Source organism: Hyalangium gracile, assembly GCF_020103725.1.
Lineage (GTDB): Bacteria > Myxococcota > Myxococcia > Myxococcales > Myxococcaceae > Hyalangium > Hyalangium gracile.
The window spans coordinates 1-114,288 of sequence record NZ_JAHXBG010000024.1 but is presented as its reverse complement, the minus strand read 5'-3'; the positions used below and the strand labels follow the sequence as shown (position 1 = coordinate 114,288).

96 protein-coding genes and 1 pseudogene (1 of these 97 only partly in view) are annotated in these 114,288 nt (G+C 68.8%); 47 read left to right on the top strand and 50 right to left on the bottom strand.

Annotation, left to right across the window (positions count from 1 at the left end):
• The 8 genes from asd to KY572_RS36125 form a co-directional block, all read right to left on the bottom strand.
• Positions 1-438, bottom strand: the 5' portion of a protein-coding gene (gene asd / locus KY572_RS36160; RefSeq protein ID WP_224248253.1) for an archaetidylserine decarboxylase. It extends 405 nt beyond the left edge of the window; 438 of the gene's 843 nt are visible here — the first part of the coding sequence; the start codon lies at positions 436-438; its stop codon lies off the left edge, out of view.
• 54 nt (positions 439-492) lie between these two features.
• Positions 493-1,176 (bottom strand): hypothetical protein, encoded by a 684-nt coding sequence (locus tag KY572_RS36155; protein WP_224248252.1) that lies wholly within the window; start codon positions 1,174-1,176, stop codon positions 493-495.
• Positions 1,177-1,279: 103 nt separating this feature from the next.
• A complete protein-coding gene (locus KY572_RS36150) occupies positions 1,280-2,011 on the bottom strand; it encodes a metallophosphoesterase family protein (RefSeq protein ID WP_224248251.1) in 732 nt (243 codons plus the stop codon).
• A gap of 36 nt (positions 2,012-2,047) precedes the next feature.
• Positions 2,048-2,419, bottom strand: a complete 372-nt coding sequence (locus KY572_RS36145; protein ID WP_317987945.1) for a TIGR02266 family protein — start codon at positions 2,417-2,419, stop codon at positions 2,048-2,050.
• 113 nt (positions 2,420-2,532) lie between these two features.
• Positions 2,533-3,456 (bottom strand): PfkB family carbohydrate kinase, encoded by a 924-nt coding sequence (locus KY572_RS36140; RefSeq protein WP_224248250.1) that lies wholly within the window; start codon positions 3,454-3,456, stop codon positions 2,533-2,535.
• A gap of 107 nt (positions 3,457-3,563) precedes the next feature.
• Positions 3,564-5,087 (bottom strand): MlaD family protein, encoded by a 1,524-nt coding sequence (locus KY572_RS36135; RefSeq protein WP_224248249.1) that lies wholly within the window; start codon positions 5,085-5,087, stop codon positions 3,564-3,566.
• An 88-nt stretch (positions 5,088-5,175) separates the two neighbouring features.
• Positions 5,176-5,916: an ABC transporter ATP-binding protein gene (locus KY572_RS36130; RefSeq protein ID WP_224248309.1), complete on the bottom strand. Its 741-nt coding sequence runs from the start codon at positions 5,914-5,916 to the stop codon at positions 5,176-5,178.
• A gap of 38 nt (positions 5,917-5,954) precedes the next feature.
• Entirely contained in the window at positions 5,955-6,770 is an 816-nt protein-coding gene (locus KY572_RS36125; RefSeq protein WP_224248248.1) for an MlaE family ABC transporter permease, read from the bottom strand.
• A 145-nt stretch (positions 6,771-6,915) separates the two neighbouring features.
• On the opposite strand from KY572_RS36125, the gene KY572_RS36120 reads away from it, so the two are divergent.
• From KY572_RS36120 to KY572_RS36105, 4 genes are read left to right on the top strand one after another with little or no spacing between them, the layout of a single operon-like run.
• A complete protein-coding gene (locus tag KY572_RS36120) occupies positions 6,916-7,491 on the top strand; it encodes a hypothetical protein (RefSeq protein WP_224248247.1) in 576 nt (191 codons plus the stop codon).
• A gap of 39 nt (positions 7,492-7,530) precedes the next feature.
• Positions 7,531-8,874, top strand: coding sequence for a hypothetical protein (locus tag KY572_RS36115; protein ID WP_224248246.1), 1,344 nt, complete (start codon positions 7,531-7,533; stop codon positions 8,872-8,874).
• Entirely contained in the window at positions 8,871-9,623 is a 753-nt protein-coding gene (locus KY572_RS36110) for a hypothetical protein (protein ID WP_224248245.1), read from the top strand. Before KY572_RS36115 ends, KY572_RS36110 begins: the two co-directional genes overlap by 4 nt.
• 8 nt (positions 9,624-9,631) lie before the next feature.
• On the top strand, positions 9,632-10,300 hold the full coding sequence (locus KY572_RS36105; protein WP_224248244.1) for a hypothetical protein: 669 nt from the start codon (positions 9,632-9,634) through the stop codon (positions 10,298-10,300).
• Between the two features lie 73 nt (positions 10,301-10,373).
• Here the strand turns inward: KY572_RS36105 and KY572_RS36100 are convergent, their stop codons facing one another.
• From KY572_RS36100 to KY572_RS36070, 7 genes are all read right to left on the bottom strand, one after another.
• Positions 10,374-12,992 (bottom strand): choice-of-anchor A family protein, encoded by a 2,619-nt coding sequence (locus tag KY572_RS36100; protein WP_224248243.1) that lies wholly within the window; start codon positions 12,990-12,992, stop codon positions 10,374-10,376.
• Positions 12,993-13,299: 307 nt separating this feature from the next.
• The gene (locus KY572_RS36095) at positions 13,300-16,338 is read right to left on the bottom strand and encodes a choice-of-anchor A family protein (protein WP_224248242.1); all 3,039 of its coding nucleotides are present in this window, start codon (positions 16,336-16,338) and stop codon (positions 13,300-13,302) included.
• A 675-nt stretch (positions 16,339-17,013) separates the two neighbouring features.
• The gene (locus KY572_RS36090) at positions 17,014-17,715 is read right to left on the bottom strand and encodes an RluA family pseudouridine synthase (protein ID WP_224248241.1); all 702 of its coding nucleotides are present in this window, start codon (positions 17,713-17,715) and stop codon (positions 17,014-17,016) included.
• Positions 17,712-19,091 carry a M16 family metallopeptidase gene (locus KY572_RS36085; RefSeq protein WP_224248240.1) on the bottom strand — a complete coding sequence of 460 codons (1,380 nt, stop codon included), beginning with the start codon at positions 19,089-19,091 and terminating at the stop codon, positions 17,712-17,714. The genes KY572_RS36090 and KY572_RS36085 overlap by 4 nt, the downstream gene beginning before the upstream one ends.
• A gap of 27 nt (positions 19,092-19,118) precedes the next feature.
• Positions 19,119-20,453: a M16 family metallopeptidase gene (locus KY572_RS36080; protein ID WP_224248239.1), complete on the bottom strand. Its 1,335-nt coding sequence runs from the start codon at positions 20,451-20,453 to the stop codon at positions 19,119-19,121.
• A gap of 33 nt (positions 20,454-20,486) precedes the next feature.
• The gene (locus KY572_RS36075; protein WP_224248238.1) at positions 20,487-21,143 is read right to left on the bottom strand and encodes a response regulator; all 657 of its coding nucleotides are present in this window, start codon (positions 21,141-21,143) and stop codon (positions 20,487-20,489) included.
• Positions 21,144-21,146: 3 nt separating this feature from the next.
• Entirely contained in the window at positions 21,147-23,477 is a 2,331-nt protein-coding gene (locus KY572_RS36070) for a serine/threonine protein kinase (RefSeq protein ID WP_224248237.1), read from the bottom strand.
• 375 nt (positions 23,478-23,852) lie between these two features.
• On the opposite strand from KY572_RS36070, the gene KY572_RS36065 reads away from it, so the two are divergent.
• From KY572_RS36065 to KY572_RS36055, 3 genes are all read left to right on the top strand, one after another.
• Complete coding sequence (locus tag KY572_RS36065; RefSeq protein WP_224248236.1) at positions 23,853-25,562, top strand: HAD-IG family 5'-nucleotidase; 1,710 nt, start codon at positions 23,853-23,855, stop codon at positions 25,560-25,562.
• A 215-nt stretch (positions 25,563-25,777) separates the two neighbouring features.
• Positions 25,778-28,018 (top strand): HYR domain-containing protein, encoded by a 2,241-nt coding sequence (locus KY572_RS36060; RefSeq protein WP_224248235.1) that lies wholly within the window; start codon positions 25,778-25,780, stop codon positions 28,016-28,018.
• 75 nt (positions 28,019-28,093) lie between these two features.
• Positions 28,094-29,914 (top strand): CsgG/HfaB family protein, encoded by a 1,821-nt coding sequence (locus tag KY572_RS36055; RefSeq protein WP_224248234.1) that lies wholly within the window; start codon positions 28,094-28,096, stop codon positions 29,912-29,914.
• 92 nt (positions 29,915-30,006) lie between these two features.
• Here KY572_RS36055 and KY572_RS36050 read toward each other — a convergent pair whose 3' ends face one another.
• Complete coding sequence (locus tag KY572_RS36050; protein ID WP_224248233.1) at positions 30,007-30,444, bottom strand: SRPBCC domain-containing protein; 438 nt, start codon at positions 30,442-30,444, stop codon at positions 30,007-30,009.
• A 53-nt stretch (positions 30,445-30,497) separates the two neighbouring features.
• On the opposite strand from KY572_RS36050, the gene KY572_RS36045 reads away from it, so the two are divergent.
• Complete coding sequence (locus tag KY572_RS36045) at positions 30,498-30,827, top strand: ArsR/SmtB family transcription factor (protein ID WP_224248232.1); 330 nt, start codon at positions 30,498-30,500, stop codon at positions 30,825-30,827.
• Positions 30,828-31,027: 200 nt separating this feature from the next.
• Positions 31,028-32,416, top strand: coding sequence for a sialate O-acetylesterase (locus KY572_RS36040; RefSeq protein ID WP_224248231.1), 1,389 nt, complete (start codon positions 31,028-31,030; stop codon positions 32,414-32,416).
• A gap of 54 nt (positions 32,417-32,470) precedes the next feature.
• Here the strand turns inward: KY572_RS36040 and KY572_RS36035 are convergent, their stop codons facing one another.
• Together KY572_RS36035 and KY572_RS36030 are read right to left on the bottom strand one after the other, a co-directional pair.
• Entirely contained in the window at positions 32,471-32,857 is a 387-nt protein-coding gene (locus KY572_RS36035) for a VOC family protein (RefSeq protein ID WP_224248230.1), read from the bottom strand.
• Positions 32,858-32,890: 33 nt separating this feature from the next.
• The gene (locus KY572_RS36030) at positions 32,891-33,196 is read right to left on the bottom strand and encodes a hypothetical protein (protein ID WP_224248229.1); all 306 of its coding nucleotides are present in this window, start codon (positions 33,194-33,196) and stop codon (positions 32,891-32,893) included.
• A gap of 949 nt (positions 33,197-34,145) precedes the next feature.
• Here KY572_RS36030 and KY572_RS36025 point away from each other — a divergent pair.
• Positions 34,146-35,186, top strand: a complete 1,041-nt coding sequence (locus KY572_RS36025; protein ID WP_224248228.1) for a WD40/YVTN/BNR-like repeat-containing protein — start codon at positions 34,146-34,148, stop codon at positions 35,184-35,186.
• Positions 35,187-35,222: 36 nt separating this feature from the next.
• Here KY572_RS36025 and KY572_RS36020 read toward each other — a convergent pair whose 3' ends face one another.
• Positions 35,223-38,369: an immunoglobulin-like domain-containing protein gene (locus KY572_RS36020; RefSeq protein ID WP_224248227.1), complete on the bottom strand. Its 3,147-nt coding sequence runs from the start codon at positions 38,367-38,369 to the stop codon at positions 35,223-35,225.
• Positions 38,370-38,529: 160 nt separating this feature from the next.
• The gene (locus tag KY572_RS36015; protein WP_224248226.1) at positions 38,530-39,357 is read right to left on the bottom strand and encodes a hypothetical protein; all 828 of its coding nucleotides are present in this window, start codon (positions 39,355-39,357) and stop codon (positions 38,530-38,532) included.
• Positions 39,358-39,511: 154 nt separating this feature from the next.
• Here KY572_RS36015 and KY572_RS36010 point away from each other — a divergent pair, with 154 nt between their 5' ends.
• A complete protein-coding gene (locus tag KY572_RS36010; protein ID WP_224248225.1) occupies positions 39,512-41,392 on the top strand; it encodes a two-component system sensor histidine kinase NtrB in 1,881 nt (626 codons plus the stop codon).
• Between the two features lie 43 nt (positions 41,393-41,435).
• On the opposite strand, the gene KY572_RS36005 is transcribed toward KY572_RS36010, so the two are convergent.
• Entirely contained in the window at positions 41,436-42,344 is a 909-nt protein-coding gene (locus KY572_RS36005; RefSeq protein ID WP_224248224.1) for a LysR family transcriptional regulator, read from the bottom strand.
• 57 nt (positions 42,345-42,401) lie between these two features.
• Here KY572_RS36005 and KY572_RS36000 point away from each other — a divergent pair, with 57 nt between their 5' ends.
• Together KY572_RS36000 and KY572_RS35995 are read left to right on the top strand one after the other, a co-directional pair.
• Positions 42,402-42,890, top strand: coding sequence for a VOC family protein (locus KY572_RS36000; protein ID WP_224248223.1), 489 nt, complete (start codon positions 42,402-42,404; stop codon positions 42,888-42,890).
• Positions 42,891-43,059: 169 nt separating this feature from the next.
• Positions 43,060-45,603 carry a serine/threonine-protein kinase gene (locus tag KY572_RS35995; protein WP_224248222.1) on the top strand — a complete coding sequence of 848 codons (2,544 nt, stop codon included), beginning with the start codon at positions 43,060-43,062 and terminating at the stop codon, positions 45,601-45,603.
• 19 nt (positions 45,604-45,622) lie between these two features.
• Here the strand turns inward: KY572_RS35995 and KY572_RS35990 are convergent, their stop codons facing one another.
• Positions 45,623-47,266, bottom strand: a complete 1,644-nt coding sequence (locus tag KY572_RS35990) for a serine/threonine protein kinase (RefSeq protein WP_224248221.1) — start codon at positions 47,264-47,266, stop codon at positions 45,623-45,625.
• Between the two features lie 63 nt (positions 47,267-47,329).
• Here KY572_RS35990 and KY572_RS35985 point away from each other — a divergent pair, with 63 nt between their 5' ends.
• The 3 genes from KY572_RS35985 (at position 47,330) to KY572_RS35975 (ending at position 50,980) form a co-directional block, all read left to right on the top strand.
• On the top strand, positions 47,330-48,094 hold the full coding sequence (locus KY572_RS35985) for a hypothetical protein (RefSeq protein WP_224248220.1): 765 nt from the start codon (positions 47,330-47,332) through the stop codon (positions 48,092-48,094).
• A gap of 132 nt (positions 48,095-48,226) precedes the next feature.
• The gene (locus KY572_RS35980) at positions 48,227-50,023 is read left to right on the top strand and encodes an AAA family ATPase (protein ID WP_224248219.1); all 1,797 of its coding nucleotides are present in this window, start codon (positions 48,227-48,229) and stop codon (positions 50,021-50,023) included.
• Positions 50,024-50,206: 183 nt separating this feature from the next.
• Positions 50,207-50,980, top strand: a complete 774-nt coding sequence (locus tag KY572_RS35975) for a hypothetical protein (protein ID WP_224248218.1) — start codon at positions 50,207-50,209, stop codon at positions 50,978-50,980.
• A gap of 100 nt (positions 50,981-51,080) precedes the next feature.
• Here the strand turns inward: KY572_RS35975 and KY572_RS35970 are convergent, their stop codons facing one another.
• Positions 51,081-51,962, bottom strand: a complete 882-nt coding sequence (locus tag KY572_RS35970; protein WP_224248217.1) for an NmrA family NAD(P)-binding protein — start codon at positions 51,960-51,962, stop codon at positions 51,081-51,083.
• A 99-nt stretch (positions 51,963-52,061) separates the two neighbouring features.
• On the opposite strand from KY572_RS35970, the gene KY572_RS35965 reads away from it, so the two are divergent.
• Together KY572_RS35965 and KY572_RS35960 are read left to right on the top strand one after the other, a co-directional pair.
• Positions 52,062-52,964 (top strand): LysR family transcriptional regulator, encoded by a 903-nt coding sequence (locus KY572_RS35965; protein ID WP_224248216.1) that lies wholly within the window; start codon positions 52,062-52,064, stop codon positions 52,962-52,964.
• 78 nt (positions 52,965-53,042) lie between these two features.
• Positions 53,043-53,531, top strand: coding sequence for a DUF1579 domain-containing protein (locus tag KY572_RS35960; RefSeq protein ID WP_224248215.1), 489 nt, complete (start codon positions 53,043-53,045; stop codon positions 53,529-53,531).
• Between the two features lie 468 nt (positions 53,532-53,999).
• Here the strand turns inward: KY572_RS35960 and KY572_RS35955 are convergent, their stop codons facing one another.
• Positions 54,000-54,770 (bottom strand): dimethylarginine dimethylaminohydrolase family protein, encoded by a 771-nt coding sequence (locus KY572_RS35955; RefSeq protein WP_224248214.1) that lies wholly within the window; start codon positions 54,768-54,770, stop codon positions 54,000-54,002.
• Positions 54,771-55,151: 381 nt separating this feature from the next.
• On the opposite strand from KY572_RS35955, the gene KY572_RS35950 reads away from it, so the two are divergent.
• Positions 55,152-56,117 carry a Kelch repeat-containing protein gene (locus KY572_RS35950; protein WP_224248213.1) on the top strand — a complete coding sequence of 322 codons (966 nt, stop codon included), beginning with the start codon at positions 55,152-55,154 and terminating at the stop codon, positions 56,115-56,117.
• A 24-nt stretch (positions 56,118-56,141) separates the two neighbouring features.
• On the opposite strand, the gene KY572_RS35945 is transcribed toward KY572_RS35950, so the two are convergent.
• Entirely contained in the window at positions 56,142-57,500 is a 1,359-nt protein-coding gene (locus KY572_RS35945; RefSeq protein ID WP_224248212.1) for a serine/threonine-protein kinase, read from the bottom strand.
• Positions 57,501-57,757: 257 nt separating this feature from the next.
• On the opposite strand from KY572_RS35945, the gene KY572_RS35940 reads away from it, so the two are divergent.
• A complete protein-coding gene (locus tag KY572_RS35940) occupies positions 57,758-57,982 on the top strand; it encodes a hypothetical protein (protein ID WP_224248211.1) in 225 nt (74 codons plus the stop codon).
• Positions 57,983-58,115: 133 nt separating this feature from the next.
• Positions 58,116-58,298: a hypothetical protein gene (locus KY572_RS35935; RefSeq protein WP_224248210.1), complete on the top strand. Its 183-nt coding sequence runs from the start codon at positions 58,116-58,118 to the stop codon at positions 58,296-58,298.
• A 104-nt stretch (positions 58,299-58,402) separates the two neighbouring features.
• On the opposite strand, the gene KY572_RS35930 is transcribed toward KY572_RS35935, so the two are convergent.
• From KY572_RS35930 to KY572_RS35905, 6 genes are all read right to left on the bottom strand, one after another.
• Complete coding sequence (locus KY572_RS35930; protein WP_224248209.1) at positions 58,403-58,798, bottom strand: VOC family protein; 396 nt, start codon at positions 58,796-58,798, stop codon at positions 58,403-58,405.
• 22 nt (positions 58,799-58,820) lie between these two features.
• Entirely contained in the window at positions 58,821-59,735 is a 915-nt protein-coding gene (locus tag KY572_RS35925) for a hypothetical protein (protein ID WP_224248208.1), read from the bottom strand.
• Positions 59,736-59,792: 57 nt separating this feature from the next.
• Positions 59,793-60,683, bottom strand: coding sequence for a hypothetical protein (locus tag KY572_RS35920; RefSeq protein ID WP_224248207.1), 891 nt, complete (start codon positions 60,681-60,683; stop codon positions 59,793-59,795).
• Positions 60,684-60,874: 191 nt separating this feature from the next.
• Positions 60,875-61,642 carry a trypsin-like serine peptidase gene (locus tag KY572_RS35915; RefSeq protein WP_224248206.1) on the bottom strand — a complete coding sequence of 256 codons (768 nt, stop codon included), beginning with the start codon at positions 61,640-61,642 and terminating at the stop codon, positions 60,875-60,877.
• A gap of 3 nt (positions 61,643-61,645) precedes the next feature.
• Entirely contained in the window at positions 61,646-62,419 is a 774-nt protein-coding gene (locus KY572_RS35910) for a zinc-dependent metalloprotease (RefSeq protein ID WP_224248205.1), read from the bottom strand.
• 249 nt (positions 62,420-62,668) lie between these two features.
• Positions 62,669-64,996, bottom strand: a complete 2,328-nt coding sequence (locus tag KY572_RS35905) for a hypothetical protein (protein ID WP_224248204.1) — start codon at positions 64,994-64,996, stop codon at positions 62,669-62,671.
• A gap of 42 nt (positions 64,997-65,038) precedes the next feature.
• On the opposite strand from KY572_RS35905, the gene KY572_RS35900 reads away from it, so the two are divergent.
• Complete coding sequence (locus KY572_RS35900; protein ID WP_224248203.1) at positions 65,039-65,782, top strand: CsgG/HfaB family protein; 744 nt, start codon at positions 65,039-65,041, stop codon at positions 65,780-65,782.
• 4 nt (positions 65,783-65,786) lie between these two features.
• Here the strand turns inward: KY572_RS35900 and KY572_RS35895 are convergent, their stop codons facing one another.
• From KY572_RS35895 to KY572_RS35880, 4 genes are all read right to left on the bottom strand, one after another.
• On the bottom strand, positions 65,787-67,055 hold the full coding sequence (locus KY572_RS35895) for a tetratricopeptide repeat protein (protein ID WP_224248202.1): 1,269 nt from the start codon (positions 67,053-67,055) through the stop codon (positions 65,787-65,789).
• Positions 67,052-68,527 carry a PKD domain-containing protein gene (locus KY572_RS35890; protein WP_224248201.1) on the bottom strand — a complete coding sequence of 492 codons (1,476 nt, stop codon included), beginning with the start codon at positions 68,525-68,527 and terminating at the stop codon, positions 67,052-67,054. Before KY572_RS35890 ends, KY572_RS35895 begins: the two co-directional genes overlap by 4 nt.
• A gap of 22 nt (positions 68,528-68,549) precedes the next feature.
• Positions 68,550-69,632 (bottom strand): hypothetical protein, encoded by a 1,083-nt coding sequence (locus KY572_RS35885; RefSeq protein ID WP_224248200.1) that lies wholly within the window; start codon positions 69,630-69,632, stop codon positions 68,550-68,552.
• 190 nt (positions 69,633-69,822) lie between these two features.
• Positions 69,823-70,293 (bottom strand): tetratricopeptide repeat protein, encoded by a 471-nt coding sequence (locus KY572_RS35880; RefSeq protein ID WP_224248199.1) that lies wholly within the window; start codon positions 70,291-70,293, stop codon positions 69,823-69,825.
• Between the two features lie 94 nt (positions 70,294-70,387).
• Between KY572_RS35880 and KY572_RS35875 the strand changes: the two genes are divergently transcribed.
• A complete protein-coding gene (locus KY572_RS35875) occupies positions 70,388-70,975 on the top strand; it encodes a hypothetical protein (RefSeq protein WP_224248198.1) in 588 nt (195 codons plus the stop codon).
• Between the two features lie 162 nt (positions 70,976-71,137).
• On the opposite strand, the gene KY572_RS35870 is transcribed toward KY572_RS35875, so the two are convergent.
• Positions 71,138-72,088 (bottom strand): hypothetical protein, encoded by a 951-nt coding sequence (locus tag KY572_RS35870; protein WP_224248197.1) that lies wholly within the window; start codon positions 72,086-72,088, stop codon positions 71,138-71,140.
• Positions 72,089-72,315: 227 nt separating this feature from the next.
• On the opposite strand from KY572_RS35870, the gene KY572_RS35865 reads away from it, so the two are divergent.
• Entirely contained in the window at positions 72,316-72,588 is a 273-nt protein-coding gene (locus KY572_RS35865) for a hypothetical protein (protein ID WP_224248196.1), read from the top strand.
• Between the two features lie 83 nt (positions 72,589-72,671).
• Here the strand turns inward: KY572_RS35865 and KY572_RS35860 are convergent, their stop codons facing one another.
• Positions 72,672-73,451, bottom strand: coding sequence for a class I SAM-dependent methyltransferase (locus KY572_RS35860; RefSeq protein WP_224248195.1), 780 nt, complete (start codon positions 73,449-73,451; stop codon positions 72,672-72,674).
• A 123-nt stretch (positions 73,452-73,574) separates the two neighbouring features.
• On the opposite strand from KY572_RS35860, the gene KY572_RS47510 reads away from it, so the two are divergent.
• A complete protein-coding gene (locus tag KY572_RS47510; RefSeq protein WP_263452279.1) occupies positions 73,575-75,314 on the top strand; it encodes a sensor histidine kinase in 1,740 nt (579 codons plus the stop codon).
• A gap of 23 nt (positions 75,315-75,337) precedes the next feature.
• On the opposite strand, the gene KY572_RS35845 is transcribed toward KY572_RS47510, so the two are convergent.
• Positions 75,338-77,503, bottom strand: a complete 2,166-nt coding sequence (locus tag KY572_RS35845) for a sensor domain-containing diguanylate cyclase (RefSeq protein ID WP_224248194.1) — start codon at positions 77,501-77,503, stop codon at positions 75,338-75,340.
• On the bottom strand, positions 77,500-77,784 hold the full coding sequence (locus KY572_RS35840) for an FtsB family cell division protein (protein WP_224248193.1): 285 nt from the start codon (positions 77,782-77,784) through the stop codon (positions 77,500-77,502). The genes KY572_RS35845 and KY572_RS35840 overlap by 4 nt, the downstream gene beginning before the upstream one ends.
• Positions 77,785-77,896: 112 nt before the next feature.
• Between KY572_RS35840 and KY572_RS35835 the strand changes: the two genes are divergently transcribed.
• From KY572_RS35835 to KY572_RS47935, 6 genes are all read left to right on the top strand, one after another.
• On the top strand, positions 77,897-78,448 hold the full coding sequence (locus KY572_RS35835; RefSeq protein WP_224248192.1) for a hypothetical protein: 552 nt from the start codon (positions 77,897-77,899) through the stop codon (positions 78,446-78,448).
• Between the two features lie 372 nt (positions 78,449-78,820).
• Positions 78,821-80,926 carry a hypothetical protein gene (locus KY572_RS35830; protein WP_224248191.1) on the top strand — a complete coding sequence of 702 codons (2,106 nt, stop codon included), beginning with the start codon at positions 78,821-78,823 and terminating at the stop codon, positions 80,924-80,926.
• Entirely contained in the window at positions 80,923-81,915 is a 993-nt protein-coding gene (locus KY572_RS35825; RefSeq protein WP_224248190.1) for an ATP-binding protein, read from the top strand. Before KY572_RS35830 ends, KY572_RS35825 begins: the two co-directional genes overlap by 4 nt.
• Positions 81,866-83,788: a hypothetical protein gene (locus tag KY572_RS35820; RefSeq protein WP_224248189.1), complete on the top strand. Its 1,923-nt coding sequence runs from the start codon at positions 81,866-81,868 to the stop codon at positions 83,786-83,788. Before KY572_RS35825 ends, KY572_RS35820 begins: the two co-directional genes overlap by 50 nt.
• Positions 83,785-85,368, top strand: a complete 1,584-nt coding sequence (locus tag KY572_RS35815; RefSeq protein WP_224248188.1) for a hypothetical protein — start codon at positions 83,785-83,787, stop codon at positions 85,366-85,368. Before KY572_RS35820 ends, KY572_RS35815 begins: the two co-directional genes overlap by 4 nt.
• A 70-nt stretch (positions 85,369-85,438) precedes the next feature.
• Positions 85,439-87,778 carry an AAA-like domain-containing protein gene (locus KY572_RS47935; RefSeq protein WP_224248187.1) on the top strand — a complete coding sequence of 780 codons (2,340 nt, stop codon included), beginning with the start codon at positions 85,439-85,441 and terminating at the stop codon, positions 87,776-87,778.
• A gap of 4 nt (positions 87,779-87,782) precedes the next feature.
• On the opposite strand, the gene KY572_RS35805 is transcribed toward KY572_RS47935, so the two are convergent.
• Positions 87,783-88,298, bottom strand: a complete 516-nt coding sequence (locus KY572_RS35805; protein WP_224248186.1) for a TlpA disulfide reductase family protein — start codon at positions 88,296-88,298, stop codon at positions 87,783-87,785.
• 2 nt (positions 88,299-88,300) lie between these two features.
• On the bottom strand, positions 88,301-88,723 hold the full coding sequence (locus KY572_RS35800) for a Fur family transcriptional regulator (protein WP_407660064.1): 423 nt from the start codon (positions 88,721-88,723) through the stop codon (positions 88,301-88,303).
• 335 nt (positions 88,724-89,058) lie between these two features.
• Here KY572_RS35800 and KY572_RS35795 point away from each other — a divergent pair, with 335 nt between their 5' ends.
• Together KY572_RS35795 and KY572_RS48245 are read left to right on the top strand one after the other, a co-directional pair.
• The gene (locus KY572_RS35795; RefSeq protein ID WP_224248185.1) at positions 89,059-90,243 is read left to right on the top strand and encodes a hypothetical protein; all 1,185 of its coding nucleotides are present in this window, start codon (positions 89,059-89,061) and stop codon (positions 90,241-90,243) included.
• Between the two features lie 12 nt (positions 90,244-90,255).
• Positions 90,256-90,354: pseudogene (locus tag KY572_RS48245) on the top strand (FmdB family zinc ribbon protein); the annotation flags it as partial.
• Positions 90,355-90,428: 74 nt separating this feature from the next.
• On the opposite strand, the gene KY572_RS48240 reads toward KY572_RS48245, so the two are convergent.
• Positions 90,429-90,620 carry a hypothetical protein gene (locus KY572_RS48240; protein WP_407660066.1) on the bottom strand — a complete coding sequence of 64 codons (192 nt, stop codon included), beginning with the start codon at positions 90,618-90,620 and terminating at the stop codon, positions 90,429-90,431.
• 262 nt (positions 90,621-90,882) lie between these two features.
• On the opposite strand from KY572_RS48240, the gene KY572_RS35785 reads away from it, so the two are divergent.
• Positions 90,883-91,629, top strand: coding sequence for a hypothetical protein (locus tag KY572_RS35785; RefSeq protein WP_224248183.1), 747 nt, complete (start codon positions 90,883-90,885; stop codon positions 91,627-91,629).
• 24 nt (positions 91,630-91,653) lie between these two features.
• Here the strand turns inward: KY572_RS35785 and KY572_RS35780 are convergent, their stop codons facing one another.
• The gene (locus tag KY572_RS35780) at positions 91,654-92,385 is read right to left on the bottom strand and encodes a PHP-associated domain-containing protein (RefSeq protein WP_224248182.1); all 732 of its coding nucleotides are present in this window, start codon (positions 92,383-92,385) and stop codon (positions 91,654-91,656) included.
• A 63-nt stretch (positions 92,386-92,448) separates the two neighbouring features.
• The gene (locus KY572_RS35775; protein ID WP_224248181.1) at positions 92,449-92,724 is read right to left on the bottom strand and encodes a hypothetical protein; all 276 of its coding nucleotides are present in this window, start codon (positions 92,722-92,724) and stop codon (positions 92,449-92,451) included.
• A 198-nt stretch (positions 92,725-92,922) separates the two neighbouring features.
• Here KY572_RS35775 and KY572_RS35770 point away from each other — a divergent pair, with 198 nt between their 5' ends.
• Both KY572_RS35770 and KY572_RS35765 read left to right on the top strand, forming a co-directional pair.
• Positions 92,923-93,117, top strand: coding sequence for a hypothetical protein (locus KY572_RS35770; RefSeq protein ID WP_224248180.1), 195 nt, complete (start codon positions 92,923-92,925; stop codon positions 93,115-93,117).
• Between the two features lie 19 nt (positions 93,118-93,136).
• Positions 93,137-93,838, top strand: a complete 702-nt coding sequence (locus KY572_RS35765) for a site-2 protease family protein (protein WP_224248179.1) — start codon at positions 93,137-93,139, stop codon at positions 93,836-93,838.
• Between the two features lie 41 nt (positions 93,839-93,879).
• On the opposite strand, the gene KY572_RS35760 is transcribed toward KY572_RS35765, so the two are convergent.
• Positions 93,880-95,220 (bottom strand): hypothetical protein, encoded by a 1,341-nt coding sequence (locus KY572_RS35760; RefSeq protein WP_224248178.1) that lies wholly within the window; start codon positions 95,218-95,220, stop codon positions 93,880-93,882.
• Positions 95,221-95,462: 242 nt separating this feature from the next.
• On the opposite strand from KY572_RS35760, the gene KY572_RS35755 reads away from it, so the two are divergent.
• Genes KY572_RS35755 through KY572_RS35745 form a run of 3 tightly spaced genes read left to right on the top strand, consistent with a single transcriptional unit; the run spans position 95,463 to position 98,627 of the window.
• Positions 95,463-97,484, top strand: coding sequence for a serine/threonine-protein kinase (locus KY572_RS35755; protein ID WP_224248177.1), 2,022 nt, complete (start codon positions 95,463-95,465; stop codon positions 97,482-97,484).
• A 46-nt stretch (positions 97,485-97,530) separates the two neighbouring features.
• Positions 97,531-98,268 (top strand): hypothetical protein, encoded by a 738-nt coding sequence (locus KY572_RS35750; protein WP_224248176.1) that lies wholly within the window; start codon positions 97,531-97,533, stop codon positions 98,266-98,268.
• An 11-nt stretch (positions 98,269-98,279) separates the two neighbouring features.
• The gene (locus tag KY572_RS35745) at positions 98,280-98,627 is read left to right on the top strand and encodes a hypothetical protein (RefSeq protein ID WP_224248175.1); all 348 of its coding nucleotides are present in this window, start codon (positions 98,280-98,282) and stop codon (positions 98,625-98,627) included.
• A 9-nt stretch (positions 98,628-98,636) separates the two neighbouring features.
• Here KY572_RS35745 and KY572_RS35740 read toward each other — a convergent pair whose 3' ends face one another.
• Positions 98,637-99,587 carry a hypothetical protein gene (locus tag KY572_RS35740; protein ID WP_224248174.1) on the bottom strand — a complete coding sequence of 317 codons (951 nt, stop codon included), beginning with the start codon at positions 99,585-99,587 and terminating at the stop codon, positions 98,637-98,639.
• A gap of 45 nt (positions 99,588-99,632) precedes the next feature.
• On the bottom strand, positions 99,633-100,325 hold the full coding sequence (locus KY572_RS35735) for a hypothetical protein (RefSeq protein WP_224248173.1): 693 nt from the start codon (positions 100,323-100,325) through the stop codon (positions 99,633-99,635).
• A 253-nt stretch (positions 100,326-100,578) separates the two neighbouring features.
• Here KY572_RS35735 and KY572_RS35730 point away from each other — a divergent pair, with 253 nt between their 5' ends.
• Positions 100,579-101,484: a phosphate ABC transporter substrate-binding protein gene (locus KY572_RS35730; RefSeq protein WP_407660060.1), complete on the top strand. Its 906-nt coding sequence runs from the start codon at positions 100,579-100,581 to the stop codon at positions 101,482-101,484.
• Positions 101,485-101,597: 113 nt separating this feature from the next.
• Positions 101,598-101,753 carry a hypothetical protein gene (locus KY572_RS35725; RefSeq protein ID WP_224248172.1) on the top strand — a complete coding sequence of 52 codons (156 nt, stop codon included), beginning with the start codon at positions 101,598-101,600 and terminating at the stop codon, positions 101,751-101,753.
• Positions 101,754-101,816: 63 nt separating this feature from the next.
• Here the strand turns inward: KY572_RS35725 and KY572_RS35720 are convergent, their stop codons facing one another.
• Positions 101,817-103,649 carry a vWA domain-containing protein gene (locus KY572_RS35720; RefSeq protein ID WP_224248171.1) on the bottom strand — a complete coding sequence of 611 codons (1,833 nt, stop codon included), beginning with the start codon at positions 103,647-103,649 and terminating at the stop codon, positions 101,817-101,819.
• 178 nt (positions 103,650-103,827) lie between these two features.
• Here KY572_RS35720 and KY572_RS35715 point away from each other — a divergent pair, with 178 nt between their 5' ends.
• Positions 103,828-104,985: a pyridoxal phosphate-dependent aminotransferase gene (locus KY572_RS35715; protein WP_224248170.1), complete on the top strand. Its 1,158-nt coding sequence runs from the start codon at positions 103,828-103,830 to the stop codon at positions 104,983-104,985.
• 65 nt (positions 104,986-105,050) lie between these two features.
• Here the strand turns inward: KY572_RS35715 and KY572_RS35710 are convergent, their stop codons facing one another.
• Positions 105,051-105,650: a sigma-70 family RNA polymerase sigma factor gene (locus KY572_RS35710; RefSeq protein WP_224248169.1), complete on the bottom strand. Its 600-nt coding sequence runs from the start codon at positions 105,648-105,650 to the stop codon at positions 105,051-105,053.
• A 205-nt stretch (positions 105,651-105,855) separates the two neighbouring features.
• Between KY572_RS35710 and KY572_RS35705 the strand changes: the two genes are divergently transcribed.
• Genes KY572_RS35705 through glgB form a run of 4 tightly spaced genes read left to right on the top strand, consistent with a single transcriptional unit; the run spans position 105,856 to position 113,046 of the window.
• A complete protein-coding gene (locus KY572_RS35705; RefSeq protein ID WP_224248168.1) occupies positions 105,856-107,850 on the top strand; it encodes an alpha-1,4-glucan--maltose-1-phosphate maltosyltransferase in 1,995 nt (664 codons plus the stop codon).
• A 14-nt stretch (positions 107,851-107,864) separates the two neighbouring features.
• Positions 107,865-109,520 (top strand): maltose alpha-D-glucosyltransferase, encoded by a 1,656-nt coding sequence (gene treS, locus KY572_RS35700; protein ID WP_224248167.1) that lies wholly within the window; start codon positions 107,865-107,867, stop codon positions 109,518-109,520.
• A complete protein-coding gene (locus KY572_RS35695) occupies positions 109,517-110,848 on the top strand; it encodes a phosphotransferase (RefSeq protein WP_224248166.1) in 1,332 nt (443 codons plus the stop codon). Before treS ends, KY572_RS35695 begins: the two co-directional genes overlap by 4 nt.
• The gene (glgB, locus tag KY572_RS35690) at positions 110,845-113,046 is read left to right on the top strand and encodes a 1,4-alpha-glucan branching protein GlgB (RefSeq protein WP_224248165.1); all 2,202 of its coding nucleotides are present in this window, start codon (positions 110,845-110,847) and stop codon (positions 113,044-113,046) included. Before KY572_RS35695 ends, glgB begins: the two co-directional genes overlap by 4 nt.
• Positions 113,047-113,055: 9 nt before the next feature.
• Here glgB and KY572_RS35685 read toward each other — a convergent pair whose 3' ends face one another.
• Positions 113,056-113,577, bottom strand: coding sequence for a gamma-glutamylcyclotransferase (locus KY572_RS35685; RefSeq protein WP_224248164.1), 522 nt, complete (start codon positions 113,575-113,577; stop codon positions 113,056-113,058).
• Between the two features lie 318 nt (positions 113,578-113,895).
• Here KY572_RS35685 and KY572_RS35680 point away from each other — a divergent pair.
• Positions 113,896-114,288 (top strand): hypothetical protein (locus KY572_RS35680; protein ID WP_224248163.1); only part of this gene is annotated, 393 nt, incomplete at its 3' end.

The following is a 114,288-nucleotide window of genomic DNA, read 5'->3' as shown; positions in this document are numbered from 1 at the left end:
GTGGATGCGGTGGTAGTCCCGCGGCGACAGGTACAGCGTCGTCCACGCTCCGCCGTGGAACGGCGCCGCCGCCGCCTTGTCGCCCAGCAGCTCGTCCACCGTGTACTCGATGCCCTTGGCCTGCAGGCACCGCCCGTTGTCCGAGTAGCCCACCTGCGACACCCGCCCGTCCACCGGCGACACCACCACCTTCTCACCCGCGTCCACCGGCCGCAGCCCCGGCTTCAGCCCGCGCGTGAAGAACTCCGCGAAGGTGGAGTAGCGATCGAACGAGCCCTCGGCCTCCTGCATGTCCACGTGGTACGCCTTGGCGAAGGCCTTCATCGCCATGCGGTGCACCGGCGCCGGCGCGGGCAGCCGAGTGGCCAGCCCCACCACCGACGACAGGGCGGACTTGGGAAGGATCTGCATCAACTTCATGAAGGTCTGTTCGTTCATTGCGAGCGAAGTCTCGAAGGTTTCTGGCCAGGGCTGGGGAACGACCGCGTCAGCTCACCGCCCCGCATCCGCGTTGGGGTTCCCGGTCGTCGTGCCGCCGTCCGCCAGCTGGTAGGTCACACGCACGGAGTCCTTCGGTAACATCGCCAGGACCTTGCCGTCTTCGATGAGGAGCACCTGACCGACGAAGGCCGGGTACACCTGGCTGCACCGCGCCCGGTCAGACATCTCCCAGGCGTCCCGCATCCCCTTGCCCACCACGTTGATCGGCCTGATCGACTGGAAGCACCCCAGGTAGCCGCCCGAGAGCGCGGACGCCGCCGAGCCCACCACCGGCCCCGAATCCACCACCCCCGCGTCCTCTGGCGCGGCGGGCGCCGGAGCCGGCTCGGGCTCCGGCTCGGCCGTCGGCGTCGAGGGAGGCAGATCCGGCACCTCCTGCGCCGCCGCGATGGCGGCCTCCCGCTCCTTGCGGGCCTGCTCCATCTTCGCCCGGCCGTTGGCGATGCGCTGCTGCAGCTCCTTCGCCGAGGGCGCGTCGATGCTGTCCGCAGGCACCTGCTGGAGCAGCGCCTCGATCTCTTCCATCTCCGGCTCGAGGAACGCCTCGTCCAGCTTCTGCCCGTACAGCTTGCTGAAGCGCTGGTGCGCCTGCTCGTACTCGGGCGACGGGGGACCGGGATCCTTGCGGCATCCGGCCGGCGCCAGCGCGATCAGGACGGTGGAGACAAGGCCCACGAGGGGCCGACTCAGGGTCGTCAGGCTGTGGTTCCGCACAGGGTGCGGTTTATGCCACGTTTCCGGCCGTCCCGCCGCATTTCGGCGGGGCCCGGCCCAGCTCTCAGACGCCCAGGAACAGGCGCTTGCCGAAGTTCAGCGCCAGATCCGCGTCGAAGATCTTCTGCGCCGCCGTCTCGATGTCGTACTCCACGCGGGTGTACTCCACCGTGCGCGCGTCCGTGTCGCAGATCACGAAGCAGGCCCGGTTGTCGTAGTCCCGCGGCTGCCCCACGCTGCCCACCGAGATGATGTACTTGTAGCCCCGCCGGATGCCGAACTTCTGGGCCACCACGTCGTTCACCTCGCCGTTGCCGATGGCGAACGCCTTGCACAGGTGGCTGTGGCCGATGAACGTCACTTCCGGCAGCTCCGCCACGAAGGGCGTCAGCTCCCGCGCCTGCTCCAGCGCGAAGATGTACTCGTACGCCTTGGGCTCGATGGGCGAGCCGTGGCAGAAGCCCACCTCGCCGATCCGGTACGTGTACGGCAGGCTCCGCAGCCACCCCAGGTTCTCCTCCGAGAGCACGCTGGCCGACCAGTCCAGCGCGTGCCGGGCCGCGTCGTAGTAGTACGAGTAGTCCATGCGGCCGGCCACCGCCGCGTCGTGGTTGCCCAGCAGCGTCACCTCCGTCACCGAGCGCACCAGATCACAGCACTCGTTGGGAGACGCCCCGTAGCCGACGATGTCTCCCAGCGAGACGACGCGGTCCACCTTGTGGCGATCCGCCGTGCGGAGCACCTCCGTGAGCGCCTCGATGTTGCTGTGGATGTCGGAGATGACCGCAATCCGCATGGTTCGTGTGCCTCGCCCAGGGAGCCTCAGAGCCGCTCAGGCTCCGGGCCACCGTGCTCTCTCGTAGGAGATGATCTGCCTGAGCCGCTCCAGGCTCGCCGCATCGAGCGACTCGAACTGCAGCCCCATCCCCGAGGGCCACTGCTTGTCATTGTGGCGCGACCAGACCACCTTGGCCAATGTCTGCACCTCGGGGCCATATTCCTCCCCTACTCCCAACCGGACCGTCGCCTGCACGCCCTCCCGCAGCGGAGTGCTGGTACGCAGGAAGAGCCCGCCCTCGCTCAGATTGCCAACACGCGAGTACAGGGTGACGTTGTCACCCTCGCACCAGCAGCGCATGCGAGACGGGACTCGCCCGTACTTCCGGTTCTCCATCGACCCGACTTCCTCCACGGCTAGGCTCACGGACTCTTGCTCCTATCCTCTTCCAGGAGCCTGGAAAATGACAGTGATGCGGCACCGTACGGTGCGTGCCCACATCCGTCAAGTCCGGGAGGACGGTTTTTTCAGCCTTCTGGTCAGCCCTGCAGGGGACCGAGGTCGTCGAAGTGCGTCAACCGCTTGAATTCACTGAAGCGGCGGTGGATCTCCTGGCGGGTGAGATCGCGCAGGCGGTCCAGGCTGAAGCGCTCCACGGTGAAGGAGGCCATCACGCTGCCCATCACCATGGCGCGGCGCAGCACGTCCGGCTCGTAGCGGTCCGCGGTGGCCAGGGTGCCCATGAAGCCGCCGGCGAAGGTGTCTCCGGCGCCGGTGGGATCGAACACGTCCTCGAGCGGGAAGGCCGGGCAGGCGAAGATGTGCTCGCGCTCGAAGAGCAGCGCGCCGTACTCGCCGCGCTTGATGACGACGCGGCTGGGGCCCATGCCGAGCACCGCCTGGGCGGCCTTGACGATGTTGTGCTCGCCGGAGAGCTGGCGCAGCTCCGCGTCGTTGACGAAGAGCAGATCCACGCGCTTGAGCGTCTTGAGGAGCGCCTCGCGGGTGCCCTGGATCCAGAAGTTCATGGTGTCGGCGGCCACCAGCCGGGGGGCCTTCACCTGATCCAGCACCTGGGACTGCAGCTCGGGGTGGATGTTGCCCAGGAAGACGTAGGGGGCGTTGCGGTAGGCCTCGGGCAGCCGGGGCGCGAAGCTCTGGAAGACGTTGAGCTGGGTGTCCAGCGTCTGCGCCTCGTTGAGCTGGAAGCCGTACTTGCCCTTCCAGCGGAAGGTGCGGCCCTTCTCACGCGTGAGGCCATCCAGGTGGATGCCGCGGGCGCGCAGGAAGTGCACGTGCTCCTCGGGGAAGTCCTCGCCCACCACGGCCACCAGCTGCACCGGGTTGAAGAACGAAGCCGAGGTGGAGAAGAAGGTGGCCGAGCCACCGAGCACGTCCTCCTTCTTGCCGAAGGGGGTTTCCACCGAATCCAGCGCGACCGAGCCGACGACGAGCAGAGACATGAAGCTTCCTGGGAGATGCCTGGTTGAAGACTCCGGCACGGCGCTCAGGGCAAGACCCGTGCCGCGACGGGGTACGACGTTCCAGGCCCCAGGTCAAGCAGCGAGGCTCACGGCGTGGGCACGGACGGGAGCAGGGCCTTCAGATCATCGTCGGTGAAGAAGATGCCGCCGCCGAAGAAGAAGTCCCGGCCGGCGATCAGGCGCCGGGTCGCCGTGTCGCGCTGCTGGGCGTTGAGGATGTCGTCCATGCCGGCCGTCACGAAGAGGTGATCGAAGGCCTGGGCGCGCAGCGTGGCGCGCAGCCGCGGGTAGCGCAGTTCCTCCGCCGAGAAGTTGAAGGCGTCCAGCTTCAGCGTCAGCGCGTCCTCCAGGAAGTGCAGGTCCGCGCCCACGCCACCGGTGGACTCGATCAGGCCGAAGCGCAGCGTGGTGAAGTAGTAGCGCTTGGCGAACTGGGCGCTGATCTTGAACGTCTCCCGGGTGATCTTCTGCGTCTGCTCCACCGGCTGGCCAGAGGCGGGCGGGTTGTTCTGCACCACCTGCACCTCCACCAGGCCGCGCGGATCGTCGATGATCTCCAGCAGGTAGTACTTGTCCGGCTTGGGGATGAGCCGCAGCGAGAGGCTGTTCTTCGAGCGCCCCTGGGCCACCAGGTAGGTGGCCTGCAGGCCCACCTCCGTCTGCAGACCGGTGAGCCGGCTGGCGTAGTCGGACACGTCCGTCACCGCCTCCGTGAGCCGCTGGCCCAGCTGCTTGTCCGCCAGCAGCGTGCCCACCACGCCCTCGCCCTCGCGCACGTTCTGGGTGATCTGCTCCAGGTTGCCCAGCGTCCGGTCCAGCTTCTGGATCGTCTCCTTCAGGCTGGACACGCCCTCCTTCAGATCGCCCTCGTTGCTGCCCACCACCGTCTTCACGGTGTTGAGCACCTCGCGCACGTCCTTGGTGATGCCCTCGATGTTGTTGACGATGCGGGTGACCTCCGCCTCGTTCTCCGCCGTCAGCCCGCGCACGTCCTCGGAGACGCCCTGGAAGTTGGCGAGGATGGCGTTGAGCCGCTCGCCGCTGGAGCGCACCGTGTTGTCCACGGACTCCGACAGGCGGATGAGGTTCTCGACGATCCGCTGCAGCGAGCCGGCGCCCTTCTCTCCGCCGAGCACGTCTCGCAGCGCCGCCGTCACCTGCTGGATGTCCGCGGTGATCTGGCTGAGCGACTGGAAGACGGCCTCCATGCCCTGGGTGTCGATCACCCGACGGATCTGCCCGTTCTCCGGCATCAGCGGGGCCTGCTCGGTGCCGGGGTTGAGATCCAGCAGGTAGTCCCCCAGCAGGGACTCGGAGCGCTTGGTGAGCACGGCGTCCTCGCGCAGATCCACGTCCCGGCGGATCTTCAGCAGCACCTTGGCGCGCGTGCCCTCCAGGGTGATCTGGCTGATCTCTCCCACGGGGATGCCGGCGATCTGCACGCGGCTCTTGGCGCTCAGGCCCGAGGCGTCCCGGAAGTAGGCCCACACGGAGGTGGCTTCCTTGTCGCTCAAACCACCCTTCCGCGCGAACACGAAGAACGCGAAGAAGAAGGCGCCGGCAGCGAGCACCAGCAGTCCTACACGGAACGGCGTGACGAGCTTCTTCACCTGGAGTGACTCCGAGGGGGTCCGGCCGGGGGGACAATAGCGGTTTGCGGCCCGGGTGCCAGCATTTCCCTGTGAAGGGTCCGCATGGCTAGTTCTTCCCGAACCATGTCTGCAGGAACTTCTGGACCACGGGGTTCTCGGAGTTGCGCAGCTGCTCCGGAGGTCCGAATTCGATGATGAGGCCCTTGGACAGGAAGGCGATGTAGTTGCCCACGTTGAAGGCCGAGGCGATGTCGTGGCTGATGACGACGCTGGTCACCTTCAGCTGGGCCTGCGCCTCCAGGATCATCTCGTCCACGTAGTCCGTGGTGATGGGATCCAGGCCCGTGGTGGGCTCGTCATAGAGGACGATCTTCGGATCCAGGATGACCGCGCGCGCCAGGCCCACGCGCTTGCGCATGCCACCGGACAGATCCGCCGGGAACTTGGACTCCACGGAGACGGGCAGGCCCATCAGGTCCAGCTTGGAGCGGACGATCTGCCGCACCTGCTCCTCGGGCAGCTCCTTGCGGTGCTCGCGCAGCGGGAAGGCCACGTTCTCGAACACGTTCATCGAGTCGAAGAGCGCCGCGGCCTGGAACACCATGCCGAACTTGCGGCGCACCCGCTCCAGCTCCACGTCCCCCAGCGGGACGATGTCCTCTCCGTCGATGAGCACCTGGCCCTGGTCCGGCTTGAGCAGGCCGATCATGTGCTTCATCAGCACCGTCTTGCCGGAGCCCGAGCCGCCGAGGATGACGCACGTGCTGCCCTCGGGGATGGTGAGGTTGATGCCCGTGAGCACCTTGTGCTCGCCGAACGTCTTGTGCAGGTCGACGACCTGGATCATCGGCCGCGCGGCGGCCGGGGCGGCAGAGGCGGCGCTCATCAGTGCATCATCACGCCAACGAAGAAGTCGATGATGAAGATGGTCATCGCGCTGGTGACCATGGCCTCGGTGGTGGCCTGGCCCACGCCCTTGGCGCCGCCCGACGCGTTGAAGCCCTTGTAGCAGCACACCAGCGTCACCGAGAGCCCGAAGAGGGCCGCCTTGATGAGGCCCTCGTAGAGATCGATGGGATCCAGCCACTGCTGGGTGCGACTGAGGAAGGTGCCGGCGGAGATGTCGTTGGCCACCACGGCCACGAAGTACGAGCCCGACATGCCCGTGGTGTTGAAGAGCATGGTGAGCACCGGCACCATGATGAGGCCGGAGAGCACCCGGGGCACCAGCAGGTACTGGATGGGGTTGACGGCCATCGTCTCCAGCGCGTCCACCTGCTCGGTGACACGCATGGTGCCCAGCTCCGTGCACATGGCGGAGCCTGCTCGCATGGTGACCATGAGCGCGGAGAACACCGGGGCCAGCTCGCGCGTGAGCGTCAGCGCCACCGTGGGGCCCACCATGCTCTCGGCGTCGAAGAGCGCGAAGGCGCTCCCGGTCTGCGTGGCGAACACCATGCCGGTGAACAGCCCCGTCAGCCCGACGATGAAGATGGAGCCCACGCCCACGAAGTCCAGCTGCGCGAACAGGTTGGTCAGCCTGTATGGCCGCTTGAGGCTCCAACGAGCGACCTGGAATCCCAGGTACGTCACCCCACCGATGTTGGAGACGACGCCCACCGCCGACTTGACGAACTTCTCGAGCGATTGAAGGAGGAGGGACGGCTCCTGGGTCGCCTTGTCTGCGTTCTCGGTCGCCATGGTGGGTCCTGCCTCACTCTACGTGCCCGGTTCAGCGGCACAAGTCCCCGGTGGAGACGGTTGTGCTTACTCGGGGCTGATCGTTATGTTGCGCCCCCCTTTTTACTCATGACCCGGGTCCGCGAGACCCGAACCGAGCACCCAGATGGCTACTTACAAGGTTGGCGGCGAGGTCGACGCCTTCTGCACCCGCTGCAAACTCCCCACTCCGCTGGCGCACACCATCCTCGCGATGGTGGGCACCAAGATCGCCCGCGTGCGCTGCAACACGTGCGGCGGTGATCATGCCTACCGCAGCGCCCCGGGCGCCACGGACAAGCCGTCGGCCTCCTCGCGCGCCAGCACCGCGCGCGCCAGCACGCCCCGAGCGGAGAAGCCCGAGAAGGTCGTCATCTCCTTCGAGGAGCAGCTGGCCGGCAAGGACATCGCCAACGCGGCGAAGTACAGCCCCAAGGACACCTACAAGATGGATCAGGTGATCCAGCACCCCACCTTCGGCCTGGGCCTGGTGACGGCGGTGCGCGGGGACAAGGTGGACATCGCGTTCAAGTCCGAGACGAAGACGCTCGTCCACGGCCGTGGCGGCCCCGCCGAGCGGCCAACCTTCAGCCCGCCCGGTGCTCGCCACACGGGCCCCGCCGACAAGCCGCTCTCACCTTCGACTACAGAGCAGGCCTCCGCCGAGGCCCCCGCAGCCGTGTCCGCGCCTTCAGAGGATTGACCTGGGACCCCGCGAGGAGTGATGTTCGCGGAGTTCCTTATGCGCCTGCTGTTCGTGCTTTCCCTCGCTTTCGTCTTGCTTCCGGGGACCGCGGCAGCGGCGCCACCGGAAGTGCGGGCCACGCCGGAGCGGGTGGTGCTCGGGCAGGACGCGGCGGTGGAGCTGGAGGTCCGGCTGCCAGAGGGCGCCGGGCCGGTGCACGCGACGGCGTCCTCGGGGAGCTTCGAGCAGCAGGTGGTCGCGGGCGGCGCGAGCCGGAAGTTCCGGTGGACGCCGCCGGACATCAAGTACCCGCTGCTGGCCGTGCTGATGTTCTCGGTGAGCGCGCCCCAGGGCCCGCCCGAGGTGGCCGTCGTCCGCATCCCCATGCTGGGGCGCACGACGCTGCCGGTCACCACGGATCCCGGCGCGGAGGTGGTGATCGAGATCGCCGGGGCGCGCTTCGGTCCCGTGAAGGCGGATCGGCGCGGCCGCGCGCAGGTGCCCGTCGAGGTGCCTCCGGCGATGAAGGAGGCGCACGTGCTGGCCACGCGCGGCTCGCTGAAGACCGATCGCGTGGTGAAGCTGGAGGTGCCGGACCACCGTCCGCTGGTGGCGATGCTCTCGCCCGAGCCCCTGCCCCGCTCGGGTGGCTGGCTGGTGGTGGCGGGCGAGGAGTCCTTGAGCGCCGCGGACCTGGAGCTCTCCACGGAGGGGGCCAGCGTGGAGCCTCAGGCCGGAGCTCCCGTGCGCTACCGCGTGAGCCCCGCGGCCGACGCGAAGACCGTCTCCGTGGAGGCCCGGCGCCGCGAGGCCCGTGACACCGCCCGGGCCCAGGCCAGCGTGATGCAGGAGATCGCCGCGCCGGTGGTCGCCGCCCCGCCCCCTGTCGCTCCCGCCTCTCGCAAGCTGGCCCTGCACCTGCTGGCGGGGGCCTTCTTCGCTGGAGGCGCCAACCGCGGCCCGGCGCTGGCCGTGGGCGTGTCCCATCCCCTGCCCTTCTGGCAGGAGCGGCTCGCGGCGGAGCTGGAGGTGGGGGTGCGCAGCGCCTCGCTGGATGCGACGATCGAGGGCTTCGGCACGCTGCACTCGCGCGTGCTCGCGGGCCCGCTGCTGGCCTCCGCGCGCCTCACCGTGCTCCAGCGCTCGGCCTTCACGCTGTACGGCCGCGCCGGAGCCGGCGTGCTCCCCTTCCAGCACGAAGTCTCCAGTGACTTCCAGCAGGGCTTCGACGAGAGCAAGCTGGCCCCCATGGCCTTCCTCGCCGCGCAGGGGGCGTACCGGCTCGGGCGCGTGAGCCTGCTGCTCGAGCTGCGCGGAGAGTATGGCCCCGCCCAGACAGCCCGCCTGGATGCGCAGCTCGGTGGAGCCGGCGTCTGCCTGGGCGTGAGGTACGAACCATGAAGCGAGCCGTCTGCGCGCTGTTGCCTCTCCTGCTCTGGGCCGCCTGCGAGCCCGCCTCGCTGCCGGCTCCCTCCATCGTCTCGGTGTCTCCGGAGCGGGTGGCCGTGGGCGTGCCGTCCAGCCTCTCGGTGCGGGTGGACGCGCTGCTGCCCATCACCGTGGACTACCAGGAGCAGCTCGTGGACCCCGAGCAGCTGGCGATGACGGTGCGCCTGGCGGGGCGGCAGGTGGACACCCCCTTCGCCGAGCCGGACGGCACGCTCATCGTCCCGGTCCCCGAGGGGCTGGAGCTGGGCGACTACGACATCCAGGTGACGCTGGCGGATGGCCGCGAGGCCCTGCGGGAGCGCGCCTTCTCGATCGTTCCCGCGCCGACGCTCAACGGCACCCCGCGGTCCGATGATGGCGGGACGCAGGGCGATGGAGGCCCGGGGCCGGATGAGCCGTTCGAGGAGATCGGAGGCGGCATCACCGGCTTCCAGATCGATCCCATCCAGGAGCAGGTCCGCAACAAGCCCTTCCGGATCACCATCCGCGCCGAGGGCCCGGACGCCAACAGCTTCTCGGGGGATGTGACGTTGCGCGCCAGCAAGGGGCACCTGAAGTCCATCACCCGGGGAGCCTTCTCGGGCGGAGTGCGTGTGGAGGAGATCTCCCTGTCCCAGCAGGGCCCAGGGGTCTACGTCCTGGTCAAGGACAGTCGGGGTAACAAGGGGCTGTCGAACTCCTTCCGCGTCCGGCCTCACTGAGCGACGCTATGTCCGTCATGCGTCAATGGGTGTCGCTGCCTGTCCTGCTGTTGTGCGCGTGTGGCTCGAGTGAGCTGCCCCTGCCCACGCTCGTGTCCGTCGAGCCCGCGAGCATCCCCGCGGACTCGCGCTTCCTGCTCACGCTGGAGTTCGAAGGCGTGCTGCCGGTGAAGGTGGACTACGGCAGCAACGGCGCGGAGCTGATCGCCACCGAGCGGGTGCGCATCGCGGACAAGGAGTTCGACGTCATCCAGGCCCAGAAGAGCGGCCGCCAGCTCACGGTGGACGTCATCCCGTGGCTGGCCGTGGGAGCACAGGACGTGAAGGTCCAGCTCCAGGACGGGCGGCAGGTGGTGCTCGAGCAGGGCCTTCAGGTGAACCCGCCGCTCAACCTCACCGGGTTCGAGATCGATCCCATCGGCGAGCAGATTCGCCACCGTCCCTTCATGGTCACCATCCGGGCGCTGGGGCCGGATGCGGCGCTGTTCAACGGCCGGGTGATCGTCCGCTCCACCCAGGGGAATGTGGACCCGAAGGTGAGTGATGCCTTCAAGAACGGAGAGCTCAAGCAGCGGTTCACCGGCGATGACTCCACGGAGAGCTCGATGAAGCTCATCGTCGAGGACTACGCGGGGCACACCGGCATGTCCAACGAGTTCATCCTGGGCAAGCCCTGAGCCCGGCACAGGGCCTGGCTCAGCTGGACCGAACGGCGGAGGGGACCCGCGCACGAGCCCCCTCCCCGGCCTGCTAGTTCTGGACGTCCGGGCAGATGACGTGCTCGTCCAGCGGGTTGATGTGGCCCTCCGCGTTGCCCGTCAGCGACTTCGCGTACATGCCGCCATCCCAGCTGCCGTCGGTGAACGTGACGTCCGCGTACGGCGCCAGCACCGTACCCCAGAAGCCGAAGCCCTGGGCGTTGATGCTGGTGGCATCCACGAAGTTGTACAGCACCCCGTGCTGGTCGATGCCCCCGCCGAACTGGTGGCCGAAGGCGGAGAACGCGGCCGACGCCCCGTGGATGTTCACCACCGCCAGCGAGCCGGCCGGAGCCTGGATGTCCAGCAGCGTCGCGCCGGTGAAGTCACTGGCCTGCACGGTGAACACGTTCACGCTCGGGTCCGTCCCGTACAGGGAGATGCCGCCCCAGCCGTGCTTCGTCGTGGTGCCGTTGACCGCCAGCGCGGACAGCTGAGCCGACAGCGCGCGCAGCTGGGCGCCCCGCGTCGCGAAGTCGATGGGCATGCCCTGGGACACGGCGCCTCGCGGGTAGATGACGGTCAGGTCCGAGCTGTAGCCGGCCCCGTACCAGGCATCGCCCCAGACCGCGCCGCGCGTGAGGGTCAGGTTGCCGCCCGCGACCAGCACGTTGGCCGTGTCGCTGGCCGCCAGGCCCGAGCCCACCGCGAAGTCCTCCATGGCGATGTCACCACCGGCCGCCACCCTGCCCACCACATCGTGGCCACCGTTGTAGTCCTCGAGCAGGAACAGGTTGTAGTCGCTCAGCCGCACCTCGATGCAGCTGCCGCCGCCGCAGCCCAGGCTCGCCTGCGCCGAGCCGGCGTTGTTGTCCTCGCGGCACTCGAGCTCGCGGCTCGCGCCCGAGCCGTTGTCATCCGCCACGGCGAACACCTGGGCGGAGCCGCCCGGGGGCGAAGCCAGCTGCAGGGTCACCCACGCCTCGGCGCCCGCGGCCAGCACGGATGGCACCTGGACGACGCCGAGCAGCGTGCCGCCCGAGGCCGGATTGCCCCGGTAGAAGGCCACCGGCAGGCCCGCGGAGGCGGCCGCGTCACCCAGGTTGCGCACCCGGGCCGTGAGGCTCACGCCCTGCGTGGCGCTGTCACACGCCGCCGCCACATCCGAGGCCACCAGATCCGCCGCCGCGAAGGGGCTGGTGGTGCCGGCGCCCTGGCTGTTGGCTCGGAAGGTGTTGAGGCCCGCGGTCCTCCAGTTCGTCGCCGCGTGCTGGGGGATCGTCCCGTCCTCGTTGACGTTGGTGACGGAGTACGCGTGCTGGTTCCAGATGCGCCGGGTGTTCACCCAGCCGTCCTTCTTGTCGCGGAACACGCGGATGCCCGCCACGCCCGGGTTGGCGTAGTTGTTGGAGGCGATGACGATCTCCGCGTTGTTGTCGCCGTCCACGTCGACGATGACGGGGTTCTCGTACGTGGTGCCCGAGCTGTGCGGCACGCTGAAGCGCACCGCGCCCGTGGCGCCGTCGTAGATGCGCAGCCGCGTCTCGTCCCCATAGACGACCTCGGCCTTGCCATCCCCCTCGAAGTCGAAGGTGGAGGAGCCGGTGCGGTTGGAGCTGAGGTCCTGCGTGGGGCTGCTCCAGCGCAGCGTCCCGTTCGTCTCGAAGACCACGTACTGGCTGGCGCCCGCCACGCCGATCTCCGCCTGCCCGTCATTGTCGAAGTCCGCGATGTTGGGCGCGCCGCCGGCTCCGCCGCCGGGGATCTGCTGCGTCCACAGGGTGGCGCACGTGTCGTCCATCAACGTCACGCGGCCCTCCCACACCACGACGACCTCGCCGTACGGATCCGCGTCGAAGTTGCCCACGCCCGCCAGCCCGTGGCCGATGTTGTTGTTCACGCACTTCGGGGTGCCGTTGGCCAGGTAGATGGCCCGATCGTTGACCACCTCGGGCGTGCCGTCCTGGTCGATGTCCGCCGCGAAGGAGAGCGGTCCGGTGCTGCCCGGACCACCGGGCCCGTCCGAGCCCCTCCACTTCATCACCCCCGTGTTGGAGTAGACGGTGTTGCCGTCGATGATCTCCACCGTCCCGTCGCCGTTCAGATCCGCCAGCGAGGGGCCACCCCAGTTGTTGGTCGAGTTGGTCCCCGTCCGGAACTTGAACGTCCCGTCATGCTCGAAGCACATGACGCCCGTGCCGTTCTCGGGGATGGTGCACAGCTCCACCTTCCCGTCGCCGTCGATGTCTCCGGCCGCGATGCTCGCCGCGCCTCGCACCCGGCGCGTCGAATCCGTCACCGTCCACAGCTCGCTGCCGTCCGCCCCGCTGATCGCGCGCAGCACGCCATCGGTGGTGTAGTTGGTGCCCGCGAAGGTGTTGAAGATCACGTCCGGCACGCCATCGCCGCTCACCTCCGCGACGATGGGCGTCATCATCACCTGCTTGTGGTTGGGCAGGACGGTGCTGCCCGTCCACTCCCACTCCAGCTCCGGCTCGAAGTTGGGATTGAAGGGCGGAACCACCTCGCAGGCCTCCGCCGTGGAGACCGCCGAGCGCTGCTGGGACAGGGACTCTTCCTCCACCGCGCTCGCGCATGAAGCCAGCACCGCGAGGGACAGGGCCCTCGCGCCATGCGCTGCCTTCGTGAACTTCCCTTGTTGCTTTCTCATGTTGCCCCCATTGGCCGGCACCCCCGACGGCGCGTCGGCCGGAAAGAATTTCGTGGGGGTGCACCTTTACCGTCAGGTCGGAATCGAGCGCAAGGTATTCACGAAGAGCGGGGCTGTCGGGTAGTGGGGCTTTCTAGGTGGAAGTGTGTGCCGGGGGGACTGCCTGAAACGCAAGAAGGCCCCAGCACCGGAGTGCTGGAGCCCTCTTCCCGCCGGCCCGAGGCGTGCTCAGGCCCGGCGGGTGGAGTCAGGAGGCAGCTCCTGACTCAGGAGCGGAGGGAGCCCGGTGGCCCGAGCCCCCACCGGCTCAGTAGTTGTAGTCCGACGTCGGCGGGCAGATGCTGTGGTCGCCGAGCGGGTTGATGTGACCCTCGGCGTTGCCCGTGAAGGACTTGGCGTAGAAGCCGCCGTCCCAGCTGCCGTTGTGGAACGTGACGTCCGCGCTCGGCGCCAGCACCGTGCCCCAGAAGCCGAAGCCCTGAGCGCTGATGCTGGTGGTCCCGACGAAGTTGTACACGACGCCGGTCTGGTTGACGCCGCCGCTGAACTGGGTGCCGAAGCCACCGAACGTGGCGGAGGCGCCGTAGATGTTGACCACCATCAGCGAGCCGGCCGGAGCGTTGATGTCCAGCAGCTTGGCGCCGTTGAAGTCGCTCGCCTGGACGCTGACCACGTTCACGCTCGCGTCGGTGCCCTTCAGGTAGATGCCACCCCAGTTGTACTTCGTGGTGGTGCCATTCACCGGCAGGCTGGCCAGCTGCGCGGACAGCGCCTGCAGCTCGGCGGCCTTGGCCGCGAAGTCGATCGGCGTGCCCTGAGCCGCGCCGCCACGCGGGAAGATGACGGACGGGTTGGTGCTGAAGCTGCCGCCGTAGCGAGCATCACCGAAGACCGCGCCGCGGTTGAGGGACAGGTTGCCACCGGCCACCAGCACGTTGGCCGTGTCGCTGGCCGCCAGGCCCGAGCCCACCGCGAAGTTATCCATGGTGATGTTGCCGCCGGCCGCCACCTTGCCCACCACGTCGTGGCCACCGTTGTAGTCCCCGAGCAGGAACAGGTTGTAGTCGCTCAGGTTGATCTCGATGCAGGTCTCGCACGGACCCACGGTGACGTTACGGGTCACGCTGACGGCGTTGCCCGCGGAGTCAGCCGCGCTGTAGGTGATGACGTAGGTGCCGGACTGGGTCGAGTCGATGCCACCGGAGATGGTGACGGGCAGCGCACCCTGGCACGCGTCGTTGGCCACGGCGCCCGGATCCTCGAAGTCGCCGTTGCACTCCACGTCGATGTAGGCCCCGCCGTTCAGCGTGATGGTGGGAGCCTGGGTGTCCTCGACGATGACCGCGCGCGAGACGGACGAGGCGTTACCCGACGGATCCGTCGCCGTGTAGGTCAGCGCGTAGGTGCCCGGGGCGCCCGTGTTGACGGAGCCGGCCGTGGTGATGGTCGACGCGCCGCCGACGCACACGTCGTTGGACACGGCGCCCGGATCCGTGAAGGCCGCGCGGCACTCCAGGGCGATGGTGCCCTCGCCGCGCAGGACGATGGCGGGAGCCTGGGTGTCCTGAACGGTGACCAGGCTGGTGCAGCTGGCCGTGTTGTACGAGGAGTCGGTCGCGGTGTGCACCACGGGGGTGACGCCCAGCGGGTAGCTCGCCGGGGGCGGGCTGCTCACGTTGGCCTCACCGCAGTTGTCCCTGGCGGTGGCCAGGCCCGCGTCCACGAACGCGGCGTTGTCCACGCACTCGGCCACCTTGTTGCTCGGGCAGACGATCGACGGGCCGGTGTTGTCCACCACCTGCACGGTGGCGGAGCAGCTCGCGGAGGCACCCTTGGAGTCCGTGCACGTCAGGGTGACGGTCGTGGTGCCCGGGCCGTACGGGCCCGCGGGAGACTGGGTGCAGTTGAACTGGTCACCGTCCGGATCGGACGAGCCGTTGTTGATGGAGCCGGTGGCGCCGCAGGTCAGGTCGGCCTCGAGGACCAGGTTGCCGCAGGAGGCAGTCGGCGGGCGGTTCGCCGCGGTCCAGTCACGGAACGCGGAGTTCGACGTCGCCGTCTGGCCGTTGGACCTCACGAAGGAGGCCTGGATGTCGTCGCGGCCCACCCCGCCGTTGCCGGTGTAGGTGAAGGTGGCCTTGCCCTGGGCGTTCGTCACGGCGGTGCCGGTGACGTTGGCGTTGGGGCCGGTGCGCACGCGGAAGGTCACCGTGCGGTTGAGCAGCGGGTTGCCGTTGTCATCCTGCAGGGTGGCCGTCACGGTGTGGCTGCTGCCCACCGGGCCCGTGGACGTCGTGGGGCCGAGGACGATGCCCTCGCCGATGATGGCCGCGGCGGAGGTCAGCGACAGCGCGCCGAAGAAGATGTTGTCGTCGTTGGAGGGGTTGCGCGTGGCGATGGTGATCTGCGTGGCGCCGTTGGCGACGAACGGACGCAGATCATAGAGCTCGTCATCCCCGCGGAAGCCCGGGCCACCGGCGTTCGGGTTCGGGTTGGCGTTGGAGTCGTCCAGGCCGCCCACGGTGATCAGCGCGCCGTCCTCGGAGGCGCCGTCATCCTGGCCACCGGCCTGCGAGGTCAGCCGCGAGCCGTTGACGTCGATGATGCTGACCTGGCGCTCGGAGGAAGAGCCGTCCTGGTAGCCGAAGGAGATACCCAGGGAGAGATCCAGGCCCAGGTTCGGGTCGGCCTTGTTGATGGGCTCGGCCAGGCCGATGCGGAAGGTGTCGCCGCCGGTGCTCTGGGCGCCGAACAGCAGGATGACCGTGTTGACTGTCGTCGCGGCCGGGTTGTTGAACACCACCGCGAGGATCTCACCGTCCACGCTGTAGCTCTGCGTCTCGGTGACGGTGAAGTTCACGCGGCCGGCGGGGGCCGAGTTGATCTTGCTGGCCACCAGCGAGGTGACGTCCGCCCAGTGGTTGTACGAGGAGATGCCGCTCTGGATGGAGCGACCCCAGTTCACCGACTGGCCGTCGATCTTCACGCCGCCGTTCGGGATGGAGTAGTTGGAGAAACCGGTGCTGGCGGCCGCCAGGTACGCGGCCTTCACCGTCGCGCCCGCGGGCTTGTTGACCTGTACGATGCCGGAGGAGCCGTTGGTGCCAACTCCGTCCAGCGACAGCGAGATGAAGCCGGACTCGGTGACGATCGGAGCCAGCGGGGTGGTGGCCAGAGCGGTGGCAGCGGCCTGCTTCTGCAGCGCCGAGCCCTCGTAGCCCGCGGGCGGAGTGCCCGGAACCGAGGTCGCGCCGGTGAGCGCCGCGCCCTGCCCGTTGCCCTGAGTCGCGTCTTGCGAGGCGCCTCCACAGGCAGCGGTCCAGGCCAGGAGCCCTGCCGCCATCATTCCTTTCCAACTACGACTGAGTTGCTGCATTGCACTCCTCCCTTGAGGGGGAAATTCTCAAATGCTGTTAAATTCTCGTGTAGGTGAAAACAGCAGATGTGCGAATACGACGAGCGGTGAAGACCAGGTGAAGCTTCAGCGTGGGGTTGGGTACAGGCGTGAAGACGAAGAGAGAGGCAGGAGATTCACCCTGAAAGCAGGGATGGTTCCTTTTCCCGCAGAATCCGCGTTCGAGAGAGTGCAGGGTGTCTCGTCAACTGGCAAGGTGATCTCGAAGGTCACGTTGTAGGTCTGCGCTGCCGAGGCAACGGTCGCGAGGATTTCCTCGTTTGCGGTCTTATTGAGCGCCGACCGTTCCGCTGGATCGCCGTTGATCCTCCCCACCATGGTCGCCCCCTCTGCCGCACAGACTGTTTAGCCTATATAGAAAAATCCGCAATCAACTTCTTTCACTTCATACACTCTGCCTCTGACAGTCGACACAAGCAGGCGGAAACAGGCATCCCACAACACCCGGGATTCAACACAGGCCGTGGCGATAGCAAGACACGTGCCCGGCCCTTCCTGTCACGAGGCGACGCGCGTCTCCGAGCGAAGCGGCGGGGAAGCGTCGAGGATCCGGCCATTTCGACGTGTGTCGCCGACGCGTCGCCCCGGCTTTTGACACGTCGGAGCTCAGCGCTGAGACATGCCGCGCAGCAGTTGCAGCGCACAGCCCATGTCCTCGGGCAGCGGCGCATCGAATGCGCGAGGCTCCACTCCGGGGAGCGCGGGCCACTCGAGCCTTGCCGCGTGGAGGGGAGTCCTGGCCAACACCACCGTGTCGGAGGTGCCGCCGAGCTCCTTCTCCGTCAGCGGCTCGGAGCGGCCGTACTGGTGATCCACCAGCAGCGGGTGCCCCAGGGACAGCAGGTGGACGCGGATCTGATGGGTGCGGCCGGTGAGCGGCTCGGCCTCCACGAGCGAGGCCCGCTCGAAGGTCTCCACCGGCCTCACGCGCGTGCGCGACGGCTTGCCCTGCTCTCCTGGCCGGGCCACTCGCATGCGCCCCTTGCGCGCGGGCACCAGCGCCGCGTCCACCATTTGGGGCGCATCCACCCTGCCCTCCACCAGGGCCCGGTAGCGCTTGCGCACCTGGCCCCCTTCGAAGGCCTGGGAGAGCGCGCGGTGCCGCTCGGCATCCAGCGCGAAGACGAGCACCCCGGAGGTGTCGCGATCCAGCCGGTGCACCACGAAGACCTTGCGGCGCAGCTGCTCCTCGAGCAGCTCGCGCAGGGAAGGCTCACCCTCGCCGCGCCCGGGGATGACGAGCACCCCGGCGGGCTTGGCCACCACGAGCAGCCCCGCGCCCTCGTGGAGAACGCGGAGCTCGGTCACTCGTACTCCGACACCGACGCCACGGAGATGGGGCCCAGGCCCTTGAGCTGCTTCCGCACCTCGGAGGCCTTGCCGAGCACCACGATGGCCGGGGGCTTGGGGAAGAGGTACTTCGCGGCGGCCTCCCTGGCCTGCTTGGGCGTCACCGCGCGCAGCCGATCCCGGAACTTCTCCACCCAGTCCTCCCCCAGCCCGTGTACGCGGATGTCCGCCAGGATGGAGGCGACGGAGTCATTGGTCTCCGTGCGCAGCGGGTAGAGGCCGGCCAGGTACGTCTGCGCCGACTTGAGCTCGCGAGGCGTGATGCCGCCCTTGCGGACCTTGGCCACCTCGCCGAGCGCCACGTCGATGATCTCCCGCGTGGAGGCCGTCTTGGTGAAGGTGGTGATCGCGAAGGCGCCGCCGGCGTTCATGGCGTCGAAGTAGCTGCCCACGCCGTAGGACAGGCCGCGCTCCACGCGGATCTCGTTGACGAGCCGGGAGGTGAAGCCTCCGCCCAGGGCGATGTTCATCGCCGTGGCCGGGAAGTAGTCCGGGTGGCCCAGGCGGTAGCCCGGCCCGCCGATGCGGACCTGGGACTGCGTCTGGTCCGGCTTGTCCACGATGAGGATCTTCCCCGCCTGCGCCACGCCCTCCACGGCCGGAGCCGCCTCGGGCTCGAGCTGCTCGGGCTGCGTCCAGCCGGCGAAGGCCTTCTCGGCCTCGGCGGCCACCAGCTCAGGCTTCACCGCGCCCACCACCACCAGCAGGGCGCCCTTGGGGCCGATGCGCTGGCGGTAGAAGCGCTCCACGTCCTCCCGCGTGAAGGTGCGCACGTGCGGGGCCGAGCCCCCCACGTCATGCCCGTAGGGATGGTCTCCCCACAGCGCGCGGGTGAAGGCCCGGTCCGCCACGGTGCCCGGATCGTCCAGATCGTTGGCGAACTGCGCCAGCGCGCGGTCCCGGGCCAGCTCCACCTCCTTCTCGGGGAAGGTGGGCTCGCGCACCAGCTGCCCCAGCACGGAGAGCATGGCCGGGAAGTGCTCGGCGGGCGTGGTGACGTAGAGCGACATCAGATCCTCGCTCACGCCGCCGGAGACGCTGGCGCCCACGAACTCGATGGCCTCGTCGAGCTCGTCGGCGCTCATGCGGGCGGTGCCACGCCGCAGCAGGCGCACGGTGAAGTCGGCCAGGCCGAACTTGTCCTTCGGGTCCGTGGCGCTGCCGGCGCGCAGCACCAGGCGCGCGGAGACGAGCGGCAGCGGGCCGCGCTCGGCGGCGAGCACCGTCAGGCCGCTGGAGGTGGTGCTCTCGGTGACTGCGGGGAGCTTGAGCGGGCGGGAGGCCGCCGTCTTCTCCTGCTTCGGGGTGGCTCGGGATCGGGCTCGGGTGGCCATCGGGTTTCCTTGGAAGCTCAGGGCTGCTCAGGCGGCGGCGGTGTCGGACTCGGACTGGGGCTCGGACTCGGGGAGCAGCGTCACCACGGAGCGCCGCTCGGGCGCGAAGTACCTGGCCGCGGTGGCCTTCACCTGCTCGTTGGTGATGGAGGCGTAGCGGTCAGGCAGGGTGAGCAGCTCGCGCCACGAGCCCAGCAGCGCCTCGTAGTGGCCCACCGCGTGGGCGCGGCCGCTGTTGGTGCCCAGCTCGCGGAGCTGATCGGCGCGCAGGTTGTTCTTGGCCTTCTGCAGCTCGCGCTCGGTGAGGCCGTCTCGCGCCACCTTCTCCAGCTCGGCGTAGAGGGCGGCCTCGGCCTTCTGGGGATCCGAGTCCGGCTTGAGCTCCAGGTAGAACACGAGCGTGCCCGGATCGATGCGCCAGCCCCAGTCGAACATCACGGACACGGCGATCTGCTGCTCGTAGACGAGCCCCTTCACCAGCCGGCTCCCCTCCCCCTTGTTCAGCGCGTACTGGATGACGTCCAGCACCAGGGTGTCCTGCTCGGTGGCGCGCGGGCCGCGGAAGCCGAGCATCAGCGAGGGTGACTGCGCCGGGTGGCGGAGCGCGGCGCGCCGCTCGCCCTTCTGGGACGGCTCGGCGTCGATCACCGGCAGCGGCTTGGGGCCCTTGGGGATGTCCCCGTAGTAGCGGCGGATGAGCGCCAGCGTCTTCTTCGGATCGATGTCACCGGACACGTACAGCACCGCGTTGTTGGGCGCGTAGTACGTGCGGAAGTAGTCCTCGCAGTCGTGGCGGGAGATGTTCTCGATGTCGGCCATCCAGCCGATGACGGGCCAGCGGTACGGGTGGGCCTTGTAGACGAGCGTGCCCAGCTCCTCGTCCAGCATGCCGGTGATCTCGTTGTCCACGCGGACGCGGCGCTCCTCCTTCACCACCTCGCGCTCGCTGGCCAGCGTGGCGTCCGAGATGCGCAGCGAGCGCATCCGGTCCGACTCCAGATCCAGCACCGTCTCCAGCGCGTCCGAGGAGAAGTCGTCGTAGTACACCGTCATGTCATTGGAGGTGTACGCGTTGGAGCGGCCGCCGTTCGACTCGAGCACCCGGTCGAACTCCTTGGGGCCGTACTTCTTGGCCCCGTTGAACATCATGTGCTCGAACAGGTGGCTGATGCCGGTGATGCCGGGGCGCTCGTTGCGCGAGCCGACCTGGAAGAAGGTGTAGAGGCTCACCACGGGGGTCTGCCGGTTGGGCAGCAGCCGCACGCGCAGGCCGTTGGACAGCGTGGCCTCGTAGACCTCGAGCAGGGACTGGAGAGCGGGATCCGCCTTGGGAGCTGGGGGACGCGGAGGAGCCTTGGGCATGATCCCCCCTATATAAGGAGGGGAGCGGCTTCGCTACAGCTCCACGATGCCCGCGCGCAGGGCCAACACTACGGCCTCCACGTGCGAGTTGACGCCCATCTTCCGATAGATATGGGACAGGTGGGTGCGCACCGTGCGCCGCTCCATCGTCATCACCTGCCCCACCTCGGCGTTGGACAGCCCCTTGGCCACGTAGCGCAGCACCTCGTACTCGGTAGGGGTGAGCCCCCAGGGGTTGTCCTTCTTGTCCGGCGGTTTCGCCTGAATGGACTGGAAGTAGTTCCAGAACCTGCGGGCGATGATGGGCTCGAGCACCGTGCCGCCCTCCATCACCTCCTGGATGCCGGAGCGGATCTTCTCCGGCCCCACCCGCTTCACCAGGTAGCCCGAGGCCCCCGCCTGGATGGCCTCGTACACCTTCTGTTCATCCTCGAACGAGGTGAGGATGAGGATCTCCACCTCGGGGGCCCGGCGCTTCACCCGCTGCGTCACCTGGATGCCGTTGATGCCGGGCAGCTCCAGATCCAGCAGGACGAGCTGGGGCCGCACCCGGAGGATGTCCTCCACGGCCTCCTCGCCATCCTGCGAGGTGCCCACCACCTCCAGCTCCGGAAACGTCCCCAGCACCTTCACCAGGTTCTTGAGCAGCTGGGGTTGATCCTCGACGACGTAGACGCGGGTCCGCTCCATGCTTTAGCGCCTCGGGGGGGACTTGAAGACCTCTTCGACGACGTGGTGCTTGCCGCGCTCCAGGCGCAGGTTGAAGGGAACCTGCTCCTTCGTCCCGATGGACTCCAGCACGAAGCTCCGGTTGCCGGGCTTCACCGGGTACTTCACCAGCGGCGTCCGCTTGCGCTGCAGCACCCCATCGATGAAGACGCGCGCCGGCACGTTGGTCTTCAGGGTGATGAAGGCGGAGTTGGCATCCGGCTTGGGCGCCTCCACCCCCTCCTCCCGCTCGCCCGGCGCGCTGGCCTCGGGCTTGGGAGACTCGGGCTTGGGGCGGGGCGTGCCGTACTGCTCCACCGCGCCGGTGATGGCGGACGCGCGGGGATCCTCCGGAGGCTCCGCTGCCTTCGGCTGCTGCGGCGGAGGCCCGTCGAACTGCCACACGGCGAGCAGGAATGCGAAGAGGCCCACCACCGCGATGGCGGCGGCCATTCCCAGGGCCCGCTGCCGCCGGCGCGTCAGGGCCAGGAGGTTGCGCTCCTCCGTGAAGAGGCGCTTGCCTCCCCCCGCCGCGGCGATGTCATCGCTCGTGGGCGGCGGCATGGGGATCTCGGGCCGATCCTTGTGGCCGTGCTGAGGGGGCTCCTCCGCGGCCGGCGGGCGTACGAGCGAAGGCGGCGGGCGAGAAGATGTCTGCGGCGCGGGCGGGAGCGCGGCCCGGGCGCTCGTTCCGCCCTTGGCGGGCGGCGGAGACTCGGCCTGGAGATCGTCCGCCAGGCGCGTCTTCTCGTCGGAGAAGTCCTCCACCCACTTGAACCGGGGGTTGCGACCGACGTGGGTGCCCTCCCTGCCGGAGCTGACGCCTCCCTGCGGGACGAGCTGCTTGCGAGCCCTGGGCGGCGCCGCGCCCGGCGGAGCCTCCCAGCCCTGCTCCATCGGCCCGACGGCGCTCCGCTCGGTGTGCTCGCCCTCGTCCACGGGTGCCTGCTGCCCGGCGCGGGTGGGCTCCAGCGAGGAGTACGGCTCGGACCGGGGCGGGTTGACGGGGGTGGCGTCCAGGGCGGGCTCATCCCGAGGCGCAACTGCCTGGGTGCGCTCCATCGTCGGCTCGTCCCGAGGCGGGCTCAGCCGGGTGCGCTCCTGCACGGGCTCGGCGCCGGGCGCGTCGACCGGGGTGTATTCCACGGAGGGCTCGTCCCGGGGCGGGCTCAGCCGGGTGCGCTCCTGCACGGGCTCGGCCTTGGGCGGGGCCAGCTGGGTGGGCTCTCGCGGTGCCCAGTCCTCCGGCTTGTACTCCTCGAAGACCGGGGCGGCCTCCGTGGTCTCCGCCATCGCCTCGTCCTCGCGCAGCGAGCGGCTGAACGAGGGACGCGCCACCACCGAGGCCTCCAGGGGCTCGGCGCGCACATCGGCGATCTCCGCCCCGGTGACGGGCGTGAGCCGGAAGGACTCGGAGAACGGCACGGGGCCCAGGGAGGTCAGGTTCACCTCGTTGGGCACGAGCTCGCGGACGAAGCGGCGCAGATCCTCCTGGCCGGGCATGCCGCCGCTGGCGGAGAAGAAGTTGCGCAGCGCCGAGGCGAAGTCCCCCGCCGAGCGGTAGCGCCGGCTGGGCAGCGGCTCCACCGCGCGCAGGATGAGGGGATCCAGCCGCGCGTTGATGCGCCGGTCCAGGCGGCTGGGGGGCGGCAGGCCTCCGCTGCGGGTGCTGATGGTGGCGCCGCCGGAGACCACGGCCTCGCGCAGCGTGAGCAGCTCGTAGGCGATGGCGCCCAGGGAGTAGACGTCCGAGACGACGCTCGGCTCATCCCCACGGCCCACCTCGGGGGCGCGGTAGGCGCTGCGGCCCCGGGTGGCGAAGCTGCGCTTGAGCTCCGGCACCGCCATCAGCGCCCGGAGCGCGCCAAAGTCGCAGATGCCCGGCAGCCCCTCGCGGGACAGCAGCAGGTTGCCGGGGGTGATGGCGCCGTGGATGACTCCAGCGTCGTGCGCCTTCTGCACCGTCTCGGCCAGCTGGATGATGAGGTAGAGCGCCAGCGCCGACGGGAGGAGGACCTCCTTGGTGTGGAGCCGCTGGAGCGCGGTGCCGAGCGTGTGGCCATCCACGTGCTCGCGGACCACGGCGAGCCGCTGCTTCACGAAGCCGATGTCCACGTAGTGGACGATGCCCCGGTGGGGCAGCGGGTTGAGCACCCGGGACGTCTCCGCCAGCGCGCGCGCGTAGGCCGGGTCCGACGTCTTGGCGTGGAACAGCTTCACCACCACGTCGTCGCCGGAATCCTGCGAGGCCTTGTAGAGCTCCGCCAGGTCTCCCGCCTCGATCTGCCCGGTGAGCCGGTAGTTGGAGCCCGTCATCCCTTGCCTGCCCGTCGTCGGACGGCGGAGAAGTGGAAGCCACACCAGACGCACGTCTCACCGCGCCGGCCGCGAGGCAGCTCCAGCGTGCAGCCGGGGCAGCGCGGCCGAGGCTTCCGCGAGCGTGCCTGCCTGGCTGGAGTGCTGGCCTTGGAGCGGACCTGGCCGGAGGACACGGCGCGACGGACGTGCGACTCCAGCCGACGCACCCGGTCCTCCAGGGCTTCGATTCGGGCGGACAGCCGCGCGTGGATCTCGGCGTCCGAGGGCTGGCGTCTGGCTGGCGACCGCATCGCACCCCGGAGCGTGCCACGCTCCCTCGGATACCCGCAAGGAGGACGCGCCGTGTGAGTGCTCGGGCGCGGGGCGCGTGTTATGACCCTGGATCGCTTGGCACCCACTGTACCCCCGAACGCCCCCATCCCCGGCGGACCCACGCCGGAGGATCTCCTCCACGGCAGCTTCCGCTCCTCGCTGAACCGAGCCCGCGCCGAAGAAGCGGCCCGCCGCGCCCAGGAGCTCCTGACAAACGGCGAGCTCTCCCGCCTGCTCAGCGCCCCCCGCGAGCGCCCGGATACGCCCAGGGCGCGGGACGTGTTCGTCAACCGCAACCTGCGGATGTCCACGGTGGAGCTGATCGGCTTCGACATGGACTACACGCTGGCCATCTACCACATGCGGCGGCTCGAGCAGCTCTCGTTCGACATGACGCTGGCGAGGCTGGTGGGCCAGTACGGCTACAACCCGGTCATCGGCCACCTGCTCTACGATCACCACTTCGTGATGCGCGGGCTGGCGGTGGACCGCCTGCACGGCAACATCCTGAAGATGGACCGCTTCGGGCACGTGGGGCGCGGGTGGCACGGGCTGCGGCCGCTCAAGACGGAGGTGCGCCGGGAGCTGTACCGCCACAAGCTGGTGCGCCCCAAGGATCCGCGGTTCGCGTGGAACGACACGCTGTTCGCGCTGCCGGAGACGTGCCTGTTCGCCGGCATCATCGAGCTGCTGGAGTCGCTGGGCGAGCGGGTGGACTACGGCAAGCTGTACGACAACATCCGCGAGGCGATCGACACGGTGCACCGGGACAACTCGCTCAAGCGCGAGGTGCGCAAGGATCTGTCCCGCTACATCTTCCAGGATCCGGAGCTGGGGCCCACGCTGCACAAGCTGCGCTCGGGGGGCAAGCGGCTGTTCCTGCTGACGAACTCGGCGTGGGACTACACGAAGGCGGTGATGAGCTACCTGCTGGACGGGCAGCTGCCGGAGTACCCGAGCTGGCGCAACTACTTCGACTTCGTCGTCACGGCGGCGGGCAAGCCGGGCTTCTTCGGCGAGCAGCGGCCGTTCCTGGAGCTGGACAGCTCCACCGAGGAAGGGCGCGTGGTGGGCGAGGCGAAGACGCTGGAGCGCGGCAAGGTGTACTCGGGCGGCAACCTGGCGCAGTTCGAGGAGCTCACCGGCCACCGGGGCGAGAACATCCTCTACGTGGGCGATCACATCTACGGCGACATCCTCAAGTCGAAGAAGTCCTCGCTGTGGCGCACGTGCATGATCGTCCAGGAGATCGAGGACGAGATCACCTACACCGACGCGCGGCGGGAGGAGATCTCCCGGCTGTCGGAGATCGAGATCACCCGGGCGCGGCTGGATGACGAGGTGAACGCCATCAAGACGGCGCTCAATACGCTGGAGCGGCGGCTGGAGCGCGACACGCTGAGCCCGGAGGAGCGAGCGCGCGAGGAGGAGGCGCGGCGGCAGCTGAAGTCGGAGCTGGACGTGGTGCGCCGCGCGCTGAAGGAGTCGATGGGGATCGCCGACACGCTGGAGCGGGACGTGGAGGAAGGCTTCAACCCGTACTGGGGGCTGCTGTTCAAGGAAGGCAACGAGAACAGCCGCTTCGGGTACCAGGTGGAGCAGTACGCGTGCCTGTACACCAGCCGCGTGTCGAACTTCCTGCACTACTCGCCGATGCAGTACTACCGCTCGCCCAGGGACTTGATGCCGCACGAGCAGGCCGGCGCGCTGTCCGGAAAGCTGTCGCCGCTGGGCAGCGAGGGCCCGCCGAAGGGCTCGGGCAAGGAGTGACGACCCGAGCACCTCGGCGAGCGTGACGGCTGGTCACGCCGTGCGTGGAGGCAACCTCCATACACTGGCGGCATCCACGGCGCGCAGCGGGGAAAATTGCCGGGCTCTTGAAGTACGCGGACACCTTCCTCCACGGAGATCCCGAAAAAACGGTCTGACGCAAATCAGTCCGAGTCGGGTCTGCGGGCTCACCCCCAGAGCGGAGGAGATGCGACATGGCGTACGGACGTGGCATCCACAAGAAGCGGCTCGTCGCGGCGCTGGCAGCGCTGGCCTTCGGCGGCGCGTGCGACACCACGAGCGCGGAGGACGCGGCGAAGGCGCGAGCGGCGCGGAACCTCCAGGAGGAGTGCGAGGACCGCCCCCCCTTCGTCCCTCACTTCGAGCCCGCGCTGCAGTGGGCATGGACCGGCAGCTCCACCCTGCCCGAGTTCAACCAGGTGATGATGACGCCAGCGGTGGCCGACGTGAACCAGGACGGCACCCCCGACGTCATCTTCAGCTCCTTCCGGGACGTGCCCGAGGATGACGTGGACTGGAGGGAGGGCGTGCTGCGCGCCATCAGCGGCGATGACGGGCGCGACCTGTGGGCGGTGACGGATCCGGCCCACCGCATCAAGGCCGCCGCGAGCATCGCGCTGGGAGACATCGACGGCGATGGGAAGGTGGAGATCTGCGGCATCCCGTCCAACGGGCGCGGCATCATCTGCTACGAGAACGACGGCACCTTCAAGTTCCGATCGGCCGAGGACGCGTTCGACTACAACGAGTGGGGCGGCCCCTCGCTGGCGGATCTGGACGGCGACGGCACGGTGGAGATCCTCGACGGCAACCGCGTGTACAGCAACACGGGGGCGCTGAAGTGGGTGGGCACGGACGGGATGGGCGGCGCGCAGTACACGGGCCCGGTGTCGTTCGCGGCCGACATCGACGGCGACGGCACGCAGGAAGTCATCAACGGCCGCTCGGTGTACAGGGCCGATGGCAGCCTGAAGTGCGCCAACACGACCATCGAGTCGGGCCTGTCGGCGGTGGGCAACTTCGACGGCGACACCAAGGGCGAGATCGTCGTGGCCGGCCACGGCAAGGTGAGCCTGCTCGATGACAACTGCGCGCTGCTGTGGACCAAGGACATCCCGGGTGGCTGCTCGAACGGCTGTGGCGGCGGCCCCACCCTGGCGGATGTGGACCATGACGGCCTGCCGGAGATCGGCGTGGTGGGCGACAACGCCTTCAGCGTGCTGGAGAGCGACGGCAGCGTGAAGTGGAGCAGCCCCATCCAGGACTGGAGTTCCGGCAAGTCCGGCGCCACCGCGTTCGACTTCGAGGACGACGGGAACATGGAGCTGGTGTTCGCGGACGAGGTGTCGCTGCGCATCTACAACGGCGCCACGGGCGCGGTGCGCTTCCAGACGCGGCACAGCTCGGGCACCACGCACGAGAACCCGGTCATCGCGGACGTGGACGGAGACTTCGCGGCGGATCTGATCGTGGCGACCAACGATCTGGCCTACCCGCCGTACCACGGCATCCGCGTGTACCACGACACGCAGGAGGGCTGGGCTCACACGCGCCGCATCTGGAACCAGCACGCCTACTCCGTCACCAACGTGAACGAGGACGGCAGCATCCCCGCCCACCCGGTGAGCCACTGGCAGAAGCCTCGGCTCAACACCTTCCGCTCCAACGTCGCGGGTGACTTCTCGTGCTCGCCCCCTCCCCCGCCCCCGGAGAACGAGCCGCCCGTGGCCATCTGCCAGAACATCACCGTCAGCGCCGACGCCCAGTGCCAGGCCAGCGCCAGCGTGAACAACGGCAGCCATGATCCGGACGGCCAGCCCGGTCCGCTCTCCGTCTCCGAGTCGCCCGCCGGGCCCTTCGGCCTGGGCAGCCACTACGTCACGTTGACGGCCAACGACGGCGAGGACAGCGCGCAGTGCGTGGGCGCCGTCACCGTGGTGGACACCACGAAGCCCACCGTGAGCTGCTCCGCCTCGCAGACGATCGAGAGCTGCTCTCCGAACGGCACGGCGGTCTACTTCCAGGCGTCGGCGGCGGACAACTGCGGCGAGGCCCCCGTCACCTGCTCGCATGACTCGGGCGCCACCTTCCCCGTGGGCCAGACGGCCGTCACGTGCTCCGCGACGGACGGCTCGGAGAACACCGCCTCCTGCGCCTTCAACGTCACGGTGCGCGGCGACACCACGCCGCCGGTCATCAGCTGCCCCATCTCCGTGGATGCCTCCATCAGCCTCGGACAGATCAGCATCGCCGTCGACTTCCACGTGTCGGCCAGCGACACGTGCGGCCCGGCGCAGGTCACCTGCAGCCACCCGCCCGGCTCCCTCTTCATCCCGGGCCTGACGCCCGTCACGTGCACCGCCAAGGACGGCTCGGGCAACTCGGCCTCGTGCCAGTTCGGCGTCCGGGTGAGCCTCGACCTCTCCCTGCCGTGATGAACCCGGACTCCTCCCGGAGGGACTGCCTCCGGGAGGATGTTCCGACGCTGGGGATTGGGCTCTAATGGACCCATGGTCCCCAAGTCCCGCCTGCTGGCTCTCGCCCTGTGGAGCCTGCTCGTCCCCGCGCTGACCGCCCACGCGGAGAGCACCGCCGCCAAGCGCGTCGTCGCCGTCCTCTACTTCGACAACAACACCGGCGACGCCTCGCTCGACGTGCTGCAGAAGGGCTTCGCGGACATGATGGTGACGGACCTGTCCTCCGTGCAGGAGCTCCAGCTCGTCGAGCGCGAGAAGCTCCAGCAGATCATCGACGAGCAGAAGCTCCAGCGGAGCAAGTACTTCGATCCGAAGACGTCGGTGCGCATCGGCCAGCTGGTGGGCGCGCAGTACACGGTGGCCGGCTCGTTCCTGGCCATGGAGCCCCAGCTACGCATCGACATCCGGCTCGTCGAGAACAAGACCGGCGGCGTCATCGTCGGCGAGCAGGTCACCGGCCTGAAGAACAAGCTCTTCGATCTGCAGCAGCAGCTGGTGAGCAGGTTCGTGGCGGGCCTGCAGCTCAAGCTCAGCGGAACTCCCCGGCTCCGGAGCCGGGCCCCGGACCTGGACACGCTCCTGAGCTACTCCAAGGGCATCGATCTGGCGGACCAGGGCAAGCTCCAGGAGGCCAGCAAGCAGCTGGCCGCGGTGGTCAGCAAGGCGCCCGCGTTCCTGCTCGCGCGCGAGCGCCACGAACAGATCCTCGAGCGGCTCAAGGCCTCGGAGGTGAAGCGGGCCGACACCCTCTCCGAGGTGTACGAGGCGCTCGGACGGCGGGCCGAGGAGTTCCTCGAGGCGCCCCTTCCTCCCGACGCAGACGAGAGGGCGTCCGCCATGCGCCTGGGCTACCGGCAGGTCCGCATGCAGTACCTGCTCCATACCCTCCGGGTGAAGCACCTGGCGAAGCAGTCCCCCCACGTCGTCCTGCCCGGGCACGAGAAGCAGGCGCTGGCCCTGTTGCAGGGCTGGCGCGAGCAGGCGCTGGCCTACATCCGTGAGAGCGCCGAGCACTTCCGCCGCTTCCACAACGTCATCGATGGCGCGGCGTACATCGGCAGTACGGATCTGAAGCTCCAGCCCGAGGATGAGGAGCGGCTGAGGCTGGCGCGGCACCGCACGCTCTCCTACGACGACGAGGCGGCCCTGGGCGTGGCGGAGTTCATCCTGATGGGGAAGTTCCGGGATGGCGATCCCGTGTTCCACATGGGGCCCACTCTCGCCGACCAGGCTCCCTCCGCCATGAAGGACGGGTTCCGCATGCTGGATCAGGCGCTCGAGGAGGCAGAGGCCAGCCTGCCCCGACAGCGGGAGTTCCGCACGCGGCGGGCTCTCGAGCTATACGGGGACGCGTACATGCTCCGAGGCCAGGTGGAGCAGGCCGTCGCCCGGTGGCAGCAGTTCCTGGATCGCCACCCCACCTCGGACCACTTCAAGTACATCAGCAACAAGATCAAGACCGCGCTGGGAGTCGGCTCCAACCACTATGACAACGCGGGGACGCAGTACAACGCGCACCTGGCCACCTGCGACAAGTCCGGCATCCTCGCGGGCTACAGCCAGGAGATGAACCGGCGCCTCATCACCCAGGGCTACAAGGCGGCGCGCGAGATGTTCCTCGAGCTGGATGCGAAGTGCGGCCAGACGCGCGAGCTCAAGCCCTACCTCGGCGGCCTGCTCACCCGCTCCGGCCTCGAGGCCGCGAACGCAGGGGACTGCGCCAGCTTCCACGCGCTCCTGCCCCGCTACTTCGAGCTGGGCGGAAGCAAGAGCGACGTCGAGGGATACCTGAAGAACTACATCCCGCACTGCCGCCCCGCGAGCGAGGGCGCGGGTGACACCGCCCGGCCCTGAGCTCCGGACACGCACCAGTCATCGTGCCGTGGAGGGGCCCATGTCGGGCGAGACCGCCACCGACTGGTATGCTTGTCATACCAGTTGCTCACTCAGAAGGCCCCGCCGGCGCGGAGGTTGATGCCGTGCTCGAGGTAGGCCTTGAGGCACATCATCATGTGCATCCACCCGCCGGCGTTGCCGTATGAGGCCTCGATCCCCTTGTCGTCAGCCTTCCAGCCGGACTCGCTGATCTGCACCATCGTGTTCCTGGGATCGATCGGCTTGAAGACCATCACCACCCGGGTGTTGTAGCTGTCGTCGGCCGGCCACTCGAAGACGATGCGCTCGTCCTTGATGACCTGGCGGACGATGACATCGAACTCGCCCGGCACTTCCATGAAGCTCCACTTGACGGTGGTGCCCTCGACCAGCGGCGCGCTCGCCTGCTGGACGAAGTAGCCGCTGAGCTTCTTGGGATTGACGACGGCTTCGAAGACCTCCGCGACCGGCTTCTGGATCTTCAGCTGTACCTGGAACTTGGGCTCCATGGGGCTCGCCTTCCGTTTGGGTTCTACCCATGGATATGTTATAGATTTATAACATGTCAAGGGCGGCCCGGGACGATCTCCTGTTCAAGGCACTGGCGGACTCGCGGCGGCGGGAGATCCTGGATCTCCTGAAGGAAGGGCCGCGCACCACCGGGGAATTGTGCGAGCACTTCGAGGCGGCCCTGGACCGCTGCACGGTGATGCAGCACCTGGGGGTGCTCGAGAAGGCGGAGCTGATCATCCCCGTGCGCGAGGGGCGCAAGCGGTGGAACTACCTGAACGCGGCCCCCTTCAAGGAGATCCACGACCGGTGGATCTCCTCGTACGCCACCGCGGCGGTGGACCTGCTCTCGAAGCTGAAACGAGACCTGGAAGGGGAATGAAGCGCGGTAACATGAGGTACCGCCCAGGCGACTCGAGGGGCCAGCGCCCGCTCGGCCCCTGTCTGTGAACGCGCTCACTGCTTCCGAGAGAAGCCGCTCACAGCCTCACCCGGCCGGTCCAGCTACACGGACGCCCGCATGCTGACGCGGAGGGATGAGCCCTCCGGTGTCCAGCCTTGCTCCAACGAGGACGTCCGACCATGAAGCCAGCCACTCCGATGCGTGCTGCCGTCGCCTTCCTGTCCACCCTGCTGGGAGCCGCCGTTCCCACCGACGCGGGGGCGGAGATCCCGGTGTTCATCTTCGCTGGCCAGTCGAACATGGTCGGCTACGCGGCCACCTCTTCCCAGCTGACGGGGCCCCTGGCGGCGTACGCTGGCGCGCAGACGAAGGTGAAGTTCTGGGGACCGAACTCCTCCGTCCTCTACCCCAGCTGGAACGACATGCAGGCGCCCACGGAGCTGGTGAACGTGCTCTACACGGGCAGCGCCTTCGGGCCGGAGCTGAGCGCCGGCAAGGACATCGCCGACACCCTGGGCTACCCGCGCGTTGCCGTCGTCAAGCACGCGGTGGGCGCCACCAGCCTCGCCCCCTCCCCCGGCCAGGACTGGGCCCCGGCAAGCAACGAGCTCGCCCATCAGCTCTTCACCCGGTACCACACCGCGGCCTACTGGATGCCCTCGGCGCTGGGGGACACGGGGCGCCTCTCCGCCTTCTTCTGGATGCAGGGAGAGACGGACGGCACCACCCAGGAGAGCTCGGCGGCCTACCAGACGCGGCTCCAGGAGTTCATCTCCCTGGCGCGCACCGGCTACGGCCAGCCGAGCCTGCCCTTCATCATGGGCCAGGTGAACCCCTCGGGGTATGCCGCGTACTGGAGCAACGTCCAGGCCGCCCAGGTCGCCGTGGCCAAGGCGGATCCACGCGCGGCGCTGGTGCTCACCGATGATCTGTCGCGCAACGCGGATGACCTGCACTACGACACCGCCGGCACCGTGGAGCTCGGCAGTCGCTTCGCCCACGCCTACAAGCAGTTCGCCACCGGCTCCACGGGCGTGGGCCTGCTGGTGAACTCGGGCTTCGAGGCCCAGCGCATCAGCACCTCCGTCGGCATCCCGGCCGTGCGCAACGGCGGCGGCACCGTCACCGGCGCGCTGAAGGGGTGGACGGACGTGGGCTACGGCGTGACGCTGGTGCGCTCGCACGCCTTCGGGACCAACACCGCGCTGGCCAGCGAGGGCAGCCAGTGGCTGTCGCTCAAGAACGGCTACTACAACTACGGCAACGGCGCCGCGACGCAGACGTTCCCGACCGTGGTGGGCCGGACCTACACGGTGACGTTCAACTACGCGGCGCTGTCGGCGGGCACCGGGGCTGTCTCCAGCTTCTGGGTGGGGGTCAACGGCGTGGCCGTGTCCAGCCACTCCGTCAGCACGCAGGGCACGCCGGCCTACTTCATGACGCCCTGGCAGACCCACACCTTCTCGTTCGTCGCCAACAGCCCGCTCACCGCGGTGGGCTTCGCCTCGCTGGACGCCAACGACGGGACCTTCTTCGGCGCGGGCATCGACAACGTCCGCGTCTACTGAGCGTCCGGCCCAGGCGCCGCGCCCGCCGACTGACGGGCATGCCCTCGCCCTGGCTCAGCCGACCTGGGTGGAGATCCACCACGTATTGCCGGCGGGATCCTTCACGCCTCCGCGCCGGTCCGGATCGCCCTTCTGGACCGGCTCCTGGACGGAGACTCCGCCCGCGGCCAGGGCCCGCTGGTAGGTGGCGTCCACGTCCGGCACGTAGACGTGGAGCCAGACGGGGAAGGCGGGATACGGCCCTCCCCCGTCCGAGATCATCACCACCGTGTCATCGATGCGGACCTCGGCGTGCATGATCGTGCCGTTGGGCGCGTCGTACCGGCGCAGCTCCTGGGCATCGAAGGTCTTCTTCAAGAAGTCGATGACGCGCTGAGCGCCGTTGGCCATCAGGTACACCGACACGCTCGCATAGCCTTCCGGCTTGTAGGGCTTCGTCATGGTCCCCTCCTTGGGAGCGCGGATACTAAGCACTCAGGAAGAGGCCTTCAGCACTCCGTGAACGACGTGGAGCACCCGGGCGACGATCACCGCGAGCAGGAACGCAAGGATCGCGCCCTCAAGGACGAAGCGTCTGCCGAATAGGAGAAGGAGGCCGAGGTACACCAGGACCACGACCAGCCACGCGACGAGGGTGTGCTCGACGGGCGCCTTGACGAACAGCATGGGCAGCCCCACCGTCACGCAGGTGAGCGCCGCGAGGACCCACCAGAAGCGTTCGGCGGACAGGATCGAAGAGGGGCGAGACCGCTCTTCGTGGTCTGAGTCGGGCTCATTCATGCTCGATCCGAGGTGATACAACGTACGTGCACGTCGGGTGAAGGGCGCCAAACCCACAGTTGGTCTTGATTGCAAAATAGCGTTCCACACTGTCGGTCCAGAGATCTGGGGGGTAGTATCACGAGATAAGAAAACACATTGACCGGGTGGACGGGTTTTGCTTCTATTTCCCTGAGGGCGGGAACACACGGCCCTTTCCCCAGGAGGAACCGCCATGTCACTCACTCAGACCGCCAATGCCGCTTGCAGGATGTACCCTGAGTCCTTCGAGGAGTTCCCTGAAGGCCCGGTGCAGTCGTAGTCGAGCTGTTGTGGTAGCGCCGCCGTCGGCCGCGAGCCCTTCACCAGGTGCCGAGCAGTCGGGTCAGCTCGCGGTCTCAACGTCGCTCGGAAGTAGAAGTACGCAAGTGCTGAAGCCTCCTCTGGTTGCGCCGGCTCTCCGAGAGAGCCTCGAGTGCCCGAGGAGAGACTCGTAGAATCCGCACCTTCTGGTGGTCGAGCAGCGCAGCAGGGGCCCTGAGTGCCTACAGCTCCGGACTCCACCGGACGGCTCCCAGGACTCCCGAGCCGCGGCCCCAATGAATTGCAGACACGGCCCATCTTTCCAAGGCGAGTGCGATTCAGGGCCCAATCAATTGCAGACACTATCTATCTTTGCAAGGCAATCACTATCTCAAAAACTGACGTCAATTCGTATTTCTCTTTGCATCGCCGCCAGTCATAATCCTCTCACCCTCTGACTGGAGGCTTCACCTTGCGACACATCCTTGCCACGCCGCAGTCGAGTCCATTCCCTCTCCGCCGCGCTCTCGTTGGCCTTGCACTCGCATTGAGTGCTTGCGGACCGATTGATGAATCTGGCGCCTTCCACATCGAGGGGAGCATCTACACGGTGAACGTCGTGAACTGCCCCTGAAGCAAGCTACCCTGGCGCCCGCGTGGAGGACACATGACGACCGGAGCGGTGTGGCTCGTGGCATGGCTGACGCTGGGAGGCACGGGCGTGCCCTGGGAACCCCAGACGAGTGGAACCCCTGTGCGCCTGCGGGGAGTCAGCGCCGTCGATGAGCGCGTGGCGTGGGCCAGCGGCGACAAGGGGACCTTCGTCCGGACGACGGATGGAGGAAAGACGTGGAAGGCCGGCACCGTGCCAGGAGCCGGCGAGCTCGACTTCCGCGACGTGGATGCCTTCAGCGCCAGCACGGCGTATCTGCTCGCCATCGGCGAGGGCGAGAAGTCTCGCATCTACAAGACGGTGGACGGCGGCGAGCACTGGACGCTGCAGTTCACCAACCGCCATCCCAAGGCATTCTTCGACGCGATGGCCTTCTGGGATGAGCGCAATGGCATTGCCTTCAGCGATCCGGTGGATGGCCGCTTCCTGCTGGTGGTGACTTCGGACGGGGGCGCGAACTGGACGCCCGTCCCGGCCGAGGCCCTCCCCGCGGCGCTACCGGGCGAGGGAGGCTTTGCCGCCAGCGGCACGAGCATCGCCGTGTACGGCGAGCGCCATGTCTGGTTTGGACTGGGAGGCCCGGCGGCGCGAGTGCTCTACTCGTCGGATCGGGGCCGCACCTGGGCCGTGGCGACCACGCCGCTGGCCACCGGCGAGGGCGCGGGAGTCTTCTCGCTGCTCTTCTGGAACGAGCGCGAGGGCATCGCCGTCGGAGGCAACTACCGCCGCCCGGAAGACCCGAGCGGCAACGTGGCCCTCACCCGCGACGGAGGCCGGACCTGGAGCACGCCCACCGGTGCGCGGCCCACCGGCTATCGCTCCTGCGTGGCGCAGCTCCGAGGGGCACCGGGCCCGACGCTCGTCACCGTGGGGCCCTCCGGCACGGACCTGTCCGTGGATGGGGGCAAGAGCTGGAAGCCCCTGGACTCCACGGGCTTCCACGCGGTCTCCAGCGCCGTTGCTGGCAAGGGACTCTGGGCCGTCGGAGAGCAAGGCCGCATCTCGACTCTCCGCGGCCCGGGCCGCTCGAAGTGAAGCGCTCCGAGCTCGGCTCGTCACCTCGAGGCGTGACTACCAGGGGCAGTCGATGACTTCCACGGTGCGAGTCACCGGCGCGGAGGCGTTGCCGCTACCGTCCGCCACGAAGTACGTCACGGTGTAGGTGCCCTCGGCCCAGCCGTTCACCTCGCCGACGTGCCACCCCCAGGTGGAGACGTTGCCGTAGCACGCATCCTGCGCCTGGACGCCAGGGTCCACCCACGGGCTGCCGCACGTGTGCGTCATGGAGGCCGGGCCTTGGAGCGCCAGCGTCGGCGCGGTCCGATCCTCCACGTTCACCGTGCGCGAGGCGCTCACCGTCTGCCCCTGGGCGTCCCAGGCGGAGTACGAGACCGTGTAGCTGCCCTCGGACCCCAGCAGCGGGCCGGGACCGGACGAGTCATTCCCCGCGTTGTACGCGCGCACCTGGATCGGGTTGCCGCAGCCGTCGAACGCCCGGGCGCCCGCGTCGCTGTAGGTGCCCGGTCCGCACTCCAGGGTGCTCTCCGCCCTGCCATCGAGCACCAGGAGCGGCGTGAGCGACTCGCACGGCACGGGCTCGGGCAGGGCCTTCGCGAGCCGCATGCGGGCGCGGTGCAGGTTCCCGGTCGGCTGGTGCTGCAGGTAGGTCGCCAGGAAACGGCCCACGCTCGTCGCGGCGATGCCGACCCGCTTCGTCCTCGAGGAGGAAGACACCTCGGAGAGGGCGGCCTCCGCGTCGGAGGCCACCTCGCCATCGGCGGACACTCGCGTGGTCAGCACCTTGCGCGCGCCATCCCGCGTGCCCTGCCAGGCCACCCGGTAGTCCTGCCCATCGTACGTCACCGACGCGGGAACGACGGCCGCCGCCCCCACCACGAAGTCCGAGGCCTCGAGCGTGGCGCCGTCCGAGGCCCGCAGCCGCCGGCCCCTCAGGGTGTTGTCCGCTCCCGTCCAGACCACCAGGAACTCGCCGTCACCCGCGGCCCTACCCTCACGGGCGGCCACTGCGGAGCTGTGCTCGTTGGCGGCCGTCGCGGCCAGGGAGATGGGGGTGGCATCCAGCACGCTCCCCGAGGCGCCAGAGACGCGCGCGGCCTCGATGTTGCTTGCCCTCGTCCAGGACACCAGGAAGGAGCCGTTCGCGGAGGCGACGCGGCCGTCGCGGCCGTCGCGGCCGACCAGGAAGCTCTGCGGCTCGACGAGCGCGCCGCTCGAGGCCTGGATGCGGATGCCCAGGATGCCGGAGCCCACGCTCCCGTTCTCATGGAAGAAGCTGCTCCAGGTCACCAGGTAGTTCGAGCTCGCCGCATCGAAGGCCACGGCGGGGTCGGTCTGGGGCAGCGAGAAGGGCCCTGGGGGCGTCTGGCTGACCAGGAAGGGCGGCGTCACCACGGCACCATCCACGGCCCTCACGCGGGCGCCGAAGATGCGCGGGAGGCTCTGGTGATCTTCCCACACCACCAGGAAGTGGGTGCCGTCGAAGGTCACGGCGGGGTTGACCTGGGCGCCCGGCGCCGTGCCGATGAAGATGGGGGTGGTATCCAGCAGCGCGCCGTCCGAGGCCTTCACGCGAGCCGCGAGGATGTCCGGGGCGCCCGAGGTGAAGTCCGACCAGACGACGAGGTAGAGGCCATTGCCCGCGGCGACCGCGGTCGAGTCCGCCTGCGCGGTGGAAGGCTCCGCGGGGCGCACGGGGCTCTCGGGCGAGATCCAGAGGTTGGTGATGGAGAGGGCCGACAGGGCCTGGCGCAGGTTCGGCAAGGGGCCGATGTGATTCGAGCCAGCCTGCGGCGTGCCGGTGCTCAGCAGGAGGCTGCGCATCGCGCTGGGGCTGAGCACGCCCTGCCCCGCGGCGATGGAGGCGCCCTGGACGCTGGCCACCGCGCCCGCGACGATGGGCGTCGCGCTCGAGGTGCCCGAGAAGGTGCCGGTGTACCAGCGGTTGACGCCCTCGGAGCTGTAGAGGCCGCCGTAGCCGGTGGTCGTCACCCGGTCACCCCACCCCTGCAGATCCACCGTGGAGCCGTAGTTGGAGAAGGAGTGGGCAGCGCGCGCGCTGGGGCCATAGACGGGCGACTGGCCGGCTCCCACGATGATGGCGCCCGAGTCGTTCTGCGGCAGGAACGGGTAGTGACCGCCGTTGCCCGTGGAGTAGATGGGCGCATCCAGGTTCTGGCCGCCGTTGCCCGCCGCCGCGACGACGACCTTGTTGGCCGCCACCGCCGCCTTGATGGCGTCGTACCAGGGCTTGTACCACTCGGAGGGCACGTAGTTCGTGCCGCCCAGCGGCCCGCTCAGCTGCTGCTCGATGACGATGACATCGCCCGCGCCGAGGTTGGCCGCGCAGGTCGTCACGGCGGCGCCCACGTTGTAGCCGCCGGAGCGCGTGTTGGCGTACGCGAACAGCTTCTGCGCGTCATGGGCGATGCCCAGGGTGCCCTCGCCGTTGGGAAGGCTGCCGTACACCCCCAGCACCGCGGTGCCGTGGTTGTCGTTGCTGAACGGATCCACTCCCGCCGGGCCGATGACCGTCACCGTGCCCAGGTCCACGTGCGCGGCGTTGAAGCTGTACTCGATGTCGCAGATCTTCACACCGGTGCCACGCGCCCCCGGCACGGTCTGGGCATAGCGCCCATCGATGCCCACGGGCGCCTCGTCCTGGTACTGCTGATAGGAGCCCGAGCTGATCGAGTAGTAGTCCGGCGCCAGCGGCGTCTCCACCGGGCGGGGCACGCGGTAGACGGCCTCCACCTCGGGAAGCTCGCGGAAGGCCGCCGCGATGCGCTGGGCATCGAGGACGGCGGGCAGCCGCACGCGGAAGTACAGGTTGAGGTCCGGCTGGGGCTCGGCGGTCCGCTTCAGGCCCTCGGCCTGGAGCCGCTCCAGCGCCTCCTCGGGCACCTCGTGGGAGCGCATCCACTTGCCGCCCGACACCGCCTTCATCAGCACCGAGGCCGCCGGCGCGCGCAGCCCGCGCCCCGCCAGGTCCGTGGGCATGCCATCGCGCAACCGGATGAGCTGGTCGTCACGGAACTTGATCTCCAGCAGATCCGCCTCGACGTGCTCCTCGCCGCCCAGCGCCCGGACCTGCGCTTCGACCTCCGCCAGCGCCGCCGGCTGAGGATCCGCCGCCAATGCTCCGGTGCTGCCAGTCAATGCGAGAGCAACGAGCCACGAGCCCCACTTCTCTAGATGCATGGTGTGCCTCCCTGGTGAACGAGCCGGGCGGACTATAGGACCGCGCGAGTTCGGCTCACCCCTCGGAATGAACGCTCATCCAGGAAGATCTTCCCCACGGGACTGACACCACTGGGACGCAGGTAGGACGACGCGGCGCAACATCCCCGTGCCAGGGCCCTCACTTCTGCTTGCGCTCGGGAGGCTCCCACGAGAAGCGCACGGTAGGGGCCTTCACGGCCTTGGCGTCCTTCATCAGGAAGCCCTCCGCGCGCCGGGCCGCGCGCTCGAACGCCGGCCGCCGCGCCGCGGGGATGGGCAACAGCACGCCCACCACGAACTTGCTCCCGCGGCACACCTCGGCGGCGTGGCCGAACGCAATGCGCACGGCGACCTTGTTGCCCTCGACGTGGTGGAACGCGACCGAGCGCTTCACGGCCTCGAGCCCGCCGTACTCGAAACCCACGCAGTCCTCGCCGGCATCCAGGGACCCGATCAACTCCTCCACCGTCCTGGCGTTCTCGAACTCCTGCTCGTCGCGGATGTGCTTGCGCACGAAGCCGTCCGCCTTGAGCGCCTTGAGCACCTCCTTCTCGGGGAACACGTCGAGCAGCGAGAAGGCGCCCTTGTCCTTCGTCACGTCCTCGGTGACGTAGGACGCGCTCGCGTACGGGTGCGCGCCGCCGGTGAAGCCCCCTGCCGTCAGCTCGTAGCTCACCCACGGGCCCACCACCGACAGCACCTGCATGGACTGGGAGGCCTCCCAGCCGGTCGTGTCGGCCCCCTCGTCGACCTCGAAGTCGGAGAAGAAGTTCTTCTCGCGCGACTTCAGGCCGAACACCTCCTTGCCGCCGCGCAGGGCGCGCAGATCCGTCGCGGACATCTCGAACGCGACGTCCGAGCCGGTCACCTTCCACGTGAGCGGCTGGGCCGCGGCGGCCGATCGAGCCGGCGCCGGCTGAGCGGGATTCGCGAGCAGCACCACCATCACCACGGAATTCATGAGCATGCGCGCCATGATACCCGCGGTCCCAGGCGTCTGGCGGCGAGTCCTTTTCACCCGGAGACGGAGGACACGACGGGAGCGTTGGAAGCAGCCGGAATCCCTGAGCACAATCCCCGGACACGCGGCGGGTGGCTCGTTACCCGTGTGCGTGCCCACCATGGCCACCCTCTCCTCCGCGTCGGCAGCACCTCCTCCTCCCTCTCGTAACTGGCTCCTGGAGCGACTGGACTCCCTGCTCTCCGAGCCCCTTCGCAAGGGGGTGCCCACGGATCTCGTCCGCTACCGGCTCCTGGTGGGCGCCGCCTGCTTCCTGGTCCTGTTCAACGCGATCTACACGGCGGGCGCCATGTGGTCGGGCCTGTCTCCCTACCCCAGCGCGGCCGCCGCCCTGCTCTATGTGGGCGTCCTGATCGTCGCGCGCCGCTCCGCCACCCCGCAGCCGCCCGCGGCCATGCTGCTGACGAGCATGATGTTCGCCATCCTCGGGGCCTGCGCGGAGGGCCGTGTGCCCCTCATCAGCACGCACACCATCTGCGCGCTGCTCCCCGTCTTCGCCGTGTACCTGGCGGGCGCTCGCGTGGGGCTCTTCATCACCCTGTTCATGGTGGTGGCCCTCGCCCTGGTGTTCCCGCTCTACTTCACCCTGGCCGAACTGACCCTGCCGCCCATCTCTCCGTCCCTGTTCTGGCTCATGCACCTGTTCTCCGGCATCTCCATGTTGGGAACCTGGGGCGTGGGCGCGCTGCACAACGCGGCGACGGATGCCGCCCAGAGCTCGCGCGAGCAGACGCTGCGGGCTCTGCGCCAGAGCGAGAACAAGCTCAGCAGCCTCCTGGAGAGCACGGATGATCTGGTGCTCGCCATCGACAGGGAGGGACGGCTGATTGCCGCCAACGCCGCGGCGCTCCAGTTCCACCTCCTGCGCTTCGGCAGGGCGCCCCAGGTGGGCGAGCAGCTGCCGGAGGAGAGTCCGGAGCGCACCAGGCGCTGGGCGCCTCACGTGGCCAGGGTCTTCGAGGGCATGCGCGTGCGCTTCGAGGACGAGTTCGATCTGCAGGGCACACGCCTCTCCATGGACATCCGCCTCAGCCCCCTGCTGGACGCGAATGGCCAGACGGTGGGGATGACGCTCTTCTCGCGGGACATCACCGCCCGCAGGGAGGCCGAGGCTCGACTGGGAGAGATGCACCGGGCCCTGCTGGATGTGTCCCGGCAGGCGGGCATGGCGGAGGTGGCCACCGGCGTGCTCCACAACGTGGGCAACACGCTCAACAGCGTCAACGTCTCCGCCGGCCTCGTCATGGACCGGCTGCGCCTGTCGCGCGTCTCCAACCTGGCCAGGGCGGTTCAGCTCCTGCGCGAGCACACCGGTGACTTCCCCTCGTTCCTCACCCATGATCCGCGCGGCCAACAGCTCCCGGACTACCTCATGGCCTTGTCCGAGCAGCTTCAGTACGAGCGCGACGCCCTGCTTCAGGAGATGCACAGCCTGAGCGAGGGGGTGGATCACATCAAGTCCATCGTCAGCATGCAGCAGCGGCACGCGAGCTCGGCGGGCGTCCAGGAGGAGGTGGAGCTGCCCCTCCTCATCGACGAGGCGCTGCGCCTGCACGCCGGCGCCTATGAGGCGCGAGGCATCCGCATCGAGCGCGACTATGCCCCGGTGCCGTCCCTCTCCGTGGACCGGCACAAGCTGCTGCAGATCCTCGTCAACCTGCTGAGCAACGCGCGCGACGCGTTGATGGAGAGCCCGCGCCAGGACAAGCGCCTGCTCATCGGCATCCGGCCGGCTCCCGAGGGCAAGCGGGTGCTCATCCAGGTGACGGACAATGGCGTGGGCATCGCACCGGAGAGCCTGCCGCGCCTGTTCACCCAGGGCTTCACCACGAAGAAGACGGGCCATGGCTTCGGCCTGCACATCAGCGCCCTGGCCGCCATGGAGCTGCGGGGGCGGCTCACCTGTGACAGCCCCGGCCTCGGTCAGGGGGCCACCTTCACCCTCGATCTGCCGGTAAACGAAGAGGCCGGAGACCGCTGAGTGCTGTGAGCGCCATGGCGGGCGTCCCGAGGCCTGCCTGGCTTCAGCGCGCCGCCTCACGCACCAGGGCACGCAGAAAGCCGACCGCCGCGTCGGTCTCGCTCCGACGGTGCCACACCTGACGAACCTCGACGGGCTCGAGCGCCAGGGGCGGCTCCAGCACCTTCAAGGGCAGCCGCGCCGCGAACGCTCGGGCCAGACGGCTGGAGAGCGTCGCGATGCCGTCGGTCTCCAGCACCGCCAGGGGCACGCTCGAGAAGTGAGGCAAGGCAACCGTCACGGTCCGCGCCTTGCCGTGCCGCGCGAGCGCCCGATCGATCGTGTCGTCGACGGCGCCGAAGAGCGCGAGATCGACATGGGGTAGCGAGGCAAAGAGTGGCAGGGTGAGCTTCGAGCGCACCCGCGGGTGATCGCGGCGCACGATGCATGCGAGTGGATCCTGGTAGATCCGCTCGGCCTCGTGACCGGGCGGCATCACGGGTGGAATGCCTATCAACAGATCGACCTCGCCCCGGGCCAACCCGTCGTGGGCAATCATCCGATCGAGCGTCACCAATCTCAGCCGCGCCGACGGGGCCCGCTTCGTGAGAAGCCGCAACATCGGCTGCAGCAGCGCGATGGCCACCGCGTCCGTGCACGCCACCGTGAAGGTCCGAGTGGAAGTGCCCGGGTCGAACACGGGCGCCTTCGCGACCAGCCGCCGTGCTTCCTCGAGCCAGGCACGCAGGGCCGGCAACAGCTCCGCGCCGCGGGGTGTCGGCGCCAGCCCGTACGCCTCGCGCGTCACGAGGGGATCCCCGAAGAGGTCCCGGGCCCGCCTCATGGCATTGCTCACCGCCGACTGCGTGACGTGCAGCCTCGCCGCCGCCTTGGTCGCGCTCCGCTCCTCGAGCACCGTGGCCACCACGTTCAGGAGGTTCAGGTCGATCGCCGCCAGATTCATCCCGGACATATCTGGAATCACCAGATATCACTGTGAATCACGACCGCTCAACGGCACCTTTGGCGCATGACCCCTCCCGCGCCAGCCGTCGAAGGTTTCGCCCACATCACCCTGCCCGTTCACGATCTCGAGCTCGCCGAGCGTTTCTACGTCGAATTGCTCGGCGCGAAGCGCGTGCGGAAGTTCGACCGGGAGACCTTCCTGCGCTCCAGGCCCGACCGCGCCCGCGAGGCCGACGCCGACAACAGCCCGCTGCACCTCGCCGTGCAGTTCGGCGAAGCGGTGGAGCTGCACCTCTTCCTCCAGAAGGGGCGCAGCCGCCCGGTGCCGGCCCCGCACCCGCACCTCGCGATGCAGGTCCGCCCAGGAGATCTCGACACCTGCATCGCCCGACTGCGAGCCGCGAACGTGAAGCTCGACGGCCCACGCCGGCTCGGCCCACCGGGTCACGCCTCCGTCTACTTCGCGGACCCCTTCGGCAACCTGCTCGAGTTCGTCACCCTGGGCTACGTCGGACAGGTGAGCGAAGGCCCACCCGATGTCTCGGTACTCTGAACCCGCGACGCCTCAATGCTCGACTGCCATTTAAAAGTGGGGGCTGCAACCATTCGAGCGACAAGGCGTCCACTGCCGTGCCATTCCAGGTACCACTGAGGGGGGCCCTGGATTGCATATCAGGTCCCTGGGGCCATACCGGAAGGGTTGTGCTAGGCTGCAAGGCCGCATGTCGGATGATGAGGAGAAGCCGCCGCAGGCGGAGGCGAAAGACAGGACCCTCATCGTCCCCACCCCGGCCGCCCCCTCCCGGGACGGGGCCGCACGCACACGGACATCCGAGCGCAAGCTCCAGCTCCCCGCTCAACCCCAGGCGGAGGCACCACGAACGCGGACCAGCGAGCGCAAGCTCCAGCTCCCCGCCCAACCCCAGGCGGAGGCACCGCGAACGCGGACCAGTGAGCGCAAGGCCGTGCGTCCCTCGGAGACCCGGGGCATCCCCGCGGTGCGGCCCGTCGAACGGACCGAGGTGCAGGATGTCGGGGCCATCGCCGCCCAGACCCTCCCCGGGGCTCCGATGCATACCCAGCCTGGAGCCGATGCCCTCCAGGCCGCCCTGGCCACCACCCTCCCCCCCGATACCCGGGCGGGGAAGGAGGCCGCGCCGGCGCAGCCCGCGGAGCGCACCATCCTGGTGCCGTATCCCGAGCCTCCCTCCACGCCCCGAACGCGCACCTCCACGCGTACGGCGCTCGCCCGCACCGGCTTCGAGGAGCCGCGCACGGACGAGAACCCCATCAATACCCTCCCGGGAGCACCGCCGGAGAAGACCGGCGCCAGTCCCCTCCCCGTCGAGCCCACCGTCGTGGGGCCGCCCCCCGATGCACCCGCCAGGGCCAGCGCGCAGCTGGTGACTCCGCCGATCGCCACGGGGAAGAAGACACCACCTCCTCGCCAGCCGATGGAGTCGGAGCCGCCGTCGGCCCCGCCGATCATCAACTCCTCCACCCTGCCCGGCGCCCGGAAGACCGTGGGCCAGGCGCAGGTGGAGACCCAGCCGCTGGCCGACGAGACGGAGAAGCTCGCCGAGGGCATGAAGCTGGGGGGCTATCAGCTCATCCACAAGCTGGGCAGCGGCGGCATGGGGACGGTGTGGCTGGCCTCCCAGCTCTCGCTCGACCGGGAAGTGGCCGTGAAGATCCTCCGGCCGGGCTTCGCCGGAGATCCCCTGTTCGTCCTGCGCTTCACGCAGGAGGCCTTCGCCGCCGCCCAGCTCATCCACCACAACATCGTCCAGATCTACGACTGCGGCTCGGACAAGCAGTTCCACTTCTTCAGCATGGAGTATGTGGACGCCCAGAGCCTGCAGGCCCTGGTCAAGCGCAACGGTCCGCTCGATCCGGAGGTGGCGGCCGGCTACGTGCTCCAGGCCGCGCGCGGGCTCAAGTACGCCCACGACCGCGGCATGGTCCACCGGGACATCAAGCCGGACAACCTGCTGCTCAACAACAACGGCATCGTGAAGGTGGCGGACCTGGGCCTGGTGAAGCTCGCCGACAGCGCGCGCAGGGCTCGCAGCAAGGGCCAGCCGCAGGGCCCGCTGACCTACGTCGGGAAGAACCCCTCCGACTACCCCATGGGGACGCCGGCCTACATGGCGCCGGAGCAGGTCCAGGACTCCTCGAAGGTGGATGCGCGCGCGGACATCTACTCGCTCGGGTGCACGCTGTACCACCTGCTCACGGGCCGCCATCCCTTCATCGCGGAGACGGTGCCCCTGGTGATGTTGCAGCACGTGAACGAGCAGCCCGTCCCGCCGGACAAGCGCAACCCCAACGTGCCCGAGACGCTGTCGGCCATCGTGCTGCGGATGATGGCCAAGCGCCCCGACGATCGGTTCCAGAACATGACCGGCGTCATCGAGGCGCTCGAGGGCTTCCTGGGCTTCGAGGGGGACTCGACGTTCTCTCCGCGCGAGCACCACGCCAACCTGCTGGAGCGCTGCGTGCAGGAGTTCAACGCGGCCCGGTGGGCCCGGTGGCGCCGCCTGGCCGTGCTCGCGCTCACGCTGCTGTCCGCGGTGATCACCGGCGCGCTCGAGTGGAAGCTCGGTCCGCCGTGGGGGGCGGGGATGGCGGCCTTCACGGCCGCCGCCTGGCTCGCCTCCTTCTGCGTGCGGGGAGTGTTCGAGAAGGGAGCGCTCTTCCTGCGCTGCCGCCAGTTCGTCTTCCAGGCCCCGCTGCTCACCTGGCTGGCGTGGCTGCTGATGCTGGGCGCCGCGGGGTATGGCCTCTACCGCTTCCAGCTCATCATCCCGGCGATCTTCATGATCGGCGGAGCGATCCTCTTCGGCCTGGCCTTCTACGTCCTGGTGGACCGGCAGGTGGAAGCCGAGCGAAGGCCCCCCGTCAGCCAGGTGGAGCAGATGCTGCGCTCCATGCGCCTGCGGGGACTGGAGGAAGGGGCGCTGCGCCACTTCGTGTGCACCTACAGCGGCGAGAACTGGGAGGCCTTCTACGAGGCGCTCTTCGGCTACGACGCGAAGATGGTCGCGCGCGAGAAGTGGGGGCGCAACAACCGGGATCTTCCCCGGGAGGAGCACTCCGCCTGGCGCGATCCGCTCATCCGGTGGATGGACTTCCTTCAGGACGCTCGCCGGCGCCGCCGCGAGCGGCGACAGCTGCGGATCCTGGAGCGCAAGAAGGCCAAGGCCCAGGAGGAGCGCGAGGCCGAGTCGCGGGAAGAGGACACCTCCGACGCCGAGCAGCCTTGAGGGCGAGCCGTCCGCGGCCTCAGCGGAAGGTGCCTCGAACGAGGTCCAGGGTGAACACCGCTCCCGGCGCCTGGCCCGTGCCCACCTCGAGCCGGACCTCGCGCAGCGTGCGTGGGAGCTCGAGCGTGCGCGTGCTGCTACGAACGGTGCGCGTGCTGGTGTTCTCGAAGGTCGCCTCGCGCCCCACCGGCTGACCGGACGCATCCTTCAGGCGCACCACCGCCCTGTGACACCCCTTGCCGGGCGCGCCCTGGTTCTTCAGCGCGATATGCACGGACAGGTTCGAGCGCGGCGCCTCGAGGGTGCCTCCCCCCTCGGCATCGAGCACGACCTTCTCCACCTCGGCGGTGCTGGGCTGAGGCCCACACGTGGCCGCATCCCCCAGCGTGACTTCGCGGCCGATCGCGATCTGGACATCCTTCGCGAGGAGGGGTGGACGGCTCTGCCCCGTGGGGCGCAGGGTGATGACCTCCGCTATCTCATCGGAGTTCCTGGGGCGCTTGCTGACCTCCTTCTTGACGACCCTCGGTGGGGGCTCGGAAGTCGTGGCGGGCGGAGGCAGGGCCTGCTCCACGGGAGGCTTGGGGGCCGGTGGGAGCTCCGCCGCGGCAGGAGCCTGCGGTATCGCCACCGGCTGGACGGGCGGCGCAACCCGAGCCGGCGATGACAGGAGCAGGAAGCCGCCCACCGCACCCGCGAGCACCATCCCCGCCGCGACCCCCATGAGGGTGAAGAGCCGCGCCTGGGAGGGGCGCTGGTGCCCCGCGCCAGCAACGGGGCGTGGCCTCTCGAGGGCGTCGAGCGCCGCCAGCGCGGCCCGGGCGGAGGGAAAGCGCTGACCTCGGTCGCGCTCGGTGAGCCGCGCCAGGAAGGCCTTCATGCCCGCGGAGGCGTTGACCTGCTCCTCGAAGGCGATCTCCATCCCCGGACGCAGCAGCTCATCGGGGGCCTTGCGGGACAGCAGGTGGATGAGCGTGGCCCCCAGGGCATACAAGTCGCTCGTCTCATCGACGGTGCCCCCGAGCTGCTCGGGCGGCATGTAGCCGAAGGTGCCCACCAGGGTGGAGCGATGCGTGGCGCCTCGGACGAGATCGCGCGCAGAGCCGAAGTCGACCAGGGCGATCTCGCCATCCGGCCGCCGCATGAGGTTGGCCGGCTTCAGGTCGCGGTGGATGACCTGGGGCGACAGCTCGTGCAGATAGATGAGGACCTCGAGCACCTGCCGGGCGACGCGGCGCACCTCGTGCTCCGTGAAGCGGTGCTCCTCCAGCTCCTCGAGGAGCGAGCGGCCCTCGACGAACTCCTGGGCCAGGTAGAGCCGGGTGTGCACGCCGCTGCCCTCGCGGAAGCTGGCCAGCAGGCGGGGGATGCGCGGGTGCTTGAGCTGGCGGAGGAACTCCGCCTCGCGCTCGAAGCCGTCGAGCCGGGCGGCGTCCGGGACCAGGGCGAACAGCAGCTCCTTGAGCGCCACCCTCCTCCCGTCCTTCTCCGCGAGGAACATGCGGGAGTGGGGCCCTTGCGCCAGCTGGCGAAGCACCTGGAAGCCGCCGGGGGCGACCGGCGCGCCACACGACTCACAGCGCGACTCATGGACCGGGTGCTCGCAGACGGCGCAGGTGTGGCCTTCCCGCGAAGAAGGGCCCGCTCGGGTGTGCTCTCTCATGCCGTCTTCAGCCTATCCTGTTCTCGAGAGCGGCCCCAGGAGGTCCGCCCGGGAGGAGAGACCATGCGGAGGCTTGGGTGGATCGTCGTGATGCTGGGCGCGGTACACGGGACGGCCTGGGCGGCCGACTGCGAGTGGAAGCCGCCCAGGGAGCCGCCCACCTTCACGATGGAGAGCTGGAGAGGCGCGGAGCTCGCCTTCGAGGCCGACCCGAAGTGGTTCCAGTGCGCGAAGAAGGCGGGAGGGACGCTGTCGCTCCAGTTCACGGTGAGCAGTGAGCGGGAGCAACGTGTCCTCCTCTCTCGCCTTAGCTCCTCCTATGGAGCCCGGGAGAGGCTGTACCCCAAGCAGATCTGCGAGGAGGGGCCGGGCACCAAGACGGTGCAGGCCACGCTGGTGGGCAAGGGGCCGCTGGAGCGGCTCAGCTTCACCTCCCCGCCAGCGGAGTACTACTGCCCGCGCTGCGAGCTCGTGAACCGGCTCGAGTCCCTGGCGCTCCACACCGACCGGGCCATCACCCCCGCGGGCATGTACACCCTCCAGGCGACGGTGAACGAGGCCTGGCACAAGTGCGCGCGCGAGGGCTCGACGCTGGAGCTGTGGCTGTACGCGGTCCCCACCCGGCTGGAGGCCGAGCAGCTCAAGGAGCCGACGCACAAGATCGTGGGCCTGGAGGGCTCGCCCCGCATCAAGAAGTCCTTCGCGCGGGCCCCCATCTGCAAGGGGGGGGATGTGCAGTGGATTGGCTACGAGCTGCGAGGCACGGGAGAGATGCAGCTGCTGAATGAGGGGCGCGGAGTGGTCGAGGCGCGCTGCTCCCTGAAGTAGGCTGGCGCGGTCACTCGGACCGCTGACGGCCGAGAACTCCCGAATGGGAAGTGCTCCGCTGCTCCATCCCATCTATGCTGCCTCCTCGGCCTCCGTAGAGCAGCTCATGCATGCCCAGAAGGAACTCGAGCAGTGACGACGTCATATCTCCGGCGTATTGAGATCTCCAACTTCCGCACATACGGGGCTGACTTCTCGCTCTCCCTGCCAGGCCCTGGTGTGACCATTCTGACGGGCCCGGATGGGCTCGGGAAACGCACCCTCTTCGAAGCCATCGAATGGGCACTCACTGGACAGGCTTGCTGGCCAGAAGCACTCCACCGGGAGGGGCAGGAGCGAGGGCGGGACAGCGGCCTGCTCGCAAGGCGAGAGGAGGATGTGCCTGTCGAGCAGTACCGGGTCTGCCTGGAGTTCGTGAGCGGCGAGGCGGAGAGCAGCCGCATCGAGCGGCGAGCCGCGCGCGAGCAGGAGAGTCGCGAGCGGTTTGCCGAGCTCTCATCCCCTACCCGACAGCAGCTGCTCGAGCTGCTGCGGGCGGGCTCCTGGTCGAACGAGATTGGCGATCTCGGAGAGCACTTGCGGCTGACTCACCTGAGAGGACACACAGGCGCCGCCGAGCTCGAGCTGATCGCCAGGAGCCTGGGAGCGGAAGCCACTCGGGCATTGACGGAGCGGGTACGCCAGCTGGAGCTGGAAAAGGATCTCGCACGGCGGGCCCTGGACAGCTGGCATGATCTGCTCTCGCGCAGGCCCCGGCTGGCGCAGCTCACCGCTACTGGCGGAGGGCCCTCCTCTGGCGCCCTCACGGAGAGAGCCCTCGCCATTGCCGCCGCGTTGAAGGCAACCCTGGGAGTCGAGCTCGCGCCGGAGGGCGCACCGCCTGCTGACGTGCTGCTCGAACGCCTCTCGCAAGCCGTCGCGGAGGCTGAAGCCAGACGCGACATGCTTCTCCAGTTGATCACCGCGCGTAGGAAGGTCGCGGAAGGAGTGAAGCAGAAATCCCTGCTCGTGGGCCAGAACGACCGCCACACGCACGAGCTGTGGATGATTCAGTCCTACCTTCGCGACATCAACAAGAACATCCAGAAGATAACGACCCTGGACGACAAGATTCGCAGCCTGCTTCTCGAGCAGGAGCAGAGACCGTCTGCCCTCGCGGAGGACAGCCAGCGTCATCAGCAGGAGCTCGAGACGGCTCGAGCCGCGAGAGATCAGCTGCCGGACCTCGGGGAGATCAATGAACAACGGGCCAGCACCCAGGCGCGGATCGCTCAGCTGTCTTCGGCCATCAAGGAGAACCACCAGGTAGTCGCTCGAATCGAGCAAGAGCTCCTTGCCGCGCAGGCCTTGCTGCAACAGCACCCAGAGCTGCTGGCCACCCTGGATACGCCTCCCGGGGATGAGGCCAACCTCGACCCCATGTCCTCGTCCGATCAGCCCAAGGCGCTGGTCGAGCAGGAGGCGAGGCTTCAGGAGCTTCGTGAGCAGCAGAGGCGCCTGGCGGATGCATGGCTCGCCTGGCAGAGAGAGGAGGAGCAGCGCCAGGTCGAGTCCGAGGGCAGTGAGCGAGCCAGCAGGGAGTCCCTGCCCTCCGTCGACGCCATCGCGGAACGGCTGCGCGCCTCCTGGGCCACGCGGGTCGTGGACCTGGCGTTGCTGTCGAGCATGAGCGCGGCCTACCCGTGGAGCCGGTGGCCGGCGCTGCTGCTCGACGAGCCTCTGCGGCAGCAGGATCTGATTCATCCCGCGGCACTCATCGAAGTCCTGCGCAGCCTCGTCCAGGATCGAAAGTATCAGGTCATTCTCTCGACCCACGACGAGGAGCTTGCTGATCGCATGCGCCGCGAGCTGGTGGTGACCGGCATCGAGTGCGTCACGTGCCGATACAAAGGGGCGGGCCCGACCGGCGTGCTCTACAGCACGGACTGACGGAGACCTCGGGCCCACCGCTCTGCCAGGACCGGCCAGCAGCGGCCATCCAGGGGTTTGCGCTGCCTCTGGCAGTGCACTTACAGTCATCACCCCATGGCGCTGATACTCAGCGGGTCAACCTGCGTACTTTGCGGTCAGGCGCTTGATCGCCCGTACACGGCGACCTCGGGTGTGCCCCTCTTGTCCCCCCCCCGGCTCCGGGGCTACTACGACGCGCCGTTGCACTTCGATTGCCTGGCCACCTGGAAGGACCGCGAGGAATTCTCTCGCGGACGCTTCGTCAGCGCTCTCTACTCCCACTGGTCCGGTTACGGCACGCTTCTCAGGGCCACGCCGGGGTGGTTCCTGGCATGTGGCCCTCCGACTCCTGACAAGTTCCCGTACTTCGCCGCAGTCCAGCTCGCCGACTGGTCCTTCAGCCTCTACTCGCGGTGGCGCGAGTGGGACACGTACGTCGGTGGCGACTTCCGAAGCAGACTGGACGGGCCCGCGCTCGACGCCGCCGAGGCCACCATGGCCGAGGTGCGACGGGAGGCGCCGTCGCGCGAGGCACTCGAGGCGCTCTTCGCCGAGCGCTCCGCGCACCCCGTGGCGCGCCAGTCACTCGTGGAGTTCGGTGACTACCTGGCCACGCTCTGGGGAGAGGCCGCGTATCGAATGGATTGGCGGGCTTTGGAGCAGGAGCGGCAAGCCGCCGAGAGAGACAGGGCGGCGCAGGCGCTCGTGAGCGAAGAGCAGCAACGCGTGCGCGCCCAGGCAATCGCACTGTCGAACGAGATCGCACGTCGGCTGGCAGCCAAGCTCGCAAGCGGAGCAAGACTGACGTGCCCGCGTTGCCACCAGCGGACGCACCAGATGCGCTTCTACGAGCAGCCCCCGGACACCCGGTCGTACTTCGTTTGCAAGCTGTGCGGCCGCTCCTTCTCAGGAGCCGAGGCCTCGGAAGACCCCTAGCGACTACGGATTCTTCAGGGCCCCCGAGGTGGGGAGACGCTTCTCCCCGGGTGGGACAAGGGGCGCGGTGCGTGGCCCTCCGCAGCGACAAGAAAACGGCTCAGCCCTGGTAGCGGTGCGCGTAGTCCCGCGCGAAGTCGGCACTGCGACGCGGCGGGTGTCCCAGCAAATGCGTGGCGGCGGGATCGACGCGCATGGCACGCCCCGCTCGGCAGTAGGCGAACCACTCCAGGATGGCTTCGACCGTCACGGAATGCATGCCGGCCCCCGTCATGGCCTGCCGCACGGGTTCTTCCGGAATAGCCGTGTAGCGCACCGGCTTGCCGAGCACCTCTCCGATGCTCCCGGCGATCTCCTCCATGGTCTGAGCCACGCCTCCGGTCAGCACATACTCCTTCCCGGCATGGGCGCCGGGGGGCGCGAGCAACACCCGAGCGGCAATCTCCCCCAGGTCCCGCGTGTCGATGTTGCTCACACGGGCGTCCGCGTAGGGCAGATAGATGGCTCCCTGGGTGCGCACGGTGGCATCGGTCCCAAAGCCGACGAAGTTCTGGAAGTACTGGTTGGGCTTGAGGATGACCCACTCCAGCCCGCTCCGCCGCACCTGCTCATCGGCCGCGTCGTGCCAGCGGGCCTCCAGGATGGGCTCCGGCTCTCCGGCGCCCATGAGGCTGAAGCGCAACACCCGGCTCACCTGGGCCCGCCGCGCCGCGGCGATCAGCGCCGCCGTCTGCGCCGCCATCTCCGGGGACAGGGCGTTGATGATGACCAGGTGGCTCACTCCCGCCAGCGCGGCGTCGAGAGTCCCCGGCTGCTGCCAGTCGACTCGCACGGGCTCGACGTTCGAGAGCCCCTCGAACAGCTTGCGGGTCTGCGACACCTCGCGCGTCGCGGCCCGGATGTGAACCTCCGGTCGGCCGGCCAGTGCACGCACCACCTCGCTGCCGATGTTCCCCGTCGCTCCAAAGACCAGAGTCTCCATGTCGCTTCCTCCCACGTGGGCTGGACGTCGTGTGAACCCACTCTGGCAGCGAGACGCGGGGAGATCTCCCTCGGCTCGTTCATGTAGACTATGCATGCCATGCATCTGGACTCCCTGGACCTCAAGTCGCTGCGCTTGCTGGACGCGATCCTGAGCGAGGGCAGCGTGTCGAAAGCCGCCGCGCGCATCGGGCTGTCCCAGTCCGCGGCGAGCCATGCGCTGGCCCGCCTGCGGGACCGACTGGGCGATCCCCTGCTGGTGCGCAGCGCGGAAGGCATGAGCCTGACCCCGCGCGCGCGTGAGCTCCAGGAGCCGCTCCACCGGGCGCTCGAGGCCTTGGAGCGGGCCGTCGCACCGCCGGCGGCCTTCGCTCCCGCGACGGAGCGGCGGACCTTCCACCTGATCGCCGCGGACTACGCGCAGTGCATCCTGCTGCCGCCGTTGTTGGAGCAGCTGGAGCACGAGGCGCCAGGGATTGGCCTCTCGGTCCTTCCCTTCACCGATCATATCGAGCGGCAGCTCAGTCAGGGCCTCGGCGATCTGGCGCTGGTGGTGCAGTACGACAAGGTGCCAGGGCTGCGCGTCCAGGCCATCCTCCGGGAGCGGCTGGTGTGCGTGGTGCGCCGGGACCACTCGGAGATCCGCGACACGCTCTCCCTGGAGGACTTCCTCCGGCTGCAGCATGTGCTCGTGGCGCCTCGCGGGAGGAGAGGCAGCACGGTGGACTCCCTGCTGAGTGAGCGAGGTCAGTCCCGGAGGATCCGGGTGAGCGTGCCGAGTTTCCTCGCCGCGCCCTATCTGGTCGCTCGCACGGATCTGCTCGTGACGTTGGCCGACCGGCTGGCGAGGCAGCTCGCGGAGTGGCTTCCGCTGCGCCTGTTCGAGCCCCCCCTGCCCTTGCCGGGCTTCACCCTGTCCATGCTGTGGGATGCGCGCCTGGAGAACGACCCGGGCCACCGCTGGCTGAGGGCACTGATCCGGCGAATCGCCAGACAGGCCTGAGGCCACTCCTCTCGCAGCGGTCAGTGCGATGGAGGTATGAACCGACGTGGTAGCCAGGCCGTCCCGAAGGAGGAAGCCATGTCGATGACGTCCGAGCCGGCGTTGGAAGCGTTGAAGCGGTTGGTGGGTACGTGGACCACCGAGGCCATCCATCCGTCAACTCCCGGCATCGTCGTGCCGGGCAACGCCAGCTTCGAATGGCTGGCAGGCGAACGGTTCCTCATCCACCGCTCCCATCACGATCATCCTGCTTTCCCCGATGCGGTCTCTATCATCGGGTTCACCGAACGCGATCGTGTCGACGCCGCACCGCCCTCCCAGTCAGCGGCCGCCGACAAGCCACGGATGACCATGCACTATTTCGACTCGCGCGGCGTGTTCCGTGTCTACGACGTGAGCATCGACGATGTGTCCTGGCGGATCCAACGGAACGCTCCGGGGTTCTCGCAGCGCTTCACCGGCACGTTCGCGGAGGACGGCGACACCCTCATTGGCCTCTGGCAGCTCAGCCAGGACGACACGCACTGGGATGACGACCTGAGGGTCACCTACCGGCGCCGTCGATGATAGCCTTGGCCGAATGGACGAACTCTTCCGGATCGCTCAGCCTGCCGCGATGAACCCGGAGCTGCTCGTGATCGACGGCGACGACATTCCCCGCTCGGCCGTGGCGATCGTGGACGCGGACTCGGCATTCGCGGTCGTTCCCGGGAAGAAGTCCGCCACGCTGCATCGCTGGTCGCGGCGCAATCGAGGCAGGACTCGACGACGGCTCCCTCACGCTCGAGCCCACCGAGGATGCCGACCGCGTGCGCGCGTGGAAGGACGAGAACAGCGGCGTTCTGCACCCGAAGCTGCACGAGGCGCTCGTCACCGCCGTGGTGTCACCCAAGAGCCTGGCTGCCGTTCGGGAGCTCACGCTCGTCGACCCGCCGAGGAATGTCATCGACGCCTTCTGTCCCGCCTGCTCCTGTAGGCGTGGCCCTCCTCAGCGACAAGAAATGCCCCACGTCATCGGCTTCGATGGGGTGGCCGTCATGGCACCTCCCGCAGCACCAGGCTGCAGCACGTGACCGCGCCCTCGGCCTTCTGCAGCTCCGACACATCCACCGAGGTGACAGCGATCCCCGCGTCCTCCAGCCGCCGCTGCGTGCGCGGGAAGCAGGCGGGGTACACCACCCCGCTGCCGAGCCACAGCGCATTGGCGGCGTGCTCCTCACCCGGGTCGACTTCAATCCGGCGAAAGCCCGCGAACGCGGCCGGATCGACCCAGGCGGGCTGCACCAGCAACGTGTCCTCCGCGACCTGGGTGACCGCGGACTTCAGGTGCAGGCAGCCGCGAATGGGAACCGGATGCACCTCGTATCCGAACTCGGCGACCCGATCGCGCAACTGCGCGATGCCCGCGGCGTTGCTGCGCGCTGACTGCCCGACATACAGCGAGCGGCCCACGCGCAGCACATCGCCGCCATCCAGCGTGCCCGGGGCCTCCAGTGCGCGCAGCGGACGATGGCGGGCCAGCACCTCCGCCACCGAGGAGACCTCCGCGCGCCGCGACTCGGCGCCCGGTCGTGTCAGGATCGCCACCTCGTCCAGCACCACCGCGACGTCCTCGACGAACACGGCATCGGGCAGGGCATCCTCAGCCGGCAGCGCCATCACCCGGCACCCGAGCGACTCCAGCGCCTTTTGGTAGCCCCTGTGCTGCGCAGCGGCAGTGGTGACATCGATTGCGCCGCGCGGCACGTATGACAGCTCGCAGCCGCCAAGGCTGGAGCTCACATCACGGGTGATGGCAATGAGCATGGTGGATTTGTTCCCAAGGAGCGGCGAGCCCCATAGGCAAGAAGTTGCCAGCGAGCAAGCCCTTCCCGGCAACTTCTTGCCGGGGACCGCGGCCCTTCGATGAGACAGGTCGAGCAGCACGAGCGGGACGAACGGTCGGCATGGAAAATGCTCGAAAGTACGACCAGTCCCGCGCGCCGCGACGCGCGTCAGCAGCTCGCTCTCACCGCAGGGTCGTCACCAAACACAACCGTGATTCATCTCCAGAGCAATGAGCGGAGGCCCATCATGAAAAAGACAAGGCTTTTGTGGATGCTGGCGTTCGTTGTGGGATGCGCCGCGGGAACGGAATCACCCGCTCCCGCGCAGACACGCCCTTCGGGGTTGAGCGTCGCGGAGAGCATGAACACTCCGCGCAGCGGACACACGGCGGTGCTGCTGGCTTCCGGGAAGGTGCTCGTCTCGGGGGGCTCGGGTATCGATTCCGACTCCACTGGCCTGCGCTCGTCGGAACTCTATGATCCGATCACAGGACACTGGAGCCCGACCGGGGACTTGAACGAGGGCCGCGTCGCCCATGGAGCGGTGCAGCTCTCCTCGGGCAAGGTCATGGTCCTGGGGCATGGGCTGCAGGGCTATAGAGCCGAGCTGTATGACCCAGCCAGCGGAACCTGGGCCTATACAGGCTCCATGAGCGTGGGCCGGATCTACCCTCGGGCCGTGCTGTTGCCTGGAGGGAAGGTGCTCGTGGCTGGAGGCGATCCGGGCAACCCGGCCACATCTGGGAGCATCGAGTTGTACGACGAGGGCACGGGAACGTGGTCCGCGACGAGCGCCGCTCCCGAGCGCAGGATGCAGCCCGCGTTGGTGTTGCTGCCCACCGGAAAGGCGCTCCTCTCGGGAGGGTACTATCAGGCATATTCAGCCAGTGCCGCTCTGTATGATCCGGCCACCAGCACGTGGAGCAGCACGGGCTCGATGTCGGGACCTCGAGACAACCACACGGCCACGGTGCTGCTCTCGGGCAAGGTGCTCGTCGTGAGTGGCGCCACGGCGGAGCTCTATGATCCGGAGACCGGCACCTGGCGGAGCCTCCCACCGCTGCCAGAGGCTCGCCAGTACCACACCGCGACGTTGCTGCCCTCGGGCCAGGTGCTCATCGCGGGTGGCCGCAACGAAGGAGTCACGCTGGCCACGGCGGTGCTATTCGATCCGTCCCCGGGGGCCAACCCCTGGAGCCCCACATTCCAGCTCTCCGAGCCGCGCCATCACCACACGGCGACGCTGCTGCCCTCGGGCCAGGTGCTCATCGCGGGTGGCCGCAACGATAAGCAGAGCATTGCCTCGGCGGAGCTCTATTCCCCCTGAGCCGTCACATTCAGTGAGCCCGGTCTACGGATTCTTCATGGAACCCGAGGTGGGAGGACGCTTCCGCCCGGGTGGAACGAGGGGCATGTAACAGGTGCCCTGGAACATCTGGCCCCCGAGCTCCACGCATTTCTCAGGCTCTCCCTGAGCCTCCGTCAACCAGCACCCTCCGTTCAGCGAAACCAACCCCTTGAACGGGCACCGCCCTTTCTGATCGGGCTTCACCTGCCCGGGCAGGGGCTCGGGCAGCGTGTCCTTGCCCATTCCTTCCGTCGCGCTGCCAGCGGGTGCCTGCACCAAGACCATGCCCGCTGCCGCGTCCCCGAGCCCGGCGGTCCCTACCGCCGCCCCCATGCGCTCGGCCTGCGCGACGGAACGCTCCCGCCAGAACCTGCCAGGAACCGCTGCCCACGCCCCGACGGCCAGGGCAACTGCCGCCGCGGCCAGGGCCCACCCACGCCTGCCGTGACGTGGGCGGAGCCTCGCGGGCCTGAGGGTTGATTCCAGCTCCCTCGCCAGTTGCTCCGCACTCCCCCTCTGCTCGGGCTGCACCGTCAGCAGTCTCAACGTGCAGGCGCGCAGAGCCGGATCCACGTTCGGGCTCTTCCGCAGCGCACGTGGCAACAGCACTCCCTGCATGTGACACACGCCGTGCTCGTCCCTCACGGGCACCGCCGGCTCGGGGTACTCGCCGGTCAGCAGCCGGCACGCCGTCACTCCCAGCGCGTACAAGTCATCGGCTGGGGCCGGCCGGTAGCGCGCCCCCTCGTCTCGGTAGAAGCGCACCTCGAAGAGCCAGGACTCCGGAGAGCGATAAATCGGTGTGCCTGGAAACCGCATGGCCGGAGTGAGCGGGGCCGCTCCAGGATACAGCCCGGTGCCGAAGTCCATGAGCATGGCCCGACCATCCCTGCTGCGTACCAGGATGTTGCCCCCCTTCAGGTCTCGATGGACGGCCCCCTGCGCGTGCAGCACGGCCAGCGCCTCCGCGAGCTGCTGCAACCAGCGCCGCACCTGAGAGGGCTCGGGAGGCTGAGCCTGGGCCTGCTCGTACAAGGGCACCCCATCCACCCACTCCATCACCAGGAACGGGTGACGGCTGCCAGCGGGAGACTGCCAGGAGCCCTGCCCCAGCAGGCGCGGGATGCTGGGGTGGCGACAGCGCGACAGCAGCTCCCCCTCGCGCACGAAGCGAGGGTCCTCGGGATGCAGCGCCAGCTTGAGGGCCACGGGTGGGGCGTGCTCGTCGTGCACGGGCACCGCGCGATACACAGCCCCATAGACACCGCAGCCGGCCCAGCCCACCACGCGCCAGGCCTCCACCACCGTATCGAGCGGAAGCAGGGCCGGATGGGCCGGAGTGAGGAGCGCCTTGCTGCCCATGTCATCCCTGGGGAAAGAGTGGAACCGCTACTTCTCTCCCGCACAGCCTACCTCATGCGTAGGGCGTCAGGGGTGGGTGGGGTAGCTGAGGCGTGGTCTTTCCGAACTGGTCTGCCTGTCGTACCAGTTCGGACCAGAACCGCCCACCTCGCTCACGCTCCACCCTTCGAAAGAGTGTGTCCACCTCACTTGAGCCTCCGCCACGCGGCGCCGCAGGGTGCTGCCAGCCATTCGGGGCCAATCAATGGAGACACTCCATGCGTTTGAGCGGAGATCAATGGACGATCGCGCACCTGCACCAGCACCTGCAGATTCAATCAGAACTGCTGGAAGCACGGCGTGACGCCGAGTTTCCGCGCGATGTGATGAAGCGGACTGCCTGCTTTCTGCCCGCACATTCTCCTGCTCGGGGGATCCATCCCCAGCCACGGAACTTCAAGGCCAAGCAGAAAGAGCCGAACATCTTCCTCTACATGCGCTAAACACAAACATCATAAATCGCGAATTACATGCGTGATGATTTTGTGTTGACTTGGAGCGCACGCCGCGTGAATTCTTCTCTCGCGCTGAGCCGCTGTTCTCCCATGGCCAGCGCACTCCACAGGGGGAAACACCATGAAGCGTATGCTCGAGACCCGAAACGAGAACGACACCTCTTCCACGCTGGAGAGCCTCCCCACGATCGAGGACAGCGCACTGCTCGACGCGGTCATCGGCGGGGCCGAGTCCGTTCACCTGTACCTCCGGTCGAGTGGTCAGCCGATCCTCACCCACGCAGAGACCGTTCACCTCTACTGACAACCCTCGTCTTCAGAGGTGACAGCGCTGGAGCCTCCCGCTACTCACGAGCCGGGAGGCTCCCGCCTCCCTTGTCTCGAGGCGTCGTTCCCCTGCATCAGCGCCTAGGGCTGAGCCGGACGCTCTCGGTAGAGGGCCTCCATGTTGTTGCCGTCCGGATCGATCACGAAGGCCGCGTAATACCCAGCAGGGTAGCCCGTGTCGGTCGGACGCAGCCCTGGAGCGCCGTTATCCGTTCCACCGGCACGCAGGCCCGCCGCGTGGAACGCATCCACCTCGGCGCGGCTCTTCGCGGCGAATGCCGTGTGCTGCTTCACGCCGTGCGGATGGAAGCGGTCAATCCAGAAGACGGGGTAGTCCACGCCATAGCCAACGCCGTCCAGCCGCTCGCCCTCTCGAAGTTCCTCGACTCGGCGCAGCCCCAGCGCTCCCAGCGCCGCGTCATAGAACTCAGCGGATCGGGGGACATCCGCGACACCAATGCCCGTGTGGTCAATCATGAATGAGTCGCTCCGTGAATGGTCAGCGTCGGCGAGGGGGCTGCTTCTTGGTGGGGCGCCCGGGCCGCCGCAGATCGTCCTCGCTCTTGGGCAGCTTGGGGCCCTCTCCGAGATCGAACTCGTACGTCCCCCCGAGCAGCGCGCGGAACTGGTAGATGTCCCACAAGCCCGGCGTCACCGACACGCCGGCCACCGCCTCCAGCACCAGCCCCGGGAAGGCCTCGTAGCGGACCACGGGGATGATCTCCACCTGGTTGGCGTTGTCCCGCCACGCCGGGGTGATGGCATCCTCGAGGAAGAAGCGCCCCACCACCTCCAACCCCACCAGCGTGAAGTTGTCGAGGTTGTACGCCCCCGCCAGCCCGAACTGCACCGCGTCCGGCACGTCGAAGTCGGGCAGCTCGCCGCGTCCCCGTGTCCCGTGGCGCAGATAGCTGGCGTTGAGCATGAAGCGCAGATCCTTGCTCGCGCGCAGCTCGCCGATGAGGCTGCCCTCCAGATCCCAGGTGCCGTCCGACAGGGTCGGCAGCACGGTGTCCAGATCACTCGGCCCCGTGGGCAGCGTGCCGCGCCCGTAGACGGCCAGCGCGAAGGTGCGCTCCTCCAGGAAGGTCCACTGCAACCCGATGGGGATGTCGCCGAAGGCCACCTGGAACTCTTCGTCCCCCGGCAGCCCCAGCGCCAGCACCTCGAGGTAGATGTTGGCCTCCAGGTTGTCGAGGATGCCGAAGCGGGCGCTCGGGGAGAGCTGCTGGTAGGGCTGGGACTCCTCGAAGTCCAGGGAGAAGAAGCCCTGGTAGCGAAGGCCCAGCTCCAGGTTGCCGCTGCGGGTGGTCTCCGCGGTGCGCGTCACCATGGCGCGGTAGGGCTTCGCCTGGACGGCGCTGGCGGCCAGGCACGCGACGACGAAGGCTGGGAGCGTGGCACGAGCGTTCATGCCGGCGCACCCTAGCCCTCGACGAGAGCATTGACCACGACGTTGGAGCTCGAAGGACTACTCCGGCTTGAGCGGGATGGTCTGAATGGTCGGCACGGAGAGTTTCTCGGGCCAGCCCAGCTGCGGGCGGCCGTACCGGTCTCCTCCGTTCTGCCAGTCATTGAGCTGGCCCACCATCTGCCACTCGCCCTGCGTGTGGCCGGGCCGCGTGTAGTAGTGGGCGAAGGCCGTGGCGCCCGTCTCGATGCGGCCGTTGCCCGTGGAGTGCGCGTAGTCGCTCGGCCCGAAGCTGCCCAGCGGCCGGAGGTGTTGGTTCTGGGCGAGGAAGTCGCTGTACTCCTGCCTCCCGTTCCTCGAGAAGTCCGCGTGGTGGACGAAGGACAGGGTGTGGTCGTCCTTGTTCTGCAGCGCGTGGACGGCGCAGCCGTTGAGGGGCCCCGTCACCACCATGTTCGGCTGGCCCGGCTGAGGGTGGAGCGGCACGCCCTCGATGCCCGCGAAACGACCGGTGCCCGTCGACTGGTAGTGCAGGTAGTGGGCCGGGGCACCCTGGGTGTTCGCGTGCGAGAGCGAGAGGTTCGAGTTGCCGTTCTGCTGGTGGACGTTCAGGCTCACCTTGGAGTCGTTGGCGTGAACCCAGGGGTTCTGCGAGGTGGGGAGCTTCACGCCGTCGGGGCTCTTGCCCGGGAACATGTTGTACCCGTTGAGCATGTTGTTGCAGGCGAAGTTCTCCGGGTGCGCGGCGAACTGGGACGTGACGTTCGGAGGTGACTGCCTCCCGAAGGGGTTCCACGAGGTCCCCCGGGTGCTGGAGGAGTCGAACCCATCCCGCACGGGAGGCTGCCGGGGGGTAGGCGGGGGGGACCGGGGCGCCGAGAAGCTGGGGCTCCGCGTCTCGGGCCTGGAGAAGGAAGGAGTCTTGAAGCCGCCGACCTTGAAGCTCTTCATGGGGGAATCTCCGGGATGAGTCGTTCGGGGAGTCCCTATTGCGGCTGGCGTGCCAGCGGGCGCTCAGGTCTGGCGGAGCGCGGGCATTCCGTGATCCCGGGAGTTTACGGGCCTGCCGGAAAAGCCAGCAGCCTCGAGCCGCGGGCGCGCTGGTGACTGCACTCCTGGCCTGATGACGGCTGTCACCAGCGTCAGCGCTCGGCGATGTCGGTGCTCCGCAGGTACGCGGACGCTTCGACGATGGCTTCGGCGGTCCAGCCCCTGTTGGAGCCGCGGCCCTTCTCGTCGCAGTCGCCGTCGGTGTGCAGGCCCAGCAGGTACCCCTGGCGGTTGAGCACGCCCGCGCCGGAGCTGCCGACCAGGGTGTCCAGCCCCACGTAGAAGACGAGCTGGTTGCAGGAGTCCCAATACGTGCCCTCGGTGATGACCTTGGGCCTGCCTCGGGGATGCTGGATGATCGCCAGCCGCTCGCTGGCCTGGGTCGTCAGCGGGACAGGCTTGACGGCGGGAAGCGTGTCGAGCGCAATGAGCGCATAGTCAGGCTCGAGCGACTGCTCGATGACGGTGCCCTCGGTCAACAGCGGGTCGCCGTCGGGCTCGTCCTCGAAGTTGAAGACGAGCAGCGCCTGGTCCCCGAGCCCGACACAGTGGCCCGCGGTGAGCACCACAGGCCCCGCGCTCGCGGCGATCAGCGTTCCCGTACAGCGGCCGTCGATCATGACGACGGCGTCTTCCCGTTCCTGGATGTTCGCGAACTCACCCTGGTAGCTGTTGACGGGGATGAACTCGAGGGCCGGGCCACACTGCCACAGACTGCTCACCTCCGGCCTGCTCGCGGTGGCGCAGACCGGAGGGTGCGCGGGCACCTCATCTCCACAGGCCACGATGCCCAGGAGGAAGGTGCCCGCCAGAATCGAGCCCCACGGAGTCATGAACGAACCAGGAGGCTGCCGCGCCATCTCTCAGTAGAGGTAGTTCAGCGCGGTGCGGTCAGAGCTGGTCCACTCGCCGCTCTCGGTCGAGCGGAAGCAGGAGTTCATGACCGAGCCGCCCACCGTGGCCGTGTCCGGCGTGCCGGGGATGAGGATGGCGCCCACGTTGGAGGCGCCCTCGTTGGTGGCGGAGCCGCCGCAGCTGATGGAGCGGTTGTAGTAGTCCGAGTGACGGAAGCCGATCGCGTGGCCGAGCTCGTGGGTGATGACGTGCTCGTTCACGTCGACGCTGTAGCTCTGCAGGCCGGTGCCGATGTTGATGGTGCCGTAGGGCTTGCCGCCCGACGGGAAGCCCGCGGAGCCGCCGGTGCCGCTCATGGTCTTCGCGGAGATGGTCGCGGTGCAGCCGGTGGTCGAGCCGCGCGCGAAGGTAATGCGCAGACCCAGGCTGTTGTAGTTCTCAATTGCCGCGTCGAGGCCCTGGCTCAGGCGGCTGTAGCTGTTGAACTGGGACGTCGGGACGACGCAGATCTTCGTCACGCTGGTGCCGACCAGGTTGGTCGTCCGGTACTGCTCGGCGCTCTCGTTGCCAGGCTGGAGCATCTCGACGGACGCGTCGTAGGTCACATGAGCGTCGAGGCCCACGTACACCTTGTCGTCGACGACCATGATGTCGCTGGACGGGAAGCCGGCTTCGACCAGGTTGGAGATGATCTGCTCGTTCTCGCTCTGCGGCTCGGTACCACCGCAGCCAGACAGCAACGCGCCACAGCTCACCACGACGAATGCGGCTTTCTTGAACATGCTCTGAGTCCCTCGGGGGTGGGGTTTTGAGTCATCCATGCCGCGGTCCCAGCAGGAACCCCGCGGTGGATACCGATTATTTAGAACGTTCTTCCCATGAACTCCAACAAAATAAGAAAGGTGGGCTAATTTTTCTTAAGCCGTAAGCAGGGAAAGGTCTTCAAGAGCACCACAGTGGCTTCCCGCCTCTCACAGCGGGGCCCCATTGCAGGTAAAATCGGTCCCTGCTCACTCACCGGCTTCGACCCGTCAGCGCCTGCGCCAGCTCAGCAGGCGCGCGAGGGCCACCGTGCCGAAGACGAGCACCGTGAACGCCGCCGTGTAGCCCAGGAACACCAGCCAGCCCGTGGTCGTCCCCGGAATGCCCACCGTCGGACTGAGATCCTGGAACTGGGCTCCCGAGAAGAAGCCACACGCCAGGCTCACCGGCAGGAAGACGAACACCAACAGCCCCACCATCCGGTCGAACTGGTCCCGCTTGTACTGGTCCAGCTCCGAGGCCTGGTCCTTCATCGCTCCCACCGTCTCCTGCAGGCCGTGGATCGAGTGCCACGCCAGGTAGCGCGCGTTGAAGTCCGGGTCCTCCCCCACCCGCGAGTGCCACAGCGAGTTCGTGAACAGCATCACGTCCGAGCGCACGCTGCGCGCGGGCCTCAGGCTCTGCCAGCGCGAGGTCCGATAGCGCTGCTCCACCTCCGCCATCCGCCGGCTGATCTCGAAGGCCGAGTAGCGCTGGCCCGTGGTCATCAGGAAGAGGAGGAAGTCCTGGTCGCACCGCAGCGGCGCGCCCTCCTCCGCTTCGAGCAGCAGCTCCAACCGCGCGCCACCCGTCGGCGTCAGCCAGTGCTCCGTCTCCCCCGCCGCATCCCTCAGCACCCGCCGGTTCTCCGCCGCCGCCTCCGACGGCAGCCGCTCCAGCGTCGGCGCCATTCCCGACGCCAGCGCGTGGAAGAGCCCCTGCATCGACCGAGAGTCGTCCAGCATCGACGAGCGCCCCCGAGAGATCCGGTACGCGCCGTACACGAGCCACCGCTCCGGGCCCAGCGGCCCCAGCCATTCGCCCAGCTCCCCGAGCCGCGACTGCTCCCAGAGCGCGCTCCCCTCCACCAGCGCCGCCTGTTCCTGGGCCAGCGCATACAGGGAGCTCTCCGTCGTCCTGGCCCGCTCGATCCAGAGCACCACCAGTCGGTTCGGATAGACCGAGACGTGGACGGTCTGCCCGTCGAGCACCCGCTCATAGTGCGCCACGTCCGCTTCCGTGGAGTCCCCCATGAAGGAGTGGGCCACCGCCGGGTGGAAGGCGCTGGCCTGATCGGAGAGGGTGTGACGACGGAAGCCTCTGGCCAGCAGCGTCTCCTCCGGCGGGGTGCCCTTCCACAGGAAGGGCCGGGCGTAGACGGTGTGGGACTTCAGGACGGGCACATTCCGGCCCACGTTGAAGCGGCTCCAGAGCGACTCCCACAGCTCGCGGCGCGTCAGGCGGGTGCCCGTGAAGGGAGGCGCCACGATCGTGGAGCGGCCCGCCGTCCCGGTATAGCCATCCGAGTACCAGGGATCCGAGTAGTCGTTGGGCTGCTGCTCGAAGCGCCGTGTCCCGCGCGCTCGGGGCGTGCCCGCCGGCGTCTGCTCGCCCTCCAGCGTGTCCAGCCACCCCGCCAGATCCGCCAGCGTCCCGGCGCGCTCCGGCGCGAGCGAGAACGTGTGCCGGAAGAACGCCTGCTCCGCCTCCGGAGCGTGCACGGCCATGAAGTCGAAGCCCTGGCCGTAGTGGGAGTGCTCCGTGTCGCTCCGAGCCAGCAGCTTCAGCACCGTGACGTCCTGGGAGGAGGACAGGAAGAGCCCGTCCACCCGCCGCACGGGCGCGTTCTTCTCCTCGCCCAGCGGGATGTCGAGCTGCACGCGCTGGGCTCGCGAGAGCTCGGCCCGGTACAGCAGCGCGTCCGCCTTCAGCCGCCGCGAGACGACCAGGGGAATGAGGGACGGGGGCAGGCTCGCCAGCTCCATGACGCTCCTCGCCGACTCCAGCACGGACGCCATCAATTCCACCACCTCGCGGGCCGGGCGCCCCTTGCGCGAGGGCCACAGGCGCAGCCCCGCGTAGAACACCGGCCCCAGCGCCCGCTCGTAGTCTCCCGCCAGCTCCGTGTGACCCTGCTCCCACGCGCCCACGTAGCTGCCGAGCGCCTCGGCCCCAGGAGGGAAGTGGCCATGCAGCACCCGGTACATGAGCAGCACCGCCGCCGAGACCACGTCCAGCGTCGCCTCGTGCACCCGCAGGAGCATCGGCGCGCCGCCGCCCTCCGCCTGCCGCCGCTTCCGCTCCTGGACGAAGGCCTCCAGCTCCGCCTCCGCCATCAGCACCACGCCCGTGGTGGAGCGCGCCGAGCGCCGCACCCACTGCGGCAGCTTCCAGGACAGCATCCTCGGGTGGGCCGGCTGGGCCTCGCCCCTCGAGCCCACACTGAGGTACAGCTCCCGCTCGGTGGGCTCGGCTCCGGGCGCGGGTCTCTCGGCGGTCCACTCGACCTGGCCCTCCTGGCACAGGGCCTCGACCACCTCTCGCAGCTTGGCATCCATGGGTTGCAGCTTACAGGCGCCTCCGTGACAGAATCCCGTTTCGTGCCTGCCCTTCCGTCCCTGCCCCTGCGTCTGCTCTGCCTCCTTCTCGCGCTCCTGGCCCTGCCGTCCGCCGCCGCCGACAAGCCCACCGTCGCGGTGCTCTACTTCGGATACGGCGGCAAGAACCCCGACCTGGAGGTGCTCAAGAAGGGCCTGGCCCAGATGCTCATCTCGGACCTGTCCGACTTCGGGACCGCGCACCTCGTCGAGCGGGATCGGCTCGAGGAGATCATCCAGGAGCTCGAGCTGGGCCAGTCCAGCAAGTTCGACCCGGCCACCGTGGCCCGTATCGGCCAGCTCGTCGGCGCCCACTACCTCGTCATGGGCGACTACTTCGACATGAAGATGGGCAAGACGAACATGCTCATCATGGGCGCCAGGGTCATCGAGGTGCGCACGGCCACCATCCTCCGCGCCCTCAACGCCCGGGGCGACGCGGACGAGTTCCTCCTGCTCGAGCAGAAGCTCGCGCAAGACGTCAACAAGGTGCTGGAGGGGCTCGCCACCAAGAGCCCCGAGCCCTCCAAGCCGCCCTCCTCCGAGCCGCCCAGGGCGCCGGGGACACCCCAGCCCTCGCGCAAGCCTCGCAGGCTCACCACGCAGACCGCGCTGCGCTACTCCCGCGCCCTGGACGCCAAGGACCGCAAGGACGTGGAGACCGCGAAGAAGGAGCTGGGCGTCGTCCTCGAGGAGGAGCCGGACTTCATGCTCGCCTCCATGGACCTGGCCCGGCTGATGAAGTGACGCCTCAGGGCTTGCAGAGAGCGCCCGCCTGCGGGGCCCCTCGATCCCGGGCGCGGCACCACGCGGCCTTGGCGCGCATCCGATCCGTGTTGGCCTCTCCGTCGCGTCCAGCGGCCTGCGCCGAGCCTGCTCGCGCCGCGTAGGCGTGCCCCAGGAACAGGGAGATCTCCGCCACGTCCGGAGCGAGCTCCGCCGCCTTCTCGAGCAGCGGAACGGCCTGTTCCGCGCGCTGCGCCTGCAGGTGGATGAGCCCCAGGTTGAAGCGAGGCTTCCAGAAGTTCGCGTCCAGCGCCGCGGCGCGCTCGTAGTGAGCCACGCTCTCCTTCCAGTCCTGGGCCAGCGCCGCCATCCTGCCCGCCAGGTTCTCCGCCGCCGCGAAGCCCTGGCACTCGAGCGCCGCGCTCATGGCGGCGGTGTCCGGATGGCCCGCGAGAAGGCTCGCCCGGGCCACGTGGAACCACCCCTCCGGACGCCACGCCTTGCCGCGCGCCCGGAGCGTCTCGAGCACCTCGGCGGCCTTCCCCGCCCGCGACATCTCGGGGATGCGATCCGAGAGGCCCGGCGCCACCTCGAGCAGCGCCGTGAGCGCCGCGGCATCCTGCTCCTGGCACGCCGCCGGGGGCACGGGCTCGCTGTTCTCGGCGGAGATCACGTCCATGCGGAGCCGAAGCTCCGGCACGGGGTTGGAGCGGAGCGTCAGCACGCCCAGGCCTCCGAGCAGCACCGCGAGGAGCCCTCCGGCCATGAATGCCGTGCGCCTGCTCTTGGAGGTGCCCGCACTCGGTGCCGGCGAGGTGGCCGCGGTCGTCACGGGGGGCGTCTCGGGAACCGGCGCGACAGGCTCCTGGACGTAGCGCTCCTTGTACCAGGTGAGGATCGCCACGAGGGAGTTGAGGCTCGTCGCCGCCTCCTCGATGCCGACCTTCACCCCCGTCTCATGGAGGCCTCCGGCGTGATCGTGCGAGCTGAGGTTGCCCCACGCCTGCACCGTCCCCATGTGCGCCAGGATGTTGGTGGGGATGACGCCGGCGTGGGCCTGCTGGCGGAACTTGCTGATGAGCTCGTCCAGCATCGCCTTGCCCGGCGTCTGCTTCAGCTCGGTGGTCACCAGCGAGCGCAGCAGCATCTCCACCACCAGCCGCGCGTTCTGCAGCACGCCCTTGTAGTCCTGGTGGCGAGCCCGGGTGGACAGCGCCGTCAGATCGTCCTTCGCCCGGCCGAAGGCGGGGGTCAGCTGCTCCAGCCGCCTGAGCAACGGCTCCAGCTCCGTCATCGTGATCCCGGCTTCGGCGGCGTCTGAGGCCGGCGGCCGTCCTGGTTGTCCGGAGTGGCCGTGGGGCCCTCGGGCGGCGGGCCCGGATCCTTCGTGGGCTCGCGCTTGTCGTCCTGCCGCGCGGTGGCCTGCTGCTCGTTCTGGAACCGCGCGTTGATGTCCGCGAACCTGCCCTGGCGCTCCAGCGCCCACAGGTCCTCGTCCGTCACGTAGGGCCGGTTGAGGATCTTCCGGGCGGCGAGGATCTTCGCCTTCAGCATCGGATCCACCACCGGATCGCTCTTCTCCTTCGTGGGCCTGGGCGGCGGGCGCATCACCGAGAACGTGCCGCGCGCCGGCAGGCCCTCCGAGTCCTTGCCCTCCAGGGCGTGCTCCACCGAGAAGACGTTCGTGTCCTTGTTCGTGTCCAGCTTCACCTCGAACTCGAGGCCACGGCCCGGCGGGATGATGCTCGAGCCCAGCAGCGACGAGGGATCCACCACCTGCTGCTGCGTGGGCCCCGTGGGGTTGATCAGGTGCTTGAACACGTAGGCATTGTGGATGAACACCGGCCGATCCCGCATGTGGAACAGCCGGACCTTCTGCCGCACCACCCCGTCACTGCCCAGCTCCGGGAAGCGCGGCGTGAACTGCACCAGCAGCGTCACCACGCCCTTGGTCGCCAGGTCCTCGAAGGCCGGGTTGAGCAGCTGGACGGAGGTGCGCCCCAGCACCGGCTCGTCCGCGTTGCCATGCACCTTCACCTCGATGAGCAGGTTGGAGAACAGCGCGTCCTGCTTCCGGCTCTCGAAGCTGTGGGTGACGTAGGGCACCGTCGTCGTCGCCTTCTCCCCGTCTCCGAAGGACCACTCGTAGGAGCGCGGCTGGAACGGCACGAACGAGGCGTTGTCCGGCGCCGGGTTCTCGATGAGCTTCACCTCGAGATCGAACTCTCCCCAGGTGTTCGCCCGCAGGTTCGTGGTGATCAGCGCCATGCGCTGGGGCTTGCACGGCTTCACCGTGAAGGGCGGCACGTCCACCGTCGTGACGACGTTGTTCTTGCCGAACACCTGCACCTGGAGCTTGGGCGTCTCGCCGTCATCCGCGATCCACGAGCGCACCGGCACCCGCGGCCCCTGCCGGCCGCCGATCGTGTAGTGCAGGTAGGGATCGGTCCCGTCCGGCGTGTGGGCCCGGACGGAGATCAGGTTCTCCTCGCCCTCGCACACCTCGGTCTTCTCGACGGTGACTTCGTCGATGATCGGGGCGGCCGGATCCGCCGGGGCCTCGGGGGCCGGCGGCGGAGCCTCCGACGAGGGTATGGGGCGCGGAGCAGGAGCCGGGGCGGCCTCCGTCAGCGTCGGTCCGGGCTGGGCCGGAGGAGGTGGTGGCGGCGTGGAGGGAGGAGTGTCCCCACCCCACAGCCATGCCACCAGCGCCACCAGCACGCACGCGCCGAGCGCGGCGATTCCCGCCTTCCGTCTCCTGCTCACGCTCACTGCTCAGTCCTTGAGATCAGAACCAGCACCCGTAGACGTTGCCGCCCGAGTTCCACTGGATCGTGTTCGAGGTGTCATACGCCCAGAGGCTCACGCCGGCGCCGTTGTACGGGTGGCCGCTCCAGCCGCCGAGCCTGTCCGGGCTGATGGACCGCGCCACGGTGCCCGCGTTGTTGGAGATGTTGTTCCACACGCCGCTGTCGTCGGTGTCGCACCGGCCTGCGGCCATGCAGTTACGAACCTGGCGGCCCGCGTCGTCACAGATGTTCTCGAAGCAGGTGATCGACGAGCCGATCCCCTTCCAGAAGCCGAGGCCCGTGTTGCACTCGTTCTGGACGGAGTTGTAGAGCGAGTTGCCCGCCGTCTGCAGCAGGGAGTGGTTGTAGATGTACGCGTCCACCGGCGAGAAGCCCGCGCGGTACTGGGCGTGGGCGATCAGCGTCGAGCACACCATGCCGTTGTTCCAGCCGGCGCCGCCCACGTGCACCCCCTCGAGATCGCGGTACTGGTAGAGCACGTAGTTGAGGACGTTGCCGTTGGGCCCCAGGTACCGCCGGAAGCTCTGGCCGCCGTCCTGCTTCGAGGTCCAGGCCACGGTAGGCATCGAGCTCAGCATCCAGTTGGAGACCGCCTCGCCCCGGGTGTCGAACCCGGCCGAGGTGCGGCTGCGCTGGTAGGAGAGGTACTGGAGGCTGCCACCGCCACCATAGAGGTACTGATAGATGGCGCCCTGGTTGATGCGCGCGGCCCCCGGGAAGCCCGAGGTCAGCTCGCCCTGCTTCAGCGGCGTGCTGCAGTAGGAGGGCCAGCCGTTGGTGCCCGGCGTGTACATCGTCTCGTGCGTCACGTCCTGGCCCGGCCCGTGAGAGAACATCGAGTGCGTCCGGTACTCGCCTACCGCGTCGAGCACCGCGGCGATCGGACCTCCTCCGCCACCCCGGCTGAGGATGAGCGAGCCGTTGGGGGCGTTCCAGCCAGCGGCGGTGCTGCCGCACGCCGCGTCCGAGGTATCCGAGGAGCCGGCCAGGGCGGCCGGCGCGGCGAGAGCCGCCACCACGAGCGCAGCCGAGCGGATGGTCTTCACAGCACGATTCGACATGAGTCCTCCCTTCACGGGGACAAGGGAAAGCCGAGCACTAGAAGAGAATCGAAGAGCGCGGATTGTCTACGCTTCACACACTACCTTGCAAGTCACGGATTCCGCCGCGCTGAGTCATCCGTGTCAAAGCAGGTGGGCCCTGACTTCCCAGGCAAGCAAGCGAGTTCTCAGCGCGAGTCATTCGATACATCTACCTGGACCTGTCTGTGTTCGCATCGAGCACGCGCAAGAGCGCCTCGGCCTGCTGTCGCAGCTCCGGATCTGTGTCCTGCAACACATTGGAGGCGTATCCGCGCGCGCGTTCTGTGTCCTTTTTCGCAAGGGCCATGGCCATGAAGAGGTTGAGGCGCGGATGCCACGGATGGGCCTCCAGCGCGGGCGCGAGGACCCACTCCGCCCGCGTGTCCTGCTCGTGCTCCAGGAAGAGCATCGCCAGATCACACGCCGGGTCCGGCTCGGTGGGCGCTCGCGCGTGGGCCCGCTCCAGCAGCTCCCTGGCTCGCGTGCGCTCACCGGCCATGTCCAGCGCCAGGGCCAGCCCGTGCATCACCTCCACCGAGTCGGGCGACTCCCGCCAGGCCTCCTCCAAGAGGCGCCGGGCCTCCGTCACGTCCCCCTGCTCCAGCCGAGCCATCGCGTCCCGATAAACGTCCGTTTTCAAAGGGCTTCCTCCGTTTTGCGGCGCATGGTGAGTCCAGAAGCAACTTCCGCCTACATTTTACGACAATTTGGGAAAGCCTTTCCCAAGAGCCCCCATGATCGTCCGCAATGAGCGAGTCTCTCCCCGCCTCCCGCTGAGCTCCAGCCCGGAGGTTGCTTCGACGAACAAGCCCGTGGCCGCCGAGCCGGCGCGCCCCTTCGCCCGTGACTCCTTCGAGGGCGCCAGCGCGGTGCAGCGCACGGCCCAGGTCGCGGCGGCGCCCACGGGTGACCACGGCAAGCTGATGCGCGAGTACCTCACGGGCGCGCGTCCGCCTCCGGCCGACTTCGAGCAGGTGATGGGCTACAAGCCCTTCCAGCTCCAGACGAAGCACGGGGCTCGGATGCAGGATCCCCACGGCTCCGCCTCGGCCCCTGGGAAGATCGGTCCGGACAAGGAGTTCGATCCGGCGGCCAAGACGCACGACTACGGCTACGATCTGCTGCGCTACTACGACAGGAAGGGCACGCCGCTGAGCGGCGATGCGCGCAAGGCCGCCGACGCGCTGTTCCGCGAGGACCTGTTCCACTACGCCAACGATCAGAAGGGCTTCGGGGACCGCTTGAAGTTCAAGGCGTGGGCGCAGATCTACGCCACCGCGGTGGAGCTGAACTCGCGCGTGCAGGGCTACGGCCCTCCGTAAGGCCTGGGACACAGCTGGAGCCACTCGAGGAGCTCGACGACGGTGACGTCGTCGGGCTCTTTTCGTTTCCTGCAAGGACGAAGACCTCGGCAGCGCGCGAGGGCCCTCGCCTCACGTCGCCACCGAGGTCTCTCCGACTGCCAGGCGCCAACGCCCGTCGGGCTACGGCTTGCCGGCGCGCGCCTCGTCGAACGGGATGCGGAACGGCAGGTAGGCATCGCTCAGGCGGTGCGCGTCGCCCATGTTGTCGCCGTAGTCGTAGCGGCGCACCACGGCGTCACGGCCCGCGTGCTTCAGGAACTCCTCGGGGCCCTCGCCGTCGCCCAGCCCGAAGAGGCCGGGGACCTTGTCCTTGTTGTTCACGTAGTGCACGTACCTGGGCCCGTCCGGGTAGTTGGCGGCGGCCCCGCCGAACGTCTCCACGTTCACCTTGCTCAGCAGCTTCTCGGTGTCCGCCTTCGACAGGCCGTCCTCGACGCGCAGCCGGTTGGCCACGTGGCTCAGCGCGCGGCTGGTGATGAGCGCGCCCTGGCTGTGCCCCATCAGGTGCACCGAGCGCCCCGCCTTCAGCTCCGCGTAGACGGTGTCCGCCAGCGTGTCCACCGCCGGGTTGGTGCCCTTGTCCAGCTTGTCCTTCACGCACTGGAGCACGTCGGCCGCCATGCCCTCGGTGGCGTTGTGCACGCCGAGGACCTTGGCGCCCGTGGTGTCCGCGATCTGCTGCAGGCTGCCGAACTGCTTGTTCTTCGTGTCGCCGATGCCGTTGACGTAGATGATCGTCTCGGAGGGGTTGGGGTTGTTCTTCGGCGTCACGCCCGGCACCTGGCTCAGCGGCGTGCCCGGGTTGAACGTCTGCCCGCCCGCGCCCACCAGCTTCCCGTCGAAGGCCTTGTCCGACTTGTCCCCGAAGATGCCGCCCAGCAGGCCGGCCTTCTGCTGGACCTGGCCCTCGAAGCCGTCGGCGAACTGCTCCAGCTTCTGTCCGCCCTTCTCGACACCATTGCGCACCGCATTGCCCGCGGTGCTGGCGGCGCTCTGCACCTTGTCGACGGTGCTCTGGACGTTGTTCTGGACGCGGTTCAGGAGGTTCAGACCTCGTTGAATCAAGCTCATGGGGGGGTCTCTGGGAGCAAAAGAGGGTGTCTTCCTCCTACATTCTCGAAATGGGGGAGGCGAAAGTTGTGCCCGGAGCGAATTTCCCAGCCCATGAGAAGAAGTGTGGACTGGACGACTCATGTGAATCAGGGTGAAGTGCGCCCGGTCCTGGCCACCGATTTCGAGGCCTGGACTGCAAGGGGCTTGGAGTTCCCAGGCCCTGTCAAAACCCTCTGGAGGGGGACATGTCGATGAAGAAGTTCGTGTTCGCGGGTCTGCTGGGTGTTGCCACTGTCTTCGGAACCGGTTGCTCGGATGCGTGCGAGAAGGCCGCCAACAAGCTCGAGGACCGTCTGGAGGAGTGCGGCGTCACCATCCCGGACAACGACGGCGATAGCGACGGCGATGAGGCCGAGTGCACGGACGCAGCTGCCGACGCGGCGGAGAAGATTGCCGACTGTGCCGAGAAGGCCACCTGCGAGGACGTGAAGAGCGGCGCCTACATCACCAAGTGCTAGTTCCGCGGGACGCTCGGCACGGCTGAGCGACCATGACCGCCCCCTGGCTCCGGCCGGGGGGCGGTTTGTTTTTGGGGCCCGGCCTACGGCTCGAGGGGACGGGCGCGTCCCCAGGCCACCTCGGTGTAGCGCGAGCCGGGCTCCGGAGTGAGCCCGAGCTTCCTCAAGTCATCGGAGTATCGGGCGCCCTTGACGACCACCCAGCGCCGGGCCACGCGGCGGCCCTCCTCCAGCGCCTCGGGAGCGAGCGGGTCATGGCTGGCGAAGCGCCGCAGCACGTCGAAGCCGGGCTGGGACTTCTGGGGCCGGGCGAACATCGGATCGAAGCAGACGACATCGAAGGAGCGGGCCGGCAGCGTGCGCAGGTACTCGAGCGCGTCCGCGTGCACCACCTCCACCCGGCACGAGTCCGGCCCCAGCTCGTAGGTCTTCAGCCCTTCCGAGACGAGGGCGCACAGGGCCAGGCTCTTCTCCACGCCCACCACCCTGCCCCCGGGCCCCACCGCGAGCGAGGCCACCAGTGCGTCCTGGGCCAGGCCCAAGGTGCAGTCGAGCACGGCGTCTCCCGCTCGCAGCTCCGCCACCCGGACGAACGTGTCCGGCTCTCCCGCGGCCACCCGGAGCCGGCGCAGGTGGGCCATCCCCCCGTGAAAACCATGGTGGCCCTCGCGGTCCCAGAGCGTCACCCCGTCATGGCCGAAGATGAGGAGGGCCTCGGCGTGGGTCTCGAACCAGAGGGCAATGGACTCCTTGGGCTGGCGTGCGATGAAGGGTACCCGCCACTGGCGCGCGGCGGCCCGGGCCTGGGCGACGAGCCACTCCTTCGGTCTGGCGCTGGTGGTGATGGCGAGAGGGATGCGCATGGATGAATACAGGCAGGAGATGTATAAAATACGGTGATACAGGTTTTTCTCATCGACATCCGGGCGTCTCAAGCCTTGAACTCGGTCCGACACTGAATTCCAGGGGACCGACTCGAGAGGAAGATGACGATTCGCCGCAAGGTCTTCCTCGTGGTGGGCCTCACCATGTGTGTCGTGAGCCTCATGGGGCTCATGTTCCACATGGCCGTGAGCAGCGGTCGTGCCTCGCGAGATCGACTCCTGCTCATCCAGGAGCAGATCGACAGCTTCGGGCGGCTGCACGTGGTCGCGGAGCGCTACCTGCGCAACCTGCTGCGCGCCCGGGACACCGGCGGGGACACCCAGGCCCTGCTGAGTGAGTTCCAGACGACCGTCTCCCGGGAGCAGGCGCTCTTGAGAGACCTGACGGCCCGGGAGCTCGCCCACGACGAGTCGGTGCAGGGTCCAGAGGAGTGGACCGCGACGATTGGCGCGCTGCACGACTGGGCGGCCCGGGCCGAGGAGACGGTCCGCACCCAGCCGCCGGAGGCCCAGCAGCAGCTCGCGGAGTGGAAGCTGTTCGAGGCGTTCGAGCATGACGCGGGCCAGCTCATCAACCTGGCCCTGGAGGAGGAATATCGCGAGCAGGCGGAGTTCAAGCAGCAATCGGAGACCGAGCTGCGGTGGGCCGCCCGAGTGTCGATGGCGCTTCCCATCATCTGTGGCCTGCTGCTGGCGCTGATCCTGCTCGTCATCCTGCCGCTGGGGGAGGCCCTGCGCGCGCTGATGGCCGTGTCCGTGCGCATTGGCCAGGGAGATCTCCAGGTGAGCCTGCCCACGGAGCGGCGGGACGAGCTGGGGGCGCTCTCGCGGGCGTTCAACCAGATGGCCGCGGAGCTGAGGCAGACGCTCGACGAGAAGCACCAGCTGATGAAGGCCGAGGTGGAGGCCAAGGAGCAGGAGGCCCGCCGCCAGCAGACGCTGCTGGAGGAGACGGTCCGCGCGCGGACCCAGGAGCTGGAGCAGGCCAACTCGCAGCTCATCGACAGCCTGCGGCAGCTCAAGGACACCCAGGCCCAGCTCTTCTTCGCCGATCGGCTGGCCTCCATCGGACAGCTCGCCGCGGGCGTGGGGCACGAGATAAACAACCCGCTGTCGTACGTCCTCAGCAACCTCCACTACCTGCAGAAGGAGCTGACCCGCCACCAGGCGTCCTTCCCGGAGGACGCGCGGGCGGAGCTGATGGAGGTGGTGGGCGAGGCGCGGGATGGGGCCGAGCGCGTGCGCCTCATCGTGAAGGATCTCAAGGAGCTGGCACGGCCGACGGAGGAGCGCACCGGCCCGGTGGACCTGCGCGAGGTGGTCGGCACGGCGGCCAAGCTGGTGGCGCGCGAGCTCGCCCCGCGGGCCCGGCTGGTGGAGGACTGCGCGGACGTGCCGCCGGTGCGAGGCAACGCGACGCGGCTGGGCCAGGTGTTCCTGAACCTGCTGATCAACGCCGCGCACGCCATTGCCATGGGCAGGCCCGAGGAGAACGAGATCCGCGTGGTGGCACGGGTGAGCGCGCCGGGGCGCGTCACGGTGGAGGTGAGCGACACCGGCTGCGGCATTCCCGCGGAGAACCTGGGCCGCATCTTCGATCCGTTCTTCACCACCAAGGAGGCGGGAGAAGGCACGGGGCTGGGGCTCTCGGTGTGCCACAGCATCGTCACCTCGCTCGGAGGAGAGCTGCACGTGGAGAGCGAGGTAGGCAAGGGCACGACGTTCCGCATCACCCTGGCCATCGCGACGGAGGCTGCGGCGGACGCCGCGCTTCCCGTGAAGTTGCCTCCCCCGCGCACGCCGCCACCGGTGAAGGGGGGCTCGGAGCCCGCCCAGGGGTGAGCGGCCCGGAGTGAAGCGCGCGCCTACCCGGCCTCGGCGACCTGGAGCTTCTTGCCGCCCTGCATCTGCGCCACCGTGACCGACTGGTTCCGGCCGTGGCGCTTGGCGTGGTACAGGCACTGGTCCGCCAGGTCGATGAGCTGCTGCTTCTCGTAGCCGTAGTCCGGGCCCGTGGCGATGCCCAGCGACAGCGTCACCTTCAGCGGCCCCAGCTCCGTCTGGAACACCTCGGCCTTCACCGCCTCGCGGATGCGCTCGGCGATCACCAGCGCGCCCTTGGCGTCCGTCTCCGGCATGATGATGGCGAACTCCTCGCCGCCGTAGCGCGCGACGATGTCCGTGTCGCGCGCCTTGTCGCGGAGGATCTTCGCCACGCCTCGGAGCACCGCGTCGCCCGTGGGGTGACCGTAGGTGTCGTTGACGCTCTTGAAGTGGTCGATGTCCGTGAGGATGAGCGACACCTTGCGCTGGTAGCGCTTGGACTGCGCCAGGTACTCGTCCGCCTTGCTCTGGAAGGTGCGGTGGTTGAGCAGGCTGGTGAGGCCGTCCGTGGTGGCCATGCGCTCCATCTGCTCGAAGAGCTGCGCGCGGAGCACCGCCTGCGCCGCCTGGATCGCCATCACCTCCAGCATGCGCAGCACGTCCTGATCCAGCGCCTTCTTGCGAGAGCCGGCCACCAGCGTGCCGAGGATGCGGTCCCCCGCCGTGAGCGGGAAGATCTTCAGCGCGCCCAGGCCGCGGATCTGCGTCTCCTCGTCGAAGATGACCTGGCGGTCCATGGCCTTGATGTCGCGGCCCGGCAGCGGCGCGCCGTAGCGCACCACGTTGGCCACCAGCCCGTTGTTGTCCGGGAAGGAGCGGCCCTCGAGCGCCTTGCCCGCCGTCGTGACGCCCGTCATCCGGGCCACCTTGTGGACGCGCTTGCCCTCCACCTCGCTCACCAGCGTCACCGCGCAGAAGTCCAGGCTGGCGATCTGCCGCGCGCTCTCCAGCACCGCGACGAACACCTGCTCCGGGCTGCCGGCGCGGTTGAGCTCCTCGATGGCGCGGAAGAACCGATCCTTCTCGTCCCGGCTCTTGCGGATGTACGTCATCACCCGCTCCACCTCCATCGCGCGCAGCACCTCGCCGGCGATGGTGGTGAGCAGCCGCTCGTCCTGATCGGAGAACGGCTCGTGCATCACCCGGTCCGCCACCAGCACGCCGCGCACCAGCCCGCTCGCCTCGAGGATGGGCACCGCCAGCACCGCCGACACCTGCGGCGAGCCGCCGTCGTAGTAGGTGATGCCCTTGAGCCCGTTCGGCGAGTTCATCCGCACCGGCGCCTGGCGCTTGAGCACCCCGCCGATGATGCCCTCGCCCGCGTTGAAGCGCTCGCGCTGGATGCGCTCGGAGGTGGAGCGGCAGTCATACAGCTTCAGGCTCTTGTCGTCCGAGGTGAGCAGGAAGGCCGCGCAGGTATGGGTGCGCAGGGCCGTCTCGGCCACCTCGAGCGCGGCGCCCACCGCGCCCTCGATCTCCTTCACCGAGGCCACCAGCCACTTCTCGTCCTGGTTCATCCCCGAGAAGCTGTCCTGGGTGCCGGAGCTGATGAGGCGGAAGGTGCGGGCGCGCTCCTCCACCTCCTTGATGCGCTTCTGCACCGCGTCGTTCTCCGCGTGGCGGGCGGCGGCGATCCGGGCGGACAGCACCATGTGGTACAGGCCCGCGAAGAGCATCAGGAACAGGGAGTGCGTGAGGAACGACGGCCAGCCGCCCCCCTTCGGCGCGCCCAGGGTGACGAGCCCGTCGAACACCAGCGCCACGCCCAGCAGCGTCAGGCCGGCGTTGCGCGGCAGGAAGGCCACCAGGAACGCCATCAGCAGGTAGACGATGGGGAAGAGCACCCCGCCGGCGATGGCCACCACGATGAAGGCCGCGGCGATGAGGGCTCCGCCCAGCTCCAGGTCGTCCCTCAGCTCCACCGGGGCGCCCAGCGCGCTGCGCCGCAGCCGCCTCCACGCCGACAGCCCCAGCCCCACGAGCAGGAAGAGCACCAGACAGGCCTCGGTCCAGCCCAGCCGGTTCAGGCCCCGGAACCCGTTGCGCGCCAGGTGGATGAAGACCAGCAGGACGGACGCCGCGGGCAGCGAGCGCACCACGTGGCGGACGACCTTGGGCATCAACGGGATGGACGAGAGCGCGTTCATGGCTCCTCCTCCAGGTGGAAGACGATCTCGCCCGGCTTGACGTAGCCGAGCTCCTCGCGGGCGGCGCGCTCGAGGGCTTCGGGGTCCTTGCGCAGCGCGTTGATCTCGCGCCGCAGCGCCTCGTTCTGCTCGGCCAGCGTGCGGTTGCGCTCCTGGAGCGACTCCACGTCCTGCCGCAGCGAGAGGTAGCGACGGAAGCCCCGGGCGTCGGCGACGGAGGCCAGGGACAGGGCCCCCGCCAGAACCCCCGCCACCATCAGGAACTTTTTCCGCGCCGTCATGAGCCTGTGGAAGGTACCAGTGGCCGTCGATCGGGCAAGAAAACTGCTCCAGGCATGTAGCACCCTTTCTTGACGGCTCTCTCGCGGCGGTCGGATAGAACCTCACCGCATCATGAAGAGCTCTCGCCTCCTGCTCATTGGAATGCTGTTCGCCGCCACGGGCTGCATCGTGGTGCCTGCGGAAGGACGCCGGCCTCGCCCCCCGGCGCCGCACCCGGCTCCCCCTCCCCCGCCGAACCGTCCGCCACCCGCGCCGCCCGGGCCTCCGCCGCCGGCCACCTCGAACTTCCACGTCCCGCCGGACCGCGTCCCGCCGCAGGGCCTGTGTCGTATCTGGTACCGAGGCCTCCCGCCCGACCGGCAGCCCGCGCCCATGACGTGCGGGTATGCGCACCGGACGGCGAGGGACACGGGCGGGCTGGTGATCGTGGCCACCTCCTCCCGCTCCTTCCAGACCGGAGAGGTCGGCGCGACCGATTACGGGCCCGTCGACTTCAACGGCGTCCCACCGGACCGCCTGCCGCCGCCGGGCCTCTGCCGCGTGTGGCTCGATGGCCTTCCCCCGGACCGCCAGCCCACGCCCACCTCCTGCGGGGAAGCTCACGCGCAGCAGCGCCGCTCTGGTGGGCGCGTGCTCTTCATGCCCGCCTCGGACGTGCGGTAGGTCCGACGGGAGTGGGACGGGTCGGCTCATGGACCCACATTCTGGGGACACAGGTCGCGGGCCCCTCGCTGCGGGGCGGGTCCCCCCGTCGCTGACGGGTCCGCCCGCCCCGGCGTCCCGCTCTCCCTCGGACCACGGCCTCCAGCGTTCCTGAGCCATTGACGGCTCTCTCCCAAGCGCGCTCCGGGCGAACCGCCAGGCTTGTCCGAGCACACCCCCTTCTCTTCGGGACTCCGCCACGCACCCCTGTGGTATTCAACTGACGGAGGAACGATGCCGCCTGGGAGAACACTCACGGGACTGGGCCTGCTGATGCTGGGCCTGATGTCAGCAATCGCAGCGGCCGCCCCCGCCCAGCCCGCACTGGAAGTCTTGGGCTCTCACGGCTCCGAGGGTGTCGAACTCTCCCTCGCCGAACCGAAGCTGAACTGGTCGCTGCAGATCCAGTCCACCTCCAACACTCCCGTGAACGCCCTGAAGGTCGTCGTCACGCCGCTTCGGGATCCCACCGGGAAGCTCCAGAAGGTCCAGTGGGACCTTGCCGGCAAGGGCTCGGACTCCCCGGTACCCGTCGCCGCGCTCGGGAGCGTGATCGTGACGGTAACGGCCGAGCTCCCCCTGGCCGGGACGTACACGGGAGACATCTTCCTGCTCTACGGAGACGAGCTGCAGCGAGTGCCGCTCTCCGTCTCCCGGGCTCCCCAGCCCATCCCGGTGGTGAAGCAGGTGCTGCCAGTGGCGACGACCGCCAGCGTGTTCTCCCCCAGCGAGGCCACCGTGGCGCTCACCGTCGGCTCCACCGCGGACCAGGATCTCTCCGTGGGTTTCCAGCTGGGACCCATGACCCGCGTCTCCCGAGACGCCCTGCAGTTCCAGGCCCCCGTGACGCTGAAGGCCCCCCCGCGCCTCACGCTGCCAGGCGGAGCTCCCACGGAAGCCCGGATCGAGCTGGCGGGTCTGGAGGGTGCGGGTGAGTACAAGGGCACGCTGTACCTCCAGAGCCCGGGCGCTCCGGCGGTGGAGCAGGAGCTTCGCGTGTTCCTCAAGGAACCCTGGGGTGTCCCGCTCGTCTTCATCTGGCTGGGCATCCTCCTCTCGGGGCTGCTGCGCTGGGTGGCTCAGCACTTTCGGCCTCGCCTGGAGCTCCAGCACGGCATCCTCCTGCTGCGTCGGGAACTGGAGCATGAAACCCAGGCCTGGGAGCCGCTCGATGCCCAGGAGCGCCGGGTGCTCTCGGGAGTGCTGAACGAGGCGGACCGGCTGAACACCGGGCTGGTGACCGGAGGCCTCAAGCCCGCCGAGGCGAGTACGCGCCAGCTCGTGCTCCAGCAGAAGCGGGATCTGTTTCCGGTGTGGGTGGAGATCCGGCGGCAGGTCCGGGAGGTACGCCCGTTCAAGCTGCAGGAGGCCTATGCCCCAAGGCTCACCCAGGCGGAGACGCGGCTCCTGAGCGTCCACGCCAGGGCGGAGGAGCTGGAGCAGACCCGTAAAGAGCTGATGCAGGTGCCCGAGGCCATCGCCGAGGCCGTGCGCAACGAGCTGAAGGCGGTCATCGAGAAGCTCCAGGACGAAGTGAAGAAACACCGGGACTCTCCCTTTGGCTCGAGGCTCGACGCGGAGGTCTCCCCCCTCCTCGAGACGGCGCTCCAGCACGTCGCCGCCAACGAAACCCAGAAGGCCTTCGAGCCGTACGAGCAGGCTCGTGGCGCATACCTCCAGCTGCTCGTGCTGCAGCTGAACTCCCAGCTTCCCAAGGAGGCTCCCCAGGGGTTCCCGAAGGAGCCCTGGGAGTCGCTACGTGACCGGGTGCTGGCGGAGCTGGACACGGCGCGCTCGCAGACCGCAAGCCTGGAGACCGCCTTCCAGGCCTATACGCGCGCGCACCGACTGTTCCTGAGAGAGGGAGCCCGAGCACTGCTGGACGAGCTCCCGAACCTGAGGAAGCGGGTCGACCACCTGCTGCGTGAGTTCAAGCTGGAGGAGAGGACCGCGCGCAAGTCCCAGGTCGACACTCTGAGGTCCAAGCTGCAGGACGTCCTGCGCCAGGTCCAGGAGGACAAGCTCTCCGACGCCAACGCGGCGTACGGGGAGATTCGCCGGGAACTCCAGGAGGTGTTCTCCCCTCCCAGGGACCGGGCTGCACCCTTGCCGCCCCAACCGGTCCAGCCCAGCCTGGCCGCGTTGGCGCCCGCGCTCTCCGCGAGAGCGCCTGGGATCCTTGAAGGGCTGGTCACGGGGCCACTGGAGTTCCGGTCCGTCACCCGGTTGCGGTGGTCAGTCGATCTGGGAGTCTCGCTCGTGGTGGGCATCGGCGCGAGCTTGCTGGGCATCTTGTCCCTGTGGGCCAATGATCTGACGTGGGGCGGCTGGGCCGCACGCGCCACGGCCTTCCTCTGGGGGCTGGGACTTCACCACGCAACCCTCGGGACCCTGGCCGGACTGGCGGAGGGTAAGGTTGATAGGAAGGAAACCCCATGACGGTCATGTTCGATGAAGACGGTGAGGGGACCGCGTCCGCCGGGCCGGCCTCGTCCAGGTCTTCTCCCCAGATGCCCTACAGCGCCATCGTCGGGCAGGCCGAGCTCAAGCGCGCGCTGGAGCTGTGCTTCGTGGAGCGGCGCATCGGCGGAGTGCTGCTCAGCGGCGAGCGGGGCACCGGCAAGACGACCGCGGTCCGCGCCTTCGCCCGCATGGCCATGGGCGGCAAGCAACAACCCATGGTGAACCTGCCCATCAACGCCACCGAGGATCGGGTGGTGGGCGGCTGGCAGATCAAGGAGCTCATCGAAGGAAGGACCGTCTTCCAGCCCGGACTGCTGGAGGAGGCCAACGGTGGGCTGCTCTACGTGGATGAGGTCAACCTGCTGGACGACCACATCGTCAACATCATCCTGGATGTCACCTCCACGGGGATGCTCGTCGTACAGCGGGAAGGGCTGAACCAGACGAAGCACCTCCAGTTCGTCCTCGTGGGGACGATGAACCCCGAGGAAGGCACGCTGCGCCCGCAGCTGCTGGACCGCTTCGGGCTCATGGTGGCTGTGCAGGCGGAAACGGAGCCGGAGGTGCGCGCGCGGATCCTCGAACAGGTGCTGGGGATGGAGGATGAGGCGCTACGAAGCAAGGCGGAGCAGCAGGATTCCGCATGCCGTGAACGGCTCCTGAAGGCGCAGGAGCGCCTGCCTCAGGTCCAGCTGCCCCGCAAGCTCGCGGAGGCGTGCGTCCGCGCGGCCCAGGCGCTCGTGGTGGAGGGACACCGCGCCGAGCTGGTGCTGGCGCGAGCCGCGCGGGCGATGGCGGCGCTCGAGGGCAGGAACGTGGTCTCGGTGGAGGACATCCGGAAGGTGGCTCCGCTGGCGCTGGCTCACCGGCGCAAGAGTGGAGCGCAGCGGGATGCCGCCGTGTGGAGCAAGACGGATGACACGCTCGTCGACAAAGCCCTCGAGCTTGCTCCCGGCTCCGCTTGAACAGCTGCTCGCGTGCGCGAGCCTCCGAGAGGAGCTGGGGAGCCTGATCCTCTATGACGCCTCCACGGAGCTGCTGGAGCAGGTGGCGCGGAGATGGCTCGGCAACCTCGCCGTACTCGGAGTGCAAGCGCGCCGGGTGCAGCTCGGGCCGTGGACGACGGAGGAGGATCTCTGGGGGTACGGTGACTCGCTCCCCGTGGAGCTGCGCCGCTCCGGGCTGCTGGACTCGGACGAGCCCCGGCTGGTGGTGATCCCGGATCTCTCCCGGCTCTCGCTGGCCGCGCTGCGCGCGTGCGCGAGCTGGATGGGCTCGGAGCACGTGTCCATCGAGCGGGTGGGACAGGTCCGCCGCTTCCGGCCCCACTGCTACTGGCTCGCCGGGTGCGCGATGGCGGAAGTGGGCCAGGTCTCGCTCCACCTGCTGGACCGGTTCGCCCTGCGCGTGCGCGCCCCCTCCGTGCGGGGCGATGCCACGGCGGAGCTGCTGCGGGCGCTTCAGCCCGAGCCTCCTTCCTCGAGCGAGGCTCCGCGGGCGGGCCCGGAGGCCGGACGATTGCTGAGTGCGGCCCAAGTGCGCGTTCGCTTGTCGAAACCGGCTCGTGAGGCGCTCCTCGAACGGTTCCCCGCCTCGCCAGGCACGGGCCACCGGGGCCTGATCACGCTCGCGCGCACGGCGTGCGCCGTGGCCCAGCTCGCGGAAGCGACGGTGGATACCCCCCGCCCGCGGACCGTGGAGCTCCAAGCCTCGCACGTCCACCAGGCCGCGCGGTGGCTCCAGCTCCCCTCTCCTGCCCAGCGGGAGTCGCCAGAGTCGAAGTCGCCCGAGCCCGCTGCCTCTCCGGCCGGCCCCCAGGAGGCGCCACCGCAGGCCCCACCGCCGGCAGGGCCCGCGGCTCCGTCACCCGAGAAGCCTCCCGTCATGCGCTTCGAGGAGGCCCCCAGCCCCCCCGTGAGTGTGGTGCCGGTCCATGTCTCCGAAGTGGAGGTACAGCCTGCCGCCGCGCTTCCTCCGCTCGAGGTGGAGCGGGACCCGCGCAAGCAGCGGGAGTACGCGCCGCTGCGGCTGCCCACGGTTCAGGGGGGCATGAGCGCCAAGGACCGTGGCGCCGTCATCGGCGTGCAGCCCGCCACGGACCTGCAGGACCTGGCCATCGTCAGCACGGTGCTGGCCGCCGCCCCCTATCAGAACCTGCGCCGGGAGCAGTCCGACTCGGAGGAACCGGAGCTGCTGCTCACACGCTCGGATCTGCGCACGTACCGACGGGCGCCCGCGCCTCAGCACCTGCTCGCCCTGGTGCTGGACTTCACCAGCATGAGGACGGATGGCTGGCAGCAGGCCCTCGCACCGTACCTGTCACAGGCCTACGTGGAGCGGGCCATGGTCTGCGTCATCCAGGTGGGGGCCCGCGAGGACGACGGCGCACCCGCCGGCAGTGAGCTGCGAGCCCGGGAGGTGATGTCGCGCAGCCTGCTGGTGCCCGCCGTGGGGCAAGCCCTGGAGGCCCAGCCGGGCCGGGCCACGCCTCTGGCGGATGGGCTCGAGCGGGCTCTCGCCACCTTGCGCCGGACGCTGCGTGTGGGACGTGGAGCCGCGCATCATGCCTGGCTCGTCGTGGTCACGGACGGGCGAGGAAACGTCCCGCTGGAGGCGAGCCGCACGGGCATCCTCGCGCCGCTCGTGGGCCGTCAGGGCGTGGAGGATGCGCTGCGGATCGCCGCGCAGCTGCGCGGGATGCGGCAGGTCTCGTCGGTGGTGATCAAGCCTCCGCTGGCGCACTTGAAGAGTCTGCCCGCGCAGCTCGCGGGTGCCCTGGGTGCGCAGTTGGTGGACTTCGGGCCGCCGGCCCACGTGGCGGAGGACACCGCCGCATGAGCCTGGGACTGGATGTCATCCAGAACGCCATCGCCCGGCCACCATCGGGGGCGCCGCTGAAGCGCAATGCTCCATCCGGAGTTCGTGTCCGGGTCGAGCTGGTGGTGCTGGCCGCGGCGGGCGCTCCCGCTCCAGTAGAGCCGGAGAAGGGACGCTTCCACCTCGCGCCTGGGGGCACCTTCCATGTGCGGGTGATGCTCTCGCCAGCAGGGCTCGAAGAGGCTGACGCGGTGGACTTCGCGGAGGCCGAGTCCCTCTCACTGAGCTGGGATGGCCCCAAGGGCCTTCAGCTGCAGACCGAGACCGCGAGCCTCGTGCCCTCCGAGCTCGACAGCGGGCTGGCCACCCGCGAGTTCTGGCTGAAGACGGCGCCCGACGCCCAGGGCGTGCAGGGCCGGCTGAGCTTGCACCGGGCCACCCGGGCTCCCCACCAGGTCCGGTCGCTGGAGCTCCGCATCGAAAAGGCCGGACGGGTTCTGCCCGAGGCGTTGAGGGACAAGATCCTGGTGGATCTGGAGGAGGCGCCGGAGGATCCGGAGGCCACGGCCTTCCTCCACATCGAGGCCACGGACCAGACGCTTCGGCTGCACTGGTTCCCCTCGGAGGATCCTTCGAGCGGGCCCATCTCCGTGCTCGAGCCTCCACGGAACCTGTTGGACCCGCCGGGCCCTCCGGACACGCGGAAGCTCCTCTACACCGTGCAGAACTTCTTCCGGCGCCAGTGTGGCCGGCTCACGGCATGGCTGAAGGAGCGGTTGAAGGCTCGTAGCGACGTTACCCTCATCATCCAGGAGTACGCCGAGACCCGCGTGCCCTGGGAGATGCTGGAGCTGCCCTCCACGCAGGGGCGCAGGGTTGTCCCCACTCCCATCGGTGCCCTGATCAAGGTGGTCCGGTGGCTGAAGACCATGGATCAGGAAGAAGGAGAGCACCTGCCGCTACGCATGGGGCGGCAGACCTGGTCTGGCCGGGCCATGTCCTACGTAGCCGAGAAGGAACTGGAGCAGGCCGCGCAAGAGCTCGAGGCACTCCAGGGCTGCCATGAGCGCTTCGACGACATCGAGCTGCTCGGGCAGGAGCTGCAGGACGACTCCTCGTCCCTGGCGATGCTGTTCGTCGCCAGCCACGGTCAGAGTCCCGAGGACGAGCCGGATCCCGAGGCTCCAGAGCACGTGCTCACCCAGCTCATCCTGAACCTGCCGACCTTCATCCAGAAGGAGCGGCCCCTGATCTTCATCAACGCCTGTCACTCGGGCCTGCTGCTGAGGGATGACTACGGCGTCTCGGGCCTTCCCGAGCGGCTCCTGGGCACGTTCGCGGGCGCATACCTGGGAGTGATGGGAAGGATCGAGGAAGGGATCGCGGCGAGCGTCGGCGCGCGCATCCTGCAGGCGGCCCGAGCGGAGGGCGGCGTCTGCATCCCGGAGGAACTGCGCCGGGTACGCAAGGAGGCCTTCGAGAAGCTGAACGTGAACGACCCGGAATCTCGGCGCGCCTACGTGTCCACGTTCATGTACGTCTTCTACGGGACGCCGGAGGCCTACCTGAAGCTGGAGCCTGCGGGAGCGCCCCTTGGCTGAGTCCATCTCCATCGAGCCCGTGGTCTCGTACCCACGCACGGCCCGGCCCGGAGAGCGTCATTACCTCACCGTGGATATCCAGCACCGCCACCCGCAGGATCAGTGGCCCTATGAGCAGGAGGAACTGGCCCTCACCTGCCTGGTCCACACCTCGCTCTTCACCCACGAGCCCCTGGGCGAGCAGAGCATCGTCCTGCACCGCTTCGGTGGCAGCTACGGGCCGGCGGCCTTCCTGCTCACCGCGAAGGAGTTCTTCCAGAAGGGAGCCATCACCCTGAGCTTCGTGAACCGGCACGGGATGACGGTGCACACGGTGGTGCTCCCGAACATCGAGATCGTGGCCGAGCCTGCCGCGGAGGCCCCGGACTTCATGCTGGATCTCCCTCGCTTTGGCGAAGAAGAGGTCGCAGAGGAGATTCTGGGGGAGGACAGCCCTCCAGAGGAGGTGTCGCAGGGCTCGGAGGATTGGGTCGTCTTCTCAGGGGAAATCTCGCCGCGCGAGCGCGAGCGTATGAGGAATGTGCTGTCGCCCTTCCGTGAGTACCTCATCCTGAACGGAGTCGTGGAGGAGCCGATCCCGCCGATGACGTTTCATTTCCCTCCAGCACCCAAGGATCGGAATGACCGTCGTGAGTGGGGCTATCTGCGCAGCCTGCTTTCCCTAAAAGACACCTTGACCCGCGAGTATGCACATCATGTGTTGAAGCGGAGACAAGGGGAGGCCCCTACGGAACTCGCCTCGGTGGAGTCCGGGCTCGCGGACTACCTAGTGTGCAGCTTCAAGAACGACCCGCACTTCGGCCAGGAGGAGGCTCGGCTCCAGTTCTCCAAGGCACCTTTCCTCCGGAACCTGGACAACCGCCTCAGATTCACCCGGCCGCAGGACCCGACAGCTCCGGGCGTGTGGGAGATCTGGGGTGGAGTATTCTGGGAGCTTCGCCAGCACTTCGGCGCGCAGGTCATCGATGAACTCGTGGTGCAGGCTTGGCGCGCCACGAAGGACGACTTCCCGAGAGCGCTCCTGCGAAGGATGGCCCAACGGAGCTTCGAGAAGTTCGAGAAGACCGGCGAGGTCCTACTGGAACGCGGGGTACTGAGTGCACGGGACTACCGGGACCTGCTGAGCGAGGCGATACAGCCGGTGGAGCTCTCCCTTCCCCCTCTTGCTATCGAGCGGCCAGAGGCCCATCACCTCCTGAAGCTCATCAGCGCCTTGCACGGTGCGCCGATCATCCGCGTGGAGGGCTACTACGGACAAGCCAGTGCCACGCTCCTGAGACTCGTGGGGCTGCTTGGGGAGCGACTGAATGTCCCCATGCAGTTCTTCCTATTCGATGTTCCCTCGCGCCTTCCTCTGGAGCTCAGGCCGGACGAGTTCCTGGAACTCTTCACGACTCGCATCGAAGACTTGGTGCGGGAGGTGCGGTATCAGCATCCCGAGTGGAAGATCGTAGTCGGGATCGGCAACTTCCATCGGCTCCACACCCTCGTAGGGGATGTGGAGACTGTGAACTCCTTGCAGGACAGGCTCACACGTCAGGACGCACGGCTCTTGCTGGCATGCCGGCCTGATACCCCCTTCTCCCACCGGGCCGAGGTGGTACGGCTCCAGGACCTGGACGGGGAGCAGGTCCGAAACCTCTGCTGGATGTACGGAGTGAGTCTCAGTGAAGAGGGCGAGCGGGAGTTCCTCCACTGGACGGGGGGAAGCCTCCACCTCGCGGAGATTGCGCTCCAAGGAGCTCGCCAGCACGAATGGACCCTCGAGGAACTCATGCGCTTCGAGAGCGTGGAGTGGTCCCGCATCTTCGATGGGGAGATGGCTCGGGTCCGCCAATGGCTCGCCCAGCAGTCCCCAGTGCTGACGACGGCCCTGCGCGAGGTCAGCGCGAACGGGGTGTGGTTCCTGGAGCGCGACGTTGCGCTCCCGCTCATGGGCCAAGGACTCATCTGTGAGTCGGAGCGAGACAGCTACACGCTCAGGACCCCGCTCTATCTGCGTGCACTCTGGCCCGATACCGTCGCTCGGCTGCCGCATGCATTCTGGGATCGACTGGGAGGTCACCGGTGGTCGCTTGATGCATGGCAACTGGCATCGCGCCCTGGCCAGGGGCTGCGGCTCCGGCTCGTCCTCCAGTCACATGATGCGAAGAAGGATCCGATTCCCAAGTCGGTACATTTCATGCTGACTCGGAGGCTCCACAAGCACGTCCGATCCGTCCAAGGCCGGGCGATCGCGGACTTCTCCGTGGGAGCCTCCTTTGGTCCTACCCGGGCCTATGCGGAGATGGAACTCAAGGGGGAACGTTACCGGCTCAGCCTTCCCATCGACGACATCTCCCAGCTTCCAAAGAATCCTCGCCCAAAGAAGAAGAAGAAGGCGGCGCCGAAGGACGCCCGAAAGAAGTAGAGCGCTAGTCCTTGCTGCGCAGCGTCTTCTCGATGGCCCGGGCCATCACCTCATGCCCGGCCACGCCCTGCCAGGCCGCCACCGCCCGCCCCTGCCGGTCCAGGATGACCGAGGTGGGCAGCGCGCCGATCATCCCGAAGGGGCTCTGCCCCGAGCGGATGTGCTCGTCCGCGATCAGCACCGGGAAGCGCAGCTCGTAGTGGTCCGCGAAGGGGGCCAGCACCTTCTCCCCCTCCAGATCCATCCCCACCCCCACCACCTGGAACCCCTGCGGACCGTAGTCGCGCTGGAGCGCCTCGAGCGAGGGCAGCTCCGCCACGCACGGGAAGCACCACGTCGCCAGGAAGTTCACCAGCACCACCCGCCCGGAGAGCTCCCTCGCGGCCATCCGCTGAGGCCCCACCGCGGGCAGCACGAGCGCTCCCAGGAACCCGTCCCCCGGCGCCTCCACGGCCTCGGGGGTGCTCTTGCAGCCGGCCAGGCTCAGCATCAGGACGGCCGTGAGCAGGGCGCGGAGCACGCTCAGGCCTCCGTCTTGGGCGTGGACACCGGGCGCTGGCAGTCCCGGCACAGCCCGTACAGCTCCATCTTGTGCGACGTCACCATGAAGCCGTGCTTGCGAGCCACCGCCTCCTGCATCGCCTCGATGCGATCATTCTCGAACTCGATGATCTGCCCGCAGCGGGTGCAGATGAGGTGATCGTGGTGCTCGCGCCCGGCCGCCGCCTCGTACCGCGTCTGCCCGTCGCCGAAGTTGCGCGCGTGCGCCAGCCCGCAGTCGTTCAGCAGCTTCATCGTCCGGTACACCGTGGCCACCGACACCTTGGTGTCCAGCTCCCGAACCTTGCTCCAGAGCTCCTCCACGGACAGGTGACCCCCGACGGAGAAGAAGGTGTCGATGATCAAGCTGCGCTGGCGGGTGCTCTTGAGCCCATGCTGCGCCATGTAGCGGTTGAGGACCGCCTCTTTCGACTCCTCGTTCACGGGTAAAGCTTCTCCCTCCGGCATGTATTCTTCCATGACCTGACGAGTCCTAACCCCCATCGCGCCACCTCCGCCTACCCGCCGAACGACCGGTTGCCAGCGCGCCTCGCGGGCAGCAATACACCAGGACTTGCGTCGCCACCTGGCTGTTTACATTGGAGACCGTCAGGCTCATTGACACCCGTCCGCCGCGAAAGATAAGGGCTTCCGCCCTCGTAAACGAGCATTTTTCCGCAAGTTTCTCCATGAATAGTCAATGGCAGAGAAGACGGCAGCCTGATGATGTGCCCACCCCGGTGGCGGTAGCCGTCTCCGACTTCTGTCGCCGCGCCAAGGCGATGGCGTCCCCGACGGAGGTCCGCGAAGCGCTCGCGCTGCTCTCCGAAGACGAAGATTTCCGCGTGCGCACATTGACCGACACCGAGCCGGAAGTGTCGCCTCTTGGACCTTTCGCGGTGGTGGACATCCTGCGCGGGACGCAGCCGTCGCTGGCTGCCCAGCGCCAGGCGTGCGGCTACTACGACGTGGTTCAGGAGCTGACCCGGGTGCGCGAGGAGAAGACGCCCGTGGCTCCCGCGCCCGTGGTGGTGCCGGAGGTCCCCACGTTCGCCCCTCCGCCCCCTCGCCCGGCGCCTGCGGGAGATGGGGATGGGGCCGGCGGAGCGAAGGCCGACAAGGCCGCTCGCCGGGGGACCGAGTCGGTCCAGGAGCGCATCGCCCCGCGCAAGCGCGCCGCGTCCGCCGAGCCGGAGCACGAGCAGGAGGAGTCGCTCGAGGCCGAGCCGCGCTTCCTGCGCAGGGAGCTGCCCAAGCCGCGCGGCCGCTACACCCAGGTGGCGGCGCCCAAGGGCAGCTTCCAGATCCTGACGCGCGCCGAGGGCCGGGACATCCTGGACTCGGCGGTGGCGCAGAGCGAGCACCGCTTCACGCTCCTGAAGTCCCTGGGCGAGCAGTACAACGGCGCCAAGGGCGAGCTGACGATGGTGGATCTGGAGAGCGTGCTGCGCCGCCACGAGCTGCTGGAGACGCTGGCCGCGAAGGAGCGCCAGGGCATCCTCTCCGCGTACGCCGATCAGCGGGGCGCGGCGGGCCGGGTGGCGTGGGCCCTGGGCCTGAGCCCCTCGGAGCTGCAGAAGCTCATTGGCACGCTCGGGCTCCAGCAGGAGGCGGAGGAGGTGCGCGAGCGCTTCCGCCGCGAGGCCCTGGGCGCGCGCCACCTCACCCAGCGGCTGGATCTGCTCGGCCGCGACAAGTACCTGGCGGATCTCGGCATCAAGAAGCGCTTCACCGACTCGCTGCGCAAGGAGCTCGAGGGGCTCGTGCGCGACGAGCTGCCGGGAGCGCGGGATCTGCCCGGACTCGCCCTGGCCGTGGCTCGCAAGCACGGCGCTCCTCAAGAACTGGTCCTGCGCGCCATCGAGCGCCTGGGCCTGGCTGGCACGCTGCGCGAGCAGCTCAACTCCGATCAATCTTTGCCCTGACGAGGTTCCATCATGCCCATCTACGAGTACTCCTGTCAGAGCTGCGGCAAGGTCATCGACGTGCTGCAGAAGGTGAGCGATCCGACGCCCGAGGCCTGCACCGCCTGTGGCGCCACGGGCTCGCTGACGAAGATCGTCAGCCGCTCCAGCTTCGTCCTCAAGGGCGGCGGCTGGTATTCTGATCTCTACAGCTCCACCAAGAAGGACGGCTCCAGCGGCAGCTCGGAGTCGAGCTCGTCCTCCAGCTCGTCCAGCAGCAGCAGCAGCAGCAGCTCGAGCAGCACCAGCAGCAGCAGCTCGAGCAGCACCTCCACAGCGCCGGCGGCGGCCGCTGGCGGCAAGACGTAGCAGCCCGGCCGGAAACTGGCGGAGGGCATGGGCGCGACGCACACTCCGCGTCGTGCCCTTTCCACCTTCCAAGCGCCCTCCCCGCCGCTGTGCCCTGTGCGGTCATCCGGAGCTGACGGACGCGCGGGGCCTGGGCCGTTTCCTGCTCGTCCCCGATCCCGACGGGCGAGGGCCCGTGTGTCCTCCGCAGCGCGGGTGCCATGCCCTCTCTCGCGACACCGAGCCGCTGACGCAGGCCTCCCGCTGAGCTAAAGCAGGGCCGCTCACGCGCTCACGCCTCGGGAGGCCCTCTTGAAGAGACTGCTCGTCGTTCTGCTCGTCCTGCTGGGAGCCGGCTGCAAGTCGCACACGCAGATCGCGCCAGATGATCGCGCCTTGCTGGAGCAGACGCTCACCGGCCCGGAGTCGAACCGGTTCCTGCGCCTGTCCATGCACATCACCCCCTTCTTCGGGGACGCCTCCAAGCGGCTGCTCACGCCCTACCCGCCCGAGGACGTGCTCCTGCTCAACGACACGCAGGGCAAGACGGTCCACCCGGGCGGCATCGAGGCCACGCTGCCGGCCGGAGCGAAGGCGCGCATCCGCCAGGTGGAGTTCCCCACCGCCTGGGTGGTGACCGAGCGCATCCTCTACACCCCGCGCACCTGGCCCTGGGTCTACGTGGACGTGGAGGGCGCGCCGCCGGGGCCGCCGCTGGTGCTCGTGCTGCCGCCCCACCTGAAGAAGCGCGAGGAGTTCCTCGCGGAGGTGGATCGCTTCCTGTCCACCCAGGATCCCGCCGCGAAGCTGGCCGCCTTCAGCGAGCCGGTGCGCGAGGCCATCCGCCAGAAGAAGGCCGTGACGGACATGCCCGCGGAGGCGCTGGAGATGGCCTGGGGCTACCCGGAGACGGTCCGGCGCACGCTCGAGGGCACCGTCCGCAACGAGGAGTGGATCTACCCGGGCGGCCGGCGCCGCGCCTTCCTGAGCGACGGGCGCCTGGTGCGAGTGGAGGAGGCGGCCGCCCCCGCCCTCAACCTGTCCCCGGGCTCGAAGTAGGAAGAAGTTCGGAGTGCCAGCGGCTCAGCGACGGCGACGGCGGTTTCCCCCGCCCCCACCGCCGCGCTTGCCGCCCCCCTTGCCCGCCTGGGCCTCGCCCGGGCGCGTCAGCCGGGGCAGCTCGCCGGCCATCACCGGCCAGAACTCGCCCTTGAGCAGCTCCGCGACGAGCTGCGCCTGGTTGGCGATGGGGTTCTTGAAGAGGGTGGCGCCGCGCCCCACCTCGTCCAGGGAGCCGCGCGCATCGCTGCCGCCCGTGCAGGGGAGCTTGAGCGCCTCGGCGGCTTCCACGGCCAGATCATTGGCCGTCTGCTTCACCTTGGCGTTGTAGCCCTCCACCGCGCTCAGCACGTTGAGCGAGCGGATGAAGTCCATGGGTGGGTTCGGAGAGTCCCGGTCATACGGCCGCGCGGCGACGATGGCCGCCCCCAGGGCCTTCACCTTGGGCAGGCACTCGGCGGCGCTCCAGGGCTTCTCCCGGTTGCTGCCCCACATCTGGACGGGCTCGGGCGCCAGCTCCGGCTTCGGGAAGAAGCACAGGTACTGGCCCTTGTCGGTGATGAGCTCCAGCCCGACGAAGACCTTGAGCTTGGACTTCGCGCCAATGTCGAACAGCTCGTCGCAGCCGTCCTGGGTGTTCGTCTCCGTGAAGGCGACACCGTCCAGGCCGAACAGCGCCGCCCGCTCGAGCACGGCGCGTGGGTCCAGGTCGCAACCCTTCGAGAGATGTGAGTGCGCGTGCAGGTCGATCAGCATGGGCGCCGCTCCCTAACAGGCTCGCCGGAGCCTGTCGAGTCTCGCCGCCCGTACCGGCGCCCGTCAGGCGTACGCGTAGGACTGGAAGAGGCCCTTCTGGGTATTGCCGTTCTTCTCCTCATAGGTGCGGATGAGGTAGCCCATCAGCATCAGGGAGGAGGTGTTCTCCAGCACCCGGGAGGGGTCCTTGGAGATGAGGTTGGCACTGTAGTTGAGGAAGAACTGGGCCAGGTCCTCGCCAGCCTCCTTGACGATCAGCGCGTTGAGCGCAGCCGGATCCATCGTCCGGATGGCATTGATGAAGTCTACGGCCAGATCCTTCTTGGTCTTCACGTCCACGTACCCATCCCCCGTCGCCCCCACCCTCCCCGGGACCCGTTTCCCAGGCTCGGACCTCGATGCGACCTGGAAAATCTAGGCACGTTCTCCCACCTGCAAACCCCCAGCGCCCGGGAGGCAGGGTTTTTGACACCCTGTAAAAGCGTGTGCGATAACGGGAGCAAGCGACGTCGTATCAGATGATAGGAGGGGACGGCGATGTTCACGGGCGTGAAGGTCTTCTCGGCGACCAAGGCCAAGGAGCGGGAAGAGCTCGGCGAGAACGTCACCCGCTGGATGAAGAGCAACGCGGATCTGGAGATCGTAGACCGCGTCGTCTGCCAGTCGAGTGACAATGAGTTCCACTGCTACACCCTGGTGATCTTCTACAAGCACTCGAAGTCCCAGCCGTAGCACGCGAGCGTCGCGGCCCTTGTCCGCCTGGGTGGCCATCGCGTGGCTGTGGCTCCACGCCACCTCCATCACCCTGCTCACCGGGCTGGGCATGGCGGCGCTGTGCTGGGCCCTGGGCGCCCGGCCTACGGTGGTCCGCTTCCACGTGGGGCCGACGCTGTTCGCCTTCAAGCTGTTCGGCGCGCGCTGGAGCCTGGGGCCGCTCACGATGGGCACCAGCCTGTCGTTCAATGCCGACGACGAGCCCGAGGGCTCCGTGCCGCCCGCCTGGCAGCGGCTCGCCTTCCCTCAGCGACTGGTGCTCATCTCCAGCAGCGTGCTGATCCTGCTGCTGTTCGCCTGCATCTGTCTGGGGCCCGCGCGAGCGCTGGGGTCGATGCTCTCGGGCTTCGAGCAGGTGGTGAACGTGCTCCGGGCTCCCGAGCGGGTGGAGGCGTTCCTCTCGCTGCGGCCCCTGGGCGTCCGGACGACGCTGGGGGTGTTCGCGGCGAAGCTGGCCGCGTTCAACCTGCTGCCGCTGCCTCCGCTGGCCGGGTTCGTGCTCCTGCGGGAGGTGGTGCGCACGCTCCGCAAGCAGCCTCCGGCCGAGACGACCTCCCTTCCCATCTGGGGCTTCGTGCTCCTCCTGGTGCTGTGGGGTGGTTGGGCCTGGGGCGGCATCAAGGGGGTGTGGAACCACGGCGCGAAGTACGAGGCCACCGAGGCGACCCGGCGCCAGTGAGCGCCTGGGCGTGAGGACAGGCAGGGCTCAGGAGCCCTGGCTCATTCCTCTGCGCTCGGATGCTCCGGGTGCTCCTTGCCTCTTCCGTCCTTCAGCGTGTTCGCGTCCGCCGTGTTGAGCAGGCCGTGGAAGTCCATCACGCGTGGGCCGGTGGGGCTCAGCTCCTCGGCGAGGAAGGCGGAGAGCTGGGCGGCGGCGCCTGCCTCGCGCGTGCGCACGTGGAGGAAGAACGTCCCCGTCTCGGACTTGTGGCACCCGCTGCACGTGGCCAGGGAGAAGGCGTGGCGCACCTCCTCGGAGACGCCGGGCACCTGCCAGGCCAGGTCCAAGGGAACCGGCGCGGCGGCCGCGAGGAAGCGCTGCCCCTGAAAGGAGCCCGGCACCACGTGCCGCCCTTCGAGGATGGCCGCGGCGTTCTGGGCGGCCCAGGCTCCCAGCAGGGCAGAGCCGTTGAGCGCGGCATCCACCTCCTGCTTCACCGTGGCGGGCCGCAGCATGCCGGTGCTGCCGAGGACGAACTCGCGCAGCTCCCAGAGCGGGGGCTCCGCGGACGAGAGCGCCGCCTCGTTGGTGCGGATCTGCAGCAGCGCGCTGCCGTTCACCTGGCCTGGGGCCGCGTGGCGCCGGGTGAACTCCCGCGTCACGGAGTGCAGCTTCGCGTTGTAGAGCCTGCCGAAGGGAATGGAGCCCAGGGCGTGCCAGCGGGTGGCCCACGTGATCATGTCCACCTTGCGAGAGATGGGGAGCTGGTACTCGAAGATGACGGTGAAGGGCAGGCGCTCGCCGTCCGGCCCCAGCACCCCGAAGACGAAGCGCCCCTGCCCCGCGTTGCCGGGGCTCGTCGCCGTGGGCACCCGGCGCAGGTCCGGCCGGTTCACGATGGCCAGCAGCCGGAAGGGCGCCTTGGAGAGATCCAGCACGCACCGATCATCCGCGCCCTTGCAGCCGCTGGCCGCGCGCCATGGGTCGATGAGCTGGGAGCGGATCAGGGGACGCGCGGGGATGACGAGCCCGTTCACCGTCTGGTCCCGCTCCCACGACTTCAGCCAGTGCAGGATGAACTGGGAGCGCCCGTAGGGATTGCGCAGCAGCTCGGGCACCATGTTGTCGATGAGCCGCCCGAAGGACCACGCCCCCTCGGGATCGGTGCCCGATCTCCTCGGATCCCACGTGGTGTACAGGGCGTCATCCACCACGCTGACGTCATGGATGAAGAGCTCGCGGGACGGATGGATGGAGGCGATCTCCACCAGCTCCTCCCGGTGGACGGACATCGCGTCCTCCTCCTCCTCGAGCGCGGGAGCACACGCCGCGAGGACGACCAGGGTGCTGCAGACCCGCCACAGCCCCAGCACTCCGGGGCTTCCGTGTGTGACGCGCATGTCTTCCTCCTGACGTCCCGAGGCGGGCACCAAAGCCTTCGAGCCGCTCAGAGAGGTAGACACCCTCTCGTTCGGGGAAAACGCGCCCCGCGGGGCTACGCTCAAAGGGGAGCGCCGCCGACCACTTTCCACCAGTGATCACCCCGGGACCCGCGGTGCGTTGGCTGGAGGAAAGAGACCCTGCGCGCGTGGGCATGTAGCCCTTGCCGTGACTGACACCATGCACAGGGTTCGACCCTCACATGCGCCCTGTGCACCGCCGCATCCTGGGGTTCCTCGTCACCGCCTGTGTCCTGGCGGGGGCGACGGTCGCCTCGCTCAGACTCGATGCTCGCGGGCAGAAGGGAGCCCGTGCGCGCTCGGTCCACGCCGCGGGCGTGGCGCTCACCGGGGCACGCGAGGCGCTGGAAGGCCGGCTCCGAGCCGTCGAGGGCCGGGCCGCGACAGGCGCCTCCTTGAGCCCCGTGCGGGCGCTGGCCGCCGAGCATGTCGACACGTTCACCCTGCAGGATGCCTTCGCCACCGAGACCTGGTGGCAGCCCTTCCGGGACGAGTTCTCCTTCCACTCGCTCATCGAGGGGCACCGGCGCTTCGACTTCACGCCGGATGGAGTGTCCCGCTCCGTGGAGCTCTCGGCCCTGCTGGCCGCCTCGGAGGGCCGTCCGCTGGCTTCGGAGCTGCTCCTCGTGGGAGGGGTGCCCTATCTGGCCGCGGTCGCGCAGGTGCAGGTTCCTCCCTCGGCGGTGCCGGAGCGCTCCCTGCTGGTGCTCGCACGTCCCCTGGGGGCGGCGGAGCTCGAGGCCATCGCTCGTGAGTTCCGCAGCACGCTCCTCCTCGTCGACGCGGACGGAGCGGAGCTGACTCGGGCGGGGGAGCCCGCCTCGAAGAAGCTGGCCGCGCCCACGCTGGACGGCACTCCGCTCACGGATGTCCGGGGCAGGTGGTCCATGGTCCGGGCCGAGGTGGGGCCCGGGCTGTTCCTCTGGGCCCAGGCGGACACCCGGGCGGAGGCGGCCCAGGTCCTGAGCACGACCCGGGCGCTGATGGTGCCCGTGTGGCTCACCGCCCTGCTGGCCTCGGGCATCGCGCTCTGGCTCGCGCTGCGGCCCCAGCGGGAGCGGGCCACGGCGGAGCTGCTCGCCCAGACGACCCAGCGCCTCGCCGCGGCGGAGGCCCAGCTCGAGCGCCTGTCGAAGTCCATGCCCACCGTCCAGAGCGCCGCGGAGGCCCCGGCGCCCGCGCCGCGTGCCCGCCCCGAGCCCTCGCTGGAGGCGCCCGTGCCCTTCGGTCGCTACGAGCTGCTGCGGCCGCTCGGCGAGGGCGGGATGGCCCGCGTGTACCTGGCGCTGGCCCGGAGCGCGGGAGGCTTCGAGCGCCTGTTCGTCATCAAGCGGCTGCACGAGCCGCTCGCGCGTCAGCCCGAGGCGGTGGCCCAGTTCATGGACGAGGCCCGGCTGGGCGCCAGCCTCGTCCACTCCAACGTGGTCCCCGTCTACGACTTCGGCGAGGTGGACGGCGAGTACTACCTGGCCTCCGAGTACATCCTCGGCAGGGATCTCGACACGGTGGTGCGCCGATCCTTCGAGCGGGACGGCGACCCGCTGGAGCCCGCCACGGTCTTCTTCGTGGCCCAGGAAGTGCTCAAGGCGCTTGGGTACGCGCACACGCGGCAGGACACGCAGGGCCGACCGCTGGGGATCGTCCACCGGGACGTGTCACCGATGAACATCCTGGCCTCCGGGCGCGGCGAGGTGAAGCTGCTGGACTTCGGCATCGCCAAGAGCGCCCACCGCTCCACGCATACTCGAGCGGGGCTGGTGAAGGGCAACATCCACTTCATGGCCCCGGAGCAGGCGCGAGGGCTCGAGGTGGATGGCCGCGCGGACCTGTTCTCCCTGGGCATGACGCTCTTCTGGTGCCTCACGGGCGAGCTGCTCTACACCGGCCAGACCGAGTTCGATCAGCTCATCCAGGCCGCCGAGGGCCCCAGCGAGGAGCACTGGGAGCGCATCGCCCAGCTGCCCGCGCCGTGCGCGGCGATCCTCCAGCGCGCCCTCCAGCCGCACCCCGCCGATCGCTTCTGGTCGGCCGAGGAGTTCGCCCGGGCGCTGCCCGCGGTCCGGCCCGAGGACACCTCCGGCCTGGAGCGCACCATGCGGCGCCTCTTCGGCGAGGAACTGCGCGCCGAGTCCGCCTACCGCTCCGCCCTGGCCGCCGTGTCGGCCGCTTCCGATGCGCCGCTCGGCCACGCCCACACGGGCTGACGCCGAGCCTCCCCACCACCTCCGCCGCTCCCCACGCGAGGCCCCCATGATGCCCGCCCTCCTCCTGCCGCTGCGCATGGCACTCGTCGTGGGGCTGCTGCTCCCGGCCGCGGCCCATGGCGCCTCCGGACAACGCAAGGCCTCGGCGAAGACGCCCCGGGTGGAGGTGCGCAAGCCCAGGGCGGACGCCACGGGCACCGTCGAGGGCACCGTGCGCGGCGAAAGCTCCGGGGCGGGAGGCGCGGTGGTGTGGCTGACGCGCGCGGAGGGCCCCACGCCGAAGCCCAGGCCCGCGCCGCGACAGGTCGTCTCGCAGCGGGGCAAGCGGTTCCTGCCGCACGTGCTGGCGGTACCGGTGGGCACCGAGGTGGCCTTCCTCAACGAGGACACGATGTTCCACAACGTCTTCTCGCACAGCCGGCCCAACGCGTTCGACCTGGGGCTCTACGAGCAGGGCGTGGCGCGCAGCCAGGTCTTCACCGAGCCCGGCCCGGTGCGGCTGCTCTGCATCATCCACGCGTCCATGTCCGCCTTCGTCTACGTGGTGGACTCACCGTGGTACGCCCAGGCGGACGCGCAGGGGCGGTTCGAGCTGCGCGGCGTGCCTCCGGGCGAGTACGTGCTGCACGCCTGGCACGAGACGTCCGCCCGGCCGAGCACCCAGCGCGTCACCGTGGGAGGAGGGCTCGTCTCCGTCACCGCCACCCTCACCCAGGATGCGGAGCGCACCGCGCTCGTTCCGGGCAAGGAAGGCCCACCGGGGCAGTCGCAGCTCGGGTATTGATCGCGATCCTCATGAGCGAAGACGCGACCTGGCAGCCCTATGAAGGAGGCAGCACCCTGGGGATGTCGGGCTCCCAGGGCGGGACGATCACCTGGGACGAGCAGTACGCGGACCAGGTGCGCCTGACGCTGGAGCAGGACGAGAGCCGCTCCTTCCACGCCATCACCTGTGGCATCGCCGGGTGGCTCGTGCACTCCCGGTTCTTCGGCGAGGCCCACGAGGCGCTCGCCGCGTTCGAGGAGCTGCGGCCGGCCCTGGTGGAGCTCTGGTCCCAGCTTCCGAAGGGCGGCCCCGCCTCTCCCACCGAGGCGCGTGCGGGGGGCCCGCTGCTGGCGGCCTTCCTCGCGCGCTTCCCCTGAGGCGCCGGCTCAGTACACGACGAGCGGGTGCGGCATGTAGTAGCTGACGATGCTCAGCACGGGGATGCGCGGCCCCTCATCGTCCTCGTCCAGCGAGCCCGAGGTGGTCCGCATCCCGTCGAACCGCGCGAGGATGACGAAGTCCCGGCCCGGCGACAGGAACGGATCCGGCTTCGGCAGCCGCCCGAGCGCCTCGCGCCCCGTGTCCGTGGAGATGTTGTCGTAGTGGGGCACCGTCTCCGTCCGCCGGGTGGACTGGGCCTCCGAGAGCGAGCCGCCCACGTTGCCGCTGCCGAGCGTCGTCTGGCCTCCGAGGTTGCCCGTCGTCGTGGACACCGAGTCCTTGCGGCGCGCCAGGCCCACCTGCTGCTCGGTGGCCACGGAGCCCAGGCCCTGCTCGACGAGCCACACGGTGGGCTTCTCCCCCTCCGTCCTCACGTCGCCCACCTGGGCCCGGACGAGGATGTAGCGCCCCTTGTAGGTGTCCGGCTGGGCGATGGCCGCGGCGAGCGAGAAGATGGGCAGCCGCTGCTCGTTCAGCAGGCGGAGATCTCCCTCCACGCTGCCTCCGCGCAGGGCCACCACCTTGGCCAGCAGCGACGCGGCCTCGGGGCGCGAGCGCAGCTCCTGCTCCCACGTGCGGCTGATCAGCGCCTGGAGCTGGGTGAAGTAGGTGCCCTCCACGCAGGCCTTCAGCGCCGCCCAGGCCTCGTCTCGGGAGGTGGGCAGGAAGCGCCGCGCCTGCCGCTCGCATGCAGAAGGGTTCGAGTACTGGTTGGCGAACGTCTGCGGGTTGAAGGGCTCGGGGGGGAACTCGCTGGCCGCGGCGACGGGCGGCGGCGGCTTGTCGCGCTCATCCACCTCGGCGGAGCGCGAGGGCGTCGTCGCGCAGCCCGCGAGGGACAGGGCACAGAGCAGCGCCCACGCGGGGCGCGAAGCAGGCTTCTTCGGCTGGTTCAAGGTCTCTCGTTCCATGGACGTCATTACCCGTGAGTTACCCGTGGGTTACAGCGAGGCCGAGCCCCGGTTCGGGCGCGGCTCGTTCCTGGGAGCAGGAGCGGCCGCCTTGCCCGGCGAGCCCGCGGAGGGCAGCAGCGAGCAGGAGTCCGCGCAGCGGTCGCGCATGCACGCCAGCGTGGAGGCTCCCGCCTTCTGCTGGGTGACGTCCGCGTAGCAGCGATCGCCAGCGCCCGGGCAGCCGCTCTGCGCGGCGCACTGGCAGCACGGCGCGGCCACGGTGGCCATCATCTGGGTCTCCTGGAGCACGCCGGAGATGGCGCGGTAGCAGGCGCGCGCGGCCGGAGCGAAGCGGCCCTTCGCGTCCACGATGGCCACGGTGCCCTCCAGATCGCAGCGCTCCGCGGCGGCGGCGTACTTCTTCTCGCAGGAGGCGGCGAGGCTGCGATCGGGCTTGCCATCCTCGGCGCGGGGACGCGCGGCCTCGGCGCAGAGGGTGCGGCCCAGCTGCTGGATGGTCCGCACGTTGCCGGCGGCCTGCTCCTTGTCGGGCTCTCCGGGCGTCAGCTCGGCCTCGAAGACGCACTCCTTGCCAGAGCGCAGCGTGTCCGCGGTGCAGGACCACGCGGTCGGAGAGTCATCCACCACGGGCGGAGACGCGAGGGAATGGGACGAGGAGGCCGGCGAGCCATCATTCGGCGCCGCGCCCAGCAGGAGCGAGAGGAACACGACGGAGATCATGGCCCGACAGCGTAGGCCCACCCTGGCCCGCGCTCAATCGGCGCCCGGGGCGACTGTCTCACCATCATCTCGCAGGTTTACTCACACCCCCTCTTTCCAGCCCGAGAGCAGGCGAGCAAGCGAACATGGCGCGGCGAGTCTGAGCCCCGGAACGTCGCGAACGTGACAGCCCTCCACTGATTGCCGACGAGCCAGGACCGCCACGGCCCGAGTTGGCATAGAGGGCCCCAGGCTCTTGGTGGAGGTGCCTCTCATGAAGACGATGCTCCGCGCTCCCCTTCCCTCTCTTCTCGCGCTCTGCCTGATCGCGGCGCTGCCGGCGTGCAAGCGCTCCGAGTCACCCGCTGGCGGCGAGACCGCATCCACGCCCCAGGCGAGCGCCTCCGCAGGCCCGGGTGACGGGAAGGCCGTCACGGTGAAGGGCTCGGACACGATGGTCATCCTCGTGCAGCGCTGGGCGGAGGAGTACATGAAGAAGAACCCGGGCACCACCGTGCAGGTGACGGGCGGAGGCTCGGGCACGGGCATCGCGGCGCTGGTGAACGGCACGACGGACATCGCCACGGCCAGCCGCGCCATCAAGGAAGCGGAGTCACAGCAGGTCCAGTCGCGCTTCAAGGCCCCGCCGAGGGAGCTCGCGGTCGCCAAGGACGGCGTGACGTTCTACGTGAACGAGGCCAACCCGCTCACCTCGCTCACCGAGGAGCAGCTCAAGGGCATCTACCTGGGAGACATCACCAACTGGAAGGACGTGGGCGGCGCGGACACGCCCATCGTCGTCTACTCGCGCGAGAACTCGTCCGGCACCTACGTCTTCGTGAAGGAGCGCGTCCTGGGTGACGCCGACTACACGGAGCGGGCGCTGACGCTGCCGGGCACGGCGGCGGTGGTGAACGCGGTGTCCAAGGAGAAGAACGGCATCGGCTACGGCGGCTCGGCGTACGCCAAGGGCATCCGGGAGCTGAAGGTCCGGGTGGGGACGGAGGAGATCGCCCCATCCCAGGAGAACATCCAGAGCGGGAAGTACCCGCTCGCGCGAAACCTCTTCTTCTACGTCCGAGGCGAGCCGGGCAGCGCCGTGCAGCAGTTCATCGACTACGCGCTCTCACCCGAGGGCCAGCAGATCGTCACGCAGGTGGGCTACTTCCCCGTGAAGTAGTCATCGCGAGCGACTCCCGCAACGGGCGGGTCCGAGCAGACCAGGCGTGCAGGCTCCACCATATCCCGGCCCGGCCTCTTGCCTCCGAGAAGGCAGGGACCAACCGTTGGGGCATGAACCTGCTCATCGTCCTACTGGTCCTGGCGCTCATCTTCGGCGGCGTGGGTCTGGCCGTCGAAGGGTTGAAGTGGATGCTGATCCTCGCCGCGGTGCTCTTCGTAGCCAGCCTCGCGAGCGGCGCGCTGAACCGCGGCCGCCTGCGCGCATAACGCGGTGCCACCCACCCACGAGAGGAGGAGGGATGCGCTCCATCCCTCTCTCCTCTCACGTCGTCACTGCACGAGCCGCTTGATGTCCCCACAGGCGATGTACGAGCCGCCGCCGGACATCTCGATGACCTCGTCCACGACATAGAGGATGCCCTCCTCGCGGATGTCGCGCGGGAAGCGCATGTTGAGGTTGGGATCGTACCCATCCGAGACGACGCGGGCGCGCAGCTTGCTCCCCTCCTTCACGCACTGGACGAGCACGCCATTGCCCACGCTGTTCGTGGTGGGCAGATCCTTCGCCGAGCCCGTCACCTTGGACGCCTTGCCCGTCTTCTTCGGCGCGCCGCCGCCGGAGGAGGCCCGGGCCGAGCGCTCCTGGCCCGGCTGCACCAGCCGCTTGATGCTCCCCTGCGCCCGGTAGAACGTGCCATCCGCGGAGGGCACCAGCTTCTCCACCACGTACGTCACGCCCTCCTCGCGGGCGCTGCGCGGGAACTGGACGTTGAAGCTGGCGTCATAGCCCTGGGAGACGGCCCGGACGCGCAGCTTGCCGCCCTCGCGCTCGCACTTGACGACGACGCCACCCTCCGCGCTGGACACCGCCTCCAGCTCATCCGCCGAGCCGCCCGCCGTGCCACGCAGCGCCAGATCGTTCCGGCTGCGCGTGCCGGCCTGGTACGACTGGTCGCGCATCTCCTTGCGGATGACCGAGTCGTACTTCCTCGACTCCAGGCGCTTCGCGTAGTGCTCGAGCTGATCCACCTCCTCGATCAGCTCGAACGAGCTCTTGTCGATGTTCGCCGACAGCTGCTCGATGGTGTTGCGAAGCTGCTTCGAGGCGCCCGCCAGATCGCCCTTGTCGGCCAGCTCCACGGCCCGATCCTTCACCTGGGCGATGCGCAGGCGGCTCGTCTGCGCCAGCACGTTCTTGTCCGCCGACAGCGCGCTGGCCTCCTCCTCCGAGCCCAGCGTCACCGTCACCGGCAGCTCGCCGCTGAACTCCTTCAGGGCGCCGTCCACCAGCGCCTGGTACTTGTAGGCCAGCGTCATCAGCGGCGCGGTGCCCGGCGTCGCGCCCGCATCCACCGCCAGCTCCACCGCCAGCTGCCGATCCTCGGTGGTGTAGACATCCCCCAGCCCCACCTCCACCTGCTGGCCTCGCGCCTCGAACCGGTAGCGGTTGAGCACGCTGGCCACCTTCACCGTGGGCGCCGGCTGCAGCGTCACCACCAGGTTCTGCGCGGCCACCGAGGACAGGCCCTCGATCTCGATGCCGAACACGCCCTCGGCCTCGTCCGGAGACTGGATGAAGTAGAAGTGCCCCTCGCCCGCTCCGGCCATGCCGATGAGCAGGTCCTCGTTGAAGCTGGTGCCGAACCCCAGCGTCGTCGTGGTGATGCCCGCGCCCGTGGCCTCCTTCACCTTGGCGAGGATGTCCTCCGGCCGGGTGATGCCCACGTTGGCCTGACCGTCCGTCAGCAGCAGCACGCGGTTGATGAGCTCCCTGGACTGCTGCGTCTTCACGTGGCCCACTCCGGCCTGCCAGCCTCCGGTCAGGTTGGTGCAGCCCGCGGCATTCACCCCCGCGATCGCCTTCTCGATGGCCGCCTTGTTCTGCACCTTCTGCGGCGCCAGCACCGTCATGGGCGAGTCGTCGTACGCGACGATCGAGATCCAGTCCTCCGGGCCCATGCGGTCGACCAGGTTGCGCGAGGCCTGCAGCGCGTGCTTGAGCGGCGCGCCCGCCATCGAGCCCGATCGATCGATCACCACGCTGAGGTTGAGCCCCCGCCGGGGGGCCCCCTGAGCCTCGGCTCGGAAGGACACCAGGACATCGACCTTGGACGAGCTGCCAACGGGGAGCACCGGACGACTGAGGGTAAAAGCCGCTTTCATGGGGAATGCCTCCAAAATCTGCACCGGGAGCGTACCGGCACCTACCCACAGCGTCACCCCCAAGGCCCATGAAGGGAGATGTAGACAAGGCACCGCAAGAGAAGAGTGAGGAGAGATCTCATCACGGATCCACTCCTCCTACCTGCCGAGGCTATAGTCCGACCCCACCGGAGGAGAGATGCGTCCGTCCCGAATGATGCGCGTGGTGGGGTTCAACGTCGACCGGGTGGTGTCCGACGCCACCATGGATCCCGAAATACTGCGCCTGGACAATTTCGGTACGGATCTCCCGCCGCCGCCGGATGCGATTGCGGCGACGCGAGAGTCCGTGGGAACGAACGAGGCCAACAGCTACACGCCCTTCACGGGAGCCTCGAGCCTCCGGCAGGCGGTGGCGCAGCGCCTCAAGCGCCAGTGCAACCTCTCGTACGATCCGGATCGTCAGATCGTGATCACGGCGGGCGGCACGCAGGGGCTGATCTCGGCGCTGCTGGCGATCATCGAGCCGGGCGACGAGGTGCTGCTCACGGACCCGACGTACGCGGGGATGATCCACCGCGTCACGTTCGCGGGCGGCGTGCCGATGTTCGTGCCGATGAAGGTGGTGGATCGCAAGTGGCGGCTGGACCTGGACATGCTGCGCGCGATGGTGACCAGCCGCACGCGCGCGATGGTGATCTCCAACCCGAACATGCCGGCGGGGCACGTGCTGACGGAGGCCGAGTGGATGGCCATCCGCGAGCTGTGCGTCACGCGCAACCTGTGGCTCTTGTACGACGCCGCGCTGGAGAACGTGCTCTATGACGGGCTGCCGCTGCGGCACCCGGCGACGCTGACGGGCATGCCGGAGCGCACGCTGATCGTGGGCTCGGTCTCCAAGGAGTTCCGGATGATCGGCTGGCGCATCGGCTGGATCGCCGGGCCGCCGAAGGTGATGACGGACGTCTTCTACACGCACAGCTACCTGGTGATCGCGCCGCCGGGCATCGCGCAGAAGGGCGCGGAGGTGGCGCTGCGCTCGGAGGACTCGGGAGTGCCTGCGGCGCTGGCCGAGTGGAAGAAGCGGCGCGATCTGGTGCTGGAGCAGCTCGAGGGCCTGCCGGTGATCATCCCCGAGGGTGGCTGGAGCATGCTGCTGGACGCGCACGCGCTGGGCTACAGCGCCACGGACGCGGCCTCCATCCTGATGTCGCAGGCGAAGGTGGCGGCCACGCCGATGACGAACTGGGGCTCGTCGGTGGCCGAGCGCTACATCCGCCTCGTGTTCAGCTACGAGCCGCAGGAGCGGCTCAAGCTGCTGCGCGATCGGCTGCGCCGCACCTCGCTGCTCCCGTAGCGGGGCGTTGCCATTCGGGGGGTCGGCGTGCTTCGGCGCGTCGGCCCCTACTGCTGTCCGCGGTCTTACCCCCGTAAAGCTGAGTCTCGCAGCAGCGCCGCCAGCTTCTCCAGCGCCAGCCGGGCCCGTGTCTTCACCGTGCCCAGCGGATCCCCGGTCCGCTCCGCGATCTCCCGCTGGGACAGGCCCTCGAAGTAGGCCAGCTCCACCACCGCTCGCTGCTCGGGCGGCAGCTCCCGCATCGCGGCGGCCACCCGGGCCCGGTCCTGCCCCTGCGACGCCGCCTCCGCCGGGCTCACCGGCGTGGCGCTGGTCGGCGGGGGTTGGTGCGTCACATCCTCGGCAATCCGGGCCACCGTGCCCATCGCCCGGCGCCGATCGATCGCCCGCGTCCGCGCGATCGTCGTCACCCACGTCTCCACCCCACCCCGGCTCGGATCGAACTCCCGGGCGCGGCGCCACACCTCCAGGAATGTCTCCTGGAGCACCTCCTCCGCGTCCGCCCGCGAGCCCAGCACCCTGAGCACCACCGCCCAGGCCCTCCCGGAGCACCGCGCATAGACGGCTCGCATCGCGGCGCTGCTGCCCAGGGCCACCTGCTGCAAGAGGGCCCGGTCAGCCGCTGGATCGCTTGCTCGTTCAGCGGGGGGATCGGAAGGCGCCATCTGGCTACCGGATACCGCAACCACGGTCAGGGCCCCACCTTTTAGCACCGATGCCTGCGCCCGATCCCAATCCCTGGGCGGCCTCCCGGCGCGCCCTGAACGTTCACTCGCCAACTCCGCCATGCACGGAGCCGTCCGGGATCAACGTCCCCGCGTCATGGTGCCCGGAGACACGTAACCGGCCTGATAAGGCCGGCCTGTCCTTATGAGCTCACGAATCGGAAGTGTCGTCATCGAGAGCGTCCGCCCCGAGCTGGACGCAGGTCGCTTCCCCGTCAAACGCATCGCCGGGGAGGGCTTCAAGGTCGAGGCCGATCTCTTCAAGGAAGGTCACGACGTCCTCGTCGCCATCGTCCGCTGGCGCCAGGCCAGCCCCGCCGGCCAGGAGACCGAGTGGGCCGAGGTGCCCATGAAGGCGCTCGGCAACGATCTCTGGACCGCCGAGTTCCCCCTGGCCCGCATCGGGCGCTACCAGTTCACCGTGGAGGCCTGGCCGGACCTCTTCGCCACCTGGGCCTCCGAGCTCAAGCGCAAGGTGGACGCCGGCCGGGACGTGCGCAGTGAGCTGCTCGAGGGCTCCGCGCTCCTGGAGGGTGCCGCCGAGCGCGCCCGCGCCGTCAGCGCCGACGAGGCCCAGGCGCTCGCCGACGCCGCGAAGAAGCTCAAGCAGCCGCCCTCGCCCGATCTCATCTTCGTCGCCCTGGCCCCCGAGCTGGTCCGGCTCGCGGGCCGGTACGCCGATCGCTCGCTGGCCACCCGCTACGATCGCGTGCTCGAGGTCGCCGTCGAGCGCGAGCGCGCCCGCACCGGTGCCTGGTACGAGTTCTTCCCGCGCTCGGCCGTACGGGACGGCAAGACGCACGGCACCTTCAAGGACGCCGAGCGGTGGCTGCCCTACATCCAGTCCCTGGGCTTCGACACCATCTACCTGCCGCCCATCCACCCCATCGGCCGCACCGCCCGCAAGGGGAAGAACAACAGCCTGCGCGCCGAGCCCGATGACGTGGGCAGCCCGTGGGCCATCGGCGCCGCCGAGGGCGGCCACAAGGCCATCCACCCGCAGCTGGGCACCCTGGAGGACTTCCGCTCCTTCATCAAGGCCGCGGAGCTGCATGGCATCGAGATCGCCCTGGACGTGGCCTTCCAGTGCTCGCCCGATCACCCTTACGTGAAGGAGCACCCCGAGTGGTTCCTCCACCGGCCGGACGGCACCATCAAGACGGCGGAGAACCCTCCGAAGCGCTACGAGGACATCGTCAACTTCGACTGGATGGGCCCGGGCCGCGAGACGCTCTGGCCGGAGCTCGAGTCCGTGGTGCTGCACTGGGTGGAGCAGGGCGTGCGCGTCTTCCGCGTGGACAACCCGCACACCAAGCCGCTGCAGTTCTGGGCCTGGCTCATCCGCCGCGTGCACGAGGTGCACCCGGACGTGGTGTTCCTCTCGGAGGCCTTCACCCGCCCCAAGGTGATGAAGGCCCTGGCGAAGATCGGCTTCACCCAGTCCTACACCTACTTCACCTGGCGTAACTTCAAGCAGGAGATCCAGGAGTACCTGGAGGAGATCACCTCTCCGCCCGTCTCCGAGTACTTCCGCGGCAACCTCTGGCCCAACACGCCGGACATCCTCCCGGAGCACCTCCAGCGCGCCGGCCCGAGCATGTTCCGCATCCGCGTGGCGCTGGCCTCCACCCTCTCCTCCTCGTACGGCATCTACTGCGGCTACGAGCTATGTGAGAACCGCCCGCTGCCCGGCAAGGAGGAGTACATCGACTCGGAGAAGTACCAGCTCGTCGCCTGGGATCTGGAGCGGCCCGGCCACATCCGCGACTGGATCCGCAAGCTGAACACCGCGCGCAAGGAGCACCGCGCGCTCCAGCTCTACGACAACCTGCGCTTCCACGGCTCCAACAACGAGCGCGTGCTCTTCTATGGAAAGAGCACCCCGGACCGCTCCAGCCAGGTGCTCGTCGCCGTGAGCCTGGATCCGCACTCGCCCCAGGACGCCATCCTCGACGTGCCGCTCGAGGCGCTGGGGATCCAGCCCGATGAGACGTACCAGGTGCACGAGTTGATGACAGACGAGCGTCGGCTCTGGCAGGGTCCGCACGCTCAGGTGCACCTCACCCCGGACCAGCCGGCGGCCATCTGGGCGGTGTACCGCTTCCGCCGCACCGAGCAGGCGTTCGACTACTACGAGTGACACCCGAGAGGCGTATGGAACAGGACCCGCTTTGGTACAAGAAGGCCCTCATCTACGAGCTCCATATTCGCGCGTTCCACGACTCGAACGCGGACGGCCACGGGGACATCCCCGGCCTCATCGAGAAGCTGCCGTACCTGCAGGACCTGGGCGTGGACTGCCTCTGGCTGCTGCCCCACTACCCCTCGCCGCTGCGCGATGACGGCTACGACATCGCCGACTTCTACGCCGTCCACCCGGACTACGGCACGCTGGCGGACTTCCAGCGCCTGGTGGAGGCCGCCCACCAGCGCGGCATCCGCATCATCACGGAGCTGGTCGTCAACCACACCAGCGATCAGCACCCGTGGTTCCAGGAGTCCCGCCGCGATCCGAAGAGCCCCAAGCGCGACTGGTACGTCTGGAGCGACACGGACGACAGGTACAAGGGCACGCGCATCATCTTCCTGGACACCGAGCGCTCCAACTGGACGTGGGATCCGGTGGCCAAGCAGTACTTCTGGCACCGCTTCTTCAGCCACCAGCCGGACCTCAACTACGACAACCCCGAGGTCCAGGAGGCCATGCTGGACGTCATGCGCTTCTGGCTGAACATGGGGGTGGACGGGTTCCGGTGCGACGCGGTGCCCTACCTCTTCGAGCGCGAGGGCACCAACTGCGAGAACCTCCCGGAGACGCACGCCTTCCTCAAGCGCCTGCGCAAGACGATCGACACCGAGTACCCGAACAAGATGCTGCTGGCCGAGGCCAACCAGTGGCCCGCGGACGTGCGCGTCTACTTCGGCGAGGGGGACGAGTTCCACATGGGGTTCCACTTCCCCGTGATGCCCCGCCTCTTCATGGCGGTGCGCAAGGAGGACCGCACGCCCATCGTCGAAATCCTCCAGCAGACGCCGGACATCCCGGACAACTGCCAGTGGGCCATCTTCCTGCGCAACCACGACGAGCTGACGCTGGAGATGGTCACGGACGAGGACCGCGACTACATGTACCGGGAGTACGCGATGGACCCCCGGATGCGGATCAACCTCGGCATCCGCCGCCGGCTGGCCCCGCTGATGGACAACGGCCGCCGCCGCATCGAGCTGATGCACAGCCTGCTGTTCACCCTGCCCGGCACGCCCGTCATGTACTACGGCGACGAGATCGGCATGGGGGACAACATCTACCTGGGCGATCGCAACGGCGTGCGCACGCCCATGCAGTGGACGGGCGACCGCAACGCGGGCTTCAGCCGGGCCGACGGCGCGCGGCTGTACGCCCCGGTGATCGGCGACCCGGTGTACGGCTACCAGGCCATCAACGTGGAGGCCCAGGAGCGCATCAAGACGTCGCTGCTGCACTGGGTGAAGCGGCTCATCAAGGTGCGCCAGCGCTACCCCGCCTTCGCCCTGGGCCGGCTGCGCTTCGTCAACCCGGACAACCGCCGGGTGCTGGCCTTCACCCGCGAGTGGGAGGGGCAGACGATCCTCATCATCTGCAACCTGTCCCGCTTCGCGCAGCCCGCGGTGCTGGATCTGCGCGAGTTCGAGGGCCAGGTCCCCGTGGAGCTCATGGGAGAAACCCCCTTCCCACGCATCTCGTCCCTGCCGTATCAGCTGTCCCTGGGCCCGTACATGTTCCTGTGGTTCCGGCTGGAGAAACCCCTTCCCGGGAGGACGAACCCGTGACACCCGTGGATCTCACCAAGCTGCCCGAGTACCTGAAGCAGCAGCGCTGGTTCAGCGGCAAGGCGTGGCCTATCAAGTCCGTGTCCGTGGTGGATCACGCCACGCTGGACTTCGGCCCGTGCGCCTTCAGCCTCGCCATCGTGGAGGTGCTGTACGAGCTGGGCAAGTCCGAGCGCTACCAGCTGCCGGTGAAGCCGGCCGCGGACGGCATCCAGGACGCGCTCGAGGACGTGGACTGCCTGCGCGCCCTCTTCCAGCTCATCCGCGAGCAGCGCCAGGTCTCCTCCGCCTCCGGAAGACTGCACGGCGAGTGGCTGAACACCCCGGACGCGCAGCTCGCCCTGCCCGACCCGACGCCCGTGCGCCGCCTCATGGTGGAGCAGAGCAACACCTCCGTCGTCATCGGCGAGAAGGCGATCCTCAAGATCATCCGCAAGCTGGAGGCGGGGGTGAACCCGGAGCACGAGATGGGGCGCTTCCTGGCCACGCGCACCTCGTTCCGGGCCACGCCCACGCTGCTGGGCGCGCTGCGCCTGGAGGGCCCCTCGGGCGGAACCGTCGCGCTGGTGCACCGCTTCGTGCCCAGCGCGGTGGATGGGTGGAAGTACACGCTGGAGCGCTTCCGCAAGCCGGGCGAGCTGGACGCTCCCTTCCTGGAGGAGATGCGCGAGCTGGGCCGGCGCCTGGGCGAGCTGCACCGCGCCCTCTCCTCCGACACCCAGGATCCGGACTTCGCTCCGGAGCCGGTGCTGCAGGAGGATCTGCAGCGCTGGAGCGCCTCCATCATGGGCGAGCTGGGCGTGACGCTGGCGGACGCGGGCCGGCTGCACGCGGATCTCGAGAACCAGCGCGAGCGGCTGCTGGAGCATGCGAGGCGACTGGCGCACGTGGCCCCGTCCGGGCAGAAGATCCGCATCCACGGCGATCTGCACCTGGGCCAGGTGCTGCGCACCGAGGGCCAGTGGCTCATCTTCGACTTCGAGGGCGAGCCGTCCCGCACCTTCACCCAGCGCCGCGAGAAGTACTCGCCGCTGCGGGACGTGGCGGGGATGCTGCGCTCGTTCGACTACGCCGAGGCCACCGTGCTGCTGGAGGGCAACCCGCCCACCGCGCGCATGGCGCCCTCGCGGGATGCGTTCCTGGAAGGCTACCGGGAGGCCACGCGCGGCGCGGCCTTCCTGCCGGCCGACGACGGCACCTTCTGGACGATGCTGCGCGCGTTCGAATTGGAGAAGCTGCTCTACGAAGTGCGTTATGAGCTGCAGAACCGCCCGGACTGGGTGCGAATCCCCGTCCAGGCCCTCTTGCGGATGGAGGAGCCGAAGTGAAGAAGCCCGCTGACCGGCAGCAGATCGACGCGGAGATCCAGCAGATCATCGAGCTGCGGCACCCGGAGCCTCACCGGGTGCTCGGCATCCACCCGGACGGGGACGGCGTGGTGGTGCGCGCCTTCCGCCCTGACGCCACCGCCATCCATGTCGTGCCCGACTTCGGCGGGCGCATCCCCATGGAGCACCGCAAGGGCGGCGTCTTCGAGGCGCGGCTCAACGGGCGCACCGACATCTTCAACTACCTGATCGAGGTGGAGTACCCGGGCGCCAGGTCCTTCACCCTGAGGGATCCGTACAGCTTCCTGCCCACCATCGGTGAGCTGGACCTGTACTACGCGGGCGAGGGCCGGCACGAGAAGCTCTGGGATCGCATGGGCGCGCACCTCATCCACCACAACGGGGTGGCCGGGGTGTCCTTCGCGGTGTGGGCGCCCACGGCGGCCGGCGTGTCCGTGGTGGGGGACTTCAACAGCTGGGACGGTCGCCTGCACGCCATGCGGCGCATGGGCGCCTCGGGCATCTGGGAGCTGTTCATCCCCGAGGTGGGCGAGGGCACGCGCTACAAGTTCGAGATCCGGCCCAACCACGGCGGCCCGCCGCTCCTCAAGGCGGACCCGTTCGCCTTCCGCACCGAGGTGCCGCCAGCCACCGCGTCCGTGGTGCACGATCTGCACCGCTTCAGCTGGTCGGACGAGACGTGGCTGACCCGCCGCGGCGAGGGCGAGCCCACGCAGAAGCCCTGGAGCGTGTACGAGGTGCACATCGGCTCGTGGCGGCGCGTCGTGGAGGACGGCGACCGGCCGATGACGTACCGGGAGCTGGCCCCCGCGCTGAGCGACTACGTCAAGCGCATGGGCTTCACGCACGTGGAGTTCCTGCCCGTCTCGGAGCACCCGTATGGCCCGTCCTGGGGCTACCAGGTGGGCAACTACTTCGCGCCCAGCGCGCGCTTCGGGCACCCGGACGACTTCCGCTTCCTGGTCAACAGCCTGCACGAGCAGGGCATCGGGGTGATCGTCGACTGGGTGCCGGGCCACTTCCCCAAGGACGCGCACGCGCTGGGCAGGTTCGACGGCACGGCGCTCTACGAGCACGCCGATCCGCGCCAGGGCACGCAGCCGGACTGGGGCACGCTGGTCTTCAACTTCGGCCGCAACGAGGTGCGCAACTTCCTCATCGCCAACGCGCTCTTCTGGATCGAGGAGTACCACGTGGATGGCCTGCGCGTGGACGCGGTGGCCTCCATGCTCTACCTGGACTACAGCCGCCGCGCGGGCGAGTGGGTCCCCAACCGCTGGGGCGGCCGAGAGAACGAGGAGGCCATCGCCTTCCTGCGCGAGCTGAACGACGCGGTGAGCCGCAAGCACCCGGGCGTGGTGGTGATCGCCGAGGAGTCCACCGCGTGGCCCAAGGTGAGCCAGCCCGTCAAGGAGGGCGGCCTGGGCTTCCACTTCAAGTGGAACATGGGGTGGATGCACGACACGCTGCTCTACTTCTCCAAGGATCCGATCTTCCGGCAGTACCACCACAACAACATGACGTTCGGCCTGCTCTACGCCTTCAGCGAGCACTTCATGCTGCCGCTGAGCCATGACGAGGTGGTGCACGGCAAGGGCTCGCTGTACGGGAAGATGCCGGGCGATCCGTGGCAGAAGCGCGCCAACCTGCGCTCGCTGCTGGCGTGGATGTGGGCGCACCCGGGCAAGAAGCTGCTCTTCATGGGCGGCGAGTTCGGTCAGCACGCCGAGTGGAGCAGCGATCGCAGCCTGGACTGGCACCTGACGGAGGATGCGGGGCACCGAGGCATCCAGAACCTGGTGGCGGACCTCAACCGCGTGTACCGGGACGTGCCCGCGCTGTACGACGCGGACAGCGAGCCCATGGGCTTCCAGTGGCTGCAGCCGGACGCGGCCGCCTCCAACGTGTTCGCCTTCATCCGGCGCTCGCGCAGCCCGGGACGGCACGTGGTCTGCGTGGCGAACCTCTCGCCAGTGCCGCGCGAGGGCTACCGCGTCGGCTTCCCGCGCGTGGGCTCCTACCAGGAGGTGCTCAACACGGACGCGGGCGAGTACGGCGGCGCGGGCCTCGGCAACATGGGGCAGATCCAGACGGAAGCCCACCCGTGGGACGGGCAGGAGGCCTCGGCGGCGGTGACGCTCCCGCCGCTCTCGGTGGTCTGGTTCATCCCCGGCTGACCGCGGCCCCTACTCTCCCCTGCGCAGCCGCTCCACGTAGGCGGCCGGGAGCCCCGCGCTCTCGGCGCCTCGCACCAGCGCCTCGATGAAGCGGGGGCTGAGGGGGCCCTCCGTGGAGGCACGCCGCGGCGACGTCGTGAAGGCCGTGGCCTCCGCCTCCTTGCCCTCCAGCCGGACGCGCACCGGGCGCTCGACGCACATGCCCGTGACGAAGCCCTCCTTGTGCTGGATGATGGGCCAGTCCTTGCCCGCAATCTCGAAGACGCGCCCGAACACGCTGCGCCCTGGCGCATCCGTCAGCCCGGCCACGCGTCCACCCCACCACCTCGAGGGGAAGTCGTAGACGAGGTCCACGTCGAGCGCCTCGGCCAGCCGTCCCTCGGGCAGCTGGAAGAAGTCGTAACCGTGTTGCGATCGCCACTCCTCGAAAGCGGCGCGGTCGAGGATCGTCGAGTACGCGAAGTACAGCCGCGAGCCCGTCTGCGCCGCCGCCTCCCGCGCCTTCATCACCTGATCGTAGTGCGAGTCCATGTGCCCTCCGCGCGCCTGTCTCTCAGAGCGCGAGAATCCCTGTCCATTTCATCCCGCTTCTGGGACGGGAGCTGTCCTGAAGTGGGACGCGGCGCAAGGAGCCACATCACTCCAGAAGCCGAACACCCGAACAATTGTTCGTCATTTGAAATTTGGAGCCCGAACGTGCTACGGGTCCCAAGTGGGATGAGTGCCCTTTGACCCCCCTAGGGGCTCACACCACCGGATCCGCATCGAGCGCGTGTGGATCTCGCTCATCGTAGCGCTCGGATGTCGGGGCAAATAAACATGACGAACTCAGCAACCCGGAGGCCTTCCGTGGGCTTCCGAGCCAAGAGCACTCGAGTGCTCGGGCTGGTAGGGATGGTTTCGCTGATGGCCTGCGGTGGCGCCGAGAACGCGCCGGCCAACGGGTCACGCGAGGGCGTCCGTACGGAGATCACGACGCACAAGGTGCAGCTGTCCGCGGAGCAGGCGAAGCTGCTCGAGAAGAGCGGCGCCAACGTCCAGGTCATCGCCGACTATGACGCGTTCAAGATCGTCCAGGTCGATGCCAAGGCGATGGCGGCCCTTCCCGAGGGCGCCGAGCTGCGCGACGACTTCGACGACATCCTTCTGAACGCGGGCACGATCAACACCGCGTCGCCCCACGGCCAGTCCCTGCGTGGGATGAAGCTGCCGGCCTCCGGCAAGGCCCTGCACATCGTGCAG

What these genes read in the sequence shown, in the direction of transcription:
- KY572_RS36095 (WP_224248242.1), bottom strand. Translation starts at nt 16,338, where the DNA reads ATGATGGCGGCAGGGCTCCTGGCCTGGACCGCTGCCTGTGGAGGCGCC.
- KY572_RS36025 (WP_224248228.1), top strand. Translation starts at nt 34,146, where the DNA reads ATGACGACCGGAGCGGTGTGGCTCGTGGCATGGCTGACGCTGGGAGGC.
- KY572_RS36010 (WP_224248225.1), top strand. Translation starts at nt 39,512, where the DNA reads ATGGCCACCCTCTCCTCCGCGTCGGCAGCACCTCCTCCTCCCTCTCGT.
- KY572_RS36125 (WP_224248248.1), bottom strand. Translation starts at nt 6,770, where the DNA reads ATGGCGACCGAGAACGCAGACAAGGCGACCCAGGAGCCGTCCCTCCTC.
- KY572_RS35930 (WP_224248209.1), bottom strand. Translation starts at nt 58,798, where the DNA reads ATGATTGACCACACGGGCATTGGTGTCGCGGATGTCCCCCGATCCGCT.
- KY572_RS35745 (WP_224248175.1), top strand. Translation starts at nt 98,280, where the DNA reads ATGAGCGAAGACGCGACCTGGCAGCCCTATGAAGGAGGCAGCACCCTG.
- treS (WP_224248167.1), top strand. Translation starts at nt 107,865, where the DNA reads ATGGAACAGGACCCGCTTTGGTACAAGAAGGCCCTCATCTACGAGCTC.
- KY572_RS35940 (WP_224248211.1), top strand. Translation starts at nt 57,758, where the DNA reads ATGCGTTTGAGCGGAGATCAATGGACGATCGCGCACCTGCACCAGCAC.
- KY572_RS36085 (WP_224248240.1), bottom strand. Translation starts at nt 19,091, where the DNA reads ATGGCCACCCGAGCCCGATCCCGAGCCACCCCGAAGCAGGAGAAGACG.
- KY572_RS36150 (WP_224248251.1), bottom strand. Translation starts at nt 2,011, where the DNA reads ATGCGGATTGCGGTCATCTCCGACATCCACAGCAACATCGAGGCGCTC.
- KY572_RS35910 (WP_224248205.1), bottom strand. Translation starts at nt 62,419, where the DNA reads ATGTTCAAGAAAGCCGCATTCGTCGTGGTGAGCTGTGGCGCGTTGCTG.
- KY572_RS35935 (WP_224248210.1), top strand. Translation starts at nt 58,116, where the DNA reads ATGAAGCGTATGCTCGAGACCCGAAACGAGAACGACACCTCTTCCACG.
- KY572_RS36075 (WP_224248238.1), bottom strand. Translation starts at nt 21,143, where the DNA reads ATGGAGCGGACCCGCGTCTACGTCGTCGAGGATCAACCCCAGCTGCTC.
- KY572_RS36050 (WP_224248233.1), bottom strand. Translation starts at nt 30,444, where the DNA reads ATGGAGCCCAAGTTCCAGGTACAGCTGAAGATCCAGAAGCCGGTCGCG.
- KY572_RS35705 (WP_224248168.1), top strand. Translation starts at nt 105,856, where the DNA reads ATGAGCTCACGAATCGGAAGTGTCGTCATCGAGAGCGTCCGCCCCGAG.
- KY572_RS35685 (WP_224248164.1), bottom strand. Translation starts at nt 113,577, where the DNA reads ATGGACTCGCACTACGATCAGGTGATGAAGGCGCGGGAGGCGGCGGCG.
- KY572_RS35720 (WP_224248171.1), bottom strand. Translation starts at nt 103,649, where the DNA reads ATGAAAGCGGCTTTTACCCTCAGTCGTCCGGTGCTCCCCGTTGGCAGC.
- KY572_RS35735 (WP_224248173.1), bottom strand. Translation starts at nt 100,325, where the DNA reads ATGATCTCCGTCGTGTTCCTCTCGCTCCTGCTGGGCGCGGCGCCGAAT.
- KY572_RS47510 (WP_263452279.1), top strand. Translation starts at nt 73,575, where the DNA reads ATGACGATTCGCCGCAAGGTCTTCCTCGTGGTGGGCCTCACCATGTGT.
- KY572_RS35780 (WP_224248182.1), bottom strand. Translation starts at nt 92,385, where the DNA reads ATGCTGATCGACCTGCACGCGCACTCACATCTCTCGAAGGGTTGCGAC.
- KY572_RS35715 (WP_224248170.1), top strand. Translation starts at nt 103,828, where the DNA reads ATGCGTCCGTCCCGAATGATGCGCGTGGTGGGGTTCAACGTCGACCGG.
- KY572_RS36005 (WP_224248224.1), bottom strand. Translation starts at nt 42,344, where the DNA reads ATGTCCGGGATGAATCTGGCGGCGATCGACCTGAACCTCCTGAACGTG.
- KY572_RS36040 (WP_224248231.1), top strand. Translation starts at nt 31,028, where the DNA reads ATGAAGCCAGCCACTCCGATGCGTGCTGCCGTCGCCTTCCTGTCCACC.
- KY572_RS35845 (WP_224248194.1), bottom strand. Translation starts at nt 77,503, where the DNA reads ATGAACGCGCTCTCGTCCATCCCGTTGATGCCCAAGGTCGTCCGCCAC.
- KY572_RS35755 (WP_224248177.1), top strand. Translation starts at nt 95,463, where the DNA reads ATGCGCCCTGTGCACCGCCGCATCCTGGGGTTCCTCGTCACCGCCTGT.
- KY572_RS35960 (WP_224248215.1), top strand. Translation starts at nt 53,043, where the DNA reads ATGTCGATGACGTCCGAGCCGGCGTTGGAAGCGTTGAAGCGGTTGGTG.
- KY572_RS36130 (WP_224248309.1), bottom strand. Translation starts at nt 5,916, where the DNA reads ATGATCCAGGTCGTCGACCTGCACAAGACGTTCGGCGAGCACAAGGTG.
- KY572_RS35920 (WP_224248207.1), bottom strand. Translation starts at nt 60,683, where the DNA reads ATGAAGAGCTTCAAGGTCGGCGGCTTCAAGACTCCTTCCTTCTCCAGG.
- KY572_RS48240 (WP_407660066.1), bottom strand. Translation starts at nt 90,620, where the DNA reads ATGCCCTCCGCCAGTTTCCGGCCGGGCTGCTACGTCTTGCCGCCAGCG.
- KY572_RS35760 (WP_224248178.1), bottom strand. Translation starts at nt 95,220, where the DNA reads ATGCGCGTCACACACGGAAGCCCCGGAGTGCTGGGGCTGTGGCGGGTC.
- KY572_RS36105 (WP_224248244.1), top strand. Translation starts at nt 9,632, where the DNA reads ATGTCCGTCATGCGTCAATGGGTGTCGCTGCCTGTCCTGCTGTTGTGC.
- KY572_RS35955 (WP_224248214.1), bottom strand. Translation starts at nt 54,770, where the DNA reads ATGCTCATTGCCATCACCCGTGATGTGAGCTCCAGCCTTGGCGGCTGC.
- KY572_RS36055 (WP_224248234.1), top strand. Translation starts at nt 28,094, where the DNA reads ATGGTCCCCAAGTCCCGCCTGCTGGCTCTCGCCCTGTGGAGCCTGCTC.
- KY572_RS36070 (WP_224248237.1), bottom strand. Translation starts at nt 23,477, where the DNA reads ATGACGGGCTCCAACTACCGGCTCACCGGGCAGATCGAGGCGGGAGAC.
- KY572_RS35965 (WP_224248216.1), top strand. Translation starts at nt 52,062, where the DNA reads ATGCATCTGGACTCCCTGGACCTCAAGTCGCTGCGCTTGCTGGACGCG.
- KY572_RS36080 (WP_224248239.1), bottom strand. Translation starts at nt 20,453, where the DNA reads ATGCCCAAGGCTCCTCCGCGTCCCCCAGCTCCCAAGGCGGATCCCGCT.
- KY572_RS36045 (WP_224248232.1), top strand. Translation starts at nt 30,498, where the DNA reads ATGTCAAGGGCGGCCCGGGACGATCTCCTGTTCAAGGCACTGGCGGAC.
- KY572_RS35825 (WP_224248190.1), top strand. Translation starts at nt 80,923, where the DNA reads ATGACGGTCATGTTCGATGAAGACGGTGAGGGGACCGCGTCCGCCGGG.
- KY572_RS36020 (WP_224248227.1), bottom strand. Translation starts at nt 38,369, where the DNA reads ATGCATCTAGAGAAGTGGGGCTCGTGGCTCGTTGCTCTCGCATTGACT.
- KY572_RS36140 (WP_224248250.1), bottom strand. Translation starts at nt 3,456, where the DNA reads ATGTCTCTGCTCGTCGTCGGCTCGGTCGCGCTGGATTCGGTGGAAACC.
- KY572_RS35985 (WP_224248220.1), top strand. Translation starts at nt 47,330, where the DNA reads ATGCGGAGGCTTGGGTGGATCGTCGTGATGCTGGGCGCGGTACACGGG.
- KY572_RS36110 (WP_224248245.1), top strand. Translation starts at nt 8,871, where the DNA reads ATGAAGCGAGCCGTCTGCGCGCTGTTGCCTCTCCTGCTCTGGGCCGCC.
- KY572_RS35970 (WP_224248217.1), bottom strand. Translation starts at nt 51,962, where the DNA reads ATGGAGACTCTGGTCTTTGGAGCGACGGGGAACATCGGCAGCGAGGTG.
- KY572_RS36060 (WP_224248235.1), top strand. Translation starts at nt 25,778, where the DNA reads ATGGCGTACGGACGTGGCATCCACAAGAAGCGGCTCGTCGCGGCGCTG.
- KY572_RS35750 (WP_224248176.1), top strand. Translation starts at nt 97,531, where the DNA reads ATGATGCCCGCCCTCCTCCTGCCGCTGCGCATGGCACTCGTCGTGGGG.
- KY572_RS35820 (WP_224248189.1), top strand. Translation starts at nt 81,866, where the DNA reads ATGACACGCTCGTCGACAAAGCCCTCGAGCTTGCTCCCGGCTCCGCTT.
- KY572_RS35995 (WP_224248222.1), top strand. Translation starts at nt 43,060, where the DNA reads ATGTCGGATGATGAGGAGAAGCCGCCGCAGGCGGAGGCGAAAGACAGG.
- KY572_RS36030 (WP_224248229.1), bottom strand. Translation starts at nt 33,196, where the DNA reads ATGAATGAGCCCGACTCAGACCACGAAGAGCGGTCTCGCCCCTCTTCG.
- KY572_RS36015 (WP_224248226.1), bottom strand. Translation starts at nt 39,357, where the DNA reads ATGCTCATGAATTCCGTGGTGATGGTGGTGCTGCTCGCGAATCCCGCT.
- KY572_RS35915 (WP_224248206.1), bottom strand. Translation starts at nt 61,642, where the DNA reads ATGGCGCGGCAGCCTCCTGGTTCGTTCATGACTCCGTGGGGCTCGATT.
- KY572_RS35950 (WP_224248213.1), top strand. Translation starts at nt 55,152, where the DNA reads ATGAACACTCCGCGCAGCGGACACACGGCGGTGCTGCTGGCTTCCGGG.
- KY572_RS36115 (WP_224248246.1), top strand. Translation starts at nt 7,531, where the DNA reads ATGCGCCTGCTGTTCGTGCTTTCCCTCGCTTTCGTCTTGCTTCCGGGG.
- KY572_RS35895 (WP_224248202.1), bottom strand. Translation starts at nt 67,055, where the DNA reads ATGACGGAGCTGGAGCCGTTGCTCAGGCGGCTGGAGCAGCTGACCCCC.
- KY572_RS36065 (WP_224248236.1), top strand. Translation starts at nt 23,853, where the DNA reads ATGACCCTGGATCGCTTGGCACCCACTGTACCCCCGAACGCCCCCATC.
- KY572_RS36120 (WP_224248247.1), top strand. Translation starts at nt 6,916, where the DNA reads ATGGCTACTTACAAGGTTGGCGGCGAGGTCGACGCCTTCTGCACCCGC.
- KY572_RS35730 (WP_407660060.1), top strand. Translation starts at nt 100,579, where the DNA reads ATGAAGACGATGCTCCGCGCTCCCCTTCCCTCTCTTCTCGCGCTCTGC.
- KY572_RS35875 (WP_224248198.1), top strand. Translation starts at nt 70,388, where the DNA reads ATGATCGTCCGCAATGAGCGAGTCTCTCCCCGCCTCCCGCTGAGCTCC.
- KY572_RS35945 (WP_224248212.1), bottom strand. Translation starts at nt 57,500, where the DNA reads ATGGGCAGCAAGGCGCTCCTCACTCCGGCCCATCCGGCCCTGCTTCCG.
- KY572_RS35865 (WP_224248196.1), top strand. Translation starts at nt 72,316, where the DNA reads ATGTCGATGAAGAAGTTCGTGTTCGCGGGTCTGCTGGGTGTTGCCACT.
- KY572_RS36100 (WP_224248243.1), bottom strand. Translation starts at nt 12,992, where the DNA reads ATGAGAAAGCAACAAGGGAAGTTCACGAAGGCAGCGCATGGCGCGAGG.
- KY572_RS35835 (WP_224248192.1), top strand. Translation starts at nt 77,897, where the DNA reads ATGAAGAGCTCTCGCCTCCTGCTCATTGGAATGCTGTTCGCCGCCACG.
- KY572_RS35800 (WP_407660064.1), bottom strand. Translation starts at nt 88,723, where the DNA reads ATGGCGCAGCATGGGCTCAAGAGCACCCGCCAGCGCAGCTTGATCATC.
- KY572_RS35725 (WP_224248172.1), top strand. Translation starts at nt 101,598, where the DNA reads ATGAACCTGCTCATCGTCCTACTGGTCCTGGCGCTCATCTTCGGCGGC.
- KY572_RS35815 (WP_224248188.1), top strand. Translation starts at nt 83,785, where the DNA reads ATGAGCCTGGGACTGGATGTCATCCAGAACGCCATCGCCCGGCCACCA.
- KY572_RS35905 (WP_224248204.1), bottom strand. Translation starts at nt 64,996, where the DNA reads ATGGATGCCAAGCTGCGAGAGGTGGTCGAGGCCCTGTGCCAGGAGGGC.
- KY572_RS36035 (WP_224248230.1), bottom strand. Translation starts at nt 32,857, where the DNA reads ATGACGAAGCCCTACAAGCCGGAAGGCTATGCGAGCGTGTCGGTGTAC.
- KY572_RS35925 (WP_224248208.1), bottom strand. Translation starts at nt 59,735, where the DNA reads ATGAACGCTCGTGCCACGCTCCCAGCCTTCGTCGTCGCGTGCCTGGCC.
- KY572_RS36000 (WP_224248223.1), top strand. Translation starts at nt 42,402, where the DNA reads ATGACCCCTCCCGCGCCAGCCGTCGAAGGTTTCGCCCACATCACCCTG.
- KY572_RS35870 (WP_224248197.1), bottom strand. Translation starts at nt 72,088, where the DNA reads ATGAGCTTGATTCAACGAGGTCTGAACCTCCTGAACCGCGTCCAGAAC.
- KY572_RS35770 (WP_224248180.1), top strand. Translation starts at nt 92,923, where the DNA reads ATGTTCACGGGCGTGAAGGTCTTCTCGGCGACCAAGGCCAAGGAGCGG.
- KY572_RS35990 (WP_224248221.1), bottom strand. Translation starts at nt 47,266, where the DNA reads ATGAGAGAGCACACCCGAGCGGGCCCTTCTTCGCGGGAAGGCCACACC.
- KY572_RS35885 (WP_224248200.1), bottom strand. Translation starts at nt 69,632, where the DNA reads ATGTCGAATCGTGCTGTGAAGACCATCCGCTCGGCTGCGCTCGTGGTG.
- KY572_RS35860 (WP_224248195.1), bottom strand. Translation starts at nt 73,451, where the DNA reads ATGCGCATCCCTCTCGCCATCACCACCAGCGCCAGACCGAAGGAGTGG.
- KY572_RS35840 (WP_224248193.1), bottom strand. Translation starts at nt 77,784, where the DNA reads ATGACGGCGCGGAAAAAGTTCCTGATGGTGGCGGGGGTTCTGGCGGGG.
- KY572_RS35710 (WP_224248169.1), bottom strand. Translation starts at nt 105,650, where the DNA reads ATGGCGCCTTCCGATCCCCCCGCTGAACGAGCAAGCGATCCAGCGGCT.